Origin of the sequence: Pseudomonas sp. MF6776 (assembly GCF_016613125.1) — a bacterium.
Taxonomy (GTDB): domain Bacteria; phylum Pseudomonadota; class Gammaproteobacteria; order Pseudomonadales; family Pseudomonadaceae; genus Aquipseudomonas; species Aquipseudomonas iridis.
The window spans coordinates 115,344-230,686 of record NZ_JAENSQ010000008.1 but is presented as its reverse complement, the minus strand read 5'-3'; the positions used below and the strand labels follow the sequence as shown (position 1 = coordinate 230,686).

100 protein-coding genes, 2 tRNA genes and 2 pseudogenes (2 of these 104 cut by a window edge) are annotated in these 115,343 nt (G+C 57.4%); 62 read left to right on the top strand and 42 right to left on the bottom strand.

Annotation, left to right across the window (positions count from 1 at the left end; all coding sequences use genetic code 11):
- Positions 1-445, bottom strand: the 5' portion of a protein-coding gene (rfbC, locus tag JJD74_RS12295) for a dTDP-4-dehydrorhamnose 3,5-epimerase (RefSeq protein ID WP_200614128.1). 101 nt of this gene lie to the left of the window's left edge; only the first 445 of its 546 coding nucleotides appear in the window; its start codon is at positions 443-445; the stop codon falls past the left edge of the window.
- 147 nt (positions 446-592) lie between these two features.
- On the opposite strand from rfbC, the gene JJD74_RS12290 reads away from it, so the two are divergent.
- The 4 genes from JJD74_RS12290 (at position 593) to JJD74_RS12275 (ending at position 6,258) form a co-directional block, all read left to right on the top strand.
- Positions 593-3,505, top strand: coding sequence for an aminotransferase (locus JJD74_RS12290; protein WP_200614126.1), 2,913 nt, complete (start codon positions 593-595; stop codon positions 3,503-3,505).
- 304 nt (positions 3,506-3,809) lie between these two features.
- Positions 3,810-4,688: an N-carbamoylputrescine amidase gene (gene aguB, locus JJD74_RS12285; RefSeq protein ID WP_042557163.1), complete on the top strand. Its 879-nt coding sequence runs from the start codon at positions 3,810-3,812 to the stop codon at positions 4,686-4,688.
- 5 nt (positions 4,689-4,693) lie between these two features.
- Positions 4,694-5,800 carry an agmatine deiminase gene (gene aguA / locus JJD74_RS12280; RefSeq protein WP_042557164.1) on the top strand — a complete coding sequence of 369 codons (1,107 nt, stop codon included), beginning with the start codon at positions 4,694-4,696 and terminating at the stop codon, positions 5,798-5,800.
- A 245-nt stretch (positions 5,801-6,045) separates the two neighbouring features.
- Positions 6,046-6,258 carry a hypothetical protein gene (locus JJD74_RS12275; protein WP_042557165.1) on the top strand — a complete coding sequence of 71 codons (213 nt, stop codon included), beginning with the start codon at positions 6,046-6,048 and terminating at the stop codon, positions 6,256-6,258.
- Positions 6,259-6,442: 184 nt separating this feature from the next.
- Here JJD74_RS12275 and JJD74_RS12270 read toward each other — a convergent pair whose 3' ends face one another.
- Positions 6,443-8,536 (bottom strand): TonB-dependent receptor, encoded by a 2,094-nt coding sequence (locus tag JJD74_RS12270; RefSeq protein WP_200614124.1) that lies wholly within the window; start codon positions 8,534-8,536, stop codon positions 6,443-6,445.
- A gap of 256 nt (positions 8,537-8,792) precedes the next feature.
- Here JJD74_RS12270 and JJD74_RS12265 point away from each other — a divergent pair, with 256 nt between their 5' ends.
- The 6 genes from JJD74_RS12265 to JJD74_RS12240 all read left to right on the top strand — a co-directional run bounded on the left by JJD74_RS12265 (position 8,793) and on the right by JJD74_RS12240 (position 13,508).
- The gene (locus JJD74_RS12265) at positions 8,793-9,461 is read left to right on the top strand and encodes a DsbA family protein (RefSeq protein ID WP_200614116.1); all 669 of its coding nucleotides are present in this window, start codon (positions 8,793-8,795) and stop codon (positions 9,459-9,461) included.
- Between the two features lie 297 nt (positions 9,462-9,758).
- Complete coding sequence (locus tag JJD74_RS12260) at positions 9,759-11,063, top strand: OprD family porin (protein ID WP_115146029.1); 1,305 nt, start codon at positions 9,759-9,761, stop codon at positions 11,061-11,063.
- 232 nt (positions 11,064-11,295) lie between these two features.
- Positions 11,296-12,042, top strand: coding sequence for a 2OG-Fe dioxygenase family protein (locus JJD74_RS12255; RefSeq protein WP_042557169.1), 747 nt, complete (start codon positions 11,296-11,298; stop codon positions 12,040-12,042).
- A gap of 79 nt (positions 12,043-12,121) precedes the next feature.
- Positions 12,122-12,499 carry a GNAT family N-acetyltransferase gene (locus tag JJD74_RS12250; protein WP_150594162.1) on the top strand — a complete coding sequence of 126 codons (378 nt, stop codon included), beginning with the start codon at positions 12,122-12,124 and terminating at the stop codon, positions 12,497-12,499.
- Positions 12,496-13,212 carry an AzlC family ABC transporter permease gene (locus JJD74_RS12245; RefSeq protein WP_200614106.1) on the top strand — a complete coding sequence of 239 codons (717 nt, stop codon included), beginning with the start codon at positions 12,496-12,498 and terminating at the stop codon, positions 13,210-13,212. Before JJD74_RS12250 ends, JJD74_RS12245 begins: the two co-directional genes overlap by 4 nt.
- Positions 13,191-13,508 (top strand): AzlD domain-containing protein, encoded by a 318-nt coding sequence (locus tag JJD74_RS12240; protein ID WP_047299318.1) that lies wholly within the window; start codon positions 13,191-13,193, stop codon positions 13,506-13,508. Before JJD74_RS12245 ends, JJD74_RS12240 begins: the two co-directional genes overlap by 22 nt.
- Here JJD74_RS12240 and JJD74_RS12235 read toward each other — a convergent pair.
- Positions 13,425-14,351, bottom strand: a complete 927-nt coding sequence (locus JJD74_RS12235; protein ID WP_200614103.1) for a LysR family transcriptional regulator — start codon at positions 14,349-14,351, stop codon at positions 13,425-13,427. The genes JJD74_RS12240 and JJD74_RS12235 overlap by 84 nt on opposite strands.
- Before the next feature lie 470 nt (positions 14,352-14,821).
- On the opposite strand from JJD74_RS12235, the gene JJD74_RS12230 reads away from it, so the two are divergent.
- The 14 genes from JJD74_RS12230 (at position 14,822) to JJD74_RS12165 (ending at position 30,132) form a co-directional block, all read left to right on the top strand.
- Positions 14,822-15,112: a type II toxin-antitoxin system RelB/DinJ family antitoxin gene (locus tag JJD74_RS12230; RefSeq protein WP_042557174.1), complete on the top strand. Its 291-nt coding sequence runs from the start codon at positions 14,822-14,824 to the stop codon at positions 15,110-15,112.
- Between the two features lie 16 nt (positions 15,113-15,128).
- Positions 15,129-15,392: a type II toxin-antitoxin system YafQ family toxin gene (locus JJD74_RS12225; protein ID WP_234451719.1), complete on the top strand. Its 264-nt coding sequence runs from the start codon at positions 15,129-15,131 to the stop codon at positions 15,390-15,392.
- A 141-nt stretch (positions 15,393-15,533) separates the two neighbouring features.
- Positions 15,534-15,944: an MbcA/ParS/Xre antitoxin family protein gene (locus tag JJD74_RS12220; RefSeq protein WP_042557176.1), complete on the top strand. Its 411-nt coding sequence runs from the start codon at positions 15,534-15,536 to the stop codon at positions 15,942-15,944.
- Positions 15,941-16,621: an RES family NAD+ phosphorylase gene (locus JJD74_RS12215; protein WP_200614101.1), complete on the top strand. Its 681-nt coding sequence runs from the start codon at positions 15,941-15,943 to the stop codon at positions 16,619-16,621. The genes JJD74_RS12220 and JJD74_RS12215 overlap by 4 nt, the downstream gene beginning before the upstream one ends.
- 486 nt (positions 16,622-17,107) lie before the next feature.
- Positions 17,108-18,550: a tyrosine-type recombinase/integrase gene (locus JJD74_RS12210; RefSeq protein ID WP_200614098.1), complete on the top strand. Its 1,443-nt coding sequence runs from the start codon at positions 17,108-17,110 to the stop codon at positions 18,548-18,550.
- A gap of 521 nt (positions 18,551-19,071) precedes the next feature.
- A complete protein-coding gene (locus JJD74_RS12205; protein ID WP_200614089.1) occupies positions 19,072-19,299 on the top strand; it encodes a helix-turn-helix transcriptional regulator in 228 nt (75 codons plus the stop codon).
- Between the two features lie 3 nt (positions 19,300-19,302).
- Positions 19,303-20,367, top strand: coding sequence for a toprim domain-containing protein (locus tag JJD74_RS12200; RefSeq protein WP_200614087.1), 1,065 nt, complete (start codon positions 19,303-19,305; stop codon positions 20,365-20,367).
- An 11-nt stretch (positions 20,368-20,378) separates the two neighbouring features.
- On the top strand, positions 20,379-22,049 hold the full coding sequence (locus tag JJD74_RS12195) for a DUF3987 domain-containing protein (protein WP_200614080.1): 1,671 nt from the start codon (positions 20,379-20,381) through the stop codon (positions 22,047-22,049).
- Positions 22,046-22,597, top strand: a complete 552-nt coding sequence (locus JJD74_RS12190; RefSeq protein WP_200614076.1) for a hypothetical protein — start codon at positions 22,046-22,048, stop codon at positions 22,595-22,597. Before JJD74_RS12195 ends, JJD74_RS12190 begins: the two co-directional genes overlap by 4 nt.
- A gap of 211 nt (positions 22,598-22,808) precedes the next feature.
- Complete coding sequence (locus JJD74_RS12185; RefSeq protein WP_200614074.1) at positions 22,809-23,066, top strand: hypothetical protein; 258 nt, start codon at positions 22,809-22,811, stop codon at positions 23,064-23,066.
- An 825-nt stretch (positions 23,067-23,891) separates the two neighbouring features.
- Positions 23,892-24,800: a helix-turn-helix transcriptional regulator gene (locus tag JJD74_RS12180; RefSeq protein ID WP_200614071.1), complete on the top strand. Its 909-nt coding sequence runs from the start codon at positions 23,892-23,894 to the stop codon at positions 24,798-24,800.
- Positions 24,797-26,377: a hypothetical protein gene (locus tag JJD74_RS12175; RefSeq protein WP_200614063.1), complete on the top strand. Its 1,581-nt coding sequence runs from the start codon at positions 24,797-24,799 to the stop codon at positions 26,375-26,377. The genes JJD74_RS12180 and JJD74_RS12175 overlap by 4 nt, the downstream gene beginning before the upstream one ends.
- Entirely contained in the window at positions 26,374-29,124 is a 2,751-nt protein-coding gene (locus JJD74_RS12170; RefSeq protein ID WP_200614060.1) for an AAA family ATPase, read from the top strand. Before JJD74_RS12175 ends, JJD74_RS12170 begins: the two co-directional genes overlap by 4 nt.
- Before the next feature lie 426 nt (positions 29,125-29,550).
- Positions 29,551-30,132, top strand: a complete 582-nt coding sequence (locus JJD74_RS12165; protein ID WP_200614051.1) for a hypothetical protein — start codon at positions 29,551-29,553, stop codon at positions 30,130-30,132.
- A 204-nt stretch (positions 30,133-30,336) separates the two neighbouring features.
- On the opposite strand, the gene JJD74_RS12160 is transcribed toward JJD74_RS12165, so the two are convergent.
- Together JJD74_RS12160 and JJD74_RS12155 are read right to left on the bottom strand one after the other, a co-directional pair.
- Positions 30,337-30,480 (bottom strand): hypothetical protein, encoded by a 144-nt coding sequence (locus JJD74_RS12160; protein WP_200614048.1) that lies wholly within the window; start codon positions 30,478-30,480, stop codon positions 30,337-30,339.
- 85 nt (positions 30,481-30,565) lie between these two features.
- The gene (locus JJD74_RS12155) at positions 30,566-30,817 is read right to left on the bottom strand and encodes a hypothetical protein (RefSeq protein ID WP_200614046.1); all 252 of its coding nucleotides are present in this window, start codon (positions 30,815-30,817) and stop codon (positions 30,566-30,568) included.
- 119 nt (positions 30,818-30,936) lie between these two features.
- Here JJD74_RS12155 and JJD74_RS12150 point away from each other — a divergent pair, with 119 nt between their 5' ends.
- Together JJD74_RS12150 and JJD74_RS12145 are read left to right on the top strand one after the other, a co-directional pair.
- The gene (locus JJD74_RS12150; protein ID WP_200614044.1) at positions 30,937-31,812 is read left to right on the top strand and encodes a helix-turn-helix transcriptional regulator; all 876 of its coding nucleotides are present in this window, start codon (positions 30,937-30,939) and stop codon (positions 31,810-31,812) included.
- A 518-nt stretch (positions 31,813-32,330) separates the two neighbouring features.
- Positions 32,331-32,942: a hypothetical protein gene (locus JJD74_RS12145; protein ID WP_200614034.1), complete on the top strand. Its 612-nt coding sequence runs from the start codon at positions 32,331-32,333 to the stop codon at positions 32,940-32,942.
- A 1,349-nt stretch (positions 32,943-34,291) separates the two neighbouring features.
- Here JJD74_RS12145 and JJD74_RS12140 read toward each other — a convergent pair.
- On the bottom strand, positions 34,292-35,140 hold the full coding sequence (locus JJD74_RS12140) for a hypothetical protein (RefSeq protein ID WP_200614032.1): 849 nt from the start codon (positions 35,138-35,140) through the stop codon (positions 34,292-34,294).
- Between the two features lie 321 nt (positions 35,141-35,461).
- The gene (locus JJD74_RS12135; RefSeq protein ID WP_200614030.1) at positions 35,462-36,634 is read right to left on the bottom strand and encodes a hypothetical protein; all 1,173 of its coding nucleotides are present in this window, start codon (positions 36,632-36,634) and stop codon (positions 35,462-35,464) included.
- Between the two features lie 420 nt (positions 36,635-37,054).
- Here JJD74_RS12135 and JJD74_RS12130 point away from each other — a divergent pair, with 420 nt between their 5' ends.
- From JJD74_RS12130 to JJD74_RS12120, 3 genes are all read left to right on the top strand, one after another.
- Positions 37,055-37,570 carry a hypothetical protein gene (locus JJD74_RS12130; protein ID WP_200614028.1) on the top strand — a complete coding sequence of 172 codons (516 nt, stop codon included), beginning with the start codon at positions 37,055-37,057 and terminating at the stop codon, positions 37,568-37,570.
- A 762-nt stretch (positions 37,571-38,332) separates the two neighbouring features.
- Positions 38,333-38,695: a DUF1413 domain-containing protein gene (locus tag JJD74_RS12125; RefSeq protein ID WP_200614026.1), complete on the top strand. Its 363-nt coding sequence runs from the start codon at positions 38,333-38,335 to the stop codon at positions 38,693-38,695.
- 300 nt (positions 38,696-38,995) lie between these two features.
- Positions 38,996-39,613, top strand: coding sequence for a recombinase family protein (locus JJD74_RS12120; RefSeq protein WP_200614025.1), 618 nt, complete (start codon positions 38,996-38,998; stop codon positions 39,611-39,613).
- Positions 39,614-39,686: 73 nt separating this feature from the next.
- On the opposite strand, the gene JJD74_RS12115 is transcribed toward JJD74_RS12120, so the two are convergent.
- Entirely contained in the window at positions 39,687-41,210 is a 1,524-nt protein-coding gene (locus JJD74_RS12115; protein ID WP_234451718.1) for a hypothetical protein, read from the bottom strand.
- Positions 41,211-41,213: 3 nt separating this feature from the next.
- Positions 41,214-41,282: pseudogene (locus tag JJD74_RS31445) on the bottom strand (SEC-C metal-binding domain-containing protein); the annotation flags it as partial.
- A gap of 504 nt (positions 41,283-41,786) precedes the next feature.
- On the opposite strand from JJD74_RS31445, the gene JJD74_RS12110 reads away from it, so the two are divergent.
- The 4 genes from JJD74_RS12110 to JJD74_RS12095 all read left to right on the top strand — a co-directional run bounded on the left by JJD74_RS12110 (position 41,787) and on the right by JJD74_RS12095 (position 49,058).
- Positions 41,787-43,517 (top strand): class I SAM-dependent DNA methyltransferase, encoded by a 1,731-nt coding sequence (locus JJD74_RS12110; RefSeq protein ID WP_200614020.1) that lies wholly within the window; start codon positions 41,787-41,789, stop codon positions 43,515-43,517.
- The gene (locus tag JJD74_RS12105) at positions 43,507-44,844 is read left to right on the top strand and encodes a restriction endonuclease subunit S (RefSeq protein ID WP_200614018.1); all 1,338 of its coding nucleotides are present in this window, start codon (positions 43,507-43,509) and stop codon (positions 44,842-44,844) included. The genes JJD74_RS12110 and JJD74_RS12105 overlap by 11 nt, the downstream gene beginning before the upstream one ends.
- Position 44,845: 1 nt before the next feature.
- Positions 44,846-45,784 carry a COG2958 family protein gene (locus JJD74_RS12100; protein ID WP_200614015.1) on the top strand — a complete coding sequence of 313 codons (939 nt, stop codon included), beginning with the start codon at positions 44,846-44,848 and terminating at the stop codon, positions 45,782-45,784.
- Between the two features lie 151 nt (positions 45,785-45,935).
- Positions 45,936-49,058, top strand: coding sequence for a type I restriction endonuclease subunit R (locus JJD74_RS12095; protein WP_200614013.1), 3,123 nt, complete (start codon positions 45,936-45,938; stop codon positions 49,056-49,058).
- Positions 49,059-49,482: 424 nt separating this feature from the next.
- On the opposite strand, the gene JJD74_RS12090 is transcribed toward JJD74_RS12095, so the two are convergent.
- The 6 genes from JJD74_RS12090 to JJD74_RS12065 form a co-directional block, all read right to left on the bottom strand.
- Positions 49,483-49,558, bottom strand: a tRNA-Thr gene (locus JJD74_RS12090).
- 418 nt (positions 49,559-49,976) lie between these two features.
- Positions 49,977-51,212, bottom strand: coding sequence for a methyltransferase (locus JJD74_RS12085; RefSeq protein WP_200614010.1), 1,236 nt, complete (start codon positions 51,210-51,212; stop codon positions 49,977-49,979).
- A complete protein-coding gene (locus JJD74_RS12080) occupies positions 51,193-51,882 on the bottom strand; it encodes an ABC transporter permease (protein WP_047299330.1) in 690 nt (229 codons plus the stop codon). The genes JJD74_RS12085 and JJD74_RS12080 overlap by 20 nt, the downstream gene beginning before the upstream one ends.
- Positions 51,879-52,574 carry an ABC transporter permease gene (locus tag JJD74_RS12075; protein ID WP_047299331.1) on the bottom strand — a complete coding sequence of 232 codons (696 nt, stop codon included), beginning with the start codon at positions 52,572-52,574 and terminating at the stop codon, positions 51,879-51,881. Before JJD74_RS12075 ends, JJD74_RS12080 begins: the two co-directional genes overlap by 4 nt.
- A gap of 78 nt (positions 52,575-52,652) precedes the next feature.
- On the bottom strand, positions 52,653-53,402 hold the full coding sequence (locus JJD74_RS12070; RefSeq protein ID WP_042557181.1) for an ABC transporter substrate-binding protein: 750 nt from the start codon (positions 53,400-53,402) through the stop codon (positions 52,653-52,655).
- A 13-nt stretch (positions 53,403-53,415) separates the two neighbouring features.
- A complete protein-coding gene (locus JJD74_RS12065) occupies positions 53,416-54,189 on the bottom strand; it encodes an ABC transporter ATP-binding protein (RefSeq protein ID WP_042557182.1) in 774 nt (257 codons plus the stop codon).
- 553 nt (positions 54,190-54,742) lie between these two features.
- Here JJD74_RS12065 and gabP point away from each other — a divergent pair.
- Complete coding sequence (gabP, locus tag JJD74_RS12060; RefSeq protein WP_042557183.1) at positions 54,743-56,134, top strand: GABA permease; 1,392 nt, start codon at positions 54,743-54,745, stop codon at positions 56,132-56,134.
- A 70-nt stretch (positions 56,135-56,204) separates the two neighbouring features.
- On the opposite strand, the gene vapC is transcribed toward gabP, so the two are convergent.
- The 6 genes from vapC to JJD74_RS12030 all read right to left on the bottom strand — a co-directional run bounded on the left by vapC (position 56,205) and on the right by JJD74_RS12030 (position 60,010).
- A complete protein-coding gene (gene vapC / locus JJD74_RS12055; RefSeq protein ID WP_042557184.1) occupies positions 56,205-56,612 on the bottom strand; it encodes a type II toxin-antitoxin system tRNA(fMet)-specific endonuclease VapC in 408 nt (135 codons plus the stop codon).
- Positions 56,612-56,842, bottom strand: coding sequence for a type II toxin-antitoxin system VapB family antitoxin (gene vapB, locus JJD74_RS12050; protein ID WP_042557185.1), 231 nt, complete (start codon positions 56,840-56,842; stop codon positions 56,612-56,614). Before vapB ends, vapC begins: the two co-directional genes overlap by 1 nt.
- A 165-nt stretch (positions 56,843-57,007) precedes the next feature.
- Positions 57,008-57,460, bottom strand: a complete 453-nt coding sequence (locus tag JJD74_RS12045; RefSeq protein ID WP_200614008.1) for a hypothetical protein — start codon at positions 57,458-57,460, stop codon at positions 57,008-57,010.
- 6 nt (positions 57,461-57,466) lie between these two features.
- On the bottom strand, positions 57,467-57,880 hold the full coding sequence (locus JJD74_RS12040; RefSeq protein WP_042557187.1) for a hypothetical protein: 414 nt from the start codon (positions 57,878-57,880) through the stop codon (positions 57,467-57,469).
- A gap of 29 nt (positions 57,881-57,909) precedes the next feature.
- Positions 57,910-58,884 carry an alpha/beta hydrolase family protein gene (locus JJD74_RS12035; RefSeq protein WP_200614005.1) on the bottom strand — a complete coding sequence of 325 codons (975 nt, stop codon included), beginning with the start codon at positions 58,882-58,884 and terminating at the stop codon, positions 57,910-57,912.
- A 67-nt stretch (positions 58,885-58,951) separates the two neighbouring features.
- Entirely contained in the window at positions 58,952-60,010 is a 1,059-nt protein-coding gene (locus JJD74_RS12030) for a PDDEXK nuclease domain-containing protein (RefSeq protein WP_042557189.1), read from the bottom strand.
- A 375-nt stretch (positions 60,011-60,385) separates the two neighbouring features.
- Here JJD74_RS12030 and JJD74_RS12025 point away from each other — a divergent pair, with 375 nt between their 5' ends.
- On the top strand, positions 60,386-60,667 hold the full coding sequence (locus JJD74_RS12025) for a YceK/YidQ family lipoprotein (protein ID WP_234451717.1): 282 nt from the start codon (positions 60,386-60,388) through the stop codon (positions 60,665-60,667).
- A gap of 13 nt (positions 60,668-60,680) precedes the next feature.
- On the opposite strand, the gene JJD74_RS12020 is transcribed toward JJD74_RS12025, so the two are convergent.
- From JJD74_RS12020 to JJD74_RS12000, 5 genes are all read right to left on the bottom strand, one after another.
- On the bottom strand, positions 60,681-61,028 hold the full coding sequence (locus JJD74_RS12020; protein WP_042557191.1) for a hypothetical protein: 348 nt from the start codon (positions 61,026-61,028) through the stop codon (positions 60,681-60,683).
- A gap of 125 nt (positions 61,029-61,153) precedes the next feature.
- A tRNA-Phe gene (locus tag JJD74_RS12015) sits at positions 61,154-61,229 on the bottom strand.
- 103 nt (positions 61,230-61,332) lie between these two features.
- Positions 61,333-61,605, bottom strand: coding sequence for an oxidative damage protection protein (locus JJD74_RS12010; RefSeq protein ID WP_008024947.1), 273 nt, complete (start codon positions 61,603-61,605; stop codon positions 61,333-61,335).
- Complete coding sequence (gene mutY / locus JJD74_RS12005; protein WP_200614003.1) at positions 61,602-62,669, bottom strand: A/G-specific adenine glycosylase; 1,068 nt, start codon at positions 62,667-62,669, stop codon at positions 61,602-61,604. Before mutY ends, JJD74_RS12010 begins: the two co-directional genes overlap by 4 nt.
- Positions 62,666-64,891 (bottom strand): AsmA family protein, encoded by a 2,226-nt coding sequence (locus tag JJD74_RS12000; protein WP_200614001.1) that lies wholly within the window; start codon positions 64,889-64,891, stop codon positions 62,666-62,668. The genes mutY and JJD74_RS12000 overlap by 4 nt, the downstream gene beginning before the upstream one ends.
- A gap of 353 nt (positions 64,892-65,244) precedes the next feature.
- Here JJD74_RS12000 and JJD74_RS11995 point away from each other — a divergent pair, with 353 nt between their 5' ends.
- The 7 genes from JJD74_RS11995 to JJD74_RS11965 all read left to right on the top strand — a co-directional run bounded on the left by JJD74_RS11995 (position 65,245) and on the right by JJD74_RS11965 (position 71,494).
- Positions 65,245-66,909 (top strand): OFA family MFS transporter, encoded by a 1,665-nt coding sequence (locus JJD74_RS11995; RefSeq protein ID WP_042557194.1) that lies wholly within the window; start codon positions 65,245-65,247, stop codon positions 66,907-66,909.
- A gap of 273 nt (positions 66,910-67,182) precedes the next feature.
- Positions 67,183-67,776, top strand: a complete 594-nt coding sequence (gene hisB / locus JJD74_RS11990; RefSeq protein WP_042557195.1) for an imidazoleglycerol-phosphate dehydratase HisB — start codon at positions 67,183-67,185, stop codon at positions 67,774-67,776.
- Positions 67,776-68,414 (top strand): imidazole glycerol phosphate synthase subunit HisH, encoded by a 639-nt coding sequence (gene hisH, locus JJD74_RS11985; protein WP_008080553.1) that lies wholly within the window; start codon positions 67,776-67,778, stop codon positions 68,412-68,414. Before hisB ends, hisH begins: the two co-directional genes overlap by 1 nt.
- A complete protein-coding gene (locus tag JJD74_RS11980) occupies positions 68,415-68,675 on the top strand; it encodes a DUF2164 domain-containing protein (protein WP_042557196.1) in 261 nt (86 codons plus the stop codon).
- A 101-nt stretch (positions 68,676-68,776) separates the two neighbouring features.
- A complete protein-coding gene (gene hisA, locus JJD74_RS11975; protein WP_042557197.1) occupies positions 68,777-69,526 on the top strand; it encodes a 1-(5-phosphoribosyl)-5-[(5-phosphoribosylamino)methylideneamino]imidazole-4-carboxamide isomerase in 750 nt (249 codons plus the stop codon).
- 100 nt (positions 69,527-69,626) lie between these two features.
- Positions 69,627-70,397: an imidazole glycerol phosphate synthase subunit HisF gene (gene hisF / locus JJD74_RS11970; protein ID WP_007897430.1), complete on the top strand. Its 771-nt coding sequence runs from the start codon at positions 69,627-69,629 to the stop codon at positions 70,395-70,397.
- A gap of 341 nt (positions 70,398-70,738) precedes the next feature.
- Positions 70,739-71,494: a substrate-binding periplasmic protein gene (locus tag JJD74_RS11965; RefSeq protein ID WP_042557198.1), complete on the top strand. Its 756-nt coding sequence runs from the start codon at positions 70,739-70,741 to the stop codon at positions 71,492-71,494.
- Here JJD74_RS11965 and JJD74_RS11960 read toward each other — a convergent pair.
- The 5 genes from JJD74_RS11960 to gpmI form a co-directional block, all read right to left on the bottom strand.
- Positions 71,475-72,848, bottom strand: coding sequence for a Vps62-related protein (locus JJD74_RS11960; RefSeq protein ID WP_200613992.1), 1,374 nt, complete (start codon positions 72,846-72,848; stop codon positions 71,475-71,477). The two genes, JJD74_RS11965 and JJD74_RS11960, sit on opposite strands and share 20 nt — an antisense overlap.
- 118 nt (positions 72,849-72,966) lie before the next feature.
- Positions 72,967-73,743 carry a divergent polysaccharide deacetylase family protein gene (locus JJD74_RS11955; protein ID WP_042557200.1) on the bottom strand — a complete coding sequence of 259 codons (777 nt, stop codon included), beginning with the start codon at positions 73,741-73,743 and terminating at the stop codon, positions 72,967-72,969.
- Between the two features lie 2 nt (positions 73,744-73,745).
- Positions 73,746-75,065 (bottom strand): S41 family peptidase, encoded by a 1,320-nt coding sequence (locus JJD74_RS11950; protein ID WP_200613984.1) that lies wholly within the window; start codon positions 75,063-75,065, stop codon positions 73,746-73,748.
- A gap of 31 nt (positions 75,066-75,096) precedes the next feature.
- On the bottom strand, positions 75,097-76,401 hold the full coding sequence (locus JJD74_RS11945) for a murein hydrolase activator EnvC family protein (RefSeq protein ID WP_047299349.1): 1,305 nt from the start codon (positions 76,399-76,401) through the stop codon (positions 75,097-75,099).
- Between the two features lie 253 nt (positions 76,402-76,654).
- Positions 76,655-78,184, bottom strand: coding sequence for a 2,3-bisphosphoglycerate-independent phosphoglycerate mutase (gene gpmI / locus JJD74_RS11940; RefSeq protein WP_047299351.1), 1,530 nt, complete (start codon positions 78,182-78,184; stop codon positions 76,655-76,657).
- Positions 78,185-78,337: 153 nt separating this feature from the next.
- On the opposite strand from gpmI, the gene JJD74_RS11935 reads away from it, so the two are divergent.
- Genes JJD74_RS11935 through secB form a run of 3 tightly spaced genes read left to right on the top strand, consistent with a single transcriptional unit; the run spans position 78,338 to position 79,550 of the window.
- Positions 78,338-78,751 (top strand): rhodanese-like domain-containing protein, encoded by a 414-nt coding sequence (locus JJD74_RS11935; RefSeq protein WP_042557204.1) that lies wholly within the window; start codon positions 78,338-78,340, stop codon positions 78,749-78,751.
- A 1-nt stretch (position 78,752) separates the two neighbouring features.
- Complete coding sequence (gene grxC / locus JJD74_RS11930) at positions 78,753-79,007, top strand: glutaredoxin 3 (protein WP_042557205.1); 255 nt, start codon at positions 78,753-78,755, stop codon at positions 79,005-79,007.
- 57 nt (positions 79,008-79,064) lie between these two features.
- Positions 79,065-79,550, top strand: coding sequence for a protein-export chaperone SecB (gene secB / locus JJD74_RS11925; RefSeq protein WP_042557206.1), 486 nt, complete (start codon positions 79,065-79,067; stop codon positions 79,548-79,550).
- 113 nt (positions 79,551-79,663) lie between these two features.
- Here the strand turns inward: secB and JJD74_RS11920 are convergent, their stop codons facing one another.
- Positions 79,664-80,119: a tRNA (cytidine(34)-2'-O)-methyltransferase gene (locus tag JJD74_RS11920; RefSeq protein ID WP_003220777.1), complete on the bottom strand. Its 456-nt coding sequence runs from the start codon at positions 80,117-80,119 to the stop codon at positions 79,664-79,666.
- On the opposite strand from JJD74_RS11920, the gene JJD74_RS11915 reads away from it, so the two are divergent.
- Positions 80,118-80,558 (top strand): hypothetical protein, encoded by a 441-nt coding sequence (locus JJD74_RS11915; protein WP_115146013.1) that lies wholly within the window; start codon positions 80,118-80,120, stop codon positions 80,556-80,558. The two genes, JJD74_RS11920 and JJD74_RS11915, sit on opposite strands and share 2 nt — an antisense overlap.
- Before the next feature lie 606 nt (positions 80,559-81,164).
- Here the strand turns inward: JJD74_RS11915 and ntrC are convergent.
- From ntrC to glnA, 6 genes are all read right to left on the bottom strand, one after another.
- Entirely contained in the window at positions 81,165-82,601 is a 1,437-nt protein-coding gene (gene ntrC / locus JJD74_RS11910; protein ID WP_042557208.1) for a nitrogen regulation protein NR(I), read from the bottom strand.
- Complete coding sequence (gene glnL / locus JJD74_RS11905) at positions 82,598-83,683, bottom strand: nitrogen regulation protein NR(II) (RefSeq protein WP_042557209.1); 1,086 nt, start codon at positions 83,681-83,683, stop codon at positions 82,598-82,600. The genes ntrC and glnL overlap by 4 nt, the downstream gene beginning before the upstream one ends.
- 231 nt (positions 83,684-83,914) lie before the next feature.
- A complete protein-coding gene (locus tag JJD74_RS11900) occupies positions 83,915-84,538 on the bottom strand; it encodes a DUF4124 domain-containing protein (protein ID WP_200613982.1) in 624 nt (207 codons plus the stop codon).
- Positions 84,535-85,047: a DUF4124 domain-containing protein gene (locus JJD74_RS11895; RefSeq protein WP_200613979.1), complete on the bottom strand. Its 513-nt coding sequence runs from the start codon at positions 85,045-85,047 to the stop codon at positions 84,535-84,537. Before JJD74_RS11895 ends, JJD74_RS11900 begins: the two co-directional genes overlap by 4 nt.
- 111 nt (positions 85,048-85,158) lie before the next feature.
- A complete protein-coding gene (locus JJD74_RS11890) occupies positions 85,159-87,219 on the bottom strand; it encodes a toxin-antitoxin system YwqK family antitoxin (protein WP_200613976.1) in 2,061 nt (686 codons plus the stop codon).
- A gap of 128 nt (positions 87,220-87,347) precedes the next feature.
- On the bottom strand, positions 87,348-88,754 hold the full coding sequence (gene glnA, locus JJD74_RS11885) for a glutamate--ammonia ligase (RefSeq protein WP_042557212.1): 1,407 nt from the start codon (positions 88,752-88,754) through the stop codon (positions 87,348-87,350).
- Between the two features lie 327 nt (positions 88,755-89,081).
- Here glnA and thiI point away from each other — a divergent pair, with 327 nt between their 5' ends.
- Positions 89,082-90,536, top strand: a complete 1,455-nt coding sequence (gene thiI / locus JJD74_RS11880; RefSeq protein WP_200613974.1) for a tRNA uracil 4-sulfurtransferase ThiI — start codon at positions 89,082-89,084, stop codon at positions 90,534-90,536.
- Between the two features lie 139 nt (positions 90,537-90,675).
- A complete protein-coding gene (gene typA / locus JJD74_RS11875; protein ID WP_042557214.1) occupies positions 90,676-92,496 on the top strand; it encodes a translational GTPase TypA in 1,821 nt (606 codons plus the stop codon).
- 162 nt (positions 92,497-92,658) lie between these two features.
- On the opposite strand, the gene JJD74_RS11870 is transcribed toward typA, so the two are convergent.
- Positions 92,659-93,096, bottom strand: a complete 438-nt coding sequence (locus tag JJD74_RS11870) for a YkgJ family cysteine cluster protein (RefSeq protein WP_042557215.1) — start codon at positions 93,094-93,096, stop codon at positions 92,659-92,661.
- Positions 93,097-93,354: 258 nt separating this feature from the next.
- Here JJD74_RS11870 and JJD74_RS11865 point away from each other — a divergent pair, with 258 nt between their 5' ends.
- From JJD74_RS11865 to JJD74_RS11845, 5 genes are all read left to right on the top strand, one after another.
- Positions 93,355-95,805, top strand: coding sequence for a glycogen/starch/alpha-glucan phosphorylase (locus JJD74_RS11865; RefSeq protein ID WP_200613971.1), 2,451 nt, complete (start codon positions 93,355-93,357; stop codon positions 95,803-95,805).
- A 252-nt stretch (positions 95,806-96,057) separates the two neighbouring features.
- Positions 96,058-99,630, top strand: a complete 3,573-nt coding sequence (locus JJD74_RS11860; protein ID WP_200613969.1) for a DUF2339 domain-containing protein — start codon at positions 96,058-96,060, stop codon at positions 99,628-99,630.
- Complete coding sequence (locus tag JJD74_RS11855; protein WP_200613967.1) at positions 99,627-100,991, top strand: DUF3999 domain-containing protein; 1,365 nt, start codon at positions 99,627-99,629, stop codon at positions 100,989-100,991. The genes JJD74_RS11860 and JJD74_RS11855 overlap by 4 nt, the downstream gene beginning before the upstream one ends.
- A 341-nt stretch (positions 100,992-101,332) precedes the next feature.
- Positions 101,333-102,343, top strand: a complete 1,011-nt coding sequence (locus JJD74_RS11850) for a class 1 fructose-bisphosphatase (protein ID WP_042557219.1) — start codon at positions 101,333-101,335, stop codon at positions 102,341-102,343.
- 3 nt (positions 102,344-102,346) lie between these two features.
- Complete coding sequence (locus JJD74_RS11845; protein WP_200613964.1) at positions 102,347-102,949, top strand: DUF924 family protein; 603 nt, start codon at positions 102,347-102,349, stop codon at positions 102,947-102,949.
- A gap of 134 nt (positions 102,950-103,083) precedes the next feature.
- Here the strand turns inward: JJD74_RS11845 and JJD74_RS31440 are convergent, their stop codons facing one another.
- Together JJD74_RS31440 and JJD74_RS31435 are read right to left on the bottom strand one after the other, a co-directional pair.
- Positions 103,084-103,848 (bottom strand): methyl-accepting chemotaxis protein, encoded by a 765-nt coding sequence (locus JJD74_RS31440; RefSeq protein WP_390896384.1) that lies wholly within the window; start codon positions 103,846-103,848, stop codon positions 103,084-103,086.
- A gap of 93 nt (positions 103,849-103,941) precedes the next feature.
- Positions 103,942-104,964, bottom strand: a pseudogene (locus JJD74_RS31435) (cache domain-containing sensor histidine kinase); the annotation flags it as partial.
- A gap of 295 nt (positions 104,965-105,259) precedes the next feature.
- On the opposite strand from JJD74_RS31435, the gene JJD74_RS11835 reads away from it, so the two are divergent.
- Together JJD74_RS11835 and JJD74_RS11830 are read left to right on the top strand one after the other, a co-directional pair.
- Entirely contained in the window at positions 105,260-105,514 is a 255-nt protein-coding gene (locus tag JJD74_RS11835) for a lipoprotein (protein WP_042557222.1), read from the top strand.
- Positions 105,515-105,544: 30 nt separating this feature from the next.
- Positions 105,545-106,114: a lipocalin family protein gene (locus tag JJD74_RS11830; protein WP_047299365.1), complete on the top strand. Its 570-nt coding sequence runs from the start codon at positions 105,545-105,547 to the stop codon at positions 106,112-106,114.
- A gap of 120 nt (positions 106,115-106,234) precedes the next feature.
- On the opposite strand, the gene JJD74_RS11825 is transcribed toward JJD74_RS11830, so the two are convergent.
- Positions 106,235-107,599 carry a formimidoylglutamate deiminase gene (locus JJD74_RS11825; RefSeq protein ID WP_042557224.1) on the bottom strand — a complete coding sequence of 455 codons (1,365 nt, stop codon included), beginning with the start codon at positions 107,597-107,599 and terminating at the stop codon, positions 106,235-106,237.
- A gap of 145 nt (positions 107,600-107,744) precedes the next feature.
- Between JJD74_RS11825 and hutC the strand changes: the two genes are divergently transcribed.
- The 7 genes from hutC to JJD74_RS11790 form a co-directional block, all read left to right on the top strand.
- Positions 107,745-108,455: a histidine utilization repressor gene (gene hutC / locus JJD74_RS11820; protein WP_181818442.1), complete on the top strand. Its 711-nt coding sequence runs from the start codon at positions 107,745-107,747 to the stop codon at positions 108,453-108,455.
- Between the two features lie 9 nt (positions 108,456-108,464).
- On the top strand, positions 108,465-109,034 hold the full coding sequence (locus JJD74_RS11815) for a HutD/Ves family protein (protein ID WP_200613960.1): 570 nt from the start codon (positions 108,465-108,467) through the stop codon (positions 109,032-109,034).
- Positions 109,035-109,470: 436 nt separating this feature from the next.
- The gene (hutU, locus tag JJD74_RS11810) at positions 109,471-111,168 is read left to right on the top strand and encodes a urocanate hydratase (protein WP_047299375.1); all 1,698 of its coding nucleotides are present in this window, start codon (positions 109,471-109,473) and stop codon (positions 111,166-111,168) included.
- 121 nt (positions 111,169-111,289) lie between these two features.
- Positions 111,290-112,762: a purine-cytosine permease family protein gene (locus tag JJD74_RS11805; protein WP_200613959.1), complete on the top strand. Its 1,473-nt coding sequence runs from the start codon at positions 111,290-111,292 to the stop codon at positions 112,760-112,762.
- Positions 112,763-112,832: 70 nt separating this feature from the next.
- Positions 112,833-113,801, top strand: a complete 969-nt coding sequence (locus tag JJD74_RS11800; protein ID WP_200613958.1) for an ABC transporter substrate-binding protein — start codon at positions 112,833-112,835, stop codon at positions 113,799-113,801.
- Positions 113,802-113,884: 83 nt separating this feature from the next.
- Positions 113,885-114,736 carry an ABC transporter permease gene (locus JJD74_RS11795; protein WP_042557230.1) on the top strand — a complete coding sequence of 284 codons (852 nt, stop codon included), beginning with the start codon at positions 113,885-113,887 and terminating at the stop codon, positions 114,734-114,736.
- Positions 114,733-115,343, top strand: partial view of a quaternary amine ABC transporter ATP-binding protein gene (locus JJD74_RS11790; RefSeq protein ID WP_042561938.1) — the 5' portion only. 220 nt of this gene lie beyond the right edge of the window; only the first 611 of its 831 coding nucleotides appear in the window; it begins with the start codon at positions 114,733-114,735; its stop codon lies off the right edge, out of view. Before JJD74_RS11795 ends, JJD74_RS11790 begins: the two co-directional genes overlap by 4 nt.

Here is a 115,343-nt window from a genome sequence, read left to right as displayed (position 1 = left end):
CATCCCAGCGAATGCTGCGCTCCGCCGAAGGGGTGTAGTAGTCAGTGGTTTTGTAGAGGAACTCGGCAAACTCGCTCAGCACCACAAAACCGTGGGCGAAACCTTCCGGTATCCAGAGTTGACGATGGTTTGCGGCCGACAGGCGCATGGCCACCCATTTACCGAAGTGCGGCGAGCTGCGACGGATGTCCACGGCCACATCGAGTACTTCACCGGCCGTCACGCGGACCAGTTTGCCTTGGGTGTTTTGCAGCTGGTAATGCAGGCCGCGCAGCACGCCTTTTTGCGAGCGCGAATGGTTGTCTTGCACGAATTGGGTATCAAGGCCGGTTGCGTCCTTGAACGCCTTGGCGTTGAAACTCTCATAGAAGAAACCTCGCTCGTCACCAAACACCTTCGGTTCGATGATCAGAACACCTGGCAAATCAGTGGTGATTACATTCATGGGGGTTTCCATAGATAAGTGTGGACGGGCGACATTCTTGCGCAAGGTGCCGCCGGATGCGAGTGCTCGAATAACCAAAATCAGGGGTTGCGTCTTGCCAGAAGCAATGGCGATATAAGCGCCTAATAAAATTTCAGGGGTCGTTTCATGTCGCTCGACACGTTGATTCATCGCGCCAGTCTGCCCAGCCCGCAAGTCAGCGAGGCGCAGGCCCTGCAATGGCTGGCCGAGCATTACGGGCTCAGCGGCACGTTGCAGGCCCTTGGCAGCCAGCAGGATCTCAACTACCGCGTTGACAGTGCGCGCGGGCGGTTTGTGCTGAAAATCTGTCGGGGCGACTACGCCCTTGTAGAGTTGCAGGCCCAACACGCCGGCCTCAAGTATCTGGCCGAGCATTCTGATGTGCATGTGCCGCGAGTGATTGCGGCCAATAGCGGTGAGGATTTGCTGTCGCTTGAGGTCGACGGTGAGGCCGTCCATGTGCGGCTGCTGGATTACATCGAAGGCCAGCCGCTGACGCACCTCGATCACCTGGGCCACGCAGTGGTCGCCGGATTTGGTCGGCTTTGCGGCGAGATGGACCTGGCCTTGGCCGGGTTCGACCATGCGGGTCTGGAGCGTACGTTGCAGTGGGATGCGCGCCACGCCAGCGCATTGATCGCCCACTTGCTACCGGTGATCAAGGACGAGCAGCAACGCACGTTGATCGCCGACGTCGCCAGGCAGGCCGAGCGCCGTTTGCAGCCGTTGCTGGAAAAACTGCCGGTGCAGGCGATCCACATGGACATCACCGATGACAACGTGGTCTGGCAGCGTGACGCGCAGCGCCACTGGCAATTGCAGGGTGTCATCGACTTCGGCGATCTGGTGCGTACCTGGCGTATCACCGATCTGTCAGTGACCTGCGCGGCGTTACTGCACCATGCCGGTGGCGATCCGTTTGTGATTCTGCCGGCGGTTCAGGCCTATCACGCGGTCAATCCGCTGCAACATGAAGAGCTGCAAGCGTTATGGCCGCTGATCGTCGCCCGTGCAGCGGTGCTGGTGCTCAGCGGCGAACAACAAGTCAGTATCGATCCGGATAACACCTACAGCCGCGACAACCTCAGTCACGAGTGGGAGATTTTCCGCGTCGCCACATCAGTGCCGTTGGCGTTGATGGAGGCGGCGATTCTCAGTGCGGTGGGTCAGACATTGCCGGCAATCAACAGCGAAGGTTTCGCGCCGTTGTTGCCAGAGCTGGTCGGGCGCGAATTTGCGCTGATTGATCTCGGTGTACTCAGCCCGCATTTCGAGGCCGGCAACTGGGAGCAGGAGGGCATTGACCAACGCCTGCTGAACGAAGCCGCCGCCGCTCATGGTCTGGCGGCGAGTCGTTATGGTCAGTACCGTTTGTCACGCACCCGTCCGGACAGTGCTGATGAGCCGGATACCTTCCCGCTGCACGTCGAGTTGCGCGTGCCGAATGGCACTGCGGTGGAAGCGCCGTTTGCCGGCGTGTTGCATCAAAAGGCAGACGGGGCATTGCAACTGGACGGCCCGCAGCTCAGCGTTCGGCTGTGGGGTGTGGCGCCAACGCTGCACAGTGGCGCGGCGCTGGTCAAAGGCCAGGTGCTGGGATCGGTCAGCGGACCGTTGAGCGTGCAACTGATTCGCGGCGCGGATCTGGATGCGCCGCTGTTCTGTACGCCGTCCCATGCACCCGCGTGGCAGTCGTTGTGCCCGTCACCGGCTGCTTTGCTGGGACTTGCCTGCGATGCCGAACCGGAGCTGGATTGGCAAACGTTACTCGAACGCCGCGATGCCAGTTTCGCCCGCACGCAAAAACATTATTACGTCGATCCGCCACGCATCGAACGCGGCTGGCGCAATCACCTGATCGACATGCAGGGCCGTTCCTACCTCGACATGCTCAACAACGTGGCTGTGCTAGGTCACGGCCATCCGCGCATGGCGGCGGTCGCGGCCCGTCAGTGGTCGCTGCTCAATACCAACTCGCGGTTCAACTATGCAGCGGTGGCCGAGTTTTCCGAGCGTTTGCTGAAACTGGCGCCGGAAGGAATGGATCGGGTGTTTCTGGTCAATAGCGGCAGCGAAGCCAATGACCTGGCGATTCGTCTGGCGTGGGCCTACAGCGGCGGTCGCGACATGATCAGCGTGCTTGAGGCTTATCACGGCTGGACGATCGGCGCCGATGCGGTGTCGACCTCGATCGCCGACAACCCGAAAGCCCTCGAAAGCCGTCCGGAGTGGGTGCATCCGGTGCCGGCACCGAACACGTATCGTGGCGAATTCCGCGGCCTCGATTCGGCGCCGGACTACGTGCGTAGTGTCGAACATCACCTGGAAAAAATCGCCGAACAAAAACGCCAATTGGCCGGGTTCATCTGCGAGCCGGTGTACGGCAATGCCGGGGGTATATCGCTGCCGCCGGGTTACTTGAAGCAGGTGTATGCGCTGGTCCGCGCGCAGGGCGGTGTGTGTATTGCCGACGAAGTGCAGGTTGGATACGGGCGCATGGGCCATTTCTTCTGGGGTGTCGAGGAGCAGGGCGTGGTGCCGGACATCATCACCATGGCCAAAGGCATGGGCAACGGTCAGCCACTGGGTGCGGTAATCACGCGCCGGGAAATCGCCGAGGCCCTCGAAGCCGAGGGTTACTTCTTCTCGTCGGCCGGCGGCAGTCCGGTGAGCTGCCAGATCGGCATGGCCGTGCTGGATGTGATGGAGGAAGAAAAGCTCTGGGAGAACGCTCAGGTAGTCGGTGGCCATTTCAAGGCGCGGCTCGAAGCGTTGATCGATAAACATCCGCTGGTCGGTGCGGTGCATGGGTCCGGTTTCTATCTGGGCGTGGAACTGATCCGTCATCGCGAGACGCTGGAGCCGGCGACTGAAGAGACCACGTTGCTGTGTGATCGCCTGCGCGAGCTGGGGATTTTCATGCAGCCGACCGGCGATGACCTGAACATTCTCAAGATCAAACCGCCGATGGTGACCTCGCGTCAGAGTGTGGATTTCTTCGTCGACATGCTCGATCAGGTGCTTGCCGAAGGTTTGTAAACCCTGCAAATCCGCTGTGGGAGCGAGCCTGCGCGAGAACGCGGTGTGTCAGTCGACCTTTTCAGTGACTGACACACCGCGTTCTCGCGCAGGCTCGCTCCCACATTTTTTTGGGTTTTAAGTTCGATTTGTATCGGTATTAATCTGGTCAATTTAGACGAAATACAATTTTATAGCTTTTATGGCCGATATTTATCGGCTATAAAGTCGCTATTGCTCCGGCATGGCGATGGCTGTCCGGTGCGTGCGTTTTTTCTCTTCGGTCGAATCCTCGACCTTCCAAGCAATTGCCCGGAGATGATTCATGAGCCGTACCGTTACCGTCGCCGCCACTCAGATGGCCTGTTCCTGGGATCTTGAAGCCAACCTCGAAACTGCCGAAAGACTGGTGCGTGAAGCCGCAGCCAAAGGTGCGCAGATCATCCTGATCCAGGAATTGTTCGAAGCGCCGTACTTCTGCCAGAAGCCCAACCCGGACTATCTGCAACTGGCCACGACGGTTGAAGAAAACGTCGCAATCAAGCATTTCCAGAAAATCGCCAAAGAACTGCAAGTGGTGTTGCCGATCAGCTTCTACGAGCTGGCCGGGCGTGCGCGGTTTAACAGCATCGCGATCATCGATGCCGATGGCAGCAATCTCGGGATTTATCGTAAAAGCCACATTCCGGATGGCCCGGGTTACCACGAGAAGTATTACTTCAACCCAGGCGATACCGGCTTCAAGGTGTGGAACACCCGTTACGCGAAAATCGGCGTGGGCATCTGCTGGGATCAGTGGTTCCCGGAAGCTGCACGCAGCATGGCCCTGCAAGGCGCGGAAATCCTGTTCTATCCAACCGCGATCGGCAGCGAGCCGCACGACAACAGCATTTCGTCGCGCGATCACTGGCAGCGCGTGCAGCAGGGGCATGCCGGCGCAAACTTGATGCCCTTGATCGCCAGCAACCGTATCGGCAACGAAGAACAGGACGGCTACGACATCACCTTTTACGGCTCATCGTTCATCGCCGACCAGTTCGGCGAAAAAGTGCAGGAGCTGAATAAAACCGAAGAAGGTATTCTTGTGCACACTTTCAACCTCGACGAGCTGGAACATATTCGCAGCGCGTGGGGTTCATTCCGCGACCGCCGGCCGAATCTGTACGGCGCGTTGAAAACCCTCGACGGTTCCCTGGAGTCCTGATCCCGATGACCACATTGAAAAGTACCCCACGCGCCGACGGCTTCCATATGCCGGCCGAGTGGGCGCCACAAACCCAGACCTGGATGATCTGGCCCGAGCGCCCGGACAACTGGCGTCTGGGCGGCAAACCGGCGCAGGCCGCACACGCGGCGGTGGCCAAAGCCATCGCCCGTTTCGAGCCGGTGACCGTTGCCGTGTCCGCCGGCCAGTACGAAAACGCCCGCGCGCGCCTCGACGTGCCGAATATCCGCGTGGTCGAGATGTCCAGCGATGACGCCTGGGTGCGCGACAGCGGCCCGACATTCGTCATCAATAACAACGGCGAAGTGCGCGGTGTGAACTGGGACTTCAACGCCTGGGGCGGCTTCGACGGTGGTCTGTACGCGCCGTGGAATCGCGATTCGCAGGTTGGCGGCAAGATCCTCGAGATCGAGCGCAGCCCGCGCTATCGCACTGAAGGTTTTGTGCTTGAAGGCGGCTCGATTCACGTCGATGGCGAAGGCACTTTGATCACCACCGAAGAATGCCTGCTCAACCGCAATCGCAACCCGCATCTGGGACGCGAAGAGATCGAAGCGGTGCTGAGCGACAATCTGGCTGTGGATAAAATCATCTGGCTGCCGGACGGTTTGTTCAACGACGAAACCGACGGCCATGTGGATAACTTCTGCTGCTACGTGCGTCCGGGTGAAGTGTTGCTGGCGTGGACCGATGATCCACAAGACCCGAACTACCCGCGCTGCCAGGCGGCAATGAACGTGCTGCAAAACAGCACTGATGCCAAGGGTCGCCCGTTCACGGTGCACAAGATGCCGATTCCGGGGCCGCTGTATGCGACCGAAGAAGAGTGCGCTGGCGTCGATCCTGTAGATGGCTCGCAGGAGCGTAATCCGAGCGTGCGCCTGGCCGGTTCCTACGTGAACTTCCTGATCGTCAACGGCGGCATCATCGCCCCGAGCTTCGACGATCCAATGGATGCCCCGGCCCGGGAAATTCTGCAGAACCTGTTTCCGCAGCACGAAGTGGTGATGGTGCCGGGCCGCGAACTGTTACTGGGTGGCGGCAATATTCACTGCCTTACCCAACAGCAGCCAGCGCCGCACAAAGAGTGAGTTGAGTCGTAACAGCTTGAGCTGATTAGCAAATCAGCCGAGCAATGATTAGTTCGCTATGTGCGCATAGAGGCCCGCAGCCCGACAGGACTGCGGGCCTCTTTGTATCCGCTTGTCGACAAATCGCAAACCTTGGCACAGCTCTTGTATTTGTACCGGTGCACTAGGGAGGGAGGGGAACTTCAACAGTTCTGTCATAAACCTTGGATAACGTAGCCGCTCACGAACGGGGAGAGAGCGCTGAAATGAACGCCGAAGTGAACGTAGTCAGCGAGCGGACGTTGCATCCCATGGCCGTAAACGGCGAATCGCTCCAGATGGTCGCGCACTTTTTGAGGTCCAATGGAACGCGTCAGATCAGGGTACCTGATCCGCGCCGGATGATGATCGAGCGCTATCCCGCTGACCTTTTCAGCGAGGACGAACTGGAAGCGTTGTGGGCTGTGATGGAAGGATAAGAAAAACAACAGGGATTGGTGAAAGCGCTGCCGGGATGGCGGCGCTTTTTTTTGCACGGTTATTTTGTGCATACCCATTCAATGTGGGAGCGAGCCTGCTCGCGAAGGCGTCAGACCAGCCAGTATCTCGCTGGCTGATCCACCGCTTTCGCGAGCTGGCTCGTTCCTACAGGGTTCAAGGTGATTAGAAGGAATAGGTCCCCGTCATCACCACGCTACGCGGCGCCCCCGGCATGATCTGCGCGGCGCTGGTCGCCGAAGCGTAATACTCGCGATCGGTGATGTTGTTCAACGCCGTACGCAAATCCCAGTCCTTGAAGCGATAACCGACCAGCGCATCCCAACGGCCATAGCCTGGCAGCACGGTGGTGTTGGCGTTATCGGCATAACGCTGGCCGACCAGGGTCAGGCCGGTTTCGCCGTACCAGCCCATCTCCGGTTTCCAGGTCAGGAACAGACTGCCGTTGTGCTTGGCGACGTTGCTGATGCGTTTGCCTTCCAGACCGTTGTTGTCCTTCTCGATCTTCGCATCCTGCATACCGACGCCACCGCGCACGTACCAGTTGCCGACGATGTTGCCGGTAGCGGTCAGTTCGATCCCGCGCGAGCGTTGCAGACCGGACATCACCGTCAGGGTCGGATCATTGGGATCGGTGGTGCGACGGTTGTAGAGCTCCAGGTCATAGATCGCCAGCGTTGTGCTGAGGCGATCATCGAGCCAGTCGCTCTTCACGCCGATTTCTTTCTGCTTGGTCAGCTCGGGGCTCAGGTCGTTGGTATTGCCGGCCGCCCCCGGCGTGATGCCGATCAGGCCACCGCCCACTGGCGAGAAGGTCTTCGACCACGACGCGTAGAAGGAGTGATTCTGCAGCGGCGTCCAGACCAGGCCCACGCGCGGGCTGGTGCTGTGGCTGTCGCGATCTTCGGTCATGTTGCGCAGCTTGTTGGTCGACTCGATATCAAACGTGTCGTAGCGCAATCCGCCAAGCAATTGCCATTGATCGTTCAGACGCAGTTGGTCCTGCACGAAGACCGCACGGCTTTCGACTTCTGTGTGGCTGCTGCTGGAGACCTGCATGGCGCCGGTGTGACGCAGATCGCGGTTCGGGTTGAACAGGTCGAGCGATGGCACCGGTTGCGCGCCTGGCGTTCTGCCGGTGGCGGCGTTGTACAACGTCGGATCGCGGCGCTGGCTGCCGATTTCGATACCGGTCAGCAAACGATGCTCAAGGCCAAACGTATCGAAACCACCCTCCAGTTCGACGGTGTTGTAGACGTTGCGGGTGGTCAGATCCTGCTGCCAGTGCTGGCGTGTGACCTTGTTGGTCGCGGGCGTGTAACCGGTGAGGTAGGTGTTGTCGAAATCGCTGTCGAGCTTGAATACGCCGAGGGTCTGGCGCAGTTGCCAGTTGTCATTGATTTCGTAAGTGAGTCTGGAGCGCAACGATTGCGACTTGTCGTCGATGAAGTCGTGATCGTTGCCGTAGGTCGTGTCGCGACCGACATCGGCCGGCCGGCCATTCGCGCCCGGAATACCGCGATCGGGGGTGCGGTTGTAGCGGCTGTATTCGTACTGCACCAGCCAGTTCAGGTCGGGCGTCAGTTGCCAGCTCATCGACGGTGCGAACAGTTGGCGGTTACCGCTGACGCCATCGCGAAAGCTGTTCTCATCCATGTTGCCCATGTTCAGGCGCAGGCTGATGTTCTCACTCGGGTCGGTGCTGAGATCGGCGTACAGGCTGCGCAGATCTTCGCTGCCGCCCTGGGCTTCGATGGTCGAGCGGCGGCCGGCCTCAGGCGCCTTGCTCACGCGGTTGACGATCCCGCCTTGGCTGCCGCGGCCGTACAACACGGCCGCTGGGCCTTTGAGCACTTCGACGCGTTCGATATTGTGCAAGTCGCGCTTGTATTGGCTGTCGTCGCGAATGCCGTCCAGATAGAAGTCGTTGCTGGCGTCGAAGCCGCGGATACGCAAACTGTCGAAGCGGGTGTCGGCGCTGCTGCTGACGTTGGGCATGCCACTCAGGGCATCGCCGATATTGTTGGTACCGTAATTGGCGACGTTCGACGTTTTGATCGAATCAATGGCCTGGGGCACATAACGCACCGGGGTCGAAGTACGGGTCGCGGTGTTGCTGATCTTTACCCGCGGATCATCGGCTTGCGTTTCAGCGCTGATGGCGGTGGCGGGTAATTCGGTCGCGGAGTAAGCAAAACCGCTGGACAGAAAAGCAGAAAGCCCAAGGGTGACGGGCGTAAGACGGAACGGGGCAGGCATTGAAAAGCGCATCCGGAAGGTTGGGAAGAATCAAACGCGTGAATGGTAATGCTTTGCATTTGCTTCCGTTAATTATTCCTGAAAAGTTCCCTCGCGTGATTGTTTCAATTTGTGTCGGCCTCGATACAACCTGACCGTTCGGACAATTCGCCCGATTCACGAAACAGTCTGAGAGCCATTCCGGCGTTTTTCCGCATTGGCTTGAGTACTAGTCTGCCGGCATGAACTTTTCCCACATTTATGCCGGAGTTTTCTGATGATCCTTCACTACATTTACGACCCATTGTGCGGTTGGTGTTATGGCGCCAAACCGCTGGTGGAAGCGGCGCAACTCGTGCTGCCGGTGAGTGCTCATGCGGGCGGGATGATGAGCGGCGCCAACCGCCAAAGCGTTTCACCGCAGTTGCGCAATTACGTCATGCCCCACGATCGGCGCATTGCCGAATACACCGGGCAGCCTTTTGGCGAAGCGTATTTCGACGGCTTGCTGCGCAATCACACGGCCGTCTTTGACTCGACACCACCGATCGCTGCCGTTTTGGCGGCAGAGGCAATCGACGGCCGTGGTCTGGAAGTGCTCGGGCGTTTGCAGGCTGCGCATTACCTGGAAGGGCGGCGGATTGCCGATGAATCTGTCCTTCTGGAGCTCGCAAGCGACTTGGGCTACGCCGAGGAAATCTTTCAGCCCGCGTTTAAATCCGTGGATACCGAGCAACATATAAAAGCCAGTCGCGCACTGCTGGCTCAGTTGGGCGGGCAGGGATTCCCGACGCTCGCGTTGGAACATGACGGCCACTACACGCTTATCGATATCAGCCCTTGGCTGGGCAAGCCGCAGGCCTTTGCCGATTGGTTAGGTCAGGCGATTCGCAGCGATGGTACTGGAGAGTCTGCTGCGTTTTGTGGTCTTGACGGTTGTGCTTGAAGCGCGCGGGATTCACTGGCTTAACGCATTTCCGTGCAAGGAGTGAGCGGGAAATTTACGTTTCTTAGACGATTTTCGCCTATTTAAAGACGATTCTTGAAATTGACACAATGTTAAGGGCGCGGCTACGATTCGGCCCAACGCCTGTGGCCAACCGCCATGACTCAAAAATAATAAGAAGGCCCGCCACGACTTTGTCGTGGGCGGGCCTTCTTGTTTCGGGGTGAAAAAAGAGCGCAATAGCGCCGTTTCAGCCGTTCGACACAGCGCGTTTCAACCCGAAATAAGGAAAATAAAATGTTGAACAAGCGAATCAGCCTGATCGCTCTGGGGATGTTGAGCGCTACACAGGCCATGGCTAACGACCAGGCCGAATCCAAGGGTTTTCAAGAAGACAGCAGCCTCAAAGTACTGCTGCGTAATGCCTACATCAATCGTGATTACAAAGACGGTAACGACGATAAAGCCGAGTGGGGCCAAGCGGCCATCGGTACGTTCTCGTCCGGTTTCACCCAAGGCACCATTGGTGTCGGCGTGGACGCTTTCGGTCTGTACGCACTGCGTCTGGATGGCGGCAAGGGCCGTAGCGGCGCCGGTGGTATCGATTTCTTCAAGCAAGAAAATGACGGTCGCGCGAACCATGACATAGCGAAGGGCGGTGCAGCGGTCAAGTTCCGCTTCTCCAACACCGTGCTCACCTACGGCGACCAGATGCCGGCCCTGCCGGTGCTGAACTACGACAACTCCCGCCTGCTGCCGGAAAGCTACACCGGTACCTTGATCACTTCCAGAGAGATCAAAGGTCTGGAACTGAACGCCGGTCGTTTCACCGCCGAATCGCGCAAGAGCGATGAAGGCCGTGACAGTGGTGGTCTGAAGTCGATCAACGTTTTAGGCGGCAGCTACCAGTTCACAGAGCACTTCAAAGGTGCGCTGTACGCTTCCGACGTTGAAGACGTATTGAAGAAACAATACGTGAACGCCAACTACGTGTTGCCGTTCAACAAGGATCAGTCGCTGACCCTGGACTTCAACGGCTATCGCACCAAACTGGATAGCTCCTACGTTCGCGAAAACACCGTTCCGGGCAAAAGCATCGTTACTGGTCAGGACAATAAGATCTGGAGCCTGGCTGCGACTTTCGCCACTGGCCCGCACTCGTTCACCGTGGCGCACCAGCGCTCCACCGGCGACAGCAACCTGGGCTACGCCTACGGCGGCTATCAGAAGGATCAACAACGCGTAGGCGACGGTGGCAACACCATCTACTTGGCCAACTCCTACTGGTCCGACTTCAACGCTGAAGACGAGCGCAGCTGGCAGCTGGGTTACGGTCTGGACTTCGGCGCATTCGGCGTACCGGGTCTGAGCTACAACTTCGCTTACGTGCGTGGCGACAACATCACCACGTCCACCAGCGAAGGCGGCACCGAGCGCGAAATCTTCAACCAGTTCAAGTACGTCGTGCAAAGTGGCCCGGCCAAAGACCTGAGCGTGAAACTGCGCAGCTCGATCCTGCGTGTTTCGCAGAAATCCAGCGAGTACAACGTCAGCGGCAACGAGCTGCGTGTATTCGTGGACTACCCGATCAACATCTTCTGATGACCGATCAGGTGTAAAAAGTTTGAAAAAACCCCCGACTGTTTCGGGGTTTTTTTTCGACGGTTTTTTAGTAAAAACCGGAAAAAACCCGTGTTTTTGTCATGTAAAAGTTGTTTTTCAGTCGCTTCAAACCCCGTTTCAAACAACGCTTTAAATGCCTGAAATTCTTTCTCATGGACGCAAATTCTGCACCTAATAGATTAGGCCGCTCAATGCAGCGGAGAATTTGGTAATGATCGTTTTGAATAGAGAAGTGGGCGAATCGCTACGGCGCGACAAATACGTCAACGTCCAGGGTGGTGACTTCAATCTCTACGGTCATTTCGCCGACTTCGTCAGACTGACCAAAAGTTGGGAAAACATGGAGCCTGACAGTTACTACGGTCAGGCCGAAGCCGGCATGCGTTTCCGTCGTTACAGCGATTTTGAGTACAACCCCAAGACTCGCGAACTGAAGCAGCTCGAACATCGCGCGTACGTGCAGTCCAAGGAAAACAACGCCTATGTCGGCGGTCTGGTCCGGCACTTCCAGGACTTTTCCGATGAGGTGATTTCGTCGCCGGTGATGCGCAGCCTGATCGACACCGACTTTGAGGTGTACAAAAGCGTGTTGCCGGAAGAGCTGCACGATGAAATCTGGCAGTGCCAGATCCATCAAATTCGCATCGAGATCAAACCCGGCAAACAGCTGGAAATCACCCCCGAAGGGATTCATTGCGACGGTTATCCGTTCAGCGGCGTGCACTTCTGGGGCCGCAACAATGTCGAGGGTGCAGAGAGTCGTTTGTACGACATCCACGAGCATCAACTGGCGTCGACCACTTACCAGGAAATTCTCGATACCACCTACTTCCTCGACCGCGACATGCGCCACTACGTGACCCCGGCGCGCAACTCGCACACCCATGCCATGGCGTACCGGCAGATTCTGGCGATTTCCTTCTCGCGGCCCGGGACCGCTTTCGACATTGTTCGCTAATCAGATCACCCCAATCGACGGCGTCGAGTGCTCGACGCCGGTGCTGCTGCGGCGCGCCACGGCCAAGGATGCGCAGCGCATGGAGCGCTTCTTCCGCCAGTTCGATGAAGTGTCCTTCTGCGAATGGCAGGACGCCAAGTGCCTGCGCGGCGTATTGATCCAGAAAACCACCACGGCTTTTCTGGCCTTCGACGTGGCCGGCGAGATCGTAGGAGCGGTGCTGGGCGGGATGCTCGGCAGTCGCGGCACGATCAATCATCTGGCGGTCAGTCCGCTCTATCGCAGCCAGGGCGTCGGTCAACGTCTGGTTGAAGCGGCATCGTCCGACATGAAACGTGTCGGCGTGTTGCGGATGTTTCTGTTCGTCGACGATGCTAACCTCGCGGGCAAGCGTTTTTGGGCTGCCCAGGGTTTTTGCGAGCCTCACGGCGAACGGACATTTGAGAGGGATCTATGAATGAAACGTCCGGCAGTGCGCCGCTGATGGTCAACCATCAGCTGTCGCGTACATTTGCCGAAGCCAGCCCGGTGGTCGCCGGGTATTTCACGGTGGCGTTCGTGTTCGGCTTGATGGCCGTCAATGCGGGCCTGCCAATTTGGCTGCCCGTGGCGATGTGCTTGTTCGTGTATGCCGGCGCTTCGCAATTTGCTGCTTTGGCGCTGATCTCCAGCGGTGCTTCGCTGACCACCATTGTGCTGACCACATTCCTGATCAATGCGCGGCACATGTTGATGTCGGTGTACATGGCAAAAGCCCTGCGTGCGTTAGGGCTCAGTCGCATGGAGCGATGGTGCTACGCCGGTGGCCTGACCGACGAATCCTTTGCTTTCCACAGCGTAAAACTCGGCACCGGCGCGCCGGTCAACGTGCGTTATCTGATTGGCTTCAACCTGTTCTGCCACACCTCGTGGGTGCTCGGTGGCCTGCTCGGCGCGGTCTGTGCCCAGTACGCGGCGCACTTGATCAAATATCAGCTCGATTACGCACTGACGGCGATGATGCTCTACGTGCTGGTTTCGCTGTGCAACACCCGCAACAAACTCATCGCCGCCGCGGCTGCTGTGGTTTGCATGGGAGCACTGAGCCTGGTCGGCAGCTCGCCGTTTAATGTGTTTATCGCCACGTTTGTGGGCTGCGGAGTGGGTGTATGCCTGACCAAACGTTCCTGATCCTGGTGGTCGCGCTGATGATGGCCGTGACCTTCCTGCCACGGGCATTGCCCTTGCAGATCAACACCGATCACTGGCCGCCGTTTATCGCGCGCGCGCTGGAATACCTGCCAGTGGCGATCGTGGCTGCGATCAGCCTGACTCCCTTGTTGATCAAGGATCAGCACATACAGCTCGATCGCCCGGAGTTCTATGCTGCGATTCCGACGTTGTTATGTGCGTATTTCAGCAAAAACCTCTTTCTCAGTGTGGCGGTTGGGACGGCTGCGTACATTGCGCTCGGCTCGTTCATGTAACGGCAGATCGACCACGTCGCTCAACGCCTGGTTCGACAGGTCCGGGTTGTTGATCGCCAGCCGCACCTCAAGGAAGTCCTCGAAACCGGGGAAGATCGTCAGGCCGTTCTTCTGCGCGGCCTCGCGGGAGACCATGCCAACTGCATCCATCTGCGTGATCAGCGATAGCGTAAGGGTCTCGCTGCAGGAATAGACCATGCGTTGACCGTTCTCGTGATTGCCCAGCCCGGCGTCGAGAAAGCGCAAGAAGCTGTGGGAATACGGACAATCTTCCGCGGGACGCACCTGAAACTTGTTGCCCAGCAACGTCAGCGGATCATTCTCCTGCCCACAATGCGCGCCGACCACCTGCACCTGCACATCCGGCAGGACAATGCTTGGCAAACCCGGACGCTGCGGGCCGATCAGCACCGCGAGGTCAAAGTCTTCATTTTTCAGCTTGCTGAGGTTTTCCATCGACTCGGCGTAGCTGAATTCCATCTGAAAATCGGGAAACACCTCAATCAGGCGTCCGATCATTCGCCGATTGAAGTCAGGCGACAACGTGTTGTTCAACGCAACCTTCAACGTGCGTTGCCCCGGCACTTTGAGCGCCTCGACTTTTTCTTCCATCTGTCGCGTGGCAATCAGCACTCTGTCCATATAAGGCGTCAGCTCGGTGCCTTGCGGCGTCAGCGTCAGCCCTTTGTTGGAGCGACGAAACAAGCGGAAACCGAACTGCTCTTCGACCTTGTTCAACTGCGCGGCCAATGCCTGCACGGTCAGGCACGAATGCTCGGCTGCGGCCGACAACGAGCCGGTCTGCACGATGCGCATGAGGTTGCGTAAGGTTCTGCTATCCATGGGTAATGCCCTCTGAAGTGGGCTGGGTATTGTTGTTTACGAGACGACCGGTTCGGCGTCATATGCCGGCTATATTCCTGCACCTGAGCATAGTTGTCGCGGGTTTAGTAGCGAATTGATGTCCCCGCCGATGGCTGGAGGCTGACACAGGATCGGGGTTTTTGATGACTCGGGGGTGATTGGGGTCAAAAAAAGTTCGGGGCTTTGGGGAAAAGTTGAGGTTTTCAAAGGGGAAGTGACTGACAGGGGAAGTGGTTTTTGCCTGTAACAGGCACAGACGATTCTTCGGAGAAGCGGAGATTTGGCTGATAGCGTCTGTCTGTCAAACCAGATGAAATAGACGTTCGGGATGCGACGCGGACCTATGAAAAACCGTCTATCAACTTCGCATTGACCGCCAAAGATCCACCCGACCACAATGCAGAGGTAGCGCTGATGTAGCTACAAAAAACCACAAGAGGTATTTGAAAATGACTGCACTGCTGAAAACCACGGATGTGCGTTGCCGCATTGATGAGGATTTGAAGGCGCGCGCGACCGAAGTTTTGAACGCTTGTGGGCTCAGCATTAGCGATGCCATGCGACTTTTTCTGCGCCAGGTTGTTGCGACCCAGGGACTGCCCTTTGAGGTACGTGTGCCCTCAGAGAAAACGGCCCGCGCAATGATGGAAGCTCGAGATATTCGCCAGCGTTTCGACTCGATAGACGACATGCTGAGGGCTGCTGATGGCGAAACCGGAGAAAACACAAAAGCGCGCTGAACGGCCGAAACAGTGTATGCAAACGTCCGAGTTCAAGAAGTCGTGGGAGCGTTATAAACGCGCTGGAAGGCGCGATATGAACGAAGTCAGGAATGTGATGGTGATGCTTTTTTTAGCTGATCAGCTACCCCCTGAATATTTGGATCATGCTCTGACCGGAGATTGGTCGGGATTCCGCGAGTGCCATATCGGTGGCGATTTTCTGATGATCTATGAAAACACTCGACCGGACCTGATCACGTTTGTTGATTTGGGGAGTCACTCGGAGTTGTTCAACTAGTACAGATATAAAGTCGCGTTGATGTCGAGCTTTTACAGTCACTGCTCTGTTCGTAATTTTCTTCGCTTACGAATAATTTTCAGATAATGGTTCGGATGTGGTCTAGAGTGAAGGTAAGTTAAATTCACGTCAGGAGGGGTCATGCCCACCTCAACCCCAGCCCTCAACCCGCGCGAACAACTTGACGCCCCCGAAGCAGGCCGTGTCGCGCTGAAGTTTTTCTTCAACCTCATGGAGCGGTGGGGCTGCAACGCCGAGCAGCAACGCACATTGCTCGGCGGTGTCGGCAACACCACGTTCTACAAGTACAAACACCTGCCGCCAAACGTTCGCCTACCCCACGACACCCTTGAGCGCATCTCCTACCTGATGGGCATTCACAAGGCGTTGAGCATCATCTTCAGCAACAGCCGCGAACGCGCTTATACGTGGGTCAGCAGCCCGAACACTGCCGCGCCGTTTAATGGGCAAACCGCTCTGGACTACATGCTGGCCGGGCGCGTGGTCGATATAGCCGATGTACGACGCTATCTCGATGGAGTGCGCGGTTGAGCGCGCCAGCGCTGGCTGATCCGCATTGGCCGCGTGCCTACCGGATCGTTAACAGCAGCTTCCCGCCAATTGCGCTGTTCGAAGACGTGCTCGACCCTGAAGACCTGGAAGTTGCCTACGCCCTCGAAGCGCTGACCAATGATCGTCTGATCGCCCAGGCGGGAGTCCTTGATCGGGTGCGCCCGGAAGACCGGCTCTCAGGCCCCGGATCGACCCCGGTGATGGCTGCGTTCACGCACATCGGCAAAAGCAGCCGCTTCACCGACGGCACCTTCGGCGTTTACTACGCCGCCAGCAGCCAGGCCGCGGCTATCGCCGAAACCTGTTATCACCAGGAACGTTTTCTCGCAGCCACCAACGAAGCAGACCTCGAATTGACCATGCGCACCTACGTCAACCGAGTCGTCAAACCGCTGCACGACATTCGCCACGACTATCCGAACCTGCACAATCCTGATCCGGATGCCTACGGTCCTTCTCAGGCATTTGCCCGGCAGCTACGTGAAGCCCAATCCTGGGGTTTGCTTTACAACAGCGTTCGCTTGGCCGGGCACGAATGCGTCGCTGCGTTCCGGCCACCGGCAGTTTCGATTCCCAAGCAGGGCAAACATCTGAGATATGTTTGGAGCGCGAGCCAGAGGAGGATTTCGTTTGTGTTGGAGATCAGTCAGGTCTGAAATGCAAAAAGCCCTCGCAGCAGCAAGGGCTTCACGCGGGTGATTTACATCAACGGTTTACCTGGCGGCGCGTCCATTACTTTCACCACATCATCGATTAGCGCCTTGCTCAATTCTTGCGAATATTACGAGGCACAAGCGTGAGGGTTTGGATCGCGAGAGACTGAAGAGTCCGCAGTGAGGGTCTATTGTTACTGAAGACGGTGCGCCAAAAATATAAACACGCCAGAAACAACAAAGCCCCTGCATTTCTGCAGGGGCTTTGTTTTGTATGGTGCCGGCACCAGGAGTCGAACCCGGGAACTACTGATTACAAGCGGCTTGCTCCGGTGTTTTTTCAAGATTCAGTAAGTATCGAAAATCCGTAACAACCCTATATATACAGGGTATTATCCTCACTTCGTTGTTTCGTCTCGTTGCACGTTGTAGTCTTCAGTTAACTGAGAAGCTGTGACCAAAGCTGTGACCAAGACTGAGGCGCGACCAATGGCGAGCAATGCATCGAAGACTGTGAACGACCAGAAAGTGCGGGGTATGACTCCGGGCTGCTCACCTCTGGTCGAAAGCCTGCCGGGACGGGGCACCGGGGCACTGGTATTCAAGCGTCCGAACGAAAGCTCGCCCGCTTGCTACTACCGCTATCACCTGGCTGGCAAGCAAGTGCTAATCAAGCTAGGAGTGTATCGACGCACTCCTCGTGAGGTCGGCTTTACCTTGCCGGAACTGCGCGACCAAGCTGCGGCAATGGCGCAGATAGCTAAAGCTCACGGCGACGTTAAGGGGTACTTGGCACAGCAGGAAGAAGACGCTGAAGCGGCACGTATCCAAAATGAGCGCGCTGTCGAGTCTGCTCGCCTGAAGGCGGAGGAGGAGGCTCGAAAGCTTCATCATCTAGCCGAAGTCGAAGCGTCACGCGGCACCTTCGGAGAGCTATTCCTCGACTACATCGAATCGCGCCGGGAGAAGGCCACTGTCGGCGTCGTCAAGGAACTGGAGCGGTTATATCAGACCAATATGCTGGCCCCTCACGCCAGCGTCATGGCATTGAAGGCGCGAGATATTCGCCCCGACCACATTCTCGCCATACTTAATCCGATCTGGGATCGCGGTGCGAAGGTACAGGCCGACCGAATGCGTTCGTTCTTGGCTGCGGCATTCAATCATGGTCTGCGTGCCGAGAACGCAGTCGGCAGGTCGAGCGCCAAGAGCTACAACCTCGAGAACAATCCGGCCATGTTGGTGGCAGTCGAGAAGGTATCGGCCCCCGCAACCCGTGCGCTTTCTGATGCGGAGTTGAGAAAGTTCTGGGCAACCGTCGAGACCACCGAAGGCGTCGGGCCGGTCATGGCGCTGTTGTTCAAGTTCGTCATTGCCACAGGCGGGCAGCGCATCTTCAACATTTGCCAAACCACTTGGGATGACTACGATCTGGAAGCCGGCACCGTGCGCTTGATACACCGCAAAGGGCGCGGAGGCCAAGCTATGAGTAGGCCACACCTAGTCCCGTTGACTGAACGGGCTGTCGCCATTCTGAGGCGTGTTAGGGAGATCAACGGCTGTCATTCTTGGCCGTGGACCACCACCGGAAAGCAGCACATCGTCGTCAGCAGCCCGACCCATGCTATTGCTGACTGGCTGAAGTCAAAGCACGCAGTGATAAGCGGGAAACAGACTCCCAGCTTCTCGCCACGCGACTTGCGCCGCACGTGCGCCCAACTGATGCAGCGACACGGAATCAGCGATCAACTGTCCGATCTGCTGCAAGCTCACGGCCAGACTGGCGTGGCGAATATGCATTACCGAAATAGCCCCGAGGCGGCATTGCCGGAAAAGCGGCGTGTCATCGAGCTGTTCGAGCGTGCGCTTGCGAAGGTGTTGAAAGAGCAGCAGACCGCTAAGGTGGTGCCGCTGTCGAGAAAAAGTAAGTGAAAGTGAAAAAAACAAAAAATAGTTTCTAGTGCATTTGGTGCGATATGCCGAGGTATGGTCAAGTACGGTTCGCAAAGGCTGAAATGCAACTGAGTATCGTTTGCTAATACATACTTGTACGGTCCGCACGCCTCGCTACTATGCGGCTACTGGCTAGACGTAAAACACCCAGATGAAACGCCCTGCACGCTGTGGCAGGGGGTTGCTGGCAACTTAGTTGCTGCTGGGATGCAGGCAAAGAAAAGCCCTCGACACTGCGAATGCCGAGGGCTGATCTGGGGGGACGGAACACCGTCCTTTTGCATACCGGCAAGGCCAGTACATACCCCAAGGTAGAAGCTTTTAGTCGGGCTTCAATATCTACAGGCAAGGCTTGTAGACACCGGGAGTTTAAGTCACCTGAATTTGGCGTCAATGCAAATTCGTTCCGTCCGACCGACGTAGACCCCCGTCGTGCGGCACTCGTGACTTTCTATCCTGCACTGAGGGGAATCCCATTCAGTTCGAAATGGATGCCCAAAATGAGTCAACAAAACAATAGTGTCAGTCCTTCCACTGCATCCCCCAATCTGCCGATTCCCGGCACCTTCGGCACCACCGCACAGCTCTGCACTCGCTACCAAGTCAGCCGCACGACCTGGTGGCGCTGGTCGCAGATGGCTGGCTTCCCGAGCGCCGTTCGTTTCGGTCGTTCGGTTCGCTGGCCGGTTGAGGCCGTTGAAGCCTTCCTGACCACGCAGGAGGCGTAACCCATGCATACCCACCAACCCGCGAATCCACGCGGGCCGGCAGCGATCGGCCTGAAGAAAGGCTCCCCCAACCTGATCCAGGGGCAAATCCAGCGCATCGCCAATGCGGCTCTGCTCGCTGCCGACAATCTGCTGGTCGACTGGCTGCCGGATGGCACTCTCAAGGGCAAAGAGTATTGGGCAATCAATCCGGTGCGCAGTGATCGCACGCCCGGGTCGTTCAGCATCGACTCTTACACCGGCAAATGGCACGACTTCGCCAGCGGCGATAAAGGTGGCGACCTCGTGTCACTGTTGGCCTACCTGCGCGGCTGGCGGCAGATCGAAGCCGCACGCTGCATTGCCGGGCAACTGGGGCTTCAATTCGGCGGTGACCAGAAGCGCGATCTGCTCGCCGAGGAGATCGAGCGGCAGCATTACGCCCGCCAGTGTGAGCAGCGTAAGCAGAGTAAGCAGCAAGACGATGAAAAAAAGCGGGCTGAGTGGGAGCAGGCCGCCACTCGTGCTCGTCACGACTGGTCACTCGCGGGCCCGGCTGATCCCAAGCATCCTTACTTGGTCCGCAAGCGCATCAAGTCCCACCATCTGCGTCAACTCGGCGGCGTGCTGCTGGTTCCAATCTACGGGCACGGTGAATTGGTGAGCCTTCAGCGCATCAAGGCTGATGGCAGCAAGTGTTTCCTTCCGGGTGGTCGGATCAATGGTTGCTACTGTCTGTTTGGTCTTATCGAGCCTGGCGTCGAGCTGTTCATTGTCGAGGGTGTCGCCACGGCCGCCACGCTTCACGAGCAGACCGGCAAGCCGGTCGCCGCTGCAATGAGCGTCGGCAATCTGCTGCCGGCTGGTTTGGAGCTGAAGCGCTGCTACTCCGATGCCGTGCTGATCATTGGTGGCGACGATGATCGGGCCAAGGAGGTCGAGGGCAAGCCCAATACGGGCAAGCTGGCGGCCCTCCACGCGGCAGCGATGATTGACTGTGGTTATGTCCTGCCGGCCTGGCCGAAGGGTGCGCCGCTGCACCTGTCCGACTTCAACGATTTGGCCGTCTGGTGGGAGGGCCGGGTATGAAGGGGTCACTGATGACCGAAGTAAAAATACCGGCTATCGAATGGCGGGTGCCTGATCCGCTGCCAATCGCGCTGCCGCCTAAACCCTACCCGATCAACAGCCTCCCGCCGATCATGCGGGATGCAGCGCTCGCCATTGCCCGACTCGTCGCGGCGCCGGAAGTGCTGGCTGCCCAATGCATCATTGCCGCCGCCGCCTATCTGGCACAAACGCGAATCAACGCGCCACACATGCATATCCCGGAAGGGATGCCTTGCTCGCTGTTTCAGTTTGCCCTGGCCGACTCCGGGGATCGCAAGAGCGAATGCTACCGGCTTGCCTTCAATCCTATTGAAGAGGCGGAGCGGACCAATCGTGGTGAATACACCGCGACAATGGTCCAGTACCGCAATATGCAGGTAGGCAAGAGTGGTAAGGCGTTGCAAGAGTTCAAGGAGCAGGTTGCGCTGCCGTCCGATCCGCGCACCCTGTATGCCGATGCTACCTATGAGCGTATTGCCGGTGACTTCGTCAATGGCATGTCCTCAGCCATGTGGACGACAGATGAGGGTGGCCGCATTTTCGGTGGGCACAGCATGAAGTCCGACACCGTTCCTGCAACTGTCGGCGGTCTGGTCAAACTATTCGACAATGGTCGGGTCGAGCGTGATCGGGTAGGTGAGTTTGGTAATGGCATTGCCTACGACCGCCGCTTCGGCATTCACATGTTGGCTCAGGAGGTCACGGTACGGTCGGCGCTCAACGATCCGTTGCTGCAAGGGCAGGGTTTCCTTCCACGCTTTCTGATGGCCGCTGCGCCTTCACTGGCGGGTACTCGTTTGTTGACTATCAAGACAATGAAAGCCAGCGCCTATAGCGACCCGGCAGTGAAAATCTATTGGAATCGCTGTAAAGAAATTGCGCGGATGAAGTCGTTCGCCGGGCCAGATGGTGCGGTGAAACCACCGGTCATCGAATTGACGCAAGAGGCCGAGCTGGCCTGGATGGCGTTCTACAACCGTGTCGAGGTCGAGCAAGGGAGCCTCGGTGAGTATGGGGGGCCACTTAAACCGTTTGCCAGTCGTAGCGGTGAGTTGGCTCGTCGACTTGCCGCCATCTTCGCGCTTTTCAAGGGGGAGCCAGAGATCAGCGAGCAGACCATGATCGGCGCTTGTGAGATTGTTGAGCATTCGCTGCAGGAGTGGTCGCGTTACCTCGGCCAAAACTCGGCAGAGTCTGACGGCAACCGTGAGGCTTTGGAGCTGTTGGAGTGGCTGAAATTGAAGCCTACTGTGCGTACTGTGAAGGGTGTTTATAAGGGAGGGCCGCGCAAGTTTCGTACTGTGGCCAAGGCTCGCGGCGTATTGGCTACCCTGACCGCAGCCGGATGGCTGGTTTTCCCAAGCGGCGATGAGCAGGTATTCGAGATCAATCCGTACCAGCAGGGCGGGGAAGTGGCGAATGTGGCGAATCCGGCGCAAACCAGCGTCAAAGCAGGCGTAGCCGTTGGCGAATGTATGGCGAACGATGGCGAGTCTACGGCTGGGGAATATCACAGCGTGAGCGTGCCTTGCGAGGTTCGCCACCATTCGCCGCTCGTTCGCCACGGCAGCACCCAGCAAATTCAAGCAGATTGGCCGGATTCGCCAGATTCGCCACCTGCATCTGTAGAAGGCACCAGCGGATGGAGCATGACGGTATGATCGTGGCCGACCTGATCCATCGTGCCGCTGATGCTGGTATCTCAATGATCTACCGCAATGGCGCACTGCAACTTTATGCGGAGCGTCAACCGCCCCCCGAGCTGCTGGCCAAACTGATCGCCCACAAGGTCGAGATCATCGCCGCACTGAGCGCCGCTAACGATCCTATCCCGCCAACCGCTTGGCTCTCCCATGTCGCGCGCCTGCTTGGCACCAGTCCTATCGTGCTGCTGGGAGGCGGGCACTTGGATGAGCACGACCTTGCCGAGCTGGCTGGGACGGACGCGGCGCTGGTGGCTGACACAATCCGCGTGAGCCCAACATGGATCAATCGGCCACAGGGAGTTGAGCAACCGGCCGAGGTTCACCTCGCGGAGCAGCTTGAGCTGCAGCACATCACCCCTGAGACGTCACGGGCATGGCGAGAGGCAGATGCTGCATACACCAACCATCTGATGAACTGCCGCGCTTGCCATGCGGCAACCAGCCGTTATTGCGTGGCCGGCGCTGATTTGCGGCAGCGTTACAAAAACACCCCGATGGAGTAGAGCGAATGAGCGACGCCACGACGGTGAAGTTATAACCGCCAGCGCACCGGCGCAGCGCATTGGGGTGCTTGCGCCGGTGAGCCAAACATTACCGGCGCAGAGCGGAACGCCATCGGCTCATTGGCGCATAGTAAAGCCGGCTTAGTGCCGCCCAATTTTAGAATTATGCAGCTACGGAAGTTTGTAATTAGTTGAGACCTAGGAGTAAGCGATGAGCAAGAACCGCCTGTTCAAGAATCAGCCAAAAATTCGCCTGATCGTGTCCGTTGAGGGCGATACGGTGGATACCATTGACGAGCTTATTGGTTATCCTTTGGGCGGCGATCACCCGGCTGAGGGTAACCGTTCGGAGTTCGTACGTTTGGCGATCGAAGAGAAGCTGGAGCGTGACGTGGTTCGGTTTCAGAACCGCGCCTCAGTAGCTCCCCAGGCGTATTTGCAACAGTTGGATGATTATCGTCAGCGCTAGAACTTTGATGATTTTTGTAGCAGTACGCGCGCGCGCGCGCGAGATTCCAGTATATGGGACAAGGTATTGGAGCTGTCCATAGGTATCGGCAGCTTCTTTAGCTTGATGTCTGGCGAACTGAAAGCCCGCAGCCATTTGACCGGCATCGAGCTAGGTGAAACTCACAGGAGCGAAAGCGTTAGGACGGACTTAACCAAATACTCATCGATGTATCATTTTGACTACCACTAACTTACTGCAACAAAAAAACCTTTTTCAATTCGATAAGGAGCCGATTATTTCAGTCCTATTGAATTCTGTGCCGCGTAGCATTATAGGTGCATATAAAAAACAACACTGCGATGGGATATGACAACGCGATTGATAGGTCGGCCCAATGAGTGAATACCCATCTAGCTTGACCAATAGGGGATGGTTTTGGGGTGACGTACAACCGCACTATCCTTGAGCGTCCTGTACGACTTCTCGCTTCCATCTAGGAGAAGCTGGACTTGAAGTGGTTCAATTTCAGAACAGCACCAAAAAAGAAACTGATGACCTTCGAAAGCCTGCCGATATAACCCTTAGTGAGAGGCAGTAAAAGGCCAAAAGGAGCCGGTGAAGCGCCCTGTAACTGATGAGATTTATCTGCCTGATTTCCCGGAGACAAAACGCATCAAAAGGCATATGACGCTCACACCCGCGCGCTTGACTAGAGCTCCGTAAAAAAGGCTTGATTCAGTCCCATTTAATGGCACATTGACACCTCAATCGACCCACTGACATCACCTGTCAGTGACGGACTTTATAGTCGGTGAATCTTCCAACGGATTTGGGCAGTCAATCATGGCCTTAACTCTGCACGACACCCTGGCTGTTCGGCTGGCGGGAATTCTTTTGCAGCTCAATCAAGGTGGATCGCTGTGCCGTTACGATCTAGCGGATCAGTTCGGGGTCAGTGAGCGAACCATCTACCGCGACTTGAACCGCCTCGCCGATGTCGTCGTACGCCTGCCAGATGGACGTTACCAACTCGTCCCGGAGCACCAAGGCAAACTGCAGCCTCGAGACCTTGAAATCTTCGCGAAGCTCACCGGTGTCAACCAACTGTTTCCCAACGGTGGACATCGATTTTTTCACTCGCTGCTGAATCCTGATGAACATCGCAACTTTCTGGTTAAGGCCCATCACCACGAAAACGGCTCCCCCACGGATCTGCAATTCCAGCAGTTGAACAATGCCGTTCGCCGACACCTGCAATGCCGGCTGGTCTATGCAGAAAAGCCGCGCACTCTGTTTCCATACCGTCTGGTAACCAACAAAGGTATCTGGTACTTGGCCGCTACCGAAAATGGCCAGTTAAAGGCATTTACGCTGAGCCGCATTAGCCTGCTGCACATCACCGACCAGACCTTCGTCCCTCAACCACAAGTACATCGCCAAATCGAAGAAGACGACGACATCTGGTTCAGCAAGACAAAGACCCTAGTTCGACTATCCGTTGCGCCGGCGATTTCTTACTACTTCCTGCGCCGCCCGGTGGTGCCTGGACAACAGATTGTCCAGACCTTGGAAAGCGGCGAGTTAATAGTCAGCAGCGCGATCAGTCATGCCAATCAGATCTTGCCCACCATCCGATTCTGGATTCCTCACGTGAGAATCCTCGAACCGATATGGCTTAAGGCCCAGTTGAACAACGAACTAAAACATTACCTGCAATCCGAAACTCAACCCATGACAGGAGCCGAGCAATGAACCTACTGGTTAACGCAAGTGAGTCCAACGATCAAACCCCGCTGGACGGCGTAGTACTTGGTAGCGATGCGTACCAAGAACAACAGGCATTGGTTATCGAAGAACAGGTCCTAGGTGGCGAGGAAAACGCCGCTGCGACGGCTCAATTACTGTCCGAATTCGTGCACTCCAGCGAACAGCATGCCGATCTGCCCGTGGAAGTATGGCTGGGTGAAGAGTTTCGCAAACACCCAGGCATCTGGCAAAGCGATGAGGAACGCCTTACAGCCGCCAAAGAGGTGGTCGCGTCGGTCATGCGTTTCAATGACTCTTCCGATTCCTTACAGGCACATCTACAACGTGGTCAGAGCGAGGCTAGCTGGATCGCTCGCGAAATGGAGAAAGGCGCAGCGGTCAGCGGCTCCTTGGGGGTTGGCCATTATGCCGCGAGCATCGACGCGGCACTTGCTAAAGCAACATCCGGCGCCCGGGTGATGATCACTAACAACAATGGCGACATCAGTTTCTCCCCCAACCTTGATGGATTCATTGCCGAGCAGCATCACGTCGATACCTTCAACATCGACGCGGTAACCAAAGGCAGCGAGTATCGAGCAAAAGTCGTCAACTCGAATGGACTGAATTCAGTCGACATTGTGATCGTCGACGGTCAGGGCAACGTGGTTCATGAATACCAGTCCAAATATGGCGGTGATGCAAAGGCCACCGAGCAACTGTTTAAGCGAGGGGAATACGGAGAGCAAAAACGGCTGGTTCCCGAAGGGCAAGGCAAGGACATCGCCAACAGCACTGAAGTCGTCGAAATCGACGGCGTACATTCCGAGCCGCTCAGCAAGGAACAGGCTCTGGAATGGCAGCGCAAGGCGCGGGAGGAGGCCGAAGCTCGCCAGTATGAATGGAATGACACTAACCGCATAAACGTTGCAAAACAGATCGGTAAACAGGCGTTGATCGGAGCTGGCATCGCGGCAGGTCTGCAGGGCTTACGCATTTTGGCGCGCCGAACCTGGAATAGTTTCCAGGGGCGGAAAAATCCACCGGCCAGCGTTGATCTCAAAGAGTTCCTCACCAGTTCCCTGAACAGCACGGCACAGGTATTCACTCAAGTCGCTGTCAGCGGAGCGATGGTTGTCGCGGCAAAGAACGGTCTACTCGGTACGATACTGAAAAGAACCCCAGCTGGTCAGATCGCGAACATTGCTTGCATCGCTCTCTCCAACACAAAAACCCTCTACCAGCTCGCCACAGGCCAGTTGTCCAAAGAAGAAGCACTCGACCGCATGGGGCAAACCACCACCTCAGCCGTTTGCGCTATCGCAGCGGGCTCGCAGGGTAGCGCTTTAGGTATGGCGATAGGCACCGTATTCGGGCCACCGGGCATCGTCGCTGGTGGCTTCATCGGCGGCATGATTGGCGGTATGGCTGGCGGCATAATCGGCGAGCAACTGTTCGATACAGGAAAAAGCCTGGTCAAAACTTCCGTCGCCTTGGTTAATCGTGTGGCTTCAAGTGTTGTAGAAGGCGCGAAGAATCTTCTTAGTGGACTAGGTAATTTCGCCAAAGGGTTGTTCGCATGAGCGCCATTAATAATGCGTTATCGCTGAATGACAAACTCCATGCCCATTTGAGCGCCGGCTACCCTGGGTTTTACATACAGTCCAGCGAAGAAGCGCGAGTGGATCGAATTCTTACGCTGGCCGCCACCAATCTGCAGTTGCATCTCATGGAGTGGAACTTGGCCTATGGCTGGGTCGACTTTCGCACCAAACAACCGCGTACCGAGGCCACCCAGACCGAGCTGGCCTACTGTCTACCGGTGCTGGCGGATGAGGATCTCAGCCGCAAGCTGATCGTGATCAAGGATGCCAAGGCAGCGCTGGAAAACCAGCCGTTGGCGATCGCTCGCCTCAAGCAATTGCTCAACCGTATCCAGCGCCATCATCGCGGCGAATGCGCTGTGGTGCTAGTGGCAGAAAGCCTATTCATTGCGCCGCAGATTGAGGCGCAAATTACTCTGCTACCACTGCCATTGCCGGGGCGCGAGGAAATTATCGAGCAAATCGAATCCTTTGCCGATGAGCAGAACCTGATCATCCCCCAGGCATTGTTGCCACGCCTGGCCGCTACTTGCAGCGGGTTGAGTGAAGAAGAAATACGCCAGGTACTGTCCATGGTGCAACATCCGCACCCGGAGTTGAATGAGGCCGCACTCGGCCTGATTCATTACGAAAAAGAACAAATCATCGCCAAGAGTGGCGTGCTGGAAATGGTCAAGGTCGGCGAGACGGCCAGCGATATCGGCGGCCTGGAAAATCTCAAACAGTGGCTCAAACGCCGTGCTGAAATTTTCCGTCGGCTGGACGAAGCCGAAGGCGCCGGGGTGACTGCGCCAAAGGGAGTACTGATCGCGGGGATGCCCGGTTGTGGTAAATCCCTGACCGCCAAAGCCGCCGCACACCTTTTCCAATTGCCACTGCTGCGGCTGGACATCGGGTCGCTGCTGGGCAAGTACGTCGGTGAAAGCGAGCACAATATGCGCCGCGCACTGACCATGGCCGAAAGCGTTAGCCCGTGCATTCTGTGGATCGATGAACTGGAAAAGGCCTTTGTGGGCATGGGCAGCGGCGAAGGTTCCGAAGTCTCATCCCGACTTTTCGGTTACTTCCTGACCTGGATGCAGGAGAAAACCGGTGCTGTGTTTGTTATTGCCACCGCCAACAACATTAGCGCCTTGCCGGCGGAGTTGCTTCGCAAAGGTCGTTTCGATGAAGTGTTTTACGTGGGGTTCCCCAACGCCAAAGAACGCTCGGCCATTCTCGGCATTCACCTCAGGCAAGACTGGGGACAACTCACCGAGCAGCAGCAACAGACACTGACGGCGCTCTGTCGCGACTATTCCGGTGCCGATATCCAAAACGCTGTCGGTGAGGCACGGGAAAGCGCATTTCTCGACGGCCAACCTCTGACTCATGAAGAAATCGAGCGCGCCATCCGCGCGACAGTACCTCTGCGCGAGACACTGCGCGAGCAAGTCGGCAAATATGAAGTGTTATTTGAAAAGCTAAAGCTCAAACCAGCCTCCAGAGTCGACGGACTGAGTATCGCGCAGATGATTCAACTGGCTGACAGTCCCAATCCGGTACGTCGAAAGGAGGTCGCTTGTCACCTGGAATGTCCGGATGATCTGCTGGAAAAACTCAGCACGGATACAGACTTGGAAGTGCGCCTGAGCGTTTACCGAAATCCCAATTGTACAGAGCGGTTGCTGGCGAGCAGTTTGAGTAAAGACAAGAAAGCACCGGACTTCGATATGTCGATATATCGGCTCAGTTGCGTGCACCCAAGAGCGCCTATGGATCTGCTGGCTAGCGAACTGGGTAAATGGGATGGCAGCGACTATATTCAGGAGGAGGCGCTGTTAGCGTGTTCGCACCTCTCTGATGAGGTCAAACTGACACTGTTCAATAAGAGCAAAAGTCATCAAACGCGCATGGATATCTGCCGACAGTCGACTTTGTCCGTCGAGTTGCAAGGGCAGCTTATCGACACCCTATGGGACGCAAGACTCTCCCAAACCTGCGTGCAATTCATCCTGCTCATCGCCAACCCGGTGCTTGACCCCTCGTATCACAAAAAAATCGCCAGTCACAATACAGTTCAGATCATCGATGCGCTGATCTGCCTGGAGAACCTGACAAGTGAGGCGCAGATGGTAATACTGGCCGACGGCCTCCATTTCCTCAAACTGGCCAAAAACCCAAACATCAATCAACACGTGCAGCTATCGCTTTTGTTACAAGCGCTACCTGAATCGGATGCGCAATCCGTTCTGGATGCGCTTAAACCCGGTTCGACCTCGGTTTTTTTCTACAACATCATCTATTCACATCCATTCCAAGACAGCCACTTCGAAGAGGTTTATCTGGAGCTTTCACAAAATCCCAACCTGAGTGCGGACGCCGTGAGAGTGTTGGTAGCGTTTGAGCGAAACGACGAAAACTCGTCAATAATGCTGAACCTTGCCAGCAACCCCAGCCTGCCCAAACATTGGCAACTCGAATTCGCCAACAGCAACAATCATTGGCTCAAAACGCGCCTGGCGTCCAATCCAAAACTCCAAGACGCGGCAAGGGCCCGACTACAAGAACAGGGCATCGAGTCAACTGATTCGTCGTCGGATACATCTGGGACAACCCTAGGTGCTGGAGTGTTTGAATCTATGGCTCGCGCGGCGGTTTCAGGATCGGTTGGGAATATTTTCGGCGGTGCAACCATGTTTCAAGGGGGTCTTTTTCCATCGTGGTTCAATGGAGACAAATCATAAAGAATCTCGCTGTTTTCTCAACGCGTGGATGCATGCTTGGGCAGGGGATCTAGACCTCGAATGTGCCATAGGATTTGTCGAGTTCTTTTGGTGAATCGGGCCTGATGGCCGACGAATCACTAATTCATGACGATCAGGTCGGTGCTGGTGTGGTGACGTACAGAGTTCAGCTTTGTACGTCCCCTCTCGACTTCCTTAGGTGCCAGTGGTTAGTGGATATGGGCCTTGTCGAGTTGCTCCAACGCTTCTTCAGACCCCCGTGAACATGCAGCAATCTCTGATCAAATAGATGGTAAAGACTTAGATATTGAAGACTCGACGATAATAGCAATTTACCTTTTGTCTACGAGATCACTCTGGAAACACGCGTCGCTGCCGATAAAAAGGCCGCCACGCTAAATCTGCAGCACAACAGGGAGAGAAATGATGGGTTTCGGCGCACAAGCAAAACAGATAACGGTGGTATACGCCAAGGATTATGAGGTCGGCGCCAACATCATCGAAGCACGAATCCAGGCGTTTTCTGGCTACACCAGCCGCCTTTGGGACATTAGCTTTTACGAGGCCAATAAAGCGACGCTAGACAGCGATCAACGAGTGCTTTTTCTCGGCGGTTTCGATGAAAACTCGGCGGCGGGGAAGTACGAAAAAGTATTCGACAACAGAGAAAAAGGCCGGGGCTGCATCCATGCCATTGCCGGTTCCAAGGCGCTTATTTACCCCACGGGCGATGCGTCAGACGACACGATAAGACTGACGGGCGGAGCGAGGTTCCGTACCGATAGTAAAGGCAATACCACTTCCGGAAGTGAACTGCCTAAAATCGATTTTCCCAACTTGAATTTCAAATCCACGATCTGGCGAAAAGCAGCGTTTGGCATTTTCGGTATGCTCACCGATCGCCTGCTCACACCGAATGAGCCCACCAAACAACAGCAACTGGAGAATGGCTGCGAAGAATTTATGGAGAAAAGGTTTGCCAAATGGGTAGGCTTCACACCCTCTTGAGCTGAGCCCGCCTTAGTTCCATGGATGTCGACGCTCGATTTCGCCGTTACGCGCTATCCCGTATTACTTGCTGGATAACTTGGCTTGCCTCCGCTACCTGGGATACGCCCGTCAACTCACTCATCCTCTTCATTCCGAGCCCATAATATGAGTAATTAGCTCAATTCGATGGGTGCGATGGAAGTCGAGGGGGCAGCCTTAGTTTCACCTCTGCTCATTCCTATCAAGAGGGCTGTTGCAAAATTTTTCGCGCTCCAGTTCTTTCCGAAGCTCGTCTACCGCCTGTGTGTTTTTCATCACGACGACGCCAACCATTAGGCCGATAGTGAAACAAAGCAGCTCTTTCATGTGTACTCCTTGTAGGTGATGGAGGTGTTGAGGTCAAGTTGCGATCAGTATGCACAGGTTGAAAAAACAAGGGGCTGACCAAGTTTTAATTGGGGATGAGTACTTGCAGTAGCTCCAACTTTCTTCGCAATTGTTCGACGTGCTCTTTTTCTGCACGAAGAGCAGAGTGCAATCCCTTGTTTTCCATTTCCCAAGTCTTTGCCCTGCGGGCGGTGGTCTTGCAGTCGAGGATTATCTGCAAGATATTTCGTAGCTTTAGGTACTGAATCAACAGCACCAAGGCGATCACCAGCATCAGAAGCAGAGCTCCTGTTGAAACAGCGTCAGCCGTTGCCATCCGCATATCCTTTCTGTGGTTCGATTGATCTCGAAGACAAATTAAGAATATGTAGCATTGAGCGACATGTATAGAATGTAGACTTATACAGGTAAACAAATCACGCACATGGAGACATCATGAAACGCGAGCAAGACCTCAAACTCGTTCGATGGGATCTTGCCCTTCGCTATCGATTGATCGAGACCGTCGCATGGTGGGAGGGCCGGCTGACAACGGGGCATTTGATTCAAAGTTTCGGCATTAGTCGTCAGCAGGCATCGAAGGACATCAACACGTACATCAAAGACCATGCGCCTGAAAACCTTACATATGACAAGCAGATTAAGGGCTACGTACCCAGTAATCAGTTCAAGCCGCTGTTCATCGAAGAAAGCGCTAACGCCTATTTGCACCTTCTGAACCAGACCCACTCGCGGATGCCTCATGTTGAAGGTTTGGCGCTGGCCTACGCGCACACTAAAGTGCTGCAAGTGCCCGATCGCTCAATCAAACCTGAAATTCTTCGCCCGTTACTTAAGGCTTGTCGCGAACGACGGCGGCTTGATATCGAATACGTGTCGCTGAATGCTCCCGACCCAGAGGGGCGTACAATCGCACCGCACACATTGGTTTACACCGGCATGAGATGGCATGTGCGCGCGTATTGTGAGAAGAACCGTGGGTATCGAGATTTTGTGCTAAGCCGTCTGCGCGGGATACCAGAGTTGCGCGACGATGAGACGGACAATGGCATGGCAGATGATGACGACTGGAACGGCATCGTCACGGTGATTATCGCGCCTGACGAGCGTCTAAGCCCTGCACAAAAAAACATCATCCAGATGGACTTCGGAATGATTGAGGGACAGTTGGAAATTCACTGCCGCCGAGCTCTGGTGAAGTACGTCTTGCAACGCTTCCAGATTGATCCGAAAAATCTGAATCCTAAGGCGGAAGCGCAGCAGATTGTGGTGGCCAATTTAAATGAGGTGAAGCCTTGGCTTTATGACTGAATTGGACGTCAAAAAGAAGCAACGTGGTTCACTTGTTTATTATACCGAATTCAGAACCATTGAGCTGTATTCAGCAGTCGCTGCAAAGAAATCGATGATTTGGGGCCAAAAAAAGGCGAGAATATTTCACAATTTCTTAAGCAGTACGCACGTGGATCATCACCAATCTGCCAGTCTACGGCCTAGCCAATAGGACGGACCGGCCTATTACCAAAAAACTGGTTTGGTGCTGCCCTTCATTTACACCCAGATTGAACCAATGCACTCCGATAGAGGCCGGTAGAGATCGACCAGTTGTAGCCCTCAGCGACAGGCAGCAAACGGCCAAAAGCAGATCTGGACTCTGTTAATCCACCAGAAATGGCCGTTCGGTAAGCTGGCTAGTATGCCCCTACGTGAGTCGTGTGTTATACAACAAGACAATTGATAAACCACGCCAAGTGGTCAAAAATTTAAATCGCTCGCCGGTGCAGCAGGCCGCCACTCATTGACTTGGATTTTCTACCGCAGAGAAATACATGATCAACATTATTATCGAGAAAACCGCCGAGCACTTAACTACCGCTTGGCAATACGACACAGTGGTTGATTGGTATAGCGAAAACTCTGCGCCGCACGAAGTGAATATTCTTTCCAGATTTGCGAGCGCTGCGTCGGACATATGGAAAGAATCCACGGCATTCTATGAGGTTATGATCGATAAAGGTCGAATTGACCTGCTGATAATTTCTCCTGAGGCAATTTTGATTGTGGAAGGAAAAACAACATTTCACTCCAATACAAACGCACTAATAAGATCATTAAATGAGCAGATTGAGCGCATACATGGTGCAGATGGCGGGGTGCGCCGACTCATTGATGAAAGAATACCTTCGTACTGTTGGGAACGCTGGAAGCTACAAGCGACGCCGCCAATATATATTGTAACTCTCTCATGGTGTAATTCCAAAGGGATCAATGCATGGAGTAAGTCTGAAGCATGGAGCAAATCTCTAACAGGCTTCGACTCTGGAAGTGAACCTTTTATCTTCAGCGGCGATGAACATTATTTGCTATTTAAATACAGAAAATCAAATGGCACCGCGTGGATTGATAGCGAGCCGAGTCTTGAAATACAGAGCCTTATATAGATTATCTATTTGGTATCTCCTTGCCGTGACGGGGTCTTTGGAGGAGGAAAGAGGAAGGTCTTATTTCTAACAGGCGCCGGCTATGGGTCAATTTCTGCCCTTGGTGGCGGGCAGAAACCGGCCAATAGCGGCCTGAAGCGAACAGAAATTTCCGCAGAAGCAAACCGTCACCTACGGAAGCACGTTGCTCACCCTCGGCCGTAGACACGTTGCTGATAACTTCATAAACTCAACCCACCTTTTTTTCGGATTGTAGTTTTTCGTCCATGTTATGTTCCAGTGTTGGGATCAATGATGGCAAGAGATGACACATGGAAGAGGGCGCTATGTGATACCAATCAAACGGAATGCACCGTATATATCAAAAATAATTAAGCAGTCAACAGCAAGGCGGATTAAATGGTAGATTTTTTTGAAAGTGGTCTATGTATCCACTGCCATTTGGCAAAGAAAGAATTAATTGAGTTCCTGGCATTTAATGAGCAAACAGAAGAATCATGGAGGGCGAGGGACAACAACCTACAGAAAGAACTGAATGAGATTCTTGAGAAATATCCTGAAAAACCACGACGATTTAATTGATAGTTACGCATCGGATCTTCATCTGAATCAATCTAAATACCCTGATCTCCATAGGGAGTCATTGTTAATAACAATCTTTAATTTTCTCGAGCATCAATTAAACTCCTTATGCAAAATATTATATCAGAGCATTGGCAGCGACCTAAAGCTAAACGAAGTATATGGTCAAGGCGTGGAAAGAGCGCTTTTGTTTCTAACAAAGGTCGCTAGATTAAACCTTTCCTCATTCGGCTCAGAACTCCCGGAGATAAAAGGAGTAAACCTCGTAAGAAACACTATCGTCCATAGTGGCGGCCTACTACCCGAAGACCCATTCTCAAAGGTAAATAGGTTTATCGCTAGTTCCGCTGAATTATCAGGAGTAGAATCCGGATATGTAAATATTCACCCAGGATTTGTCGCTCATTTTATAACTGTATTAGTTGATTTTTTTGAGAAGCTCGATATCGAAATACAAAAGCACATACAAGAATACCCCCGATAGCTGACGCAAGGCAGCACAACAGATGCAATCTGCTAACTTGCACTTATGCAGGACAAGTCGCCCATGCTCTGCAGACCGCTCCAAAGTGTCACCCGGATGACCGGCCCGAGTTTGAACCTGGCGAGGTAAGAAACCACTTGGGCTGCCGACCCGCCTCCATCAAGACCATGGGCGTGCCGATCAGACTACGTTCAAATGTCCTATATCCTACAGGTGGATGGATGCACGGAACACAGTAAAACCCGGTAGATTTAGGCACTTACGTGATCAATAGAGGCGCTGCTCAGGTCTCAGGCCAATTATAGGCCTGCAGATTCAGGAAAGTCTCGTAGTAAGTCCGGTGAAGATATTCAAGATCCTCTTCCCAATCGTAAATTGCCTGTGCGAAATTCCCCGGAGATCGTTTGGCATTTCGACAAAGAGCGGCAATCGTCCTGGCCATTTTCATTAACCGCTCGAGGCTGGAGGGCTTAGCCCACTCAGACAAATAGCTTTTTTCAAAATAGTCAATCGCTAAAGTAGCAACGAAGAGTTTATCGAGAATTCTAGTTCTCATTGCGGATGGCTGCCCGCTCATTCCGACGTGATAGCCAAAGTGGCTGAGCAAACCAGCCTTAATCCAACCAACTTGAACTAGTTCTGAAAGCGAAGCGGGAGCATCAGTGGACGGCCATTTCAGAAATGACTTGAGGTAAGCCTTCCAATCCGTCGTCACTAGTCGGACCTCGTACCTTATATCCTTCAGCTTTTCAAAGGTTACCTCTACCTTGGCCTCTGTCAACCGCTTGTAGAGTTCAAAATCGATTAACAAAGCCTTGGTTTCGTCTGTCGAAAACTCTTCCATTTTCTTTGGCCTGCACTTTCCAGACTCCACGCTGGCGTACACAGGAAAGAACAATTGCAGGTAGCCTCGTATCAGGTCCTCATCCCTCTTCGATTTTCCTATCCCAAAAATTTCCGTAATGGAATTAAGGTTGCCGTGCAGCGATTGTTGAATGAGGTATTCGTAGTTTTCGTAGAGGATTTGGCCAGCGCATGAACCGGCATCTTTGAGGTAGCCAGCTTGCTGGACGATTTTTACTGACTTAATGATCGCAGCAATCGATAGCTTATCGGTTCCAACTAGGGACATTCCAATCTCCGCGTCTTAGCTCGTGAGTAACCTGGACAGAGGGACACGAGAGTATCCGGTCCCTATCCATGAAGGCATATTACTATCAGCGACCGTTTTCCTGTCTGCACGTTGGTTACCTTTGATCTCCGCGTTTGGCTGTCTGCTTGTGGTCGTTCCAAGGACAAATCCCATTGACCCTCGCGAGGGATAGTGCAAAGTCAGGTTGAGGCATTGGTACTACGCTGAGCGACAGCTGCTTTTGGCCGATTGTCGTCTGGCACGAATGAGCCTGTCACCAAGGGCAGTATCGACCCGAAGCAGTGCTTACATTGTAAGTGTTCACTCGGATGGGAACGGAGCAAACGTCAGCATGATTACGCTTATCCAGTTACGGGCAACTACCACATCAACCTGTCGATAGTTTTCCTTTAGCATGGAAAAGGCACTGGACTGCAGGTTCGATACATAAGCAACTTCATGGTCGGGCAAATCCTCCTTCTCAATAAGGTTTCTAGATGCCAAAAGAGCAGCGATGCACAACATGCAGACAGAATTCACCTCTTTATGATGTATTGCGTTTTCTGACAATTTCATAATTATTGCCACAGCTACGACATCGTTGCTACAGTTTGAGAAGATTTCAGGGAAGAACTCAGAGTGCATCTCAATCAGGTCTACTGCCTGTTTAGGGGAAAGTGTTTTTCCAATATACCCCATAGATTCTTCAGTGAGCCTGTTAAAGGCTTCTGCAATATTAGTGATTCTATTTTTTGGCCCTGAAATGTCACTCCTAGAATTGCGCTTATTCATCAGTTTTTCATCAGTTCGCATTACATACATTTCTTCATCCGGTTCTACCGCTTGAGCTTCAAACGAGATGCTCACCGACTTGAAATACTTCAACAGTTTTTCCGAGGTGGTTTCTATGTCGTCACCCGGTTCCCACCATCCGGCAGCAAAGAACGCCATGCAGTATTCGTGCTTCATAACCCAGTCGTAGCACATCGCCGCCTCAACAACCTTTTTCAAGTTGTCTTGCCCCTGATCGAGCCCGCCAACAAGCGCATCTCGCAGTGAAACGCCTTCTATTGCAGCGTTCACAAGAAGAGTAGTGCTGTGTCGAGTGGCACCGAATAGGTACTTAAATAGCAGTTCCAGAGCCCTGTCGAGCGATTCTTCTTGGAACTTTACCTGCTCGCTCTGGGTTAGCCCTGACCCAATCTGAACCATGATCCCAAAGAACAAAGCGTTGACACGATCGAATTCTGTTTTGTCGATTGCGCCCTGGGCGAACATGCCGCCATTGACTACTCTGCGAGCGTAATAATAGGGCATCAATATCGCTGGATCATTGCTCGGCAGCGCATCAACCATCAGCCCCAGATCGTTGTTGAGATCTACGAATGCGCCAAGCCCTGTATTTGATTTTTTTTTGACGCGCTCGGTCAGGGACTTCGCCACGAGATTGCTCTTACCACCGAAGGAACCGAGGATAGATTTTAAAATACTCATTCACAACATCCTTGCTATTAAGATTAGGTACTATCTGAAAAGTCCGGGCCGAGGTCTGAAGGCTATTCTCAGGTTTCAAAAAGCGCTCATTTCTGGGCGTGAGACCAGTCAGGCTGCGCAAACGGGGCTCAGCGATTTTTCAGACAAGCCCTGGATTTACCTAATCGCACGCTATGGACTTCCTGGCAAGCTTGAATCGCCACTGATTGAATAGACACGTCAGGGCATCTGCTTTTGGCAGTTTATTTCCGGCCACCTTGGGGTTACAGCGGACCAAAACTGCCGTCGCGGTGCGCGCAAGACGAGGGTTTACCGAGTTTTTTCGACGTAATGAAGCATGCTAGCAGTTTGATGTCTGGCGCTTTGATTGCCTATCGTTGAGGGCGAAATCCAAGACTAACTGTCTCAAAGGAGCAGACCATGCCACTACCAATCGTGCCTATTCTCGCAGCTCTCGCGGCTGGTGGAGCATTGGTTCCACATGCCGCTGGAGGCATGATAGTGACCTCGGGGGCAGGCTATGTGGCTGGCACATATCTCAGTACCGCAGCGATTTCGACAGTTATCTACGCGGTGAGCGGCACTGCTCTTGCGGCATTAGGAATAGGTACAGCAGCAGTAACCGGTGCTGGCAGCGCGATCATTGGTGGCGCAGGAATCTTTGGCACGACCATTGGAGCCACTGGCCTCACCGGCATGCTTATGTCTGCTGGTCTGATCTCTTCAACTCCAATAGCTGTCCCAGTAGCCGGCCTCTCCGTAGTTGCTGGTATCGGAGTGATTGGACTTCGTAGTGTGCATATTCGTGGAATCAAGCGCAGGCTGGCAGCAATACCGGAGGGTGCAGAGCTAATGTTTTCGGAGAAAGACGCAAAGCTCGTCGAGAAAATACTCAAATGGCTCGGACAGAAATTTAAATTCAAGAAACAGGACTGAAGAGCCTTTTCATTTTTCATGCGGCTCGACCGGCAGCATTTGGCCGATCTCTGCCCTTGGCCAACGACAGCTTTGGGTCGTTCTCTGCCCCTCGCGTCTAGCTGAAAACGGCCAGAAGCAGCCGTCCGCGAAGCGACTCGAGTCGGTATGTCGCTTTTCGTCATCACTCTCGCTGCGCCCCAGAATGCAGAAACGGCAGTTGGCTAAACGAAGAAGACGCCACTCTTTGTGGCTACGCGGTCGGGGACAGTAAGTGCCGCTTCTGGGTCGTATTCGGCCTTATGCGATCACCGGCATAGGGACTAGTTCACCTTGCCGTTGAATGGAGCCAACTCTCCAGATCCGTGACACATGGGTAGGTGCACTGACTTGCCCCCAAACCACATCCCGTGTGAAGACACAGTCACCTGATTACAGGTTGCGCACTGTAGTACCCCTTTGCTTGCGTAATGGGTTCGCCTTTCTGGATTTGAAATCTACTCAGATCTGAGGGTATTGCCAAAGAAAGGGGGGTGAACATGACCACACCTTGGTGCTGACCAGAGAAGCGCTCAGCTTTGAGCTCATCTCTCCCGGCTGAATGCTGGTTAACCCCGACAGAAGCCGACAGCAGGCCGGAGCAGGCGCGATTCCATCGTGGCATGGCTCACATTCGGGCAGTCCTTTTCAAAGCAGTTGCGCTCATTAACTCACTCATGATAGATTCATTGCTATAATGATTCGTTAAATGATGAACCATAAACCTACATGGGAGCTCCACGAATGCTAGTCACCATTCAAATTCAAGACGATCTGCTCAGCACTCTGCTTACCCATGCTCAAGACGCTGGTTCCTCGGTAGAGAGCTTCATCGAGGAAACGCTGCGGGAAGCACTGAGCCAGCCAGTCGCCGAAAACACGGTAGTTGAAGGACTTCTTCTCGCGGCGATAGAGGGGGTGGCACAGATAAAATCCAAGGCAGAGTTTTCACTTGATGACGTGATAGATGCTGGGGACTGGGATCTTATGACCGGCGGGGAGCGAAAGTCGCTTGGTCGTCGCTTTCGGAAAGAGGCCGAGGGTTCAGGTGTCGCCAAATGGCTGCGCCGGAATAGCGGTAACAAAGCCATCTATCAAAAGCTGTAACTGTGCCCCCTAGATGCTGAAAAATTTTCCGGCATCTGACTCGCAGTATCTGCCCCGCCGAAGTGCGGGGTTGTGCTCAGCGCTCTAATCCCCGCAGGGGCGGACAACCTTGCTTGCAAGGTGCACTTCTAGAAGTGGCCTGCCAGAGGCAACCGAATTAAAGCTGGTTGTCGTGTGCTGATCGGGTATGCCTGAGCTGATACATGCATATTCAAATTTATTTGCCCTTTCCGTTTGATAAGTGACACCCATAGTGCAACAGTATTAGTAGAACATCCTAACTGATACGGAAGGCACATCATGTTCATCCGCGCATATCTCCGAGCATCAACTGAAGAGCAAGACGCCAGCCGCGCCCAGGCCTCGCTTGAACAGTTCGCCAGCCACCATAACAAGGTCATCGCGAGCGTGTATCTGGAGAATGCCAGCGGCGCCTCCGCGGACCGGCCCGAGTTGCTGCGTCTGCTCAAAGATGCGCGCAAGGGTGACGTGCTGCTGGTGGAGTCGATAGACCGGCTTTCCCGCTTGCCGGTGGAGGACTGGCAGAAGCTCAAGGCCACGATTGATTCCAAGGGCCTGCGCATCGTCGCGCTCGATCTGCCGACCAGTCACCAGGGAATGCAGGACACGAAGGGAGACGAGTTCACCGGGCGGATGCTGGGCGCTATCAACTCGATGCTGGTGGAGATGATGGCGGCGATCGCGCGCAAGGATTACGAACAGCGCCGCGAACGACAGGCCCAAGGGATAGAAAAGGCCAAGGCCGCCGGCAAGTACCAAGGCCGCCCGATCGATTCAGATTTGCATAGGAGAGTCATTGAATTGCTCGGTGCCGGCCTGGGTATCCGCGCAACAGCTAGGCACGCCAACTGCTCTACAACTACCGTGCTACGAATTCGAGATTTGGCCTTGCCATGACGTCCCGCCTTACCCAAGCGCCTCGAAAATTGAGACCCTAACCATCCGGGCAATACAACCTCCTTTCTATCGTTCAAAGCGATGGTGCCTTCTGGACCATCGCCAATGTCGAGTTAGTACAACGCTCGGCATAGATACTGGCCAGCGCCGACTGGTCGAGCATCTGAAGTTCGCTCATGTCCGGTGCTCCGCACATAAGCTCAAGCAGCCGTTCTTTTGACGTGTTGCTGTAGCTTGGAAGGATGAAGTCATACAGCTCAAGAGGTGTGTCGGCTTTCGTCTTGCGCTGACCCAGCGTGCCGAAAAAAGTATCGGGATGGCGATGCCATGCGGCCATTTCTCCTTCGGATAGATCCCATGTGGAAATGACCGCCGTTCCGTCGTCGAAGCTTAGACCACAGTACGCTTTGCGCTCCGCTTCCATCACTGTTGCAGTCGTTAGCACCCCTTGTCGTTCTCGTCCCTCCTCATCTTTGACGAGATAGCGCTGACCAATAATCAATCTCGGGGCACCCTCGCCAAAAGCGAATTCCGGAATCTCTCCGTCAAAGGTCGATGGAATTTCAGAGTGATCGAGGATCACGCGCAGCAGTTCGTGCATCTCGATATGTCGCTCTCTCGCATCAATAGCAGCCCGTAAGCTCGGAAATTGAGTGTCATGTTTGAAATCTTGGATCTGGAAACCATCCGCCATTGTGGAGCACCGAAACGCCCCAGTATGAAGATGGTGATGCCATGGCGTGTTGGTCACGACCACGTAGGCGTCTGGCAAAGGCTTGCCATTGATTACACGCCCTTCGAACGCTCTCAAATCTGCCAGTGCAGTCCGAAGATAATCCGGTATGTCGCTCCCCGCTGCAGTATCAGGGACGTTTATATCGATGAAGACTATGCGCTGGTGGTCCGCCGCCTTAGCCAGCGCGCGGTTCAGTTGACGGCCGAGCCGAAACTTTGTGCCCGCTCGATGCTTGGCTTCGATCGAAAAGCGCTTATTCGTGCGCTTGTGAGTGGCGACAAACTCGCAGTGCGAACTGCTCCGGTCGTCTTCGTTCTCAAACTCTAGGTCAAACCCTGCGCGAATGAGCGTTGCTGAGACGTACACCTCATACTGCGCTCCAGCGAAGTTGTCGCCGTTCTTCAAGCGGCCAATTAGTTTATCTTGCAGTTCGGCGTTGTGATCGAGCGCATACAGGTCATATGCAAGGTGCATGTAGGCAGCAACCGCCCCTGTCATCGGCGCGGAATGGACCTGCCCCTGATCTTTTATGAACGTCCGCTGATACACGCACAGATGGTGGTACCAAACCAAGATAGGGTGCCGCTGATCGAGAGGTTTGGCTAACTCCGCGTTGCCCCAATCTACGCCGATCGCTATTTTGATGTAGTCACAAAGGAAGTCGTGGAATGTTCGCCATCCCTTTGAGTGCAGAAGCCTGTTCCTGACTGCAACCAGTCGATAACCGGATGCTTCGATCGAAACAATCGGACGTCCCAGCCCCTGCTGACGTTCCCGCTGTACCTGGTGCGCAATTGCTCGATCCCTCGCTTCAAGCATATGCGGCACTAAATGCGCGGGCAGCTGCGGAATGTGCGCCACTACCCCATGGCATCTTTTGAATTTACGACCGCTTCCGCAGGGGCAAGGGGAGTTTCGCCCTATCTTCGCCATATTTGTGCCTCACATTCGCGGCTTTCGTGACTGCAGCTGTCATCCCCACCGATCTTGAGGCAGAGCTCCATCAGCGGCAATATCTCGACTGTAGAAGGCGAGTTCACTGCCCTAGTTTTCGAGCAATCTGTAGAAACAAAAAAAACCGTCCGAGCATGGCCCGACGGTTTTTTTATTGCCTGCTGCTGCCACCCTGCTGTCACAGTCAAACCGATCTGTCAGGGAAAGTCATGAGAAGCAGGAACTATATGGTGTCCCAGGGCAGTTCGAACTGCCAACCTTCCCCTTGGGGGGGTTCGCTGTTTGACGTTATTACGTGTGATAAAGGACATTTTCACATATAAAAAAGGATGATGGCATGCCGCTACTCAGCGATCGGCCAAAGCCAGCCAGACACTGATCGAGCTGACCGTTATCATGCAGACCATATTTTGCCCCTGCGCGCCGCGCTCGGGTTTCGTTTTCAGCGCGCAGTGCACCTGCGTCGAAGGTTAGGAGCTGTCCATGGCGGATCACCACGAAGCCGAGCAGGCCAACAGTCTGGCCGAACAAGCACTTAGCGCTGCACGCGCCCGTTTGGCGCCCAGCGAGGCCATCGCCAGCGCCGAGCCCGAAGCTCCCAAACAGAAGGCCGGGCGCAAAGCCATCGCCAACCCCACCAGCACCAGCCTGCAAGACCTGGAAAAGACTCTGTGGGCCACCGCCGACAAGCTGCGCGCCAACATGGATGCTGCTGAGTACAAACACCTAGTGCTCGGCCTGATCTTCCTCAAGTACATCTCCGACAGCTTCGCCGGCCGTCGTGCCGAGCTGGAGCGGCGGTTTGCCGAGGCCGGTGACGACTACTACCTGGGCAGTGACGACGCCGAACTGCTGGCCAACGAGCTGGAAGAGCGCGACTACTACAAAGAAGTGAATGTGTTCTGGGTGCCGGAAGTGGCACGCTGGGAGTCGCTGCGGGCCAACGCTAAACAGGTTGACATCGGCAAGCGTATCGATGAAGCCCTGGCTGATATCGAAGCGGAAAACCCGTCGCTAAAAAATATCCTCGACAAGCGTTACGCTCGGGCTCAGTTGCCGGACGGCAAGCTTGGCGAACTGGTCGATCTTATATCCATCATTGGCTTTAGCAGTGACGCCCACCAGGCCCGTGACCTGCTCGGCCAGGTGTATGAATACTTCCTTGGCCAGTTTGCCAGCGCCGAAGGCAAGCGCGGCGGGCAGTTCTACACCCCGGCGAGCATCGTCAAGACTTTGGTCGCGGTGCTCAACCCGCACCACGGCAAGGTCTACGACCCCTGCTGCGGCTCGGGTGGCATGTTCGTCCAGTCGGAAAAATTCATCGAAGCCCACGGCGGTAAGCTCGGCGACGTGTCGATTTACGGCCAGGAGTCCAACCCGACCACCTGGCGCTTGGCGGCGATGAACCTGGCCATTCGTGGCATCGACTTCAATCTCGGCCGTGAGCCAGCCGACACCTTTACCCGTAACCAACACAGCGACCTGCGCGCCGACTTTGTCCTGGCCAACCCGCCGTTCAATATTAGCGACTGGTGGCACGGTAGCCTCGACGGTGATCCGCGCTGGGTCTATGGCAAGCCGCCGCATGGCAATGCCAACTACGCCTGGCTGCAGCACATGCTGTTTCACCTCAAGACCAGCGGCCGCGCCGGCATCGTCCTGGCCAACGGCTCGATGAGCTCCAGCCAGAATAGCGAAGGCGACATCCGCCGCGCCATGGTCGAAGCCGATGTGGTCGAAGTGATGGTCGCGTTGCCCGGCCAGTTGTTCTTCAACACACAGATCCCGGCCTGCCTGTGGTTCCTCACTAAACAGAAGGTCGCTCGTCCTGGCGAGGTGCTGTTTATCGATGCGCGCAAGCTTGGTACAAATGTCAGCCGGGTGCAGATCGAGCTGCTTGACAGCGACATCGAGCGCATTGCCCAAACCGTGGCCAACTGGCGCGGCGTGCCGCTGGATGTGGGCGGAGAGATTGGCGAGTACGCTGACGTGGCCGGTTTCTGCCGCAGCGTACCCCTCGCCGAAATTGCCGAGCACGGTCATGTGCTGACCCCTGGCCGCTATGTTGGTGCGGAAACGGTGGAAGACGACGATGAAGCCTTTGCCGACAAGATGCAGAATCTCACCGCTCTGTTGGGTGAGCAGTTAGCCAAAGGTACGGAGCTCGACCAGTTGATCCGGCAGAAGCTGGGAGGGTTGGGCTATGAGTTCTGAGTGGCCGCTTGCTCGACTTGAAGATTTAACCGACGGAACCCCCATAACTTACGGCGTAGTTAAGCCAGGTGTGGAGTGCGTAAACGGAGTTAAGTTCATCCGTGGTGGGGATATTGTTGCCGGACGAGTACTCACAAATCAATTGAGAACAATCACAAGGGAGATTTCATCGCAGTACTCAAGGACTCTGTTAAGAGGCGGTGAACTTTTAATTTCTTTGGTTGGAAATCCAGGTGAAGTTGCGATTGTACCAGTAACACTTCGCAGCGCGAATATAGCTCGTCAGGTAGGTTTGATTCGTATCGACGCTTCAAAAGCAGATGCAAATTATGTACAGTTTTTCCTGCGCTCCAAGGTTGGCCGAAATCTCCTCTTAGCGCATTCCAAGGGGTCTGTGCAGCAGGTAATTAATTTAAAGGATCTTAAGTCGGTTCAGTTGCCACTGCCACCATATCCTTTGCAAATAGCTATATCCTACTTTATGCAGAATATAGATGACCGTATCGCTCTGCTTCGCGAAACCAACGATACGCTGGAAGCTATTGCTCAGGCGCTGTTCAAATCCTGGTTCGTCGATTTCGACCCGGTGCGGGCCAAAGCTGAAGGGCTTGAGCCAGGAGCCTTGGATGTCGCCACTGCCGAGCTGTTTCCTGACAGCTTTGAAGAGTCTAATTTTGGGACGGTGCCGAAGGGGTGGATAGTTAGTACCCTTGATGACATCTCAGATGTCGGTATCGGTAAGACACCTCCACGAAAAGAGGCGCACTGGTTTAGTGAGAGCTCTGACGATGTGCAATGGGTATCTATACGCGACATGGGAAGCTCAGGCGCATTTTTGACGGAAACTAGTGAATACCTGACAGTTGATGCTATCAGCCGCTTTAACGTTCGACGGGTTCCTGACAATACGGTTTTGCTGAGCTTCAAGATGACGATTGGCAGGGTTGCAATTACCAGTGGCGAGATGACAACAAACGAAGCAATTGCTCATTTCAAGATCAACGAACAATCGCCGCTGGCTAGCGAGTACATCTATTTGCACCTAAAACAGTTTGATTACTCAAGGCTGAGTAGTACCTCATCAATTGCCGATGCAGTGAATTCCAAAACGGTTAAGGCAATCCCCATCCTCGTTCCGAGCGCTGGTGTAGCTGCAGCATTTCAAAGAACAGTTAGCGTGATCTTTGATCGAATCAAAACGGTTCAGCTACAAGCCAAAACTCTCACCCAACTCCGCGACACTCTGCTTCCGCGCCTAATTTCCGGCCAGCTGCGCCTACCTGAAGCGGAAGCTAACGTCGATAACGCCCTATTGGAGACTGTCTGATATGGCGTTGAATCTGCGTCAACGTGTCATCGAACGCTTGCAAGACGTTCCTGACACACAGCAGACCGCCCGCGAACTGGCGCAATGGATATTCGAACAGTTTCCTGCAGAGTGCGCGGTCAAGAAAGCAGGCAGTGCCAGCTATATCCATACTGACAATGACCTGGTACAGCAATTGGTGGCGGAACTCTCTAGTTCACGCCCGCGTTGGCAGCAGATGCATCCTCAACTGAAAACGACCGAAGGACGGCCACGTCACTATTACTGGTCGGACATGGATGCCAACGCTGAGGTGGCGGCAGTTGAAGGAATAACATTCGTACCATCAGCCCTGCCTGAGTCCTCGCCGATGCGTGAGCAGGCGCTCTATCCGATTCTGGCGGAATACCTGCTGACGGATGAGCAGTGCGTGTACGCCATGCGGATCAACGAAAAACGTTCATCCAACCGTGCTGGCAGTGGTGGCAACGAATGGTTGCACCCAGATCTGGTGGGGCTAGAAAACCTGACTGCCGATTGGACGCTAGATTTGCGTGACTGCGTCCGTGTGTCGGGTGAGCGTCGTGCCCGCTTGTGGTCCTTTGAGATCAAACTACTGCTCAATCGTTCCAATGCACGTAAGAGTTTCTTCCAGGCCGTGTCCAACTCATCTTGGGCAAATTTCGGCTACCTGGTGGGAGCCACGGTGGAGGGCGACGGCACGCTCAAAGAGTTACGCATGCTCGCCGCCGCTCATGGCATTGGGGTTATTCAGCTCGATGTCCAGAGTCCCTCGGAAAGCCAGATTCTGATTCCTGCTCGCGAACGCAGCGAAATCGACTGGGATATGTGTAACCGACTGACTGAAGAGAATGGAGACTTCGCCGAATTCATCGGTCGCATACGTCGCTTCCACCAAACCGGCGAATTGTCGACCAGCGAGTGGGAGGCCAGCGCGTGATGACACAAGCGTTATTGCACAACGGGGTGGCAAGCGGCCCTGAGTTCGAGTCTTTGGGCGATTTGCCCGACACCTTGGGCTGAAATCTGCCGAGCATTGCCGAGATCGAGGCGGAGCTGGCCGGTGAACTAAACACAGGAAGTGCAGTGGAATGACCGAAGACCAATTGGAACAGGAAACCCTCGGCTGGCTGGCAGAGGTGGGCTACACCCACCTGTACGGCCCGACTATCGCTTATGACGGCGAAAGCCCTGAGCGTGACAACTACCGCCAGGTGGTGTTGGTCGAGCGCCTGCGCAGCGCCATGGCCAAGCTCAATCCCAAAGTGCCACTGGCTGCACGCGAAGATGCGCTCAAGCAGGTGCTCGAGCTAGGTCCACCGGTACAGCTGTCGGCCAACCGCCTGTTCCATCGCCTATTGGTCAGCGGCGTACCGGTGCAGTACCAAAAAGATGGCGAAACTCGCGGCGACTTCGTTCGCCTGATCGACTGGGTTGAGGTGAAAGCCAACGACTGGCTGGCCATCAATCAGTTCAGCATCCAGGGGCCGAAACACACCCGGCGTCCGGACATCATCCTGTTCATCAACGGCCTGCCATTGGTGTTGCTGGAGCTGAAGAACCCGGCCGATGTGAAAGCTGATCTAGGCAAGGCCTTTGACCAGATCCAGACTTACAAGGAGCAGATCCAGGACCTGTTTCATTACAACGAAATCCTGGTGATCGCCGACGGCAGCGAGGCGCGTATGGGCTCCTTGTCGGCCGATGCCGAACGCTTCATGAACTGGCGCACTATCGACGGCCAGGATCTTGATCCGCTGGGGCAATTTAACGAACTAGAGACCCTGGTACGGGGTGCCTTGGCGCCGCCAATGCTGCTCGATTACCTCCGGTACTTCGTACTGTTTGAGGATGACGGCCGGCTGGTGAAGAAAATTGCCGGTTATCATCAATTCCACGCCGTGCGCGCCGCTATCCAACAAGTGGTCAGCGCCTCGCGTCCCGGCGGCAGCCATAAAGGCGGGGTGGTCTGGCACACCCAAGGCTCGGGCAAGAGCATCACCATGACCTGCTTCGCTGCCCGGGTGATGCAAGAAGCGGCGATGGAGAACCCAACCATCGTGGTGATCACCGACCGCAACGACCTGGATGGCCAGTTGTTCGGGGTGTTCTCGCTGTCCCAGGATCTGTTGCGTGAACAGCCCGTCCAGGTGGAGTCACGCGGTGACTTACGCAGCAAGCTGGCCCACCGACCGAGTGGCGGCATCGTCTTCGCCACGATCCAGAAGTTCATGCCGGGGGTGGATGAAGATACCTTCCCGGTGCTGTCCGAGCGCGCGAATATCGTGGTTATCGCCGACGAAGCGCACCGCACCCAGTATGGCTTTGGCGCCGAGCTGAAAGCCTCGGAGGGGGTACAGTCAGGCGAGAGCAAAACCCGTTACCAGGTGGGATATGCCCAACACCTGCGTGATGCACTGCCGAACGCCACGTTCGTGGCCTTTACCGGCACCCCGGTGTCCAGCGAAGACCGTGACACCCGTTCGGTGTTTGGTGAGTACATTCACGTCTACGACATGCAGCAGGCCACTGAAGACGGCGCAACCGTCGCCATCTACTATGAATCGCGGTTGGCCAAATTATCCTTGAAAGACAGCGAGCTGCCCGTTATCGACGATCAGGTCGATGAGCTGGCCGAAGATGAAGAGGACGATCAGCAGTCACGGCTGAAAAGCCGTTGGGCCGCCCTGGAAAAAGTGGTCGGGGCCGAGCCTCGGATTCAAAGCGTGGCGGCCGACCTGGTTACACACTTTGAGGAACGTAATCAGGGGCTGGTTAGCATGGGGCAGATGCCCGGCAAGGCCATGGTGGTGGGCATGAGTCGCGAGATCTGTGTGCACCTGTACAACGAGATCGTAGCTCTGCGTCCAGAATGGCATGACGAAGGTCTGGAGAAAGGCGCGATCAAAGTCATCATGACTGGCAGCGCGTCGGACAAGGCCTTGCTGCGACCGCACATCTATTCAAAACAGCTCAAAAAACGCCTGGAAAAACGCTTCAAGGATCCGCTTGATCCACTCAAGCTGGTGATCGTCCGTGACATGTGGTTAACCGGTTTCGATGCGCCGTGCGTTCACACCCTGTACGTGGACAAACCCATGAAAGGCCACAACCTGATGCAGGCCATTGCCCGGGTTAACCGCGTGTTCAAGGACAAGCAGGGCGGCCTGGTGGTCGACTACATCGGTATTGCTAATGAGCTGAAAGCCGCTCTCAAGGAGTACACCGGCAGCAAGGGCAAGGGACGGCCGACCGTGGATGCCCATGAAGCCTATTCGGTACTGGAGGAGAAGCTCGACGTTTTGCGCAGCCTGCTGCATGGTTTTGACTGCAGCGATTTTCTTACCGGCGGGCACAAGCTCCTCGCCGGGGCCGCCAACCATGTGTTGGGCTTGGAGGACGGCAAGAAGCGCTATGCCGATACTGCATTGGCCATGAGCAAAGCCTTCACCCTGTGCTGCACCTTGGATGAAGCCAAAGCCGTCCGTGAGGAAGTGGCGTTCTTCCAGGCGATCAAGGTGATCTTGATCAAGCGTGAAGTCAGTCAGCAGAAAAAGACCGACGAAGAACGTGAGTTGGCCATCCGCCAGATCATCGGCAATGCAGTGGTCTCAGGCGAGGTGGTGGACATTTTTGAAGCCGTTGGCTTAGAGAAGCCCAATATCGGCCTGCTCGACGATGCGTTTCTCGCCGAAGTGCGCAACCTGCCCGAGAAGAATCTAGCGGTAGAGCTGTTGGAGCGCTTGCTCGAAGGCGAGATCAAGAGCCGTTACAGCACCAACCTGGTCCAAGAGAAGAAGTTCTCCGAACTGCTGGCCAATGTGATCAAGCGCTACCAGAACCGCTCGATTGAAACCGCCCAGGTCATCGAAGAGCTGATCGAGATGGCCAAGAAGTTCGCCGCTGCCAGTCAACGCGGCGACGCACTGGGACTCAACGATGACGAGCTGGCGTTCTACGATGCCTTGGCCAACAACGAGGCCTCGGTACGCGAACTGGGTGACGAGATCCTGGCCAAAATTGCCCACGAACTGACTGCCAGTTTGCGGGCTAACGTCAGTGTCGATTGGAGCAGCCGTGAGAGTGTGCGGGCCAAATTGCGCATCCTGGTACGGCGAATTCTGCGTAAGTACAAGTACCCGCCGGATAAAGCCGAGGAAGCGGCCCAGTTGATACTCAATCAGGCGGAGACACTCTGTGAAGCGTGGCTATAGGCGTGAGCCATGAGACGACACAGATCGTTGGGGCCACAGAAATCGAGTCGATGGAGCAGCGGCTAACCAAGCGTTTGAGTGTGGGTCAAAGTGTGGGTCAAAGATGGTGTTTTTTATCCGGTCCGCGTTCTACGAGGCTTGCAGGCATTAAAAAGCCGGCTTGTGGGCGGGCGTTATTTTTAAGTTTTTGCGTTGTTTTGTTGGGAGGCTGTTTTCAAGCAACGCCGACACTCTGCCGAACGTGAGGGGGGCTTTCGTCATAAAACAAGTGAGGGAGCCCATCCAGCAGTGCAGCGAGGTGCCGGCTTCTGCTGCGAGCTCCAATAAACTGAGAAGCTGTGACCAAAGCTGTGACCAAATTGGGCGCGAAACCCGAGAAACAAAAAAGGCCCACCTTTCGGTGAGCCTAAGTTGTTGATCTATATGGTGCCGGCACCAGGAGTCGAACCCGGGACCTACTGATTACAAGTCAGTTGCTCTACCAACTGAGCTATACCGGCGTGTGGGCGACGATTATAGCGATTGGGTTAAATCTGTAAACCCCTGAATTCAGACTATTTTTACGCCGGTGCAGGATCAAGCTCAACGAAGGCGAAATCTCTGGGTTTTCACCCTTGAAAACAGGCACTTTCAAGGTCTGTATTGCTCGCCTGAGGCGGCGATTTTTTCCGTCAGATCTGCCTCGTATTAGGTGATTTATGCCGTTTTGAATGGAAGCTTATGCACAACTGATCGGCGTGCCCGCGCTCAAGTGCGAGTATTTGTGGACGCGTTCTCATTTTGTTCGCAAATCCTTGTTTTACTGGTTTTTTATTCATGTGAACAAAAAATGACCAGCAGTGTTAAGGCTTCGAAACAGCCGTGGATATTGGATCCATCAGAATTTCATCAACAGAGTTATCCACAGGCTGGAGTGTTTTAAGCACGTTCTGCGAGCAGCAGTAGATTGCGCGGTGTGAGCGGCGCATCGCAGAAGGTGCCAAGGCGCACGACGTATCCCTGTTCGGCGAGGAAAAGTGCTCGATCCAGATTTAGCCAAAGTTCGAGTGGTCGCCGGAATAATCCGCGAAGTAATTCCAGGTTGCGAACTTCGGCTAACCGCTGCCAACCGGCCGCCTCCAGCGCTGGCCAATCCTGCGAGCCGATTGTGGATAACTCTTTGAGCGCTGCCAGATCGCGGCAGTAATCGGCGAAGGGTTTTTCCAGCCAGGCGCTGGGTAGCGAAGGGGTTGGCAGGTACTGGTCGATGCCGCTCAGTTGCCGTTGCAGCAAGTCAAATGCAAGGCGTCTTGCCATGGAGGTGTCGCGTTGGCGTCGGACTCTGGCACCGGCGGTGACGGTTTCGCTCATCGGCAGCGCCAGATCTTCTAGCGAGAGCCGTAGGAGCGATCCCGAGGCGGCCAAGGATAACGCCTGATATTCCGTGCGATTGATCCGGTTGTAGCAGCACGGGGCGATTGCCATTTGTCGGCAACCGGCGGCGCTGGCCAGTTGCATCAGGCGCACATGCAGATCGCCGCAGGCGTGGAGGGCAACCGGAGTGTGACGGGCGTTCAATACGGCTGAAGCATCTGCCGCCAGAACATCCTGTTCAACATGCCGCGCGTTTAATTGATGACGCTGGCTCAGCGCCTGACCACTGGTAACCAGCGCCGGATCGTACTCAACGCACGTCAGTTGTTGCCCGGTGCTCAGCAGACGCCGCCCCAAGTGTCCCTTGCCGGAGCACCAGTCCAGCCAATGCGTCGGTTGCGATGCGAAGGACAGTCGACTGCCGAGCGCCTCGATCTGCTGCCATTTACGCCCCGGTACATCCACATTCAAGCGCTGGCTTGCAGCTTCCAGCGCATGCCCGGGCAACTCTCCGACCGCACTCAGTTCAGCCGACAACGCCGCCAATGAAGCGAACGGCTCCGGCGCATCGGCAAGATTGGCAGGGTGGTTGTGCGCATTTTCCGCATCTTGCAGCGACCGCCCTCGTAGCCATGAGGCCAGCTCCGGGTAGGACGCTTCCCAGGGAAGCTGCAGATGAGTGAACGGTCGAGGTTTCCACAACGCCTGATGCGCTGTCAGAAAAGTATCCAGTGCCGTGAAGCGGGCGAGTAAGTCCTCGCCCGTCAGCACGTGGGAAGTTTCATCGCCCTTGGCAGGCATCGACGCGCAGCCAGCGCTCCAGCAGCTTGAAGCCGCGCACCAGCACGTAAGCCATTACCAGATAGAACACGCCAGCGGCGAAGAAGATTTCCACCGGCAGGTAGGTGCGGGCAATGATCGTGCGGGCCATGCCGGTCAGTTCCAGCAGGGTGACGGTGCTGGCCAAGGCGCTGGCCTTGAGCATCAATATCACTTCGTTGCTGTACGCCGGCAGGCCGATGCGCGCTGCACGCGGCAGGATGATGTAGAACATCGCTTTGGGCTTGGACATGCCCAGTGCACGCGCCGCTTCGATCTCGCCCGGAGGGATCGCCTGAATCGCGCCGCGCAGGATCTCGGCGATGTACGCCGCGGTGTGCAGGGTCATGGTTACCGTTGCGCACCAGAACGGATCGCGCAGGTACGGCCACATCGGGCTGTTACGCACAGCGTCGAACTGCGCCAGGCCGTAATAGACGAGGAACAGCTGAACCAGCAACGGTGTGCCGCGGAAAAAGAAGATGTAGGCGTAGGGCAAAGCACGCACGTACCAGAGCTTCGAAGAGCGGGCGATGCCCAGCGGGATCGCCAGTAACAGGCCGGCAATCACGGCGATGGCCACCAGTTCCAGGGTCAGGGTCGCGCCCTGCGCCAGTTTCGGCAGCCACTTGATGATGACTTCCCAGTTCATTGAGCACTCCTCGCAAAGCCGCGGGCGGCGCGTTTTTCCAGGAAGTGCATGCCGGTCATCGCCACCACCGTCAGGCCGAGATACATGAGCGCTGCAACCATATAGAACGTGAACGGCTGTTTAGACATGGTCACGCCGATCTGTGCATGACGCATGATTTCTTCCAGGCCGATCACCGACACCAGCGCGGTGTCTTTCATCAGTATCATGAACAGGTTGCCCAGGCCCGGGAGGGCGATGCGCCACATCTGCGGCATGATCAGCTTGGTGAAGATCCGCCATTTCGACAGGCCCAGGGCCACGCCGGCCTCACGGTGACCTTTGGGAATGGCGAGGATTGCGCCACGAAACACTTCCGTGGCGTAGGCGCCGAAGCACAAACCGAGCGCGATGACGCCGGCGGCGAAGGCGCTAAGTGCGAGATCGGGATTGCCGAAAAACTCGCCGAGCGCGCGCATCAGGTTGACCGTACCGAAGTAGATCAACAGTACCCAGAGCAATTCCGGGACGCCGCGCACCAGGGTTGAATAAAAGCCGCCAAGCCATTGCAGCGGCTTGTACGGGGAAGTCTTGGCCAAGGCGCCGAGCAGACCGAGCACCAAACCCAGGCACAGGGCCGAGAGAGCCAGTTTGACGGTCATCAGCGCGCCAGCGGCGAGCGCCGGGCCGAATCCGTAAAGGTCGATAATCATGGATTTCTTTTCAAATCGCGGCAGGCAAGGTCGGGAGCCGGCGCCGTTGAATCACGGCGCCAGTTCCGCAGGTCAGGATCAGTAGATGCTGAACGGGAAGTACTTGTCGTTGATCTTCTTGTAAGTACCGTCAGCGACGATTTCCTTCAGTGCAGCATTCAGCTTCTCGCGCAGTGGATCGCCCTTGCGCACAGCAATGCCGATCTTGTCGCTTTCCACGACCGGGTCGCCTTTGAACTCGTAGTTCTTGCCTGCGTCGCTTTTCAGCCAGTCATAGTTGGCGTACTTGTCGGCGAGGATGGCGTCGACGCGACCGGAGGTCAGGTCGAGGTAGGCGTTTTCCTGGGTGTCATAGAGGCTGACCTTGATGTCATCAGCGTAGGTATCCTCCAGCCAGGTGCCGGCCAGCGTGGCACGCTGCGTACCGATGGTCTTGCCTTTGAGCGAGTCCTTGTCGGTTTTGAAGTCGACGTTTTTCGGTGCGATGAACTGCAGCTTGTTCGAGTAGTACGGGTCGGTGAAGTCCACCGCGCCTTTGCGCTCTTCGGTGATCGACAAAGACGAAATCAGGAAGTCGAATTTCTTCGCGTTCAGCGACGGGATGATGCCGTCCCAATCGGAAGTGACTACGGTGCACTCGACTTTCATCTTGGCGCACAGGGCGTCGCCGATGTCTTTGTCGAAGCCGACCACGTTGCCACTGGCGTCTTTATTGTTGAACGGCGGGTAAGCCGCTTCGATGCCCATCTTCAGGGTTTCGGCCATGGCACCGGCGCTGAACGCCAGCGAGACGGCCGCAGCCAGGAAGACCTTTTTATAGTTCTGCATGCATGTTGCTCCGTTAGCGGTTGCTGGACATGAATTGTTTGCAGCGCGCCGAAAGCGGGTTTTCGAACACCTGCTGTGGCGATCCTTGCTCTTCTATCAAGCCTTGGTGAAGGAACACCACTTCGCTGGAGACCTGACGGGCGAAGCCCATTTCGTGGGTCACGAGGAGCATGGTGCGGCCTTCTTCGGCCAATGCGCGGATGACACTAAGTACTTCCTGAACCATTTCCGGGTCAAGGGCGGAGGTGGGCTCGTCGAACAGGATCACCTTCGGTTGCATCGCCAGCGTGCGCGCGATAGCCGCGCGTTGCTGCTGGCCACCGGACAGTTGCGCCGGGTAGGCGTGGCGCTTGTCGGCGATGCCGACCTTGGCCAGCAGTGCTTCGGCGACTTCGATGGCTTCGGCCTTGCTCTGGCCGAGCACGCGGCGCGGGGCTTCGATGATGTTGTCGAGCACGCTCATGTGCGGCCACAGATTAAAGTTTTGAAACACAAAACCAATCTCGGAGCGCAGGCGGTTGATCTGTTTGCCGTCAGCGGCAACCAGTTCGCCATTCTTGGCAGCCTTGAGCTTGAGTTCTTCACCGGCCACCAGGATCTGGCCCTGGTGCGGGTTTTCCAACAGATTGATGCAACGCAGGAACGTGGACTTGCCGGAACCGGAGGAACCCAGGATCGAGATCACATCGCCGTCGCGGGCGGTCAGCGAGATGCCTTTGAGCACCTCAAGCTGTCCGTAGCGTTTGTGCAAGTTGCGGATTTCAAGCGCGGGCGTGGCCTCAGCCATGTGCGTTCCTCATATATGTTGCGCTCCTGCTGTTGGATGGCCTTCCTGGCGAGGCGGCCAAGCTAGCATAGCGTTTCAATGGCAGCCAACAGCGCTACGAGCGGTAAACGGGTGGCATGTGGCGGGTTGTCGCATCAGCACAGCAGACTGTCGCCCCATCAACAACCGAACGGGTGTTTGAACGTGCAATCGCGTGGGTGTCGCGTAAAAAAAGGCGCGATGTTGCCAGCTTTGGCGGGGTGTTGGAAGCGCTATCCGGCCGATCGTTCCCGATTCGCCCTTTTATTGTGCATCCCACAATTTTTCAGTGTGTTTCTGGTGCGCGGATTCGTCTTCAAAGTGAGTCGCAGGGTAACGCTCTGGCAGATTGCCATTAAATCCAAGGACTTGCGATGACTGTCCGGTCGCGCGCAAAGCCCCGGCCTGAAAGAGTTTGAAATATTTTGGCGCAATTATTGCGTGCAGAATAAGGAACGCCCCGTTGGTTTCTTTTTACGGAAATGAAATTACGGACGGGCCGGACGCAATCGCTTTCCTTGCAAAGGTAGTTTCGATGAGCAGTACCCCAAGCTCCAATGGCCTCGAACAGGGGCTCAAACCGCGTCATGTGACCATGTTGTCGATCGCCGGTGTTATCGGCGCCGGTCTGTTCGTTGGCTCCGGCCACGCCATCGCCGCCGCAGGTCCTGCAGTGCTGCTGGCCTATGCAGCCGCCGGTACCCTGGTGGTGCTGGTGATGCGGATGCTCGGCGAAATGGCGGTTGCTTCGCCCGACACTGGCTCTTTCTCGACGTATGCCGACCGCGCCATCGGGCACTGGGCCGGCTTCACCATCGGCTGGTTGTACTGGTGGTTCTGGGTGTTGGTGATTCCGCTGGAAGCCAATGCCGCCGCGACCATCCTGCACGCGTGGTTCCCCGATGTAGGCATCTGGGCGTTTGCGCTGGTCATCACCCTGCTGCTGACCGTGACCAACCTCTTCAGCGTGAAGAACTACGGCGAGTTCGAATTCTGGTTTGCACTGGTCAAGGTGCTGGCGATCATCGGGTTCATCGGGCTCGGTCTTGCGGCAATTTTCGGCTACCTGCCGAACAGCCAGGTCAGCGGCGTTTCGCACTTGTTCGACAGCGGCGGCTTCCTGCCTAACGGCATGGGCGCGGTGTTGGGCGCGATTCTGACCACCATGTTCTCGTTCATGGGGACCGAGATCGTGACCATCGCGGCCGCGGAATCGAAGGACCCGGGCAAGCAGATCTCCAAGGCCACCAACTCGGTGATCTGGCGGATCGGCCTGTTCTACCTCGTTTCGATCTTCATCGTCGTGGCGCTGGTGCCATGGAACGATCCTATGCTGGCCAACCTCGGCTCCTACCAGACTGTGCTGGAGCGCATGGGCATCCCGAACGCGAAAATGATCGTCGATATCGTGGTTCTGGTCGCTGTAACCAGCTGCCTGAACTCGGCGCTCTATACCTCATCGCGCATGCTGTTCTCCCTCGGCAAGCGCGGTGACGCACCGGCCATGTCGACTCGCACCAACAAAAGCGGTACGCCTTACTGGGCGGTGATGTTGTCCACTGGTGCCGCGTTCCTCTGCACATTCGCCAACTACGTGGCCCCGGCTGCCGTGTTCGAATTCCTGCTGGCCAGCTCCGGTGCGATCGCACTGCTGGTGTACCTGGTGATCGCGTTCTCGCAACTGCGGATGCGCAAACAGCGCATGGCCCGTGGCGAGAAAATCGACTTCAGCATGTGGCTGTTCCCGGGCCTGACCTACGCGGTGATCATCTTCATCGTCGCGGCTCTGACCATCATGTTGTTTCAGGAAGCGCACCGCGTGGAAATCCTCGCCACCGGCCTGCTGAGCCTGATGGTAGTGGCGACCGGTCTGCTGGTGTCTCGCCGTCGCAAGCAGGAAAAACGTGGTGCGGTGGTGTTGAACTGATCCGTAGCGCGTAATACAAAACGGCCGCTGTCAGTGATGACTAGCGGCCGTTTTTGTTTGTGAGGATTACTCAGTTGGGATGAACCCAGTCCTCTATGCGCAAACCCGAAACTCGTTCAAATTCCCGCACATTGTTCGTCACCACGATAAGTCCAAGTGATCGCGCATGGCCTGCGATCATTTGGTCGTATGGCCCAATCGGTGTTCCGGCTTTCGCCAATTCAGATCGAATCATCCCTGTCTGTGCTGCTGCGTCATTGTCGAAAGGCAAGACCTCCAGCCGCGCGACGAAACCTTCGACAATTGCGAGATTCCTTTCCGGGGCCGCTGACTTTTCAGCGCCGTAAATAAGCTCCATGAGCGTGATAGCGCTGATGCACAATTGTCCGGAATGGCGATTGAAAGCTTCCCGGACAATTTGGGGTTTGTTCTTGATAGTGAAGATGCAGATGTTGGTATCCAGCATGTATTTGATCATCAGAACGACTCACGCTCCTGATCGAAAGGTTGATCACGATCATCCATGAAATCGCTTGTCACGCTGTCGCCATCGAACCAGCTGTCCCAACTTTCGCCAACAGGCGTGATCACGCGTGTCCTGCCAATGGCGATAACTTCTACTCGTTTTACATCGCCGGGCATTGCAACTGCCTTGGGCAGCCGTACAGCCTGGCTCCGATTGCTCATGAAAATCGTGGTCTGTTCCATAGTTGACCCCCCAAGGTCCCATCTTTCGATGAAACAAAGGATAGATAGAGGATGGGATATGTCAATGGGATATACGCTTCCTTCTGACGAAGGGGGATGCACTATTCAAACGAAAACGGCCGCTGTCAGTGATGACTAGCGGCCGTTTTTGTTTGTGAGCGCGGATTACTCGCTCTTTTCTTCCTGCGATTCCACTGACTTGGCATACGTATCCAGCGCAACCCCGAAGTCGGTGATGAACTGCGGCTCGCTCAGCCAGGCCTGGGCGGCTTCGATAGTCATGCCATCGGCCCACATGCGGTAGTCGATCAACATGTCGGCGGCCAGGTGGGTGGCGGCCATGCCTTCGTTGTCGGCGTTTTCCATGTCCAGCAGATCAGGGTGATCGATGATGATGAACGCCAGTTCGCGCAGCAGTGTCAGCAGCATGTCGTTGCGGCTGACGGCTTCGGCGTCGCGCATTTTGCTGAACATTGCCAGAGTGTATTCAGGGATCGGCTCGGCGAGGTGGCCGAGGTCTTCGTCCTGATCCAGCGGCTTGCGGCCCACCATACGGATTTGCTTGGCTTTGGCCTTGGCGCGTTTGGCGCGTTTTTGTTGCTTGTTCAGGGATGCCATGGGAACTCAGTTCTTCTGTTGGGTTTGTGCAGCGATGGCGTCGGACGCCGCCACATAGTCGGCCTGGAACGCGGGGGATTCGATCCACGCCAGCGCGCCGGCCTCGTCGGTTTCCTGCGACCACTGGCGATACTCGATCAGCGCTGCGAGGATGAAATCCATGGAGCCTTCTTCGCCTTCCTGCTCGTAGACCAGTTCCAGCAGCGGGTCTTCGAGGAATGCGGTGCACATCGCTTGCTGACTGATCTTCTCGGCGTCGATCATTTTCTTGAACAGCTCGGTCAGGTCCACCGATTCGAAGTCGATGCGGTCATCGTTCGGGTCCAGCTCGACCGGCGCCTCGGCGCGTTTGGTGCGGTTCTGCTTGGCCTTGGTTTTGGCCCGGGCGGCGCGTTTTTGCTGCTTGTTGGCGGAGGCCATGGTGTGTTCCGTCGTGCGTTGAATGAGGCTCAGCTGCGCGGTACTTCCAGCCCCGGTGTGTCGGGGGCCAGTTTGCCGGTTTGCAGCCAGTTCAGAGCGATGGGCCATAGTGTGGCTTGGTATGCGCTGCGAAAAAAGGCGAAATGTCCGACTTGTTGCTCACCGATGTCGTGCGGGGCGATGCGCAGGTGGGTTTTTGGCGCATGGCTGAAGTAGCTGAGCAGGCGCTCGATGGCTGCAATCGTGCCGTAAGGGTCGTCGCTGATACTGATCGCCAAGGTCTGTGCGCGGACGTTGGCAAAGGGCAGTTGGCCTGTTCTCGCCAACATCGCTCTGCCGCTTGGACGACGTTCGTAACGCGCAGTGGGCGTGCTCCAGTCGCGCACTACGCCTGCCGGCGTGTCTTCCAGCCAGCCGAGACGTTTGCCGGGGAAGTAACCGCAGAACAGCGTTAACAGCGGCATCAGCAGGTGCCATTTGCCGAACATCCGCCAGCGCTGTTCAGGCGCGTAATCGCGCCAGTAGGCGAACTGCGCGCCGACGCTGACCAGCCGTCGGATGACCTGTCCGGACTCACCGAGGCCAGCCGCGCAGCCACCAAAACTGTGGCCGACAACATCGATTGGCTGCCCGGGGAGTTCCCGTTGTGCGCGCCGGAGCATCGCCTCGAAATCCAGCGCGCCCCAGTCTGTCCACGAGGCGTTAAGGCCTTTGATCGAATCGAGTCGAGATTCTCCGATGCCACGGTAATCGTAGGTGATGACGTCGAAGCCATTGGCGAACAGATAGGCAGCGAAACGCGAGTAATGACGGCAGCGCACCGACGTGGCGGCGTTGATGATCACCACCGGACGCTGGATATCGGGCAGGGCATGACGCCAGGTAAAACCCCCAAGGACAAAACCGTCGGCGGCTGTTTCCTTGAACGGATCACCTTGAAGCTCGGCAGCCAATGGCGGCTTGCGCTGCGCAGCTTGCAATGGGGGCGTGTCCTGACAGCTCATGGTGCTCGACCTTTGCGGGATGCTGCCCACGATAGTCTCGACACGCCCAAGGGACAATCCGCAGCGTTTATTCGGTGGATTCAGAGAGCATGCGTTCCTCGATCAATGCTTGTTCTCTTTGCAGCTCCGCTCGCAACTCTTCCACGCTGGGCAGTACTGTTTTGTAACTGCTGGCAAACAGTTGCTCATTGCCTTTGAGGATCGAGTAACGCGCGACCGCCTCGTTATCTTGCGCGCACAAAATGATCCCGACGGTCGGTTTGTCACCCTCACTGCGCTTGAGCTCGTCGTACATGCGCACATACATATCCATCTGCCCGACATCGCGTGCGCTGAGTTGGCCACGTTTGAGGTCAATGATCACGAAGCATTTGAGCAGGTAGTTGTAAAACACCAGATCGATGTACAGATCCGAACCGCCGGCGCTTATGCGTTGTTGTCGAGCCACAAAAGAGAAGCCCTTGCCCAGTTCCAGCAGGAAGCTCTGCAGATGATCGATGAGCGCTTGCTCAAGCCCCGTTTCATTCACCTTGCCCGGAGATGGCAGGCCGAGAAATTCGAGGATGACGGGGTCGCGGATGAATTCACGTGGATTGCAGTTCAGGGCAGCGATGTTGGTGGTGGCTTCCTCGATAACACCGGCCTTGTCCCGGCTCATTAGCAGGCGCTCGTAGTAGAGCGTATTGATCTGGCGATCCAAGGCGCGGCTCGACCAGTTGAGGGTGGCGCATTCGTCCATGTACCACTGGCGAGCCTTTTCACTTTCGACCCTGAGCAGCCTGCGATAGTGGGTCCAGCTCAATTCGTGACGCAGTGCGTCACGAATTGGAAATGCTTGATAAAACAGGCGCATGTAACGAAGGTTCGAGGCATCAAAGCCCTTCCCGAACTGCGCCGTCAGCTCCTTCGCCAGTGTTGCCAGCAACTGCTGGCCATACCCGGCCCGCCGGGCACCTTCCTGTTCAAACTCGACAATATGCCGGCCAATCTGCCAGCAGGTCTGAACCTGAATCGTATCGACCACACGCAGCACTTTTTGCCGAGCCTGGCGAATCAGTTCGCCAAGATCGCCCAGCAATGAATCGATTTTCGGGTCTTGCGTGTCGGCAGGTTCAAGCTTGCTCATCGGGTCTTCCACGTCATTGGAAAAAGGAGCGCAAGCATGCCTGCAGTCGCTGGCCAGGGATGTCGGGCGAGGCTGTGAAGTCAGCAGGAAGACGGGATCGTTGTTGCAGGAAGTTGCTGGTGAAAGCGTTTCAGGTGGCTTCGGTCTGTAGTCCATTTCGTACGAGCGCCAAGTTCAAATCTTTCTAGAACGCGGCCCTCGCGCTTTTGATCAAGCAAAAGGTAACTGTTGTACTCTGCAACAGCCCGGGAGTCGTCATAACGGCGCAAGCTGGTGTTCCACTGGAATGAAGCGGGATAGCGATCAGTGTGATTGCAAAGTTGAGACGCAGGTACAATCCCGCGCCTCATGTTTGGTGATTAAGGACGCGCTGGTTTGAAAAGGATTTTGCGTATTGGCTCAGTGGTGGGCCTGATGTTGATGCTGGCCGGTTGTGGAACGATGATCGGGCGATTGAACGGTGACTCTGCAGAGCCTTACTACAAAGGTGTTGATGGCAACTTGCACTTGCTTGGCGTGAAAGGGGGAGACGGCATGCCCCATGCCGTCATCTGTTACATCATGATCGTCTGCCCGCTGATCACGGTGGTGTCCCTGCCGGTAGATGCTGCAGTGGACACGGTCTTGCTGCCAGTCGATTACGTCAACGCCCTCTGAAAGCAGCCCTGGTTTATCGCTTTGTGCGCTTGCCCTTGGGTTTTTCCACAGACTCCTGCGCTTTGCGATAAGCCCATAACCCGAACACCCCGATCACCAGCAAAAAAACAGTGCCTATGCTCTGCCACACAAACTCAATCCAGAACCGCCGAGGTTGCAGGGCCAGGGTGTAGGTGCTGCGCGGGCCGCGATTGTTGGTGGTGATGGAGCCAGTGACCCAGCTGTCGATCAGCATCCAGATCGATGCACTGATGGCGAAGGCCATCAGCACGGCAACGAGAACGGTCAGCCAGTAAGTCACCCGGCTTGGGCGATAGGGCGGCGGATGGGGCAGGGGGATGCGGGTTCGTTTCTGGTTCATCGCGGGGGTGACCCTCTTCCGTAAGGGGCGGCCAAGGTATCGCGAATCCCTGGGGCGGCAACAGCCCTCGTCAAATCGCAGGCATAAAAAAACCCTGAATCTTGCGATTCAGGGTTTTCGGTATTTGGTGCCCAGAGACGGAATCGAACCGCCGACACGGGGATTTTCAATCCCCTGCTCTACCGACTGAGCTATCTGGGCAACGGGGCGCATTAAAAGGGTTTTTCGGATTCTCGTCAACGACTTTTTTAAAATTTCTTAAATTAATTCCGTCGCTTACGATCCGACCCCCGATTTTGCGGGGTTACTCCGCAGGCGGAACGTAGCCTTCGGCCTTGGCGTATTCCTCGCCGGAGAAGTACTTGTCCATTTCGCCCTGAAGATATTTGCGATCTTCGGCGTTCATCATGTTCAGGCGTTTTTCGTTGATCAGCAGGGTCTGGTGTTTCTGCCAGTCGGCCCAGGCCTTGGCCGAGACGTGGTCAAAAATATCCTGACCTTTTGCGCCCGGGAAAGGGGCGCGTTCCAGAGCGGGCAGTTCTTCTTTGTACTTACGGCACATGATGGTGCGGGTCATGCTGACTCTCCTGCATTCAATACGGCGGCCGCGCGTTCGAGCAAGGTCTTGACCGGGGCGGCGAGGCCCAGGCGCGGCGGGGTGGCGAGGTTATACCAGAGCCAGTCGGCCTCGGCCACGTGATGGCTGGCCTCCTGTACCTGAACCAGCCAGGGTTCGATGGACAATTGGAAGTGGCTGAAGGTGTGGACGAGGCTCGGCAAGGCCTGCTGCTCGCCCAGTGCCAGCGAGTGCTGATCGGCGAGATGTTGCAGGTCGTCGAGGTCATCGAGTTCCGGCAGGCTCCACAAACCGCCCCATAAACCCGTCGAGGGGCGGCGATAAAGCAGAATCGCGCCTTTGCCATTGGCCAGCATCGGCATCAGCGTGCGCTTCTGCGGGATGGTTTTGCGCGGTTTGGGAATCGGATAGCGCGTCTCCAGGCCGAGCATGTGGGCTTCGCAGCCACGCTCCAGCGGACACAGCAGGCAGCTTGGCTTGCTGCGGGTGCACAGCGTGGCGCCGAGATCCATCATTGCCTGTGTGTAGGCGTTGACCCGATCGTGCGGCGTAAAGCGCTCCGCGTTGGCCCACAGCTGTTTGGCGACCTTCGGCTCGCCGGGATAGCCCTCTTGCGCGGTAAAACGCGCCAGAACGCGTTTGACGTTGCCATCGAGGATCGGCGCGCGCAGGCCCATGCTGATGCTCGCGATGGCGCCAGCGGTGGACAGGCCGATACCCGGCAGCTCCACCAGCTTCTCGACATCGCGTGGAAACTCGCCAGCGTACTGGCTGACGACGATCTTCGCGGTTTTCTGCAGATTGCGTGCGCGGGTGTAGTAACCCAGGCCGGTCCACAGGTGCAGCACTTCGTCTTCCGGCGCTTCGGCCAGTGCTTCGACCGTTGGCAGCGCGGCCATGAAGCGGTCGAAGTAGTTGAGCACAGTGCTGACCTGAGTCTGCTGCAACATGATTTCCGACACCCACACCCGATACGGGTTGATGTTCTGCTGCCAAGGCAAATCGTGGCGGCCATGGCGGTCGAACCAATCCAGCACCGCCTCTGAAAACTGCTCCGCTCTCATCGCTTGAACAGCCCCTTCAATGCGTTTTTCAATTCCGGGCTGACTTTGTCGCCAAGTTTCTCGTCGATCTTCTCGCTGAGTTTGTCGCCGGCCAGTTTGCTCGCGACCTGGCCCATGCGTTCGTTGTCCAGACGGCACGCCTTGGCGCCCAGTTCCAGCGGACCCCGGCAACGCAGTGGCCACTCGATGCCGACGAATTTGTCGCCGACCTGACACGCCGGATCCGGCATGGCGCTGGTGTCGCCTTCGACGATGATGCCGACGCGGTAGTCCATGCCCAGCACCCGCAGATCGATGTCGCCGTCACCGTTGACGGTCATGCCCGGAATACGAACCTTGAGGTCCGGGTTGCTGGCAACGCCGTTACGGAAGGTCAGGTTGCCCTTGAGTTCCTGGAACGGAGTGTCCTTGCCCCGTGGCTCGCCGCTGAGTGATTTGCGATTGAGGGTGGCGATGCCTTTGCACAGTTGCTGCTCAAGGTTGGCGTTGAGCAGCACGCCGTTGTTGATGACAAAACTGGCGTTGCCGTTGAGGCTGTCGATCAACGCCTGTTGGCTGTTGCCGCTGCCGGTGAGGTTGCTGGTGAGCGTCACCAAACCTGTGACGGGCGGTTTTTTGCCTTGGCTTTCGAGGATTTTTTCCGCTGGCACCCGGTTGATTTTGGTCTGCAGGTTGAGCATCGGGGCGCTCGGGCGCACGTCGAGGGTGCCTTTGGCTTCGAAGCCGCCGTTGTACAGCTCGCCGCTGAGGTTGCCGAGGGTCAGCAGGCCGCCCTGGCCGGTGGCTTTGAGCGCGGCATTCTGGATCGGCAGTTTGTCGAGGGTCAGTTGGCCGAAAGTCAGGTCGGCGTCCACATCGAGTTTGGCCAGGCGTTCAACCGGCAGCAAGCGCTCGGTGCTCCAGGCGGTTTTGCTCGGTTTGTCTGGCAGCGGTGTAGAACCCGCACCGGCGATGGCATTGGCTTCGGTGCTGGCGACTTCGGCCTGACGGGTTTGCGTGGCGTTGTTGGCCTTTTCCGATTTCGGCGGCAGGTAACGGTCGACGTTGAAGGTGTCTGCCTTGAGGGTCGCCCGTAACGATTGCTTGGCGAAGTCTTCGACGGCGATACGGCCGCTGAAGCTGCTGTCGTCGAGTTTCAGGTTGATGTTGTCGAACGCGACGCTGGTCGGTGTGGCCGCAATGCGGCTGACCAGTTCGACTTTGCTCAGGCTGCCTTCGGCCATGGCCGGAAGTTTCTGGCCGATGCTGTCGACGAATTTTGCCAGATCGAACTGGGCGATCGAGATGCCGCCAGTGATCTGCGGGGTCTTGTCGAGGTCGTTGGCTTTCAGTTCACCCAAGGCGCGCAATTGGTTGGCGGAGATCTTGATTCCGGTCCATTCGGCGACGTTCGCGGCTTTATCGAGCAATATTTGCCCTTGGGCGGAGAAAGTCATGGTCTTGCCTTGCAGCGGATCGCCCGCCACTTCGCCGGAGAGCTTCATGTCTTCGAATTTGTAGCGTTGCAGGGCGCGCTCGAAGCGCAGCTCGCCGTTGAGCTCGGTGCGCACGCGCAGCACCGGTTGATTGGTGCCGAGAAATGCCGTGGCCTTGATCGGGATGTTGGTTGAGTCGTGCACCGGGCCGGTGCTCAATTGAATGCTCTCGGCGCTGAACTGCTTGCCGCTGAGTTCATCGGTGTACTCAACGCGGGCGTTGTTGACGGTCAGGCTGTCGATGTCGAGGCGGATCGGCTGCGCCGGTTTTTCCACCGCTACAGTGGGCTCGCTGGCGGGTTGACCGGGAGCAGTGGCCGGCGGCGTTGCACCAGGCGCGACTGGCGCCTTGCCGATATCTTCCCAGTTGCCATGGCCGTTCTTGTCACGGTTCAGGCGCAGGTTGAGACCTTCGACGCGCACATCGCTCATCTGCACTTCGCGGCGCAACAGCGGCAGCACGCGCACGGACAGGCCGAGCATCTGCAAGTCGGCAAACGGTTCGGCGGGTTTGGCGAGGGTGGCGACGCTGGCTTCGTGCAATTCCAGGCCGAGCCACGGGAACAGGCTCCAGCCGATATCGCCATTGAGCGTCAGCTCGATGTGGGCCTTGTCGCGGGCTATCTGGCGGATCTCCTCTTTATAGTCGTTGGGATCGAAGAGGTGGGTCAGGGCAAAGCCTGCCGCCACAATGATCAGCAACAGCCCGAGAAGTACCAGACCCAGGATTTTGCCGAACGCTTTCATGGGCGAGTCCTTGTAATTAGTCGAATTCGTAATTTAGCCGGGGAGTATAGCGCTGCATCAGTCTTCACTGCTGAGGCGTCCTGCCTAGGTCGTTGACTCGCCGCTTGTAGCGCTTCGACAACGGATGCGATGGGGGTTCCCCGCAGAGATACGATCAGGTGACAGAAAAAAGGTGATATCAGTTTGGTTTTTCTGTCACGTGCAAATGGTAACCTTCGCCGGTTCGTCCGTCCTTCTGCGACTTAACGTCGCGCCTTCAAGGAGCTTCACTCAAAAAAACGGTCATGCCTGCGTGCATAAGGCCGGGGGTGAACAGTGGCTGGCGAACCATACTAATAATTGGGGGATACACAATGAGCACGAGCATCACGGCGGATGGCTTCAAAGCCGATCAGCCCGCGTTCCTGTCCAAGGAGCGCATCATCGCCAAGCCCGGTTTCAACCGTTGGCTGGTTCCACCGGCCGCTCTGGCCATTCACCTGTGCATCGGCATGGCCTACGGCTTTTCGGTGTTCTGGTTGCCGTTGTCCAAGGCGCTGGGCGTTACTGCACCGGTGGCTTGCGCGCCGGACATGAGCTTCATCGCACAAGTCTTCTCGTCGCAATGCGACTGGCCGATCTCGATGCTCGGCTGGATCTACACCCTGTTCTTCATCTTCCTCGGCTGCTCGGCAGCGATCTGGGGTGGCTGGCTGGAACACGCCGGGCCACGTAAGGCTGGCGTTGTATCGGCCCTGTGCTGGTGCGGCGGTCTGCTGATTTCGGCGCTGGGGATTTATACCCACCAGATCTGGTTGATGTGGATCGGTTCCGGCGTGATCGGTGGTATCGGTCTGGGCCTGGGCTACATCTCGCCGGTGTCGACCCTGATCAAGTGGTTCCCGGACAAGCGCGGCATGGCGACCGGCATGGCGATCATGGGCTTCGGTGGTGGCGCGATGGTCGGTGCACCGTTGGCCGCAGCGCTGATGGGCCACTTCGCATCGCCAACTGGCGTCGGCGTGTGGCAGAGCTTCCTGGTAATGGCCGCGATCTACTTCGTGTTCATGATCGGCGGGGCACTGTCCTACCGCGTGCCGCCAACCGGCTGGAAGCCTGAAGGCTGGACCGCTCCGGCGAAAAAAGCCGCGAACGCGATGATCACTCATCGTCACGTACACGTGAATGTGGCGTGGAAAACCCCGCAATTCCGCCTGGTGTGGCTGGTGCTGTGCCTGAACGTCTCTGCCGGTATCGGCATCCTTGGCATGGCTTCGCCATTGTTGCAGGAAGTGTTCGGCGGCAAATTGATTGGTGTTGACCTGCCGTTCGGCCAGCTGGATGCCGGGCAATTGGCTTCCATCGCCGCGATTGCTGCCGGTTTCACCGGTCTGCTGAGCCTGTTCAACATTGGTGGCCGCTTCTTCTGGGCATCGTTCTCGGACTACCTGGGCCGTAAAAACACTTACTTCGTGTTCTTTGCGCTGGGTTTTGCCCTGTACGCGCTGATCCCGAACCTGGGTCACCTGGGCAACGTTGCGCTGTTCGTGGCGGCGTTCTGCATCATCCTGTCGATGTACGGCGGTGGTTTTGCCACGGTTCCGGCGTATCTGGCCGACCTGTTCGGAACGCAGATGGTTGGCGCGATCCACGGTCGGCTGTTGACCGCTTGGGCGGCGGCCGGTGTGCTTGGTCCGGTGCTGGTGAACTACCTGCGTGAGTATCAACTGAGCATCGGCGTTGAACGCGCCGCCGCTTATGACATCACGCTGTATATCCTCGCCGGTCTGCTGGTGCTGGGCTTCCTGTGCAACCTGCTGGTGCGCCCAGTGGCTGACAAGTACTTCATGACCGACGCCGAACTGGCTGCCGAACAGGCGCTGGGCCATGACAAAGGTGCCGATGCGACCACCGTTCTGGAATGGAAAGCGGCACCGGGCAGCAAGCCGTTGGCCGTCGCTGCGTGGCTGGTGGTGGGTATTCCGTTGGCGTGGGGTGTGTGGGTGACCCTGCAGAAAACGGCGGTACTGTTTAACTAAGTTGTTAGCTGCATAAGCGCGAAAACGGTGGGAGCGAGACTGCTCGCGAAGACGGAGTGTCAGTCGACATAAATGTTGGCTGATCTACCGCTTTCGCGAGCAGGCTCGCTCCCACACTTGTTTTTGTGGTGTGCCTGGTAGCTTGTATGCACATGTCTACCCGCGACACCCCCGGATTCACTCCGTCAGTCATATCACCTCTCGTGTTTCTGTTTCGCGCCCGCGTGCCTATAATGGCTGCCTTTTTCGCCCAATGATTTTGCGGAGCTGGTGATGGCCGAACGTAAGGCTTCTGTCGAGCGCGACACTCTGGAAACCCAGATCAAAGCCTCGATCAACCTTGATGGCACCGGAAAGGCCCGATTCGATATCGGTGTTCCTTTTCTTGAGCACATGCTGGATCAGATCGCCCGTCACGGGTTGATCGACCTGGATATTGAATGCAAGGGCGATCTGCATATCGACGACCACCACACGGTGGAAGACGTCGGTATCACCCTCGGTCAGGCTTTCGCCAAAGCCATCGGCGATAAAAAAGGCATCCGTCGCTACGGCCACGCCTATGTGCCGCTCGATGAAGCGCTGTCGCGCGTGGTGATCGATTTCTCCGGTCGTCCGGGCCTGCAAATGCACGTGCCGTACACCCGCGCCACCGTTGGCGGCTTCGACGTTGACCTGTTCCAGGAATTCTTCCAGGGCTTCGTCAACCACGCGCTGGTCAGCATGCACATCGACAACCTGCGTGGCACCAACACTCACCACCAGATCGAAACCGTGTTCAAGGCTTTCGGCCGCGCGCTGCGCATGGCTGTCGAGCTCGACGAGCGCATGGCCGGGCAGATGCCATCGACCAAAGGCGTTCTGTAATGCAGACGGTTGCAGTTATCGATTACGGCATGGGTAACCTGCACTCGGTGGCCAAGGCCCTCGAGCACGTCGGCGCCGGTAAAGTGTTGATCACCAGCGATGCGAACGTGATCCGCGAAGCTGACCGTGTGGTGTTTCCGGGGGTCGGCGCGATTCGCGATTGCATGGCGGAGATCCGTCGCCTCGGGTTTGATTCGCTGGTGCGTGAAGTCAGCCAGGATCGTCCGTTCCTCGGCATCTGTGTCGGCATGCAAGCCCTGCTCGATACCAGCGAAGAGAACGACGGCGTCGACTGCATCGGCCTGTTCCCGGGCGCTGTGAAGTTCTTCGGCAAAGACCTGCATGAAGACGGCGAACACCTGAAAGTCCCGCACATGGGCTGGAACGAGGTGAAGCAGAAGGTCAGTCACCCGCTGTGGCACGACATTCCGGACATGGCGCGTTTCTATTTCGTGCACAGCTACTACATTGCCGCTGCCAACGCGCGGCAGGTGGTGGGCGGCGGTCATTACGGTGTCGATTTCGCTGCAGCGCTGGCCGATGGTTCGCGTTTCGCCGTGCAGTTTCACCCGGAGAAAAGCCATACCCATGGCCTGCAATTGCTGCAGAACTTCGCCGCGTGGGACGGTCGCTGGTAAATGGCCGCCAAGAAGTCCAAACCGCCGATCCTGACCCTCACTCCCGAACAGGAGAACGAGGCCAATCACAAGATCAAGCGGTTCATGGAGGATCGTTTCGAACTGGACCTGGGTTCGTTCGAAGCGGCAGAAATTCTTGAGCTGTTTACCCGCGAAATTGCTCCGCACTATTACAACAGGGCGATTTTCGATGTGCAGACCCACCTCAAAGAGCGGTTTGAAAGCATCGAAAGCGACCTGTGGGCGCTCGAAAAAAATTAGGAGCAGCTGCAAGCTTCAAGCTGTCAGCTGCAAGAATCAGACACACGTGCGCGCTTGCAGCTTAAAGCTTGCAGCTTGCAGCTCTTTGACGAAGGAAAAGCATGCTAATTATTCCTGCTATCGATCTTAAAGACGGTGCCTGCGTGCGTCTGCGCCAGGGCCGCATGGAAGATTCCACGGTGTTCTCCGATGACCCGGTGAGCATGGCTGCCAAGTGGGTGGAGGGCGGCTGCCGTCGTCTGCATCTGGTCGACCTGAACGGCGCCTTCGAAGGCCAGCCGGTCAACGGCGAAGTGGTTACCGCCATCGCCAAACGCTATCCGAACCTGCCGATCCAGATCGGCGGCGGCATTCGCTCGCTGGAAACCATCGAGCACTACGTCAAGGCTGGCGTGAGCTACGTGATCATCGGCACTAAAGCCGTGAAAGATCCGGCCTTCGTCGCCGAAGCATGCCGCGCGTTTCCGGGCAAGATCATCGTCGGCCTCGACGCCAAGGACGGTTTTGTCGCCACTGACGGCTGGGCTGAAATCAGCACCGTGCAGGTCATCGATCTGGCCAAGCAGTTTGAAGCCGACGGCGTGTCTTCGATCGTTTATACCGACATCGCCAAAGACGGCATGATGCAGGGCTGCAACGTACCGTTCACCGCTGCGCTGGCTGCGGCAACGAAGATCCCGGTGATCGCTTCCGGCGGTATCCACAACCTCGGTGACATCAAGTCGCTGCTCGACGCCAGGGCGCCGGGCATCATCGGCGCCATCACTGGCCGGGCGATCTATGAGGGCACTTTGGATGTTGCAGAGGCTCAATCTTTTTGTGATGGCTACGCGGCCAGCTCCAAGTTGTAAGCTGCAAGCTGCAAGTTAGAAAATCGACCGTGATCGGCTTTTTCTTGCAGCTCGTAGCTCGTAGCTTGAAGCTTGCAACTCTTAATCGGAGATTAAGCCCATGGCGTTAGCCAAGCGCATCATCCCTTGCCTGGACGTGGATAACGGCCGGGTCGTCAAAGGTGTGAAGTTCGAGAACATCCGCGACGCCGGTGACCCGGTGGAAATCGCCCGTCGTTATGACGAGCAGGGCGCCGACGAGATTACCTTTCTCGATATCACCGCCAGCGTCGATGGCCGCGACACCACGCTGCATACAGTCGAGCGCATGGCCAGTCAGGTGTTCATCCCGCTGACCGTTGGCGGTGGCGTGCGCACCGTGCAAGACATCCGCAACCTGCTCAATGCCGGCGCGGACAAGGTGTCGATCAACACCGCAGCCGTGTTCAACCCGGAATTCGTTGGCGAAGCCGCGCAGCACTTCGGCTCGCAGTGCATCGTCGTCGCCATTGATGCGAAGAAGGTTTCCGGCCCGGGCGAAACCCCGCGCTGGGAAATCTTCACCCACGGTGGGCGCAAGCCGACCGGTTTGGACGCGGTCGAGTGGGCGAAGAAAATGGAAGGCCTGGGTGCCGGTGAGATCCTGCTGACCAGCATGGATCAGGACGGCATGAAAAACGGTTTCGACCTCGGCGTGACCCGCGCCATCAGCGATGCACTGGGCATTCCGGTGATCGCTTCCGGTGGTGTCGGCAACTTGCAGCACTTGGCCGACGGCATCCTTGAAGGCCACGCCAGCGCAGTGTTGGCGGCGAGTATTTTCCATTTTGGCGAATACACCGTGCAGGAAGCCAAGGCCTATATGGCCCATCGCGGGATCGTGATGCGCTAAGTGCCTCAGATGCGGCGGCGCCGCTTGGCGGTTCAGATCGATCGTCAAGCGGCCAGGTCCTCAATCTGTCCCAGAGCTTTGCAGCAGATCTGCACGGACCTCTGAAGTGCTGAGATTCCGATCCATGGTGTAACTGCACAGCGTCAATGGCAGGGCATCGAGCGGTACCAGAATATGGCGTTGTTGTAATGTGCTGGTGAATAACAGTCGTGTGCATCACGTACAGTTTTTGATCGATAGCAGTATCGCGAGATCCGGATGCGCTAAAACGGTACAGGCCAGTGGACAGCATGGCGTGCCCAAGGCACTCTTGGGCACGCCATGGATTTCGGTAGCCCGACATGATCAAACGCCTGCTTCTTGTTCTTGCCAGTGCCTCTGTGTTGCTGCTCAACACCGTCCGGGCCGAAAACAGTCCCGACACTGATCTGGTGCTCCTCACCGAAAACTTCCCGCCCTACAACATGGCGAAGAACGGCAAGAATTTCGCCCAGGGCGAGAACATCAACGGCATCGCCACCGACATCGTTCGCGAGATATTCCAGCGTGCCGGCGTCACTTATAGCCTGACCCTGCGGTTCCCCTGGGAGCGGGTGTACAAGCTGGCGCTGGAAAATCCCGGTTACGGTGCCTTTGTGATGGCGCGTCTGCCGGATCGTGAAAAACTCTTCAAGTGGGTCGGTCCGATCGGCCCCGACGACTGGATCCTGTTGGCCAAGGCTGACAGCAAGATCACCCTCGAAACCCTCAATGACGCGCGCAAGTACAAAATCGGCGCCTATAAAGGTGACGCGATTGCCGAGACGCTGACCAAGCAAGGCTTGAAGCCCGTGGTCGTGCTGCGCGATCAGGACAACGCGAAGAAGCTGGTCAGCGGACAGATTGATCTGTGGGCAACGGGAGATCCTGCCGGGCGTTACCTCGCGCGGCAGGAGGGTGTGACGGGGCTGAAAACGGTGCTGCGCTTCAATAGCGCCGAGTTATACCTGGCGTTAAACAAGGACGTCTCCGATGACGTCGTCGCCAGGCTGCAGGACGCGCTCGATCAACTGCGCAAAGAAGGTGTAGTGGACGAAATCATGGCGCGGTATCTGTAACCTCCTCCAGCGCCGTTTCCGCCAGCGGGGTGGCGCTGTCGTTGTCCGTCTCGTGGATGTCCGCGACCTCTGGCACTTGCGCTTCCGGCGCCACAGCAACAGTGCTGGCAGGCGTCCCCGGTGTGTATTGGCTGATGTGCAGGCTGCGACCGTCGGTATAACTGAACGTAGTGGTCACCGGCGTACCGTCTGCGCGCACAAGACTGTAGTCACTCTGAATCAGATAAACCGCCACGGCCTTATGGCTGTCCACTACCGCTACGACGTCGATCGCAGAGTTATCGAGCCATTCATTGTTGGGCATTTCGCATTGCGTCAACTCATGGCTGAGCCGCGCCGAAAACAGAAACGGACTGGGTGCCTGCGCGCCCCACTGCACGCCGAATTCGATGGAGGTCAGTGTCGAGAACGCCCATTGACCTCGCGTGCGTTGCGCGCGCTGGGCTGACCATCGGAATGTCGTACTGTCTTGCCCGCTGTTGTGACCATGGCCGACGAGCACATAGTGATCCGTGCGCTCCAGTTGATAGAAGGGCGAGTGGTCGCGCTGCTCCAGTGGAGTGAACAAGGGATCCTTGACGGCGAACCAGGGCAGCCTGGCGGTGTAGGTCGGCTGCTCAGGCGCGTGCAGGGGCTCAGGCGTCACACCGAGGAGCACGGGTGCTGTCGGTTTTGGATTGACCTGAACCGCAAGGTGCAGGCGTAACGAATACACCAGAAAATTCGCCGGCAACGCGTAACCGCTGACTCCGGCGAACGTGCCGGGCGCCAGGTGCATTTCCCCCGAAGCGGCCACCGGCGGCGCGGCGCTCCACGTGCTGATGCTCTGCCGCGCACCACTGCCTTTGTCATTCCAGATCAGATCGCATGTGGCTGACGCGCTGACAAGGTCGGCCCGTACGCAGCGAACGGCATTGCGAGAAGGTTTTTCGTGGCTGTTGGAACACACCGAACCCAGCGCGACGTAACCTTCCGGCGGGAGAGGGCGCCAGACGGAGCCGTTCTTGGTCGCGCCGGAGCCTGAGTCTTTCCAGACCAGTTCGAAGTCGGTCGGTGCGCTCAGGGCTTTGCCTTTTTCGGGATCGGCCGCCGGTGTGCTCGCCTCGCACACCACCGCCACGACTTTCTTGTTGTTGATGTTGTCACGGCCCGGATGGACGACGTCGCCTAATGGAAAGTAGCCGGGCAGCACATCGGCCGCCGGGGTCGGGCGCCAGAAAGACGCCGGTTCCGCGTTGGAGCCGTAGGTGTCCCAGATGCTCAGGAACTCGGTCGTAAAGTTGATCAGCAGGTTGTCGACCCTGATGGGTTCCCTCTGCCAGTCGGATACTTGAGCGTTGTCGTAAATAGTCATGGTCACTCCTGATAGTTGAACAGCGACTCAGGGGAGTCGCGACCTGTTGCAGGTCTCACTATCCGGAAGTGCGAGGGGTGACTGGTGGTAACTATCTATTGCCTGACGCAACAGGCCGTTACCGGTAGAGGCCGTCCTTGCCATGACCGGCCATGGCGCGATTGCTGCGCACGCTGATCATTTGTTTAATGTCGATCCACTCAATGCCTTGAGCTTTAAGCTTGGGCAACTCTCGCTCCAGCACGGCCAGCGTTTGTGGATAAGGATGGCCGATCATTACCGCTGAACCCTGTTTGCGCGCGAGGCTGATCGCGGTCTGCAACTGGGTGAAGATTGCCGCCTCGGTGCGCTCGTCATCGAGAAAAACATCGCGCGAAACACTCGCCAGATTGATCTTCTGCGCTTGCTGCGCGGCCACGGTCTGCGCACTGGTGCGGCTGTCGACGAAGAACTTGTGGCGTCGCTGCAACTCTCCCATCAACCAGGCCATTGCCTCCGGTTGCGCCGTCATGCGGCTGCCCATGTGGTTATTGATGCCCGCGGTGTACGGGACCATTTTGAACGCGGCGTTCAGACGCTTTTCGAGTTCTTCGATGGGCAGTTCGGGATGCCAGGCGTACGGGCCGGTCGCCGGATCCATGGGCATGTGCAAGATGACGATCTTGCCGGCACGATGGGCTTCACGGGCAAATTCGGTGGCGTGGGGCGTGTCGGGCATGATCGCCGCGGTCACCGGGCCGGGCAGGGCCAGCACGCGGCGATCCCGGGGCAGGCTTTGCCCCAGGTCGTCGATGATCAGTGTCAGGTAGGCTTTGTGAGGCGTAGAGCCGGCGGGTTGTGCGTGAGCAGCACCCGCCAGACAGCACAGCAGAACGAAGACGAAACGCAAAGACATCCTCAGCGGCCGGACGTAATGCTCAGGCCTTTGAGCAGGCTCAGGGCCTGGGCCAGTTGGTAATCGTCATCCTGCGGCATGGCTTTGGCCTTGCCTGCGGAACCGCTCGGTTTGTCGGCGCCGCCGTTGCCGTTGCCCAAATGGCCCTGCAGATCGGCTTCCTTGAAGTATTCGCTGTCCGCCTCGCTGGTGATCTTGGCTTTGCGCACTTCGATGTCCGGGACGATGCCCTGGGCCTGGATCGAACGGCCATTGGGCGTGAAGTACAGCGCGGTGGTGATCTTCAGTGCGCGGTCGTTGTTCAGCGGCAGCACAGTCTGTACCGAGCCTTTGCCGAAACTGGTGGTACCCATGACCACGGCGCGCTTCTGGTCCTGCAGGGCGCCGGCGACAATTTCCGACGCCGAGGCGCTGCCACCGTTGATCAGCACGACCATCGGCACTGCTTCGCTTTCGTCTTTACCGGTAGCAGAGAAACGCAGCTCGGAATTGGCGATGCGGCCTTTGGTGTAGACGATCAGACCTTTGGTGATGAAGTGGTCGACCACTTCCACCGCGGCCTGCAACACGCCACCCGGGTTGTTGCGCAGGTCGAGAACGATGCCGTTGAGCTTCTTGCCGTTGTCCTTGCGCATCTTCGCCAGGGCCTTGGAGACCTCATCGCCGGTCTTGACCTGGAACTGAGTGATGCGGATATAGCCGTAGCCCGACTCCAGCAGCTGCGACTTGACGCTCTTCACCTGAATCACGGCGCGCGCCAGGGTCACGTCGAATGGCGGGCCACCGTCGCGTACCAGGGTCAGGGTGATTTTCTGGCCGATCTTGCCGCGCATCTTGTCCACGGCTTCGGTCATGGTCTGGCCGCGAGTCGGCTGACCGTTGATCTTGACGATGAAGTCGCCAGCCTGAATGCCGGCCTTCGACGCTGGCGTGTCATCGATTGGCGAGACGACTTTGATAAAGCCGTCTTCGGCGCCGACTTCAATGCCCAGGCCGCCGAACTCGCCGCTGGTGCTTTCCTGCAACTCGGTGAAGTCTTCAGGGCCCAGATAAGCCGAGTGCGGATCAAGGTTGCTGAGCATGCCCTTGATCGCGTTTTCCAGCAGAGTCTTGTCGTCCACCGGCTCGACGTATGCGGCTTTGATCCGGTCCATGACCTCGGCAAAGGTGCGCAACTCTTCCAGCGGCAGCGGGGCCTTGGAGGTCGCAGCTGTGCCTGCCGGAGCGACGGCCGGAGCCGGTTGAGCGGCAAACGCCAGAGGCGCGCCGATCACCAGGGCGATCGTCAGGGCCAGCGAGGTAAGGCGGGACAAATGCAGCATGTCGAACAAACTCCTGAATTAGGTGGTGCGCTTATCCTTGCGCACGACACCATTGCGCCGGATCACTCGGGTGACCCTGCTGACGAATTGCAAAATACAGCGCTGATGTGTCCTGACCGCCACTGTTACCGACAGTGGAGATGGACTCACCGGCTTTAACCACGTCACCCGCCGACTTGAGCAGTGTCTGGTTGTGACCGTAAAGACTCAGAAAACCATTGCCGTGATCGAGGATCACCAGCAACCCGGCGCCCCGCAGCCAATCGGCAAACACCACGCGCCCACCGTGTACGGCATGCACCTGGCTGCCGGCGGAGGCGCTGATCATCACGCCATCCCACTTGGTGCGGGCGTCATCGCCACGGCTTTCACCGAAGCGTGCCAGCAATCGACCATCAACCGGCCATGGAAGTTTTCCCCGGGTTGCCGCAAAAGCCCCGCCAAAGGTTTCGCCACTGCTGGAAACCAGTGCGCCGGGAGACGATTTGACAGGTTTTCGTGGGGCGTCACTGGTGTCCGATTCTGCATCCGCGTGGGCTTGCGCCTCACGCAAACGCTTTTTTTCCGCTTCCTGCTGGGCGATCAGCGCTTTTTTTCGCGCCTCTTCTGCCTCACGGGCCTGACGGGCCAGAGTTTCTTCAATGGTCTTGAGGACTTTAGACAGGTCTGCCTGATCCTGCTCGCGGGCGGCGAGTTTCTGGTCGCGAGCCTTGACGTCCTCGTTGAGCTTGGCCAGCACTTGCTGGCGCTCCTTGCGAACTTTTTCAAGTTCGTCGCGCTGGGTGTCGAGGTCGCTTTTCTGTACCAGCAATTGCGCCTGCTGCAAGCCGATGTCTTTTTCGACATTAGCCAGTTGGCGCAGGGTTTCGTTGAAGTTTTTCAGCTGCTCCAGGCGAGCCTGGCTCAGGTAATCGTAATAGGTGAGGGTGCGGGCGAACTTCTCGGGATTCTGCTGGTTGAGCAGCAGTTTGAGGTACTCCTGACGGCCGTTCTGATAGGCCGCACGGGCCTGAATGGCGATCAGTCGTTGTTGTTCAGTGCGCGCGCTCTGGAGTTTTTTTTTCTCTGCATCGAGTCGTTGCAGCTCGGATTCGCTTTTCTGCAGTTCTTTTTGCAGTGCATCGACCTGCTTCTGCAGCTTGCCCAGCTCGGTCTCAGTGCCCTTGAGCTCTTTCTGTACGCCGGACTTTTCTTCCTGAACCTTGCTCAGCAGCTTTTTCAGCTCGGCAATGTCCTGACGCGTTGCGTCCAGCTGCTGTTGGGTTTGCGCGCGCTCGTCAGCGAAGGCCGGTTGGAGCAGGCAGGTCAGAGCGAGGGCAATCAGGACGCGAAGCATAGGGGCGGGCGGCACCAGGGTAATGGACGGCCTAGTATGCCCGCCCGAGGCTGCAAAAAAAACGCCCAATTGGGGCTGTGTGATAACTGGAGCGCCAGACAGGCTTAATTCCATTTCGAAAACCCCATAAGCCACTGTGGGAGCTGGCTTGCCAGCGATGGCGTCTGAACATTCAACAGAGTTGTTGGCTGTCAGATTGCTATCGCTGGCAAGCCAGCTCCCACAAGGTTGAGCGGTGTTTTGAGGCCGCGGATTAAACCAGAATCGAAGTCCCGGTCATTTCCACCGGTTTTTCCAGACCCAGCAACTTGAGCATGGTCGGCGCCACGTCCGCCAGCACGCCGCCTTCACGGACCTTGAGGTCACGCTTGCCGACGTAAATGAACGGCACCGGCTCGGTGGTGTGTGCGGTGTGCGCCTGGTGAGTTTCTTCATCGGCCATTTTTTCGACGTTGCCGTGGTCAGCGGTGATCAGCGCTTCGCCGCCCACCTTGTCCAGTGCTTCGACGATGCGCCCGACGCAAGTGTCCAGGCATTCAACCGCTTTCACTGCCGCTTCAAACACGCCGCTGTGGCCGACCATGTCGCCGTTGGCGTAGTTGACCACGATCACGTCGTAACGCTGGTTTTCGATGGCTTCGACAATACGGTCGGTCACTTCGGGCGCGCTCATTTCCGGCTGCAGGTCGTAAGTGGCGACTTTCGGCGACGGGATCAGGATGCGTTCTTCGCCCGGGAACGGTTCTTCACGGCCGCCGGAGAAGAAGAAGGTGACGTGGGCGTATTTCTCGGTTTCAGCGATGCGCAGCTGGGTTTTGCCGTTTTTTGCCAGATAGTCGCCCAGCACGTTTTCCAGGCTGCCCGCCGCGAAAGCCGACGGTGCAGGAATGCTCGCGGCGTATTGCGTCAGCATGACAAAACCGGCCAGTTTTGGCTGGCGCGCGCGCTCGAAGTCCTTGAAATCGTCTTCGACGAACACGCGGGTCAGCTCACGGGCACGGTCGGCGCGGAAGTTCATGAACACCACGGCGTCACCGTCTTCGACTTTGACCGGCTCACCGATGGTGGTGGCTTTGACGAATTCGTCGCTCTCGCCACGGGCGTAAGCGGCGTCCAGGCCTTCCTGAGCGGTGGCAGCGTTGAATTCGCCGTTGCCGTCGACGATCAGGTTGTACGCTTGGGCCACGCGATCCCAGCGGTTGTCACGGTCCATGGCGAAGTAGCGGCCGACGATGCTGGCGATGCGGCCCTTGCCGAGTGCCTGGAAAGTCGCATCGAGCAGTTCGATCGACGAAGCAGCGCTTTTGGGCGGCGTGTCGCGGCCGTCGAGGAAAGCGTGCAGATAGATTTTTTCGGCGCCGCGCTTGAAGGCCAGTTCGGCCATGGCGATCAGGTGATCCTGATGACTGTGCACGCCGCCATCCGACAGCAGGCCCATGAAGTGCACGGCTTTGCCGGCAGCCACGGCTTTATCCACAGCGGCGCAGAGGGTCGGGTTCTCGAAGAACTCGCCGTCGCGGATCGACTTGGTCACGCGGGTGAAGTCCTGATACACCACACGACCGGCGCCGAGGTTCATGTGGCCGACTTCGGAGTTGCCCATCTGGCCGTCCGGCAGACCGACGTCCATGCCGCTGCCCGAGATCAAGCCGTTCGGCTGGTTGGCCGTCAGGCGATCCAGCACAGGCTTCTTCGCCGCAAAAACGGCATTGGATTCGGGGCTGTCGCTGTGACCGAAGCCGTCGAGAATGATCAGGACCAAAGGTTTAGGCGTGGTAGTCATGGAATCCACTCGTGGCTAATAAAGAAGAGGGCGATGGAAAAGGGAGTTGGAGTTTAAAGCGAAGTTCCGACCGCGTCACCGCCGGACGGGGTTTGGCCCACCATAGTGGCTGTGTATACTGGCCGACATTTTAACGCCCTGGAACCTCCTTCGATGGTTGCTCACCTGATTGAATTTGCCACTAACCACTACATTCTTGTCGGTATCTTCGTCGTACTGCTGGCTCTGCTGCTGGCGCACACGATGCAGGGCGGCGGTAAAAGCCTGAGCACCGGTGAGCTGACCGCGCTGGTCAACAAAGATGCAGGCGTGGTGGTAGACATTCGCACAGCCAAGGATTTCGCTGCCGGCCACATCGTTGGCGCGGTGAATATTCCTCAGGACAAACTGGCCGCACGCGTCGCCGAGCTGGAAAAACACAAGGCCAAGACCATCATTCTGGTCGATGCCCTGGGCCAGACCGCTGGCACTCATGCCCGCGAACTGATGAAATCCGGCTTCACCGCCGCCAAGCTGTCCGGCGGGATCTCCAGCTGGAAAGGCGACAACCTGCCGTTGGTGAAGTGACATGAGCGAAGTCATCGTCTACTCCAGCGATTACTGCCCTTACTGCTCGCGAGCCAAGTACCTGCTCGAGAACAAAGGCGTGGCCTTCAAAGAGATCAAGGTCGATGGCAAGCCGCAGGTGCGTGCCGAAATGGCCCAGAAAGCCGGACGCACGTCCGTGCCGCAGATCTGGATCGGCAGCAAGCACGTCGGCGGCTGTGACGATTTATTCGCCCTGGAGCGCGCCGGCAAGCTCGACGCGCTGCTCAAGGCCTGAACGGCTGCACCCACGTACAGCACTCCCTAAAAGACCCAAGATCAGAAAGGATCTGAGATGACTGACCAACAGAACACTGCAGCCAGCGAAGAAGAAACCGCACCGCAATTCTCCTTGCAGCGCATCTACGTACGCGACTTGTCCTTCGAAGCCCCGAAAAGCCCGGCGATCTTTCGCCAGCAGTGGGACCCGGCGGTCGGTCTGGATCTGAACACTCGTCAGAAAGAACTGGAAGGCGATTTCTACGAAGTCGTACTGACCCTGTCCGTTACCGTGAAAAACGGTGAAGAAGTCGCCTTCATCGCTGAAGTGCAACAGGCCGGTATCTTCCTGATCAAGAACCTGGACGCGGCTTCGATGAGCCACACCCTGGGTGCGTTCTGCCCGAACATCCTGTTCCCGTACGCTCGCGAGACCCTGGACAGCCTGGTAACCCGCGGTTCGTTCCCGGCGCTGATGCTGGCTCCGGTGAACTTCGATGCCCTGTACGCGCAAGAGCTGCAGCGCATGCAGGAAAGCGGCGAGACGCCAACCGTTCAATAAGACGGTTCAGCAATACCCCATGTGGGAGCGAGCCTGCTCGCGATAGCGGTATGTCAGAGTGACTGACACTCCGTAATCGCGAGCAGGCTCGCTCCCACATTTGTTTTGCAGTGTTACTTGAAGTCGTTCTGCCGCCACGCCTCATACACGGCCACCGCCACGGTGTTGGACAGGTTCAGGCTGCGGCAGCCTTCGCGCATCGGCAGGCGCAGGCGCTGTTCGGCCGGCAGGGCGTCGAGCACTTCTGGTGGCAGGCCTCGGCTTTCCGGGCCGAAGATGAACGCATCGCCCGGCACGAACGCAGCATCATGAAACGGCCGCGAACCCTTGGTGGTGAACGCGAACAGGCGTGGATTGCCTAAACTTTCCAGGCAACTGGCGAGGTCGGCGTGGCGTTGCAGCGTGGCGTATTCGTGGTAGTCGAGACCGGCCCGACGCAGGCGCTTGTCGTCCATCTCGAAGCCCAGCGGTTCGATCAAATGCAGGTGGCAGCCGCTGTTGGCGCACAGCCTGATAACGTTGCCGGTATTCGGCGGAATTTCTGGTTGAAAAAGGATGACGTGAAACATGCACGGCTCCGAAGGTAAAGATGACGCGCATTCTACGCCGCAAGCGGACTCGCGTTCGAAACTATTCCCGCGGGTGATCGGTTCGTTGGCGATTGTCGGATTGATGATCGGTTTGATGATTGGCCGCCTGACCACGCCAGATCCGAGCGTATTGCAGCAGGTCGAAGTGACTGAAAGCGGGTTGGTGGTGTGGTTCAACAACGAACCGAAACTGCACGGCGAGATCATCGACGGCACGGTGGCGCTGTTGTTTCAGGCTGATGGGCGGTCGCAGAAAGGCCAGCTCAAGCTCAATGGCAAAGATGTGAATTGGCGTACGCGAATGAGTGATGGCGGGTTGTTGCTGACGGTGCTGGCGGCGCGGCCGCTGCAGGGCGATTGGGCCGGCAGCGAGGTCGATGACCGCTGGCGGCTGGAGATTCACCTGCGAGAGCAATAAAAGCGGGAATCCCTGACCTGCCTGTATCAGGGTTCCCAAAACGGGGTGGACTTTCGCTTGAGCGAAACGCCCGGTGTAAAGAGGGAACCCCCGGCCTGCCTGTACCAAGGATCCCAAAAGGGTGAGCTCGTCGTTTTCGGTGCGAGCCCGATGTAAAGAGGGGAATCCCCGGCCTGCCTGTACCAAGGTCCCCGAAACGGGTGGTGAAACGAATCACCTGTAAGAGTTATTGCAGGAGGTGTGCCAGGTCTTAATTTTTTGAAACAAAAGCTGCTGCCGGAAACACGAAAGCCCCAGATTACGGGGCTTTCGTGTTTTCGAAGTTGAAGTTTTGCATTGGTTTCGATTTGGCTAGTCAGCCGCCGGATATGCCCGATTGCGGGTCAAAGTGCATTACGGTGGTGCACGGCTGAATTGCCCTCACCCTAACCTCTCCCAGAGGGAGAGGGGACTGACCGAGTTGTTATAAAGAACTACGCCGACATGAAAGTCCGAGTCGAACTCACATTTGGCAGCGACATAAATCGGCTCCCTCTCCCTCGGGAGAGGGCTGGGGTGAGGAGGAGAGATCTTGAGTACACATACGGCCTCAAGCGAACGAGGTTTTTACCCCTCATCCCCCTCATCATCATCCCCGCCATCGACCTTCATCCCCAATTCCTTGATCTTGCGCGTCAGGGTATTTCGCCCCCAACCCAGCAAGACCGCGGCATCACGACGACGCCCGGCGGTGTGCTTCAGAGCCGTCTCGATCATGATCCGCTCAAACGCCGGCACTGCGCTGTCGAGCAGGTTCGACTGGCCACGCGCCAACGCCTGATCGGCCCACTGGCGCAGCGCTTGCTCCCAGTTGGTCACTGGCGCCGAATCCTGCGGCAGGTTGAGCAACTCTGGCGGCAAGTCGCTGATGTGCACTTCGCGCCCGGACGCCATGACCGTGATCCAGCGGCAGGTGTTCTCCAGCTGTCGCACGTTGCCGCCCCACGGCAGGTTCTTCAGATATTCCTCAGTCTCGCTTTTCAGCAACTTCGGCTCCACCGCCAGTTCCTGCGCCGCGCGGCTGAGGAAGTGTCGGGCCAGCGTCGGGATGTCTTCGCGACGATCCGACAGGCGTGGAATGTGGATACGGATCACGTTGAGGCGGTGGAACAAGTCCTCACGGAATTTCCCGGCGTGCACCAGGGTTTCCAGATTCTGGTGAGTCGCGGCGATGATCCGCACGTCAACCTTGACCGGCACATGGCCGCCAACGCGATAGAACTCGCCATCGGCCAGAACCCGTAGCAAACGGGTTTGGGTGTCCGCGGGCATGTCGCCGATTTCATCGAGGAACAGCGTGCCGCCATCGGCCTGTTCGAAGCGCCCGCGACGCAGGTTGGCCGCGCCGGTGAACGCGCCTTTCTCGTGGCCGAACAGCTCGGACTCCATCAGGTCCTTGGGGATCGCCGCCATATTCAGCGCGATGAACGGCGAGGCCGCACGCGGGCTGTGACGGTGCAGAGCGTGGGCGACCAATTCTTTACCGGTGCCGGATTCGCCGTTGATCAGCACGGTGATGTTGGAATGACTCAAGCGGCCGATGGCACGAAACACTTCCTGCATCGCCGGCGCTTCGCCGATGATTTCAGGCGTGCGGGTCAGTGCTGGCACGACCTGCAGGCCTTGCTGTTCTTGCGCATGCTGATTGGCGCGCTTGACCAGCGACACCGCTTCATCAACGTCGAACGGCTTTGGCAGGTACTCGAACGCACCGCCCTGATAGGAGGCGACAGCGCTGTCCAGATCGGAGTGAGCGGTCATGATGATGACCGGCAGCCGTGGGTGCTGCTCACGAATCCGCGCCAACAGGTCCAGACCGCTGGCGCCCGGCATGCGGATGTCGGAGATGATCACGTCCGGCTGTTGACGGGCCAGACGACTCATCACGCCATCGGCGCTGTCGAAGCTCTGGGTGGTCATGCCTTCTTGCTGCAGGGCCTTTTCCAGAACCCAACGGATAGAACGGTCGTCATCGACGATCCACACGGTTTCACTACGGCTCATGTCGATGTGGCTCCTTGTTCCAGTGGCAGAAAGATCGAGAACGTGGTGTGGCCTGGATGGCTGTCACATTCGATCAGGCCCTGGTGCTGGCTGATGATGTTCTGGGTGATGGCCAGGCCCAGCCCGGTACCGTCCGGGCGGCCACTGACCATGGGAAAGAAAATGGTTTCCTGCAGTTCCGCCGGAATGCCCGGGCCGTTGTCGATGATCTCGATCTTGGTCACCAGGCGATGGCGGACGTGGCCGATGGTGAACTGGCGCATGGTCCGGGTACGCAAGCTGATGCGGCCCAGACGAAGCTCGTTCTGGCTGCTGATCGCCTGCATCGCATTGCGCACGATGTTCAGCACGGCCTGAATCATTTGCTCGCGGTCGATCAACACGTCGGGAATGCTCGGGTCGTAATCGCGCACCAAGGTGATGCAGCCCTGGCTCTCCGCTTCGACCAGATGGCAGACACGCTCGAGCACCTCGTGAACGTTGCACATGGCCAGCGACGGCAACTTGTTCGAACCCAGCATGCGGTCGACCAGATTGCGCAGGCGATCGGCCTCTTCAATGATCACGTTGGTGTAATCGCGCAGGCTTTCTTCCGGCAGCTCGCGGGCCAGCAATTGCGCAGCGCCACGGATGCCGCCGAGCGGGTTCTTGATCTCGTGGGCGAGGCCGCGCACCAGCATCTTGCTGGTTTCCTGCTTCGACAGCTGTGCCTCTTCCTTGGTGATCCGCAGCAGGCGATCTCGCGGGTGGACTTCCAGCAGGAGCAGGGTCGCGCCGTTGTTGAGGATCGGCGTCACCGCGTAATCCACCGTCAGGGTCTGACCGGTGAGGGCGGTGAGCATGGCTTCGCGCTTGGTGAACGGGTGCGCCTGCTCCACGGCCTGGCGCAACGAGTTGAGCGCCTCGGTGGACTCAGTGAACAGCTCACTGATGAACTGCCCATGGCTGCGCTGGCCGCTGATCGCCAGCAGCATCTCCGCTGCCGGGTTCATGTACTCGAGGCGCAATTCGGCATCGAGCAAGATGGTGGCGGTGGTCAGGTTGTCGAGCAGCAAGCGTGGGATTGCGTCGCTAATAGTCATCAAGGCCTCTTTTGGGGGCGGAGCGTGCGCAAGAAACAAGCGTGTTTAGATGGAAAATGCAAAAACCAAACCAAGGCTCCGAAAAGAAGCGTTCAACCCCTGAAACGGGCGTTTGACGCTCGTTTGCGTGGCGTTCTGCCAGCTGGAACGGGAAGTTTCGAACCAAAATGGGATGGAATGTGAGTACGGTGCAATCTATTGCACCAATATAGTGCGCAAAGCTTAATGGCGTTAGAAGAAACGCAGGAAAGGATTTTTAGGCTCTTTGGGTTTGTCTTTCAGCGGACACTCGGGGCGCACGCCGTAGTCCTCAGTAACGCAGGGTTTGACCTGGCGTTTTTGCGCGAGCGAGATGCGCAACATGTGGAAGGGCTGGTTGGCGGTGCGCTCGACGGTGCGGCCCTGCGCATCAAGAATTTCTATCGAGAGGCTATGGCTGCCACGGTCGATATTGCTCAGCGGAAAAACCGGGCTGACGCCGGGCTCGCCGGTGGCTTTGCCGTCCAGCAGCAAGCGATACAGATGGCCCTTTTGCAAGCCGGGCTCGCTGGTGATGCTGACGATCAGCTCACCGGCACTGCTGCGAATGGTCGCGTCGGGCTCGGGCACCAGAACGCGCAGCATGTCGTAATGGAACGGGGGTTGTTCCGGCGATTTTTTCGCGGTGGTCATCGGCGCAGCAGCCGTGGGGGTAGCCGGCATGCGATTACTGGTGGTCAGCGGCACCCGCTTGGCGTTGCCCCGTGGCTGATCGGTGTAGACACGATTGCCCTGCGCATCGATATAAGTGAACACCTCGGCCGAGGCGTGCAGCGCTGTCATGGCCAGCGCGGCGATCAGCCATGCGCGGATCATGGCTTGTGCACCCTTTGCACGGTGAAGAGTACTGGCGGGCTCTGCTGGACGATCGTTTCGCCGTCGATCACCTGCACGGCCAGACGATGTTCGCCGCGATCGACATTCACCAGTTGCAGGATTGGCACGTTGCTCGGCTGCCCGTAAGGCTCGTCGTCCAAAACCAGTCTTAATTGATGCGGCGGTTGCAGGCGCGGCTTGATCAGCACATTGACAGTGAAGGTGCCGTTGTTGGCGCGCAGGGCTTCTTCAGTGGGCAGGCCGGCCAGTTCCAGCACCTCATAAGCGTTGCGCTCAGGCTGGCGATTGTCTGTCTCGACCGCTGGGGGCGTGCTCGGCGTTTGCGATTCGACACGGTTGAGCGGCGGCAACTCCACCGGCTGCGCGTCGACGCCGTCCGGCGAATGATCGCTGTACACCGTTTGGCCGTTGGCGTCGGTGTATTTGTAGATCTGCGCGACGGCGGGCAGGGCAATAACCAGCAGGAGGAATAGAAGACCACGACCCATGGGCTCGACCGATCAACAATGAGATTGGTTTGCAGCATAGGCCAGGGACGACGGTAAGCCTAACTGAGACAACATTCGCTCACACAAACCATCCTGGTTTTGACTGATTGCTCAACTACTGAAGTTGAGCATGCGTTTCTGCTTTCCGACGGGCGCTACGGGGCTGGGGCAGCCTTCAGGGCCGGGGTAGGTTTGTTTTCCGGTCTCGTCGTACTGGATCGTGCAACCGACCGGCCCCTTGTCGTAAAACGCCCGGCTTTTGACCACGCCGTTGCGGTAATAGCAAAGCTGTTCACCGGCCAGATCACCGCCGTATTCGTAGCTTTTGACTTGTTGTTGGTTGACGGTCATCCAGCTGAAGCCCACCGAGTTTTTCTGGCATTCGATCTGGCCGTTTTCGTAATACGTGCGCACGGTGATCTGGTCGTTTTCACCGATGATCTTTTCGCGGGTCTTATTGCCGGTTTTGTAGTCGTAACTGACTTCGGCCTGGCTGCTGCCAAACAAAAAATCCGTTTCGTTGGTCAGTTTGCCGTGGGTGAACGTACGAAATTTTCCACAGCGATCAATGGTCGGGCCGTTCTTGTCGAAGCGGCACCAATTGGATTCCTCATAGATCACTTCATTTTCGTCGTAGCGTTTCATCAGGCCGATAAAGCGCCCCGTTTCAAAGCGTCCAACTGTTGCAGGTGTGCCGTCGTGCAGAAGGGTCAGATAGGGACCTTCGCGCTCTCCGTTATGCCAGGAAATATCGTTCATCAGCACTTGGCCGTCGTCGCTGTAACCCAGTGACCGGCCTTCGAGTTTGCCGTTTTCGTAGGACTGCGAGTAGAGCCGTTTACCGCTTGGGCTGTAGCCCTCGCGAGTGCCATTCAGTACGCCAGCCGTGTAATGCTCGATCAACGTCAGGACACCGCTGGCATCGGTGTCGCGTAACTCGCCATCCTTTTTGCCGGCAACGAAGTTCACTGTCTGGCTGTGGCCTTTATCAGCCTTGAGCGTCCACAGACCGCTTTGCACGCCATTGTGGTAAAAACCGGAGCCGGCTTCGGTCACCCAAGGGCCTTCGCGTTGATCGTTGATAAAATTGCCACGCACGGTAATGGTGCCCGTGAGTTCTTCACTCGGGCCATCGAGTACGCCACGCCTGTATGTCTGGAACCCGGTCGTCGTGTTATCGGGATCGCCATCGTCGAGGATCGTCCAGCGCCCCTCGCGTTCACCGTCGACATACTGGCCGGTCAAGGTCTTCGAATATTCGGTTTCGACCCATTCACCCTGTCGCTTGCCCGCCACATAGTCACCGCTGGCCGAGTATTTAGACTCTTTGGTGAAAGACCAGGCACCCACGCGCACACCTTTTTCGTATGAGCCTTGGCCGCTGATTTCGCCGAAATTGAAGGAAACCGAATCGCCATCCTCGCTACCGCTGAAAGTAGCGGGCGCGGTTTCCCAGGCCATGCGGCTGATCTGGTAGTTGTAGAGCATGCGATTGCCGTCGTTAAGAGACGTATTGATGCCGCGCCAAAACGTGACGGTGAGAAAACGCCCGTTTTTTTCCTGATAGGTTTTTTTGAAATAGTACTGACCAGTACCGGGCATGTTGATGTCGAGTGGTTTGGTCTGTTCATCGAAATAACCGACCAGCGCTCCTGCGGTGAGATCGAGTTGGTCAAACTCGGGAATGCCCGATTGCTCGTAGTAGAAGCGATAGTTGATCGGCGTTAGCTGCGCCATTGCTTTCTTGATTGTGAGGGCGTCGAGCCGCTTTTTGCCTTCGGCAATTCGGTCGAGGGCTTTTTGCAGTCCTTTGACGCGTGTGTAGAGCTGGCTGCTGGCGTCGTATTTGTAGGCGTAGATCCGGTATTTCGTTTGCTGCTTGAAAAGCACCAGGCGGATGGGATCTTCGCTGTCGAGTTGCGTCAGGAACACCGATTCGATGGAGGCCTGGCCGAAGTCATCCAACCGTTGTGGGCTAGCCTCAGGCTTGTCGCATACGCAGTAATAGCCTTTGACACCGCCGGCTTCTTTGATAAATGCCAGAGTGGCCGAGCTCTCCTGCAAACCCTGAATCAGCGGATGAGCCAGCGTTTTGTTTTCATAAAACTCGGCCGCGTTAACAGTCTGGCTGGCGAGGCCGGCCATCAGGGTCAGAGCCCATAACCACTTCATACGAATCCCTTCGTCAAGGCGCCAGTCGCGGCGCAGAAACGGCGGATTATCCATGGATGAGCGCGCACAAAAAAGGCCTCCCGAAGGAGGCCTCTTTTTGTCACGCCGCGTAGCGCAGCGCTACCGGATCAGCAGCTGTAGTACAGCTCATATTCCAGTGGGTGTACGAAGGTGCGGACCTTGATTTCTTCTTCGGATTTCAGCGCGATGTAAGCGTCGATGAAGTCGTCGGAGAACACGCCGCCCTTGGTCAGGAACGCACGGCCCTTGTCCAGCTCTTCCAGGGCTTCTTTCAGGCTGCCGCAAACTTGTGGGATCTCTTTGGCCTCTTCAGGCGGCAGGTCGTACAGGTTTTTGTCAGCGGCATCGCCTGGGTGGATCTTGTTCTGGATACCGTCCAGGCCGGCCATCAGCAGTGCTGCGAAAGCCAGGTACGGGTTGGCAGCCGGGTCCGGGAAACGTGCTTCGATACGGCGGCCTTTAGGGCTGTTGACGTAAGGAATACGGATCGAGGCGGAACGGTTGCGAGCCGAGTAGGCCAGCATTACCGGCGCTTCGAAGCCTGGCACCAGACGCTTGTAGGAGTTGGTGGCCGGGTTGGTGAAGCCGTTCAGTGCCTTACCGTGCTTGATGATGCCGCCGATGAAGTACAGAGCGGTTTCGGACAGGCCGGCATAGCCTTCGCCAGCGAAGGTGTTCTTGCCATCTTTGGAGATGGACATGTGTACGTGCATACCCGAACCGTTGTCGCCGTACAGCGGCTTCGGCATGAAGGTAGCGGTGCGGCCGTAAGCGTCGGCAACGTTGTGTACAACGTATTTCAGAGTCTGAACTTCGTCAGCTTTCTTCACCAGGGTGTTGAACTTGACACCGATTTCGTTCTGACCGGCAGTCGCCACTTCGTGGTGGTGAACTTCAACGGTCTGGCCCATTTCTTCCAGTGCGTTGCACATGGCAGTACGGATTTCGTGGTCGTGGTCGAACGGAGGAACCGGGAAGTAGCCACCCTTGATGCCTGGACGGTGACCCTTGTTGCCGCCTTCGATGTCCTGGTCGGACATCCAGGAACCTTGTTCGGAGTAGATCTTGAACATCGAGCCGGAGATGTCCGACTTGAATTTCACTTCGTCGAAGATGAAGAATTCTGGCTCTGGGCCGGCGAAGACGGTGTCACCGATACCGGTGGTCTTCAGGTATTCCTCGGCGCGGTGAGCAATGGCGCGCGGGTCGCGATCGTAGCCTTGCATGGTCGACGGTTCGATGATGTCGCACACCAGGATCAGGGTGGCGTCTTCGGTGAACGGGTCGAGAACGGCAGTTTCGTCGTCCGGCAGCAGGATCATGTCGGAGGCTTCGATGCCTTTCCAGCCAGCGATGGAGGAACCGTCGAACATCTTGCCGACTTCGAAGAAGTCGTCTTCCAGCGCATCGCGAGCCGGCATGGTCACGTGGTGCTGAGTGCCTTTGGTGTCCGTGAAGCGCAGATCAATCCACTTGACGTCATGATCTTTGATGAGTTGAACCGACTTCGACATAGTGTCCTCCGGGTGAATTAGGGCGGGTAGTGGATGCCCTTAATAGTGGTGATGCCGGCGCGAATACTCTGCCAAGGCAACCTGCCTCACAAGGGAGCAAATTGCATGCCAGTGCCCCAGCATGGGTTTTATGCCCCATATTCACGCTTATTAAGGTGCAAAACGCCTTAATGCAGAAATTATCGCCCTCTAATGTAGCGTCTTGATCTGAAAATGACCTGTTTTGGTGCATGCAAAACCTTCTGCACATTAACTGGTTAAACCTTGAGCAATTTCCGCTATAATCCGCGCCCCCCTTTTTCGGCTGGCCCTGCGCGCGCTGTTTTCATGAAACTAATCGTAAAAGTCTTCCCCGAGATCACCATCAAGAGTCGACCTGTCCGGACGAAATTCATCCGCCAGTTGGCCAAAAACATCCGCGCCGTGCTCCGCGATCTGGACCCGGCTGTGGTGGTGAACGGTGTGTGGGACAACCTCGAACTGGAAACCCGTGTTACCGACGCCAAAGCCCTTAAAGAGATGGGCGAACGCCTGACGTGCATGCCGGGCATTGCACACTTTTTGCAGATCGACGAGTACCCGCTGGGCGACTTCGACGACATCACCGAGAAGTGCAAACAGCACTACGGCGATGCGCTGGCGGGCAAGGTTTTCTCGGTGCGCTGCAAACGTGCAGGCAAGCACGTGTTCAGCTCGATGGACGTCGAAAAATACGTCGGCAGCAAGCTGCGCCGTGAGTGCGGCGCCGCCGGAATCGACCTGAAAAAGCCGGAAATCGAAGTCCGCATGGAAATTCGCGACAAACGGTTGTTTGTCATCCACAGCCAGCACAACGGCATCGGCGGTTACCCGCTCGGCGCTTTGGAGCAGACGCTGGTATTGATGTCCGGCGGCTTTGACTCCACCGTTGCGGCCTACCAGATCATGCGCCGCGGCCTGATGGCGCACTTCTGCTTCTTCAATCTGGGCGGTCGTGCCCACGAATTGGGCGTGATGGAAGTCGCGCACTTCATCTGGAAGAAGTACGGCAGCTCGCAACGCGTGCTATTTGTCAGTGTGCCGTTCGAAGAAGTGTTGAGCGAAATTCTCGGCAAAGTCGATAACAGTCATATGGGCGTCGTATTGAAGCGTATGATGTTGCGCGCGTCCTCTGTCATCGCCGACCGCCTGAGCATCGATGCGCTGGTCACCGGCGAAGCGATCTCTCAGGTATCGAGCCAGACGCTGCCGAACCTGTCGGTGATCGACTGCGTGACCGACAAGCTGGTGCTGCGCCCGCTGATCGTCGCGCACAAACAGGACATCATCGACACGGCCAACGAAATCGGCACTGCCGATTTTGCCCGGCACATGCCGGAGTACTGCGGGGTCATCTCGGTCAATCCGAAGACCGCCGCCAAGCGTGGCCGCGTTGAACACGAAGAGAAAGAATTCGACATGGCGGTGCTCGAGCGTGCGCTCGCCAACGCCAAACTGGTCGCCATTGATCGAGTCATCGATGAATTGGGCCAGGACTTGCAGATTGAAGAAGTCGGCGAAGCGCTGGCCGGTCAGATCGTCATCGACATCCGTCACCCGGATGCCGCTGAAGACGAACCGCTGGAGCTTGCCGGCATAGAGGTACAGACGATGCCGTTCTATGCAGTGAACGCACGTTTCAAGGAACTGGACCCTACTCGCCAGTACCTGCTGTATTGCGACAAAGGCGTGATGAGTCGCCTGCATGCCCACCATTTGCTCAGTGAGGGGTATGCCAATGTGCGCGTTTATCGACCGAGCTAAGTGCCCGGGGCTGTTTGCCTGTGGCCTGCGTCACCGGCCCCCCGACACCGCCGTCAAGCTGTAACGGCCATGCCGGACACTACTGCTAATCGCTGCCAAGACTTGTCAGCAAACCGAATCCTCTGATCGAGATACACAAGTGATCGAAAATCTACGCAACATCGCCATTATTGCCCACGTTGACCATGGTAAAACCACCCTGGTAGACAAACTCCTGCGTCAATCCGGCACTCTGGAGCGCAACGAGCTCAACGACGAGCGCGTGATGGACTCCAACGACCAGGAAAAAGAGCGCGGTATTACCATTCTGGCGAAAAACACCGCCATCAACTGGAACGGCTACCACATCAACATCGTGGACACCCCGGGCCACGCCGACTTCGGCGGCGAAGTTGAACGTGTAATGTCGATGGTTGACTCCGTTCTGCTGCTGGTTGACGCTCAAGACGGCCCTATGCCGCAAACCCGTTTCGTGACCAAGAAGGCTTTCGAAGCCGGCCTGCGTCCGATCGTGGTCATCAACAAGGTTGACCGTCCAGGCGCGCGTCCGGACTGGGTTCTGGACCAGATCTTTGACCTGTTCGACAACCTCGGTGCTACCGAAGAACAACTGGACTTCCAGGTTGTTTACGCCTCGGCCCTGAACGGCATTGCCGGTCTGGATCACACCGACATGGCTGAAGACATGACCCCGCTGTACCAAGCGGTAGTCGACCACGTTCCAGCGCCAAAAGTTGACCGTGAAGGTCCGTTCCAGATGCAAATCTCGGCACTGGACTACAACAGCTTCCTGGGTGTTATCGGCGTTGGCCGTATCGCTCGTGGTAGCGTCAAGCCGAACACTCCGGTTGTTGCTATCGGTGCCGACGGCAAGAAGCGTAACGGTCGTATCCTGAAGCTGATGGGTCACCACGGTCTGCACCGTATCGACGTTGAAGAAGCTTTCGCAGGCGATATCGTTTGCGTCAGCGGCATGGACTCGCTGTTCATCTCCGACACCCTGTGCCACCCGGACACTGTCGAGGCGATGAAGCCTCTGACCGTCGACGAGCCAACCGTTTCGATGACCTTCCAGGTAAACGACTCGCCATTCTGCGGTAAAGAAGGCAAGTTCGTGACGTCCCGTAACATCAAGGACCGTCTGGACAAAGAGCTGCTGTACAACGTTGCTCTGCGCGTTGAAGAAGGCGACACCGCTGACAAGTTCAAGGTTTCCGGCCGTGGTGAGCTGCACCTCTCGGTACTGATCGAAACCATGCGTCGCGAAGGCTTCGAACTGGCCCTGGGCCGTCCGGAAGTGATCATTCGTGAAGTAGACGGCGTCAAGCAAGAGCCGTTCGAAAACGTGACCATCGACATCCCTGAAGAAGCTCAGGGCAAAGTGATGGAAGAGATGGGCCTGCGTAAGGGCGACCTGAGCAACATGGTGCCGGATGGCAAAGGCCGTGTGCGTCTGGAATACAACATCCCTGCTCGTGGTCTGATTGGTTTCCGTAACCAGTTCCTGACCCTGACCAACGGTGCTGGCATCCTGACCTCGATTTTCGATCGCTACGACACCGTCAAGTCGGGCCACATGTCCGGCCGTCAGAACGGCGTTCTGGTTTCGGTTGAAACCGGCAAGGCTCTGACCTACTCCCTGGAAACCCTGCAGGCGCGTGGCAAGCTGTTCGTTGAACACGGTCAAGAGATCTACACCGGTCAAATCGTCGGCCAGAACAGCCGCGACAACGACCTGGGTATCAACCCAACCAAAGGCAAGAAGCTCGACAACATGCGTGCTTCGGGTAAAGACGAAACCATCGCTCTGGTTCCACCAGTGAAGTTCACTCTGGAACAGGCTCTGGAATACATCCAGGAAGACGAGCTGTGCGAAGTTACTCCTAAGTCCATCCGTCTTCGCAAGAAGATCCTGGACGAAAGCGAGCGTACCCGCGCTGCCAAGAAAGCCAAGATCTAAGTATTTAGTTCAGGCTGAATGAAAACGCCCCCGGTCGCGAGACCGGGGGCGTTTTTGTTTGTCTGGAGTGTAAAAAGCAAAAAAGATCGCAGCCTGCGGCAGCTCCTACATTGGAACGCATTTCCATGTAGGAGCTGCCGCAGGCTGCGATCTTTTGGATTTTTAGAACTTCTCGATCGCCCGAAAATTCTGCTCGCGCACCACTTCCTTCGGCTTGTACGCGCAATACCCCGGCCGTGGGCCAATCTTCGGGTGGTTGCGGCAAGTGTCCGGGCGTTTGTCATAAATGGTGCACAGGCGGCTCTTACGATCCAGGTAGTAGCAATCGTTGTTGCTCATGCGCTGGAGGGTGAAGATGCCCGACTTCTGGTTGAAGCGTTCAACCAGGCCTTCCTTTTGCAAACGCTTGGCGATGTTCTTCGGCGGATCGCCCAGTTCGAACTCGTCGACCACGCCGATGCGCACCAGATCCTTGATCTTGACCTCGACCGGCAGCGTGCAGCAGCTGGAGATACAAGAGCCACACATCGGGGCCGTATATTTGGCCCACGTATCGAGACGATCGATCTCGGCGGCGGCAATCAGGTTGGGCTTCATCATCGGGAGTTACCAGGCGTGTGCATCAGGGCGCGCGATCATACCGGGACTGGTGGATTTTTGAACAACCTTTCGCCAGATTTTTTCTGCATGCAGGCATTTTGCCGAACAATTCGGCACGGCCCCTGCATTCATTAGCTCATCCGCCAGGGTAATGCCGGGCCATCTCACTGTCTCAGGAAATACTGCCGAACCAGAGCCTCCGCCGTCGGTCAGACCGTCTAGGCTCAGACAATTCCCCGCTCGCCCGAGGTCGTATCAATGACTCAAGAACCACTAGTTCGCGAAGCAGAGGTGGCCGCATTCCGCGACGCCGTTTTGACCAAACTCACCTACGCGGTGGGCAAAGACCCTGATCACGCCTTCGACCATGACTGGTTCGAAGCCATTGCGTTGGCCGCGCGTGATCACATGGTCGAGCACTGGATGGACCACACCCGGCAGATCTACCGCAAAGGTCAGAAGCGGGTGTATTACCTCTCGCTGGAATTCCTCATCGGCCGCTTGCTCTACGACAGCCTGAGCAACCTTGGCCTGCTCAATGTGGCGCGTGAAGCCCTGACCGAGCTCGGCGTCGATCTTGAGCGCATCCGCCTGCTGGAGCCCGACGCGGCGCTCGGCAACGGCGGCCTCGGCAGACTGGCGGCGTGCTTCATGGAAAGCATGTCGACCCTCGGCATTGCTGGCCACGGTTACGGTATTCGTTACGAACACGGTTTGTTCCGTCAGGCCATTGTCGATGGCTGGCAGCAGGAACAGACCGAGCATTGGCTGGATTTCGGCAACCCGTGGGAGTTCGAGCGTCCGGAAGTCGCCTACCCCATCGGCTTCGGTGGCAGTGTGGAAACCGTCACCGATGCCAGCGGCCAATCCAGGCAAGTCTGGTCACCCGCCGAGACCGTCCGCGCAATTGCCTACGACACACCGGTAGTCGGTTGGCGCGGGGCGAGCGTCAATACCTTGCGCCTGTGGCGTGCGCGGGCGATGGAAGATCTGCACCTGGAGCGTTTCAACGCTGGTGACCACCTGGGCGCTGTCGCTGAAGTGGCCCGTGCCGAAAGTATTTCCCGCGTGCTCTATCCGGCGGACAGCACGGAGGCCGGGCAGGAACTGCGCCTGCGTCAGGAATACTTCTTTGTCGCCGCCTCGTTGCAGGATTTGCTGCGTCGCCATCGCAACACGCACACCTCGGTGCTGACCCTGGGCGATCACGCCGCCATCCAGCTCAACGACACGCACCCCTCGATTGCCGTCGCCGAACTGATGCGCCAATTGGTCGACGTCTACGACGTGGCCTGGGATGCGGCTTGGCAGGTGACAGTCGATACGCTCTCGTACACCAACCACACATTGCTGCCCGAAGCGCTGGAAACCTGGCCGGTCGGCTTGATGGAACGCATGCTGCCACGGCATATGCAGATCATTTACCTGATCAACGCGCAGCACATCGATTCGCTGCGCGCCAAGGGCATTCATGACTTCGACGTACTGCGCGCGGTGTCGCTGATTGAAGAGGACAACGGTCGTCGGGTGCGCATGGGCAACCTCGCGTTTCTCGGTTCGCATAGCGTCAACGGCGTGTCCGGGTTGCACACGCAACTGATGCGCAAAACCGTATTCTCCGAGCTGCACAAGCTTTACCCGGAGCGGATCAACAACAAAACCAACGGCATCACCTTCCGCCGCTGGCTGTACCAGGCCAACTCCGAGCTGACGTCGATGCTGGTTGATGCCCTCGGCCCGGACCTGCTCGACAACCCTGAAGAACGCCTGCTGGATCTGGAGCCATTCGCCGAGAAACCCGCGTTCCGCAAAGCCTTCGCCGAACAACGCCTGCACAGCAAAAAAGCCTTGGCCTATCTGATTCATGAACGGCTGGGGATCGCGGTCAATCCGGCGGCGTTGTTCGACGTGCAGGTCAAACGGATCCACGAATACAAACGCCAGTTGCTTAATCTGCTTCACACCGTGGCGTTGTATCAGGCGATTCGCGCTGAGCCGGAAGTCAACTGGGTGCCGCGCGTGAAGATCTTCGCCGGTAAGGCGGCGGCGAGTTATCACCAGGCCAAGTTGATCATCAAGCTGACTAACGATATCGCCCGGGTGGTGAACAACGATCCGACCGTGCGTGGACTGTTGAAAGTGGTGTTTCTGCCCAACTACAACGTCAGCCTAGCGGAGAGCATTATTCCGGCGGCGGACCTTTCGGAGCAGATTTCCACCGCCGGTTTCGAGGCGTCGGGCACCAGTAACATGAAGTTCGGCCTCAACGGTGCGCTGACCATCGGCACCCTTGATGGCGCCAACGTGGAGATGTGCGAGCGTATTGGCGCCGAGCACATGTTCATCTTCGGCCTCAGCGCCCAGCAGGTTGAAGCGCGCAAACAGAACCACGAGTTCAGCGCTGCGCCGGACATCGCGGAATCCCATCGCCTCAACGACGTGTTGCAAGCGATCCGCAGCGGCGTGTTCTCGCCGGATGACACTTCGCGCTATACCGGGCTGATCGATTCGCTGGTGGATTACGACCGCTTCCTGGTCTGCGCCGACTTCGACTCCTACTGGGAGGCGCAGAAGCGTGTCGAAGCGCATTGGCATGACGCTGATAACTGGTGGCGTTCGGCGGTGTTGAATACATCGCGGATGGGCTGGTTCTCGTCCGACCGGACGATCCGCGAGTACGCCACGGATATCTGGAAGGCGCTGGAGTAACTTTCCGCAACAAAATGTAGGCAAGGCCCAACGGTTGTTGGGCCGGATCGATATACTGAGCGCCGGTCAGTGCTGGTTCAGGCACAACACAGCCACTGTGGGAGCGAGCCTGCTCGCGAAAGCGTTGTCACATTCAACAGAAATGTTGACTGACAAACCGCTTTCGCGAGCAGGCTCGCTCCCACAAGGTTTGTGCCTAGACTGATGCAATTGCCGGACTCGCCCCCTGTGGGCCGCTTAGGGATATCGACCATGCAATGGATGTTCATGTTGATCGGGCTGGTGCTCGGCTGGCTGCTCGACGAATCGCTCAGTGATGCGCTGTTGGGTGCGCTGCTGGGTCTGGCGATTGGTCAGACGATCCGCATCGCGCGCCTGGGCACGCAGATGACCGAGCAACAGCACCAACTTGAACAGGTCAGGGAGGCTTTGCAAGGCGTTGCGCAGCGTCTGTTTCTGCTGGAAGGCTCGCCTTCTCATGCGGTGACACCGCCAGGCGTTGAACCGGTCAGTGAGTCTGTCGACATCGTCGAAGACGCCCCGGCACCGGAACTGGTTTGGGAACTGCCGCCTGAACTTGAGCCAATATCCGCCGTCGCCAGCGAAGCCGGTCAACCATTGCCGGACGATGTCTGGCGTCTGGACGCCGTCACTACCGAACCCAAACAACCCGCCGAACCCCGTGGCCCGAACCTTTTCGAGCGCGGCATCAGCGCTGCACGCAATTGGTTGTTCGGTGGCAACACCGTGCTGCGTGTCGGCGTGGTGCTGTTGTTTTTCGGTCTGGCGTTTCTGCTGCGTTACGCCACCGAAGGCATGGTGGTGCCGATCGAATTGCGTTACGCCGGGGTCGCGGCCGCGGCATTGGGTCTGCTGGCGCTGGGCTGGTGGCTGCGCCAGCGTAACAACGGCTACGCATTGATGCTGCAAGGCACCGGGATCGCGGTGCTGTACCTGACGGTGTTTGCGGCGATGCGATTGCATCCGCTGCTTGATCCTTCCGCCGCGCTGGGTTTGCTGGTGGCGGTCACGGTGTTCTCGGCGATCCTCGCCATCACGCAAGATGCGTTGGGCCTGGCTGCCGCGGCTGCGCTGGGTGGTTTCGCCGCACCAATCCTGACCTCGACCGGCGCCGGCAACCATGTCGCGCTGTTCAGTTATTTCGCGCTGCTGAATGCCGGCATTCTCGCCATCGCCTGGTTCAAGGCCTGGCGCCTGCTCAACCTGATCGGTTTCGTCGGCACCTTCGGCATTGGCTTCGCCTGGGGCCTGCGCTCCTACGCGCCGGAACTGCTGTGGAGCACCGAGCCATTTTTGATTCTGTTCTTCCTGATGTACCTCGTCATCGGCCTGCTGTTTGCCCGGCGTAAATTGCTCGATATGCCTGACGCTCCTGCGGACGGTGATCGCGAGGCGCTGCTGCACTGGTCGGCGCGCAAGGGCGATTACGTTGACGGAACGATGCTGTTCGGCCCGCCAATCGTGGGCTTCGGGTTGCAGTTTGCGCTGGTCCAGCATCTTGAGTTCGCCGCCGCATTCAGTGCCCTGGCGCTGGGCATGATTTACATGGGCCTGGCCAAGGTGTTGATGGGCGGGCGCGCGGTACTGCTGGGCGAAACCTGTCTGGCACTTGGGGTGATTTTCGCCAGTCTGGCGATTCCGCTGGGCCTTGATGCACGCTGGACGTCGGCGGCATGGGCGGTGGAGGGCGCAGGGATTTTCTGGCTGGGCTTGCGTCAGCATCGACCGTTCGCCCGGGCCTTTGCGTTGTTGCTGCAGTTCGGTTCTGCGCTGGCGTTTCTCAGCCAACTGAATATCGGCGAAAGGAGCCTGCTCGATGGTGCTCCACTGGGCGCGCTGATGCTCGGCGCGGCGCTGTTGTTCAGCTTCTATCAACTGCGCAAAGCCACGCCGGAGCAGGCTTCGCCCTGGGAACGCCAAGGGTTGCCGGTATTGGCGTGCCTGGGCCTGACGTTCCTTTATCTGCTGGCGCCGTTGTTTTTCTTCATTCAGGGCACGGCGATCAGTTGGGCGTTGGCCGGTCTGGCGACCTTATTTGTAGGCCTGCGGCTGCAATCGCGCACGTTCCTGTTCACCGCGTTCGGAGTGCAATTGCTCGGCGGTGCGTTGTTCCTGCTGCGGCTGCAGGGCGCTGGCGAAGATTCGGCGGCGGTATTGAGTGCCGGTTGGAGCGGTCTGCTCAGCGCATCCTTGATTGGCCTGGCGCTGATCGCCGGCATGCTTTTGGCCGCTCGCGACGAAATGGTGCGCGGCGACGTACGCCTGTTGCGCGGTTTGTCGGTGGTGCTGCTGGCCGGCCTGGCGCTGATCAATCTGGCGGTGTTGTTTGTCCTGCCGTGGCAAACGGCGAGTGCGGTGTGGGCCGCCAGCGGTTTGCTGATTATCTGGCTGAGCCTGTACCTCCAACAGCGTGTGAGTTTTGTCTTCGGACTGCTGTTACAGGTGATCGGTGGCGCGGCGTTCTTGCTCGCAGGCCCCGAGTTGCTCGGGCCGTTGTCTGCCGAAGGTCTGAAGCCGTTGGCCCATGGCGGGTTCTGGACGCCGCTGGTGCTGGGGCTGGCGGCGATGATCGGTGCCTGGCGCCTGCAACGGGGCAATCACGCTTCAGCATTTGATGCGCTGAGTTTGCAGCGTCTGTCCCAAGTCTTGCTGGTATGGGGTACTGGTTGGTGGGCGTTGGCGTGGGTCAGTGAGGTGCTGCGTTTTGCACCGGTGACACTGCAAGGTACGTTGCTGCTGTTGGTGGCGGCGTTGAGTGTTCTGTTGTGGACGCTGCTGTCGCTGCGCTTGAAGTGGCCGGCGCTGGGCTTGCTTTGCACGCTGCTGATCCCCGCGTCAGGCTTGGTGTTGCTGGCGGCTTGGCACTCGCGTTATCACCCGGCGGCAGACTTCGGCTGGCTGACGTGGACATTGGTGTTCGCTGTGCACTTCTTCAGCTTGCGCCGTTTGGCGTCAATGTTGCCGGCACGGGCCTTGAGTGCCGCCCATGTGCTCGGTTGCTGGCTGCTGATCGGCGTGCTCGCGCTGGAGTTGCGCTACGGCTTGCTCCTGTTGTCCGAGCAATACAACGCCTGGCGCTGGTTGGGTTGGGCGCTTCTGCCGAGTCTGTATCTGTTGCTGGCGGCAGCACCGCGCAACTGGCCTTGGCCGGTGGCGGCGTTCGCACGCGAATATCGTCTGTATGCCGCCGCGCCTTTGGCAGTGTTGATGCTTGCGTGGTTCTGGCTGGCCAACGGGGTCAGCGATGGCAACGCTGAGCCGTTGCCGTACGTGCCGCTGCTCAATCCGCTGGAGCTGGGTTTGCTGTTCGCCTTGTTCGGCGTTTACGTCTGGTCACGCAGCGCAGTTTCGCAGCTGTCGATCCGTCAGGACTACGCCGATTACGCCACGCAACTGGTCGCCGGGGTTTCACTGTTCGCTTTCTGCACCGCGTTGGTGACCCGCGCCGCGCACCACTGGGCCGGCATTCCATTCGAACTCGATCAACTGCTCGCCTCTATGCTGGTGCAGGCCGGGTTGTCCATCGTCTGGACGCTGATGGCGCTGGGACTGATGATCGGCGGACACTTGCGTCATCGTCGCGAAGTCTGGCTGATCGGTGCGGCGCTGATTGCGCTGGTGGTGGCCAAACTGATTTTTGTCGAACTGAGCAACCGTGGCGGCCTCGCCCGGATCGTCTCGTTTATCGGCGTTGGCGTATTGCTGTTGGTGGTGGGCTACTTCGCGCCGCTGCCACCCAAACGCGTCGAAGCTGACCCGGCGGCGCAAAAGCCAGCCCCGGAAACCGAAGGAGTTGCATCTTGAGTCGCATGCTGAATCTGGGGTGGTTGGCGTTGGGCGTGGTGATGGTTGCCGGCGCTCAGGAAAAACCGGCGGACTTCGCCACGCAGGTGCCGCTGTCGGTGACGGGCGATGGGCTGTGGTATCGCCTGGAATTGCCGCTGAGCGCGCAATTGCAGGCGCGCCAGACCGATCTCAGTGACTTGCGTGTGTTCAACGCTGCCGGCGAACCACAGGCCTACGCCTTGGCCCGCGGATCGGCGCAAACCCGCGACGACGGCCAGTTGCACGAGGTGAAGTGGTTCCCGCTGTACAACGCCGCCGACGCCACGGAACGCGCCCCCAACGTGCGGGTGCAATCCACCACCAACGGCACGCTGGTTGAGGTGCAGCCATCCAGTCAGTTGGAGGCGGGTGAAGAAGTGCTGCGCGGCTGGTTGCTTGATGCCAGTGCGATCAAGGCACCGTTGCAGCAGTTGATCCTCGACTGGACCAGCGAGCGCGATGGCTTCCAGCGTTTCAGCATCGAGGCCAGCGACGACTTGCAGCGTTGGCAGCCGTGGGGCGAGGGGCAGGTGGCGCGGCTGACCTTTTCCGATGAGCGGATCGAGCAGCATGAGGTGACTCTGCCGGGGCAATCGGCGCGTTATCTGCGACTGCTCTGGGAGTCGCCGAATTCGGCACCGATCCTGACCTCGGCCCAGCTGAAAAGCAGCGACCCGCGTAACGTGCCGCTACCGTTGGTCTGGTCGCAAGCGTTGGCGGGCAGTAGCAGCAAACCCGGCGAATACACCTGGCAATTGCCAATGGGGCTGAATGTCGAGCGGGTCCAGGTCGAGCTGAAGCAATCGAACAGTCTGGCGCCGGTAACCTTGGCGGGCCGACGCGAGAGCAGCCTGCCGTGGCAGACGTTGAGCAGCGGTCTGCTCTATCGCCTGACGCAGAATACTCAGGACGTGGTGCAGAACGAATTGCAGCTGTACGGGCAAACCGTGCAGCAGTTGAAGCTGACTGTGGATGAGCGCGGCGGCGGTTTGGGTGAACAGGTGCCGAGCCTGAAATACGCAGTACGGGCGACGCAGGTGATCTTCCTTGCACGTGGGGAGGGCCCGTACAGTCTGGCGTTGGGGAATCCGAATGTGAAAACGGCGAATCTGCCGTTGACGACACTGATACCGGATTTTAAACCGGAGAAACTGGCGACGTTGGGCAAGGCGACGGTTCAGGGGGATGTGGTGGCTACTCAGACGTCGACCGCGACCACAGCAGCCGCGGCTGGGACCAATTGGAAGAAGATCGGGCTGTGGGCGGTGTTGTTGCTGAGTGTCGTGTTTCTTGGGGCGATGGCGTTCAGTCTGTTGCGCAAGCCGCCGACCAATTCCTGAGAATGGCTGGCGCCGCGCGCCATTCGCGAGCAGGCTCGCTCCCACAGTTGATCTTCGGTGGTACGAAATTTGTGTCCACTCTAGATCCCCTGTGGGAGCGAGCCTGCTCGCGAAAGCTTGCGATAAGTCGACAAAAATGCTCAACCGGCCGCCATACGAGCACCACCACCCATCCCATTTCCAACTACGCTAAACCCGCTACCTGAACTCTCTGTACCCATTCACGTCTGATACAGGCAATTGCGCCCCGACGCACGTTACCGGGCGTCTTCGCTCGCTACGTTTTCAGACTCCCTGTAAACTGCGCGGGTTTTTAGCCCCCCATTCCACCGGAGCCGTCCATGTCCCGCGTTACCCTGAGTCGCTATTTGATTGAGCAGACCCGTAGCAACAACACTCCTGCCGATCTGCGTTTCCTGATCGAAGTGGTGGCGCGCGCCTGTAAAGAAATCAGCCACGCCGTGTCCAAAGGCGCCCTGGGTGGTGTTCTGGGCAGCATGGGCACTGAAAACGTGCAAGGCGAAGTGCAGAAGAAACTCGACGTGATCTCCAACGAGATCCTGCTCGAAGCCAACGAATGGGGCGGTCACCTGGCCGGCATGGCGTCCGAGGAAATGGACAATGCCTACCAGATCCCGGGCAAATACCCGAAAGGCGCGTACCTGTTGGTATTCGACCCGTTGGACGGTTCGTCGAACATCGACATCAACGCGCCGGTCGGCACGATCTTCTCGGTGCTGCGTTGCCCGAACGAATACCTGACCCAGAACGAGCCGCTGAACGAAAAGGCTTTCCTGCAGCCAGGCACTCAGCAGGTTGCTGCCGGTTACGCGATCTATGGCCCGCAGACCATGCTCGTGCTGACCTTGGGCCACGGCGTCAAGGGCTTCACCTTGGACCGCGAAATGGGCAGCTTCGTGCTGACCCACGAAGACATCACCATTCCTGAATCGACCCAGGAATTCGCCATCAACATGTCCAACCAGCGTCACTGGGAAGCTCCGGTACAACGTTATGTTGGCGAGTTGCTGGCCGGCGAAGAAGGTCCGCTGAAAAAGAACTACAACATGCGTTGGGTCGCGGCGATGGTTGCCGACGTGCACCGCATCCTGACCCGTGGCGGTCTGTTCATGTACCCACGCGACAGCCGCGAGCCATCCAAGCCTGGCAAACTGCGTCTGATGTACGAAGCCAACCCGATGTCGTTCCTCGTGGAACAGGCGGGCGGCGCGTCCACCGACGGTCACCAGCGCATCCTCGACATTCAGCCGGACGGGCTGCACCAGCGTGTAGCGGTGTTCCTGGGCTCGAAAGAAGAAGTCGCGCGCGCTACGGCTTACCACAAGGAATAAACCATGAACGCGCCCTGGCAGCCGTTGCTCGATTGGTGGTTCGGAAATGCCGAATCACCGAATGAGATATCGGCTGACAAGGGCAAGTTGTGGTTCGGTAAGCGTGACAGTCAAGACCTCGAAGCGCAGACGCGTTTCGGGGGCTTTGTCGATCAGGCCCTGGCTGGCGAATTGACCGAGTGGACGCAACGTCCCGAAGGTTGGCTGGCGGTGGTGCTGCTGCTCGATCAACTGCCGCGAATGATCTTTCGCGACTCTCCCAAAGCGTTCTCCGGTGATTTGCGTGCGCAGAAGCTCGTCGCGCAAGGCATTGCTGCGGATTTTGATCGGCAGTTAAAGCCCATTCAGCGAGTGTTCATTTATCTGGTGTTCGAACACTGCGAAAACCTCGCGGTGCAGAATGAAGCGGTTTCCCGATTCATGGAGCTTGTGGCTGAACAGCCGGAAGCGGAGCGGGCAGTGTTTGCCGACAATCTTGATTATGCCGAGCGGCATCAGAAGGTGATTGCGCGGTTTGGAAGGTTTCCGCATCGCAATGCGGTGTTGGGGCGGGAGTCTACGGCTGAGGAGTTGGCGTTTCTTTCCGAACCCGGGTCCAGATTCTAAATCTTCAGTGCGGCTGATGCCGCTTTCGCGGGCAGGCCCGCTCCCACAGTGTTTTGGGGTGGAGCACACATTGTGTGAACACCGAAGATCCCTGTGGGAGCGGGCTTGCCCGCGAAAGGGTCAGTTGCAGTAATTTAGATCCTGAAGCTACCCACCAACTGCTTCAACCGCGCCGCCTGCTGCTCCAGATCCGAGCAAGCCCGCAACGTCGCCTGCAAGTTCTCCACACCTTCCTGATTCAGCGTGTTGATCTCGTTGATATCAACGTTGATCGACTCAACCACAGCAGTCTGCTCTTCAGTCGCGGTGGCTACCGACTGGTTCATCCCGTCGATCTCGCCGATGCGTTGGGTCACGCTGCCCAGGCGTTCGCCGGCCTGGTTGGCGATGCCGACGCTGCTTTCGCTCTCGCGCTGGCTCTCGGTCATTATGCTGACCGCCTGACGTGCGCCGACTTGCAGCTCTTCGATCATCTTCTGCACTTGCTGCGCGGAATCCTGCGTGCGGTGCGCGAGGTTGCGCACTTCGTCAGCGACCACGGCGAAACCACGACCGGCTTCACCGGCACGCGCCGCTTCGATCGCGGCGTTCAGTGCCAGCAGGTTGGTTTGCTGGGAGATGCTGGTGATCACTTCCAGAATCTGGCCGATGTTGACGGTGTTGCTGTTCAGGGTTTCGATGTTGCCGCACGAATCGCTGATCTTCGCCGAGAGCTGCTGCATCGCGTGGATGGTTCTATCCACAACCTGCTGACCGTCGACCGCCAGGCTGCGCGCTTCGCTGGAATGCTGCGAGGCGAGGGCGGCGTTCTGGGCGATTTCCTGGGCGGCGGCGCCGAGTTGGTTGATCGCTGCGGCCACACTGTTGGTGCGAGTCGCCTGTTGATCGGAGTTGTACATCGACGAGTTCGAGGCTGCGACCACGCGCAGGGCGACTTCGTTTACCTGGCCGGTTGCCGAGGACACTTCGCGGATCGAGGTGTGGATACGCTCCACGAAACGGTTGAACGATGTGCCCAGCGCGCCGAATTCGTCGTTGCCGTGGATGACCAGACGTTTGGTCAGGTCGCCTTCACCTTCGGCGATGTCGTGCATGGCGCGGCCCATGGTCAGCAGCGGTTGCATCAGCACGCGGATCAGCATGCTGAGCAGGAAGATGATGATCACCACGGCAATGACCATGGCGATCAGCGCCGAGGTGCGGAATTCGCTGAGCATCGAGAATGCGGTGTCTTTGTCCAGAACCAGCGCCACGTACCAGTCGGCCGACGGTACGCCGTTGACGCGGGTGAAGGAGATCAGCTGGGTCTTGCCGTTGAATTCGACTTCTTTCAGACCCGGGCTGACTTTCGGTGCGCCGTTGGGGTAAGCCTCGGCCAGGGTCTTGAGCACCAGTTTGCTGTCCGGATGAATCAGGATTTTGCCATCGGCACTGACGATGAACGCGTGGCCGTGGCCGCCGAAGTTCAGCGAGTTGATGATCGCGCTGACGCTGGTCAGGTCGATATCGGCACCGGCCACGCCGAGCATCTGGCCCTGGCGCTGCACCGGGGTGGCAACGGTGATCACCAGTTTGCCCGACGAGGCGGCAATGTACGGTTCGGTGACGATGGTCTGCTGCGCGCTGTTGGCCGCTTTGTACCAGCCGCGGGCGCGCGGATCGTAATCCGGCGCGCGGTTGCCGGCGGGCACTGAGAACATCACGCCGTCAGTACCGCCGAAGTAGCTGAGCTGGAAATTGCCGGTGTAGGCGGGCAGGTCGATGATGCGTTTCAGGCTGGCGGGGGCGTTGCCGTCAACCGCGACCTGCTGGGACAGCGATTGCAGCAGTTGAATGCGGCTTTCCAGCCAGGTCTGGATGTTGCTGGTGGTCAGGCTGCCGAGTTCCTGCATGGTCGACTCGGTGCTGCTGCTCAGCGCTTCGCGTTGTCGATAGTCGTTGAAGAAAATGAAACAGGCGAACGCAACGGCCACCACGAGGGCGGCAGCCAACAAGATTTTGTGGCTGAATTTCATGTTTCTGGTCATCGAATGAACTACCGCGAAGGGGCTGGTCAAGAAAGGGCGGCAATTTGCCACACTATCGGGCTTTGCGCTGCCATTTATTTCGACCGCCATGCGCCAAAGATTAGGCGGCTTTGCTTAAATGCGACGAAATGCTCAATAGCCCTGGAAAGTGACTGATTTAAAGGTAAAAGTCAGACGGGCGGGCTAATAAATAGCCTTTTGTGTACGGAACCAGATGACGGTTTTCTCTTCTAAGCTTCTGGTTGGCACCCTGCCATCCCCCCCTCGTTCCAGGAGTTACACAATGTCGCTGCGATCTATCGCCCTTCTGTCGTTTTGCGTGCTGTTGGCCGCATGCAGCAAGGTCAATCAGGAAAACTACGCGAAGCTCTCGGCTGGCATGGCCAAGGCTGAAGTGGAGACCCTGCTCGGCAAACCGACTGACTGCTCGGGCGCGCTCGGCATGTCCAGTTGCACCTGGGGCGACAAGAACAGCTTTATCAGCGTGCAGTACGCCGGTGACAAAGTGCTGATGTTTTCCGGCCAAGGCCTGAAGTAAACCGGGGCTTCGCGCCCACGGAGAAGAAAAATGAAGCGGTTATTATTTGTCCTTTTTGCCGGCCTGGTACTGGCCGGCTGCGCCACTTCCGGCGTGGATTCGTTGGCGCCGAAAACCGTCGACAGCGTCAACCTCAAGCGTTATCAGGGGACCTGGTACGAGCTGGCGCGCTTGCCGATGTACTTCCAGCGCAATTGCGCGCAATCCGAAGCTCGCTACACCCTCAAGCCTGACGGTAACGTTGCGGTGCTCAATCGCTGCCTGACCCCGGACTGGCAGTGGGAAGAGGCCAAGGGCACGGCTTATCCACAGGTGCCGGGCAAGACCGACAAGTTGTGGGTCGAATTCGACAACTGGTTCTCGCGCCTGATTCCGGGTGTGGCGAAGGGCGAATACTGGGTGCTGTACGTCAGCGACGACTACAAGACCGCTATCGTCGGCGACCCGAGTCGCAAGTACCTGTGGCTGCTGTCGCGCACGCCAACCGTCAACGGTGTGGTGCGCGAAGAACTGTTGAGCAAGGCCCGCCAGCAGGGTTACGACACGACGCGGTTGATCTGGCGAGCGTCGGATCGGCAGATGGCCAAGACCTCAAACTAAACACCACCACAAATCAAATGTGGGAGCGAGCCTGCTCGCGAAGAGGGCGTGTCAGTTAACGAAAATGTTGCTGATACACCGCTTTCGCGAGCAGGCTCGCTCCCACATTTTTGTTTTGTGTCAGCCGAGGAGGTCGCGCAGGACCTGGGTGAAGGCACGCGCACTGTCCTCTTCGCCGGCATGCCGGCCATCACGCACAACCCACTGACCATTGACCAGCACATCACGCACCTGACGATCACCGCCAGCAAACAACCAGCGATTCAAAATCCCGTCCCCACTCGCCGTCGCCAGATACGGATCGTTGCCATCGAGCACAATCCAGTCAGCGCGCTTGCCGACTTCCAGCGCACCAATCGGCTGTCCCAATGCCTGAGCGCCGCCATCCAGTGCCGCGTCGTACAACGTGCGTCCGACCATCGGCTGATCCGCGCCATACAAACGGTTACGCCGCTGATCACGCAAACGCTGGCCGTATTCCAGCCAACGCAATTCCTCGACCACGCTCAGCGACACATGGCTGTCAGAGCCGATACCCATGCGCCCGCCCTGAGCCATGAAATCCACCGCCGGGAAAATCCCGTCGCCCAGGTTGGCTTCGGTGGTCAGGCACAGGCCGGCAATGGCGCGACTCTTGGCCATCAGCGTGACTTCTTCCGGGTTGGCGTGAGTGGCGTGGACCAGGCACCAGCGCTGATCGACTTCAGTGTTTTCATACAGCCATTGCAGCGGGCGGCGACCGCTCCAGCTCAGGCAGTCGTCGACTTCTTTCTGTTGTTCGGCGATGTGAATGTGCACCGGGCATTGCTTGTCACTGGCCGCCAGGACTTCGCTGATCTGCTGCGGGGTCACCGCGCGCAACGAGTGGAAACACAGACCCAGTGATTGCGCCTTTTGCTGCGCCAACAAGGGCTGCAAACGCGATTGCAGATTCAGGTAGTTTTCGGTGCTGTTGATAAATCGGCGCTGGCCGTCGTTTGGTGTCTGGCCGCCGAAACCGGCGTGGCTGTAGAGCACCGGTAGCAGGGTCAAACCGATGCCGCTTTCGCTGGCAGCCTGACTGATGCGCAGCGCCAGTTCCGCCGGATCGGCATAAGGCTGACCATTGCTGTCATGGTGAACATAGTGAAACTCAGCGACCGAGGTGTAACCGGCCTTGAGCATTTCGATGTACAGCTGACGGGCGATCACGCCGAGTTGATCCGGGCTGATTTTTCCGACGAGGCGATACATCAGGTCGCGCCAGGTCCAGAAACTGTCATTGGGATTCCCGGCGACTTCGGCCAGTCCGGCCATCGCTCGCTGAAAAGCGTGGGAGTGCAGGTTGGGCATTCCCGGCAGCAACGGTCCGCTCAACCGTTCGGCGCCATCTGCGGTGGAATCGGCCAGGATTTGGGTCAGCAGGCCATCGGCGCTGACCTCAAGACGTACATTATTGGCCCATCCGTTAGGCAGCAGCGCGCGTTCGGCAAAGAAGGCGGACATGGTTCAGCACCCCATCGTGTGTTATTTGTATATACATATACAGACGTTTGCCTGCCCGGTAAACTCCGGCAAGCTAGCAACCTCTACCGACGAACAAGGATCCACCGTGCCGACTCCGCCTCCAGTTTCCCCGTTGGCCGCGAACATGGGCGATAGTCCGGCGCCCTTGTACGCTCGCGTCAAACAGATGATCACCCAGCAGATCGACAGCGGTAACTGGCCGCCGCACTACCGCGTGCCGTCCGAGAGCGAACTGGTCAATCAGCTCGGTTTCAGCCGCATGACCATCAATCGCGCGCTGCGCGAGATGACCGCCGACGGCCTGCTGGTGCGTATGCAAGGCGTCGGCACCTTCGTCGCCGAGCCGAAGAGCCAGTCCGCGCTGTTTGAAGTGCATAACATCGCCGATGAAATCGCCTCCCGCGGTCATCGCCACACCTGCCAGGTCATCACCCTCGAAGAAGAGGCTGCCGGTTCCGAGCGCGCACTGGCGCTGGACATGCGCGAAGGGCAAAAGGTATTTCACTCGCTGATCGTGCATTACGAAAACGATATTCCGGTGCAAATCGAAGACCGTTTCGTCAACGCGCTGGTCGCCCCGGAATATCTCAAGCAGGACTTCACGCTGCAAACGCCATACGCCTATCTGAACCAGGTTGCGCCGCTGACTGAGGGAGAGCATGTGGTCGAAGCAATCCTGGCCGAAGCGTCCGAGTGCAAGTTGCTGCAGATCGAAAAAGGCGAGCCATGCCTGCTGATCCGCCGCCGCACGTGGTCGGGCCGTCAGCCGGTGACCGCTGCGCGCCTGATTCACCCCGGTTCCCGTCATCGTCTGGAAGGTCGGTTCCATAAATAGAGAGCATAAATGAGTTCACTGAAAGTCCTGCGCGCCGAAGGCTATCCGCGCATGCCGTGGAAAAACGGCGGCGGTAGCACTGAAGAAATCACCCGTGACGCTGGCGCTGGCCTCGACGGTTTCGGCTGGCGTCTTTCGATTGCCGACATCGCCGAGTCCGGCGGTTTTTCGAGCTTTGCCGGTTACCAGCGGGTGATTACCGTGTTGCAGGGTGACGGCATGACCCTGTGCGTCGACGGCGACGATACTCGGCCACTGCTACCGCTCGATCCCTTTGCATTCAGCGGTGAGAGCCAGGTTTCCTGCACCTTGCTCGGTGGGGCGATTCGCGACTTCAACCTGATTTATGCGCCGCAGCGTTACAGCGCGCGGTTGCAGTGGCTGGATGGCGAGCAACGGTTTTTCAGTTCGGCGGGGACGGTGCTGGTGTTCAGTGTCAGTGAGTTGCTTGAAGTTTTGGTCGGTGAGAAGAGTGCACAACTTGGCCGACACGACTGCCTGCAACTGGACGGTAACACCGGGCTGGTTGAGATATCCGTCAATGCCGGTTGCTGCGTGATCGAACTCACTACACGCTGATTCGCAAACAATCTAAAGATCGCAGCCTTCGGCAGCTCCTACAGTGGGATTGATATACACCCTGTAGGAGCTGCCGAAGGCTGCGATCTTTTGCTTTTGGGGTGCTCCCAACCACGCACCAACTTGTTACCGAACGCCCCAGCGTGGCGCAAAACCATGCTCTCGTAACCATCCACCAGCTCCCCAAACCAGCCCCGCGAAAAATTTCATGATCGCCAGAACCCTTGATTCAGGCGACCTCCAGCCGTGTCCGCGATTTTTCTTGAACACCCCGTCACCAAGTTGGCCGCTTGATTGCATATGCTTGTATGTACAAGTAAAGACGTATGCGTATGAGTCCGCAGCGTCCACTGATTCGCTTGTCGCGCATTGATGCGCGCAGGCTGCTTGCCCACTGCCAGGGTTGGTTTGAATTGATCGCTGAGGAGTCTTTTTCGTGACTGATAACAACCGTACTGCTACTGCATTTACAAAGCACCGTGACGTCGAAATCCGTGCCGCCCGCGGCAACAAGCTGACCGCCAAGAGCTGGCTGACCGAAGCGCCGCTGCGCATGCTGATGAACAACCTCGACCCGGAAGTCGCCGAGAACCCGAAAGAGCTGGTGGTTTATGGCGGTATCGGTCGCGCCGCGCGTAACTGGGAGTGCTACGACAAGATCGTCGAAAGCCTGACCAACCTGAATGACGACGAGACCCTGCTGGTGCAATCCGGCAAGCCGGTCGGCGTGTTCAAGACCCACAGCAACGCCCCGCGCGTCCTGATCGCCAACTCCAACCTCGTACCGCACTGGGCGAGCTGGGAGCACTTCAACGAACTCGACGCCAAAGGCCTGGCTATGTACGGCCAGATGACTGCCGGCAGCTGGATCTACATCGGCAGCCAAGGCATCGTTCAAGGCACCTACGAAACCTTCGTTGAGGCCGGTCGTCAGCACTACAACGACAACCTCTCCGGCAAGTGGGTCCTGACCGCAGGTCTGGGCGGCATGGGTGGCGCTCAGCCTCTGGCGGCAACCCTGGCCGGCGCCTGCTCGCTGAACATCGAATGCCAGCAGGTCAGCATCGATTTCCGCCTGAAAAGCCGCTACGTCGACGAGCAAGCTACTGACCTCGATGACGCGCTGGCGCGCATCGCCAAATACACCAAAGAAGGCAAAGCGATCTCCATCGCCCTGCTGGGCAACGCGGCGGAAATCCTGCCGGAACTGGTCAAGCGCGGCGTGCGCCCGGACATGGTCACCGACCAGACCAGCGCCCACGATCCACTCAACGGCTACCTGCCGGCCGGCTGGACCTGGGACGAATACCGCGCCCGTGCCAAGACCGAACCGGCCGCTGTGATCAAAGCCGCCAAGCAGTCGATGGCTGTGCACGTCAAAGCGATGCTGGAATTCCAGAAACAAGGCATTCCGACCTTCGACTACGGCAACAACATCCGTCAGATGGCGCAGGAAGAAGGCGTCGAGAACGCATTCGACTTCCCGGGTTTCGTGCCGGCTTACATCCGTCCGCTGTTCTGTCGTGGCATCGGCCCGTTCCGCTGGGCGGCGCTGTCGGGTGATCCGCAAGACATCTACAAAACCGACGCCAAGGTCAAAGAGCTGATCCCGGACGACGCCCACCTGCACAACTGGCTGGACATGGCCCGCGAGCGCATCAGCTTCCAGGGTCTGCCGGCACGTATCTGCTGGGTTGGCCTGGGTCTGCGCGCCAAGCTTGGTCTGGCCTTCAACGAAATGGTTCGCAGCGGTGAGCTGTCCGCGCCAATCGTGATCGGTCGCGACCACCTCGACTCCGGTTCGGTCGCCAGCCCGAACCGCGAAACCGAATCGATGCAGGACGGTTCCGACGCTGTGTCCGATTGGCCACTGCTCAACGCTCTGCTCAACACCGCGAGCGGCGCGACCTGGGTCTCCCTGCACCACGGTGGCGGCGTCGGCATGGGTTTCTCGCAGCACTCGGGCATGGTGATTGTCTGCGACGGCACCGACGAAGCGGCCGAGCGAATCGCCCGCGTGCTGCATAACGACCCGGCGACCGGTGTCATGCGTCACGCCGACGCCGGTTACCAGATCGCCATCGATTGCGCGAAGGAGCAGGGCCTGAACCTGCCGATGATTACCGGTAAATAAACGCAAAACCCTGTAGGAGCTGCCGCAGGCTGCGATCTTTTGAGGTTGGTTTTTCAAGATCAAAAGATCGCAGCCTGCGGCAGCTCCTACAGGGAATCTAACAATCCACAGAGGTTGAATCATGGCTGTTGACACCGATCGTGCAGGCAACAAACCGTTGATCGAAAGGCGTTCGATCGACTACATCCCGGAAGTGGAAAGACACGGTCGTCTGTTCAGCCAGTTCACCCTGTGGATGGGTGCCAATCTGCAGATCACCGCGATTGTTACCGGGGCCCTGGCCGTGGTGCTGGGCGGTGATGTGTTCTGGTCGTTGATCGGTCTGCTGATCGGACAACTGCTCGGCGGTGGCGTCATGGCGCTGCATGCTGCGCAAGGACCCAAACTGGGCTTGCCGCAAATGATCTCCAGCCGCGTGCAGTTCGGTGTGTATGGCGCGGCCATCCCGATCGTGCTGGTGTGTTTGATGTACCTGGGTTTTACCGCCACCGGAACCGTGCTTTCCGGTCAGGCGCTGGGCCAGTTGTTTGGTGTCAGCGACAGCGCCGGCATCCTGATTTTCGCCAGTGTCATCGTCTTGGTCACGGTGCTCGGTTATCGAGTGATCCACTGGATTGGTCGTATCGCCAGCGTCATCGGCGTGATCGCTTTTGTTTTCCTGTTCTGGCGTCTGATGAATCAGACCGACGTCGGCGCACTCCTGCAAATCCGCCACTTCAGCTGGAGCAGTTTCCTGCTGGCGGTGTCGCTCGCCGCTTCCTGGCAGATCGCTTTCGGCCCATACGTGGCTGACTATTCGCGCTACCTGCCGAGCAGCACTTCCTCGGTGAAAACCTTTTTCGCCGCGGGTGCCGGGTCGGTGATTGGCGCCCAAGTGGCGATGATCCTCGGCGTATTCGCTGCGGCTTCGGCGAACGGCCAATTCGCCGGTCATGAAGTGGCTTACATCGTAGATCTGGGCGGTACCGGTGCCACCGCTGCGCTGCTGTACTTCAGCATCGCCTTCGGCAAAGTGACCATTTCCACGCTGAACTCCTACGGCAGCTTCATGTGCATCGCGACCATCATCAGCGGTTTCCGTGGCCACCTGAAGGTGTCCCGCCTGCAGCGTCTTGTGTTCGTGCTGTTCATCGTCGGTGCGGCAACCCTGATCGCATTGCTCGGTCAGCATTCGTTTCTCGGGGCGTTCAAGTCTTTCATCCTGTTCCTGCTCGCCTTCTTCACGCCATGGAGCGCGATCAACCTGGTGGACTACTACTGCATCACCCGTGAGCGCTATGACGTGCCGGCGCTGGCCGATCCGAATGGTCGCTATGGCCGCTGGAACATTCTCGGTATCAGCGTTTATGTGTTCGGCGTGCTGGTGCAGCTGCCGTTTATTTCCACCAAGTTCTACACAGGTCCCTTGGTGGCGGCGCTGGGTGATGTGGATATCTCCTGGATCATCGGGCTGGTGGTGCCCGCCGCCGTGTATTACGTATGTGCGAAAAAATGGCACAGCGCCGTACCTGATCATCTGATTCTGCCGACCGAGCGGGACAGCGATGCACAACCTGAAAAAAGCGGGGCCAGCCGTGTTGCGGCGCAGGCCTGATTGGACGTGGACAGGGCTGGATGCCTCTTGACTGCCGTAAGCCCAATTCATGATTAGGAGCGTCACGACAATGAAATCGAACAAGACCCTGCTGACCACTGTGCTTTCCATGGGCCTGCTCGCCAGTGCCGGTGCCACCCAGGCGGCCGGTTGGTGCGAGTCAGGCAAACCGGTGAAGTTCGCCGGCCTGAACTGGGAAAGCGGCATGCTGCTGACCGACGTCATGCAAGTGGTGCTGGAGAAAGGCTACGACTGCAAGACCGACAGCCTGCCGGGCAACTCCATCACCATGGAAAACGCCCTGAGCAGCAACGATATCCAAGTGTTCGCCGAAGAGTGGGTCGGCCGCAGCGAAGTCTGGAACAAGGCCGAGAAGGCCGGCAAGGTCGTCGGTGTCGGCGCACCTGTCGTGGGCGCTATCGAAGGCTGGTACGTGCCGCGTTATGTGATCGAAGGCGACGCCAAGCGCAAGCTTGAACCGAAAGCACCAGACCTGAAAAACATCGCTGACCTGGCCAAGTATTCCGCCGTGTTCAAAGACGCTGAAGAGCCGGCCAAGGGCCGCTTCTACAACTGCCCGGCCGGCTGGACCTGCGAGCTGGACAACAGCGAAATGCTGAAAAGCTACGGCCTGGAAAACAGCTACACCAACTTCCGCCCAGGCACTGGCCCGGCGCTGGATGCGGCGGTGCTGTCGAGCTACAAACGTGGCGAGCCGATTCTCTTCTACTACTGGTCGCCAACCCCGCTGATGGGCCAGGTCGATCTGGTCAAACTGGAAGAAAAACCGGGCGTCGACAAGGCCGTGACGATCAAGGTCGGCCTGTCCAAGACCTTCCACGAGCAGGCTCCAGAGCTGGTGGCCGTGCTGGAAAAGGTCAACCTGCCGATCGATCTGCTGAACCAGAATCTGGGACGCATGGCGAAGGAACGTATCGAGTCGCCAAAACTGGCGAAAATCTTCCTCAAGGAACATCCTGAAGTCTGGCACGCGTGGGTCAGTGAAGACGCCGCCAAGAAAATCGACGCGGCGCTGTAGGTCGATACCTCCCGGCCAACCGTGAGGCTGGCCGGGAGATATGCCGTCATCGCTTGATTGAGATTTCTGATTGAGAGCCGCTTATGTTTCCCGAAAGCTTTACCTTTTCCATCGCCGACTGGGTCAACGGTTGGGTCGATTCGCTGGTCACCAACTACGGTGATGTGTTCCGCCAGATCTCGGACACCCTGCTGTGGGCCATCGTCAATCTCGAAGGCCTGCTGCGTGCAGCGCCTTGGTGGCTGATGCTGGCGATCGTCGGTGTCGTCGCCTGGCATGCAACGCGCAAAGTCGTGACCACGGCAGTGATCGTCGGTCTGTTGTTTCTCGTAGGCGCTGTCGGCCTGTGGGACAAACTCATGCAGACGCTGGCGCTGATGATGGTGGCGACGATCATTTCGGTGCTGATCGGCATTCCGCTGGGGATTCTCTCGGCGCGCAGCAATCGCCTGCGTTCGGTACTGATGCCGCTGCTCGACATCATGCAGACCATGCCGAGTTTCGTGTACCTGATCCCGGTGCTGATGCTGTTCGGTCTGGGCAAGGTCCCGGCGATTTTCGCCACCGTGATCTACGCCGCGCCACCGCTGATTCGCCTGACCGATCTGGGCATTCGCCAGGTCGACGGCGAAGTCATGGAAGCGATCAATGCGTTCGGCGCCAACCGCTGGCAGCAACTGTTCGGCGTGCAGCTGCCGCTGGCCCTGCCGAGCATCATGGCCGGGATCAACCAGACCACCATGATGGCCCTGTCGATGGTGGTGATCGCCTCGATGATCGGCGCCCGTGGCCTGGGTGAAGACGTGCTGGTGGGGATTCAGACCCTCAACGTCGGACGCGGGCTTGAGGCCGGTCTGGCGATCGTGATTCTCGCAGTGGTCATCGACCGCATTACTCAGGCGTACGGTCGGCCACGGCATGAGGTGAGCAAATGAGCAACGCAACCGTGAGCAAGATCGAAGTCAAAAACGTCTTCAAGATTTTCGGCAACCGCGCCAAGGACGCCTTGGCCATGGTGGGCCAGGGCAAGACCAAGGATCAGGTGCTGAACGAAACCGGCTGCGTGGTCGGAGTCAACGACCTGTCGCTGAGCATCGGCACTGGCGAGATTTTCGTGATCATGGGCCTGTCCGGCTCCGGCAAATCGACGCTGGTGCGCCACTTCAATCGCCTGATCGATCCGACCAGTGGCGCGATCCTGGTGGACGGCGTGGACATCCTGCAATACGACATGCAAGCCCTGCGCGAATTTCGCCGGCACAAGATCAGCATGGTCTTCCAGAGCTTCGGCCTGCTGCCGCACAAGAGCGTGCTCGACAACGTCGCCTACGGCCTGAAAGTGCGCGGCGAGAGCAAGCAACTGTGCGCCGAGCGGGCGCAGCACTGGATCAACACCGTGGGCCTCAAAGGCTACGAAAACAAATACCCGCACCAGCTCTCCGGCGGCATGCGTCAGCGTGTGGGCCTGGCCCGCGCCTTGGCGGCGGATACCGACATCATCCTGATGGACGAAGCGTTCAGCGCGCTGGATCCGCTGATCCG

Coding starts and splice junctions, on each gene's coding strand:
- JJD74_RS12040 (WP_042557187.1), bottom strand. CDS start 57,880: ATGGCCTCCGCCAACAAGCAGCAAAAACGCGCCGCCCGGGCCAAAACC.
- JJD74_RS12075 (WP_047299331.1), bottom strand. CDS start 52,574: ATGATTATCGACCTTTACGGATTCGGCCCGGCGCTCGCCGCTGGCGCG.
- JJD74_RS11805 (WP_200613959.1), top strand. CDS start 111,290: ATGGCTGTTGACACCGATCGTGCAGGCAACAAACCGTTGATCGAAAGG.
- ntrC (WP_042557208.1), bottom strand. CDS start 82,601: ATGAGCCGTAGTGAAACCGTGTGGATCGTCGATGACGACCGTTCTATC.
- JJD74_RS11850 (WP_042557219.1), top strand. CDS start 101,333: ATGTCCCGCGTTACCCTGAGTCGCTATTTGATTGAGCAGACCCGTAGC.
- hisB (WP_042557195.1), top strand. CDS start 67,183: ATGGCCGAACGTAAGGCTTCTGTCGAGCGCGACACTCTGGAAACCCAG.
- JJD74_RS12210 (WP_200614098.1), top strand. CDS start 17,108: ATGGCGAGCAATGCATCGAAGACTGTGAACGACCAGAAAGTGCGGGGT.
- JJD74_RS12120 (WP_200614025.1), top strand. CDS start 38,996: ATGTTCATCCGCGCATATCTCCGAGCATCAACTGAAGAGCAAGACGCC.
- JJD74_RS12230 (WP_042557174.1), top strand. CDS start 14,822: ATGACTGCACTGCTGAAAACCACGGATGTGCGTTGCCGCATTGATGAG.
- vapB (WP_042557185.1), bottom strand. CDS start 56,842: ATGGAACAGACCACGATTTTCATGAGCAATCGGAGCCAGGCTGTACGG.
- JJD74_RS11890 (WP_200613976.1), bottom strand. CDS start 87,219: ATGAAGTGGTTATGGGCTCTGACCCTGATGGCCGGCCTCGCCAGCCAG.
- JJD74_RS12255 (WP_042557169.1), top strand. CDS start 11,296: ATGATCGTTTTGAATAGAGAAGTGGGCGAATCGCTACGGCGCGACAAA.
- JJD74_RS11800 (WP_200613958.1), top strand. CDS start 112,833: ATGAAATCGAACAAGACCCTGCTGACCACTGTGCTTTCCATGGGCCTG.
- JJD74_RS12200 (WP_200614087.1), top strand. CDS start 19,303: ATGCATACCCACCAACCCGCGAATCCACGCGGGCCGGCAGCGATCGGC.
- JJD74_RS12035 (WP_200614005.1), bottom strand. CDS start 58,884: ATGAGCTGTCAGGACACGCCCCCATTGCAAGCTGCGCAGCGCAAGCCG.
- JJD74_RS12110 (WP_200614020.1), top strand. CDS start 41,787: ATGGCGGATCACCACGAAGCCGAGCAGGCCAACAGTCTGGCCGAACAA.
- JJD74_RS12125 (WP_200614026.1), top strand. CDS start 38,333: ATGCTAGTCACCATTCAAATTCAAGACGATCTGCTCAGCACTCTGCTT.
- JJD74_RS11915 (WP_115146013.1), top strand. CDS start 80,118: ATGCACGGCTCCGAAGGTAAAGATGACGCGCATTCTACGCCGCAAGCG.
- JJD74_RS12245 (WP_200614106.1), top strand. CDS start 12,496: ATGAATGAAACGTCCGGCAGTGCGCCGCTGATGGTCAACCATCAGCTG.
- JJD74_RS11965 (WP_042557198.1), top strand. CDS start 70,739: ATGATCAAACGCCTGCTTCTTGTTCTTGCCAGTGCCTCTGTGTTGCTG.
- JJD74_RS12145 (WP_200614034.1), top strand. CDS start 32,331: ATGATCAACATTATTATCGAGAAAACCGCCGAGCACTTAACTACCGCT.
- JJD74_RS11895 (WP_200613979.1), bottom strand. CDS start 85,047: ATGGGTCGTGGTCTTCTATTCCTCCTGCTGGTTATTGCCCTGCCCGCC.
- JJD74_RS12010 (WP_008024947.1), bottom strand. CDS start 61,605: ATGACCCGCACCATCATGTGCCGTAAGTACAAAGAAGAACTGCCCGCT.
- JJD74_RS12165 (WP_200614051.1), top strand. CDS start 29,551: ATGGGTTTCGGCGCACAAGCAAAACAGATAACGGTGGTATACGCCAAG.
- JJD74_RS11870 (WP_042557215.1), bottom strand. CDS start 93,096: ATGATGAAGCCCAACCTGATTGCCGCCGCCGAGATCGATCGTCTCGAT.
- JJD74_RS12175 (WP_200614063.1), top strand. CDS start 24,797: ATGAACCTACTGGTTAACGCAAGTGAGTCCAACGATCAAACCCCGCTG.
- JJD74_RS12260 (WP_115146029.1), top strand. CDS start 9,759: ATGTTGAACAAGCGAATCAGCCTGATCGCTCTGGGGATGTTGAGCGCT.
- JJD74_RS11920 (WP_003220777.1), bottom strand. CDS start 80,119: ATGTTTCACGTCATCCTTTTTCAACCAGAAATTCCGCCGAATACCGGC.
- JJD74_RS12095 (WP_200614013.1), top strand. CDS start 45,936: ATGACCGAAGACCAATTGGAACAGGAAACCCTCGGCTGGCTGGCAGAG.
- vapC (WP_042557184.1), bottom strand. CDS start 56,612: ATGATCAAATACATGCTGGATACCAACATCTGCATCTTCACTATCAAG.
- aguA (WP_042557164.1), top strand. CDS start 4,694: ATGACCACATTGAAAAGTACCCCACGCGCCGACGGCTTCCATATGCCG.
- JJD74_RS12235 (WP_200614103.1), bottom strand. CDS start 14,351: ATGGATAGCAGAACCTTACGCAACCTCATGCGCATCGTGCAGACCGGC.
- JJD74_RS12250 (WP_150594162.1), top strand. CDS start 12,122: ATGGAGCGCTTCTTCCGCCAGTTCGATGAAGTGTCCTTCTGCGAATGG.
- hutC (WP_181818442.1), top strand. CDS start 107,745: ATGGGCGATAGTCCGGCGCCCTTGTACGCTCGCGTCAAACAGATGATC.
- JJD74_RS12020 (WP_042557191.1), bottom strand. CDS start 61,028: ATGAACCAGAAACGAACCCGCATCCCCCTGCCCCATCCGCCGCCCTAT.
- hisF (WP_007897430.1), top strand. CDS start 69,627: ATGGCGTTAGCCAAGCGCATCATCCCTTGCCTGGACGTGGATAACGGC.
- grxC (WP_042557205.1), top strand. CDS start 78,753: ATGAGCGAAGTCATCGTCTACTCCAGCGATTACTGCCCTTACTGCTCG.
- JJD74_RS12045 (WP_200614008.1), bottom strand. CDS start 57,460: ATGGCATCCCTGAACAAGCAACAAAAACGCGCCAAACGCGCCAAGGCC.
- hisA (WP_042557197.1), top strand. CDS start 68,777: ATGCTAATTATTCCTGCTATCGATCTTAAAGACGGTGCCTGCGTGCGT.
- JJD74_RS11955 (WP_042557200.1), bottom strand. CDS start 73,743: ATGTCTTTGCGTTTCGTCTTCGTTCTGCTGTGCTGTCTGGCGGGTGCT.
- JJD74_RS11995 (WP_042557194.1), top strand. CDS start 65,245: ATGAGCACGAGCATCACGGCGGATGGCTTCAAAGCCGATCAGCCCGCG.
- JJD74_RS11865 (WP_200613971.1), top strand. CDS start 93,355: ATGACTCAAGAACCACTAGTTCGCGAAGCAGAGGTGGCCGCATTCCGC.
- JJD74_RS11860 (WP_200613969.1), top strand. CDS start 96,058: ATGCAATGGATGTTCATGTTGATCGGGCTGGTGCTCGGCTGGCTGCTC.
- thiI (WP_200613974.1), top strand. CDS start 89,082: ATGAAACTAATCGTAAAAGTCTTCCCCGAGATCACCATCAAGAGTCGA.
- JJD74_RS11945 (WP_047299349.1), bottom strand. CDS start 76,401: ATGCTTCGCGTCCTGATTGCCCTCGCTCTGACCTGCCTGCTCCAACCG.
- JJD74_RS12225 (WP_234451719.1), top strand. CDS start 15,129: ATGCAAACGTCCGAGTTCAAGAAGTCGTGGGAGCGTTATAAACGCGCT.
- JJD74_RS12130 (WP_200614028.1), top strand. CDS start 37,055: ATGCCACTACCAATCGTGCCTATTCTCGCAGCTCTCGCGGCTGGTGGA.
- JJD74_RS12190 (WP_200614076.1), top strand. CDS start 22,046: ATGATCGTGGCCGACCTGATCCATCGTGCCGCTGATGCTGGTATCTCA.
- JJD74_RS12160 (WP_200614048.1), bottom strand. CDS start 30,480: ATGAAAGAGCTGCTTTGTTTCACTATCGGCCTAATGGTTGGCGTCGTC.
- JJD74_RS12205 (WP_200614089.1), top strand. CDS start 19,072: ATGAGTCAACAAAACAATAGTGTCAGTCCTTCCACTGCATCCCCCAAT.
- JJD74_RS11815 (WP_200613960.1), top strand. CDS start 108,465: ATGAGTTCACTGAAAGTCCTGCGCGCCGAAGGCTATCCGCGCATGCCG.
- mutY (WP_200614003.1), bottom strand. CDS start 62,669: ATGAGAGCGGAGCAGTTTTCAGAGGCGGTGCTGGATTGGTTCGACCGC.
- JJD74_RS12195 (WP_200614080.1), top strand. CDS start 20,379: ATGACCGAAGTAAAAATACCGGCTATCGAATGGCGGGTGCCTGATCCG.
- JJD74_RS12270 (WP_200614124.1), bottom strand. CDS start 8,536: ATGCCTGCCCCGTTCCGTCTTACGCCCGTCACCCTTGGGCTTTCTGCT.
- JJD74_RS11830 (WP_047299365.1), top strand. CDS start 105,545: ATGAAGCGGTTATTATTTGTCCTTTTTGCCGGCCTGGTACTGGCCGGC.
- JJD74_RS12170 (WP_200614060.1), top strand. CDS start 26,374: ATGAGCGCCATTAATAATGCGTTATCGCTGAATGACAAACTCCATGCC.
- JJD74_RS11960 (WP_200613992.1), bottom strand. CDS start 72,848: ATGACTATTTACGACAACGCTCAAGTATCCGACTGGCAGAGGGAACCC.
- JJD74_RS11825 (WP_042557224.1), bottom strand. CDS start 107,599: ATGTCCGCCTTCTTTGCCGAACGCGCGCTGCTGCCTAACGGATGGGCC.
- JJD74_RS12290 (WP_200614126.1), top strand. CDS start 593: ATGTCGCTCGACACGTTGATTCATCGCGCCAGTCTGCCCAGCCCGCAA.
- JJD74_RS12065 (WP_042557182.1), bottom strand. CDS start 54,189: ATGGCTGAGGCCACGCCCGCGCTTGAAATCCGCAACTTGCACAAACGC.
- gabP (WP_042557183.1), top strand. CDS start 54,743: ATGAGCAGTACCCCAAGCTCCAATGGCCTCGAACAGGGGCTCAAACCG.
- JJD74_RS11900 (WP_200613982.1), bottom strand. CDS start 84,538: ATGATCCGCGCATGGCTGATCGCCGCGCTGGCCATGACAGCGCTGCAC.
- JJD74_RS11845 (WP_200613964.1), top strand. CDS start 102,347: ATGAACGCGCCCTGGCAGCCGTTGCTCGATTGGTGGTTCGGAAATGCC.
- aguB (WP_042557163.1), top strand. CDS start 3,810: ATGAGCCGTACCGTTACCGTCGCCGCCACTCAGATGGCCTGTTCCTGG.
- JJD74_RS12140 (WP_200614032.1), bottom strand. CDS start 35,140: ATGTCCCTAGTTGGAACCGATAAGCTATCGATTGCTGCGATCATTAAG.
- JJD74_RS11795 (WP_042557230.1), top strand. CDS start 113,885: ATGTTTCCCGAAAGCTTTACCTTTTCCATCGCCGACTGGGTCAACGGT.
- JJD74_RS12265 (WP_200614116.1), top strand. CDS start 8,793: ATGATCCTTCACTACATTTACGACCCATTGTGCGGTTGGTGTTATGGC.
- JJD74_RS12155 (WP_200614046.1), bottom strand. CDS start 30,817: ATGGCAACGGCTGACGCTGTTTCAACAGGAGCTCTGCTTCTGATGCTG.
- JJD74_RS12240 (WP_047299318.1), top strand. CDS start 13,191: ATGCCTGACCAAACGTTCCTGATCCTGGTGGTCGCGCTGATGATGGCC.
- JJD74_RS12185 (WP_200614074.1), top strand. CDS start 22,809: ATGAGCAAGAACCGCCTGTTCAAGAATCAGCCAAAAATTCGCCTGATC.
- secB (WP_042557206.1), top strand. CDS start 79,065: ATGACTGACCAACAGAACACTGCAGCCAGCGAAGAAGAAACCGCACCG.
- JJD74_RS12030 (WP_042557189.1), bottom strand. CDS start 60,010: ATGAGCAAGCTTGAACCTGCCGACACGCAAGACCCGAAAATCGATTCA.
- gpmI (WP_047299351.1), bottom strand. CDS start 78,184: ATGACTACCACGCCTAAACCTTTGGTCCTGATCATTCTCGACGGCTTC.
- JJD74_RS12070 (WP_042557181.1), bottom strand. CDS start 53,402: ATGCAGAACTATAAAAAGGTCTTCCTGGCTGCGGCCGTCTCGCTGGCG.
- JJD74_RS12275 (WP_042557165.1), top strand. CDS start 6,046: ATGAACGCCGAAGTGAACGTAGTCAGCGAGCGGACGTTGCATCCCATG.
- JJD74_RS12000 (WP_200614001.1), bottom strand. CDS start 64,891: ATGAAAGCGTTCGGCAAAATCCTGGGTCTGGTACTTCTCGGGCTGTTG.
- JJD74_RS11980 (WP_042557196.1), top strand. CDS start 68,415: ATGGCCGCCAAGAAGTCCAAACCGCCGATCCTGACCCTCACTCCCGAA.
- hisH (WP_008080553.1), top strand. CDS start 67,776: ATGCAGACGGTTGCAGTTATCGATTACGGCATGGGTAACCTGCACTCG.
- JJD74_RS11950 (WP_200613984.1), bottom strand. CDS start 75,065: ATGCTGCATTTGTCCCGCCTTACCTCGCTGGCCCTGACGATCGCCCTG.
- JJD74_RS11835 (WP_042557222.1), top strand. CDS start 105,260: ATGTCGCTGCGATCTATCGCCCTTCTGTCGTTTTGCGTGCTGTTGGCC.
- JJD74_RS12085 (WP_200614010.1), bottom strand. CDS start 51,212: ATGCCTGCCAAGGGCGATGAAACTTCCCACGTGCTGACGGGCGAGGAC.
- glnA (WP_042557212.1), bottom strand. CDS start 88,754: ATGTCGAAGTCGGTTCAACTCATCAAAGATCATGACGTCAAGTGGATT.
- JJD74_RS11935 (WP_042557204.1), top strand. CDS start 78,338: ATGGTTGCTCACCTGATTGAATTTGCCACTAACCACTACATTCTTGTC.
- JJD74_RS12080 (WP_047299330.1), bottom strand. CDS start 51,882: ATGAACTGGGAAGTCATCATCAAGTGGCTGCCGAAACTGGCGCAGGGC.
- JJD74_RS12180 (WP_200614071.1), top strand. CDS start 23,892: ATGGCCTTAACTCTGCACGACACCCTGGCTGTTCGGCTGGCGGGAATT.
- JJD74_RS12150 (WP_200614044.1), top strand. CDS start 30,937: ATGAAACGCGAGCAAGACCTCAAACTCGTTCGATGGGATCTTGCCCTT.
- JJD74_RS12135 (WP_200614030.1), bottom strand. CDS start 36,634: ATGAGTATTTTAAAATCTATCCTCGGTTCCTTCGGTGGTAAGAGCAAT.
- JJD74_RS12100 (WP_200614015.1), top strand. CDS start 44,846: ATGGCGTTGAATCTGCGTCAACGTGTCATCGAACGCTTGCAAGACGTT.
- glnL (WP_042557209.1), bottom strand. CDS start 83,683: ATGACTATTAGCGACGCAATCCCACGCTTGCTGCTCGACAACCTGACC.
- JJD74_RS12105 (WP_200614018.1), top strand. CDS start 43,507: ATGAGTTCTGAGTGGCCGCTTGCTCGACTTGAAGATTTAACCGACGGA.
- JJD74_RS31440 (WP_390896384.1), bottom strand. CDS start 103,848: ATGTACAACTCCGATCAACAGGCGACTCGCACCAACAGTGTGGCCGCA.
- JJD74_RS12220 (WP_042557176.1), top strand. CDS start 15,534: ATGCCCACCTCAACCCCAGCCCTCAACCCGCGCGAACAACTTGACGCC.